This window comes from Rhizobium sp. CCGE531, assembly GCF_003627795.1.
Taxonomy (GTDB): Bacteria; Pseudomonadota; Alphaproteobacteria; order Rhizobiales; family Rhizobiaceae; genus Rhizobium.
Window position 1 is genome coordinate 1,081,561 of the sequence record NZ_CP032685.1, and the last position, 114,763, is coordinate 1,196,323.

Annotated in this window: 104 protein-coding genes and 1 riboswitch (2 of these 105 running past the window's edge); of the genes, 47 read left to right on the forward strand and 57 right to left on the reverse strand. The window is 61.1% G+C overall.

Features of this window, described 5'->3' with window-relative positions; genetic code table 11:
* Window positions 1-94, reverse strand: partial view of a hypothetical protein gene (locus CCGE531_RS24570; RefSeq protein WP_120668620.1) — the 5' portion only. Its footprint begins 119 nt before the window's first position; only the first 94 of its 213 coding nucleotides appear in the window; it begins with the start codon at window positions 92-94; the stop codon falls past the left edge of the window.
* A gap of 330 nt (window positions 95-424) precedes the next feature.
* On the opposite strand from CCGE531_RS24570, the gene paaG reads away from it, so the two are divergent.
* From paaG to CCGE531_RS24590, 4 genes are all read left to right on the forward strand, one after another.
* On the forward strand, window positions 425-1,213 hold the full coding sequence (paaG, locus tag CCGE531_RS24575) for a 2-(1,2-epoxy-1,2-dihydrophenyl)acetyl-CoA isomerase PaaG (RefSeq protein WP_120668622.1): 789 nt from the start codon (window positions 425-427) through the stop codon (window positions 1,211-1,213).
* The gene (gene paaI / locus CCGE531_RS24580) at window positions 1,210-1,653 is read left to right on the forward strand and encodes a hydroxyphenylacetyl-CoA thioesterase PaaI (RefSeq protein ID WP_120668624.1); all 444 of its coding nucleotides are present in this window, start codon (window positions 1,210-1,212) and stop codon (window positions 1,651-1,653) included. The genes paaG and paaI overlap by 4 nt, the downstream gene beginning before the upstream one ends.
* A 145-nt stretch (window positions 1,654-1,798) precedes the next feature.
* Window positions 1,799-3,109 carry a phenylacetate--CoA ligase PaaK gene (gene paaK, locus CCGE531_RS24585; RefSeq protein WP_120668626.1) on the forward strand — a complete coding sequence of 437 codons (1,311 nt, stop codon included), beginning with the start codon at window positions 1,799-1,801 and terminating at the stop codon, window positions 3,107-3,109.
* Between the two features lie 104 nt (window positions 3,110-3,213).
* Entirely contained in the window at window positions 3,214-3,810 is a 597-nt protein-coding gene (locus CCGE531_RS24590) for a TetR/AcrR family transcriptional regulator (RefSeq protein WP_120668628.1), read from the forward strand.
* Between the two features lie 6 nt (window positions 3,811-3,816).
* On the opposite strand, the gene CCGE531_RS24595 is transcribed toward CCGE531_RS24590, so the two are convergent.
* From CCGE531_RS24595 to CCGE531_RS24645, 11 genes are all read right to left on the reverse strand, one after another.
* Complete coding sequence (locus tag CCGE531_RS24595; protein WP_120668630.1) at window positions 3,817-4,431, reverse strand: transferase hexapeptide repeat family protein; 615 nt, start codon at window positions 4,429-4,431, stop codon at window positions 3,817-3,819.
* On the reverse strand, window positions 4,432-4,950 hold the full coding sequence (locus tag CCGE531_RS24600; RefSeq protein ID WP_120668632.1) for an acyl-CoA thioesterase: 519 nt from the start codon (window positions 4,948-4,950) through the stop codon (window positions 4,432-4,434).
* A 4-nt stretch (window positions 4,951-4,954) separates the two neighbouring features.
* Entirely contained in the window at window positions 4,955-7,012 is a 2,058-nt protein-coding gene (gene paaZ, locus CCGE531_RS24605; RefSeq protein ID WP_120668634.1) for a phenylacetic acid degradation bifunctional protein PaaZ, read from the reverse strand.
* Between the two features lie 12 nt (window positions 7,013-7,024).
* Entirely contained in the window at window positions 7,025-7,780 is a 756-nt protein-coding gene (locus CCGE531_RS24610; protein ID WP_120668636.1) for a Phenylacetic acid catabolic protein, read from the reverse strand.
* Window positions 7,781-7,804: 24 nt separating this feature from the next.
* A complete protein-coding gene (paaE, locus tag CCGE531_RS24615) occupies window positions 7,805-8,881 on the reverse strand; it encodes a 1,2-phenylacetyl-CoA epoxidase subunit PaaE (RefSeq protein ID WP_120668638.1) in 1,077 nt (358 codons plus the stop codon).
* A gap of 26 nt (window positions 8,882-8,907) precedes the next feature.
* Window positions 8,908-9,432, reverse strand: a complete 525-nt coding sequence (paaD, locus tag CCGE531_RS24620; protein WP_120668640.1) for a 1,2-phenylacetyl-CoA epoxidase subunit PaaD — start codon at window positions 9,430-9,432, stop codon at window positions 8,908-8,910.
* 9 nt (window positions 9,433-9,441) lie between these two features.
* Complete coding sequence (paaC, locus tag CCGE531_RS24625) at window positions 9,442-10,224, reverse strand: 1,2-phenylacetyl-CoA epoxidase subunit PaaC (RefSeq protein WP_120668642.1); 783 nt, start codon at window positions 10,222-10,224, stop codon at window positions 9,442-9,444.
* Window positions 10,224-10,508, reverse strand: coding sequence for a 1,2-phenylacetyl-CoA epoxidase subunit PaaB (gene paaB, locus CCGE531_RS24630; RefSeq protein ID WP_120668644.1), 285 nt, complete (start codon window positions 10,506-10,508; stop codon window positions 10,224-10,226). The genes paaC and paaB overlap by 1 nt, the downstream gene beginning before the upstream one ends.
* 29 nt (window positions 10,509-10,537) lie before the next feature.
* Window positions 10,538-11,542, reverse strand: a complete 1,005-nt coding sequence (paaA, locus tag CCGE531_RS24635; protein WP_120668646.1) for a 1,2-phenylacetyl-CoA epoxidase subunit PaaA — start codon at window positions 11,540-11,542, stop codon at window positions 10,538-10,540.
* A 265-nt stretch (window positions 11,543-11,807) separates the two neighbouring features.
* On the reverse strand, window positions 11,808-12,698 hold the full coding sequence (gene paaX / locus CCGE531_RS24640; protein WP_120668648.1) for a phenylacetic acid degradation operon negative regulatory protein PaaX: 891 nt from the start codon (window positions 12,696-12,698) through the stop codon (window positions 11,808-11,810).
* A gap of 85 nt (window positions 12,699-12,783) precedes the next feature.
* Window positions 12,784-13,263, reverse strand: coding sequence for an Lrp/AsnC family transcriptional regulator (locus CCGE531_RS24645; protein ID WP_120668650.1), 480 nt, complete (start codon window positions 13,261-13,263; stop codon window positions 12,784-12,786).
* Window positions 13,264-13,381: 118 nt separating this feature from the next.
* Here CCGE531_RS24645 and CCGE531_RS24650 point away from each other — a divergent pair, with 118 nt between their 5' ends.
* Genes CCGE531_RS24650 through CCGE531_RS24660 form a run of 3 tightly spaced genes read left to right on the forward strand, consistent with a single transcriptional unit; the run spans window position 13,382 to window position 17,878 of the window.
* Window positions 13,382-15,460 carry a transketolase C-terminal domain-containing protein gene (locus tag CCGE531_RS24650; protein ID WP_120668651.1) on the forward strand — a complete coding sequence of 693 codons (2,079 nt, stop codon included), beginning with the start codon at window positions 13,382-13,384 and terminating at the stop codon, window positions 15,458-15,460.
* A 2-nt stretch (window positions 15,461-15,462) separates the two neighbouring features.
* Window positions 15,463-16,671, forward strand: a complete 1,209-nt coding sequence (locus CCGE531_RS24655; RefSeq protein ID WP_120668653.1) for a 2-oxo acid dehydrogenase subunit E2 — start codon at window positions 15,463-15,465, stop codon at window positions 16,669-16,671.
* A gap of 16 nt (window positions 16,672-16,687) precedes the next feature.
* The gene (locus tag CCGE531_RS24660) at window positions 16,688-17,878 is read left to right on the forward strand and encodes an aromatic amino acid transaminase (protein WP_120668655.1); all 1,191 of its coding nucleotides are present in this window, start codon (window positions 16,688-16,690) and stop codon (window positions 17,876-17,878) included.
* 107 nt (window positions 17,879-17,985) lie between these two features.
* Here the strand turns inward: CCGE531_RS24660 and CCGE531_RS24665 are convergent, their stop codons facing one another.
* From CCGE531_RS24665 to CCGE531_RS24715, 11 genes are all read right to left on the reverse strand, one after another.
* Complete coding sequence (locus CCGE531_RS24665) at window positions 17,986-19,350, reverse strand: amidase (protein ID WP_120668657.1); 1,365 nt, start codon at window positions 19,348-19,350, stop codon at window positions 17,986-17,988.
* A gap of 185 nt (window positions 19,351-19,535) precedes the next feature.
* Complete coding sequence (locus CCGE531_RS24670) at window positions 19,536-21,269, reverse strand: pilus assembly protein TadG-related protein (protein ID WP_120668659.1); 1,734 nt, start codon at window positions 21,267-21,269, stop codon at window positions 19,536-19,538.
* Window positions 21,269-21,691 carry a TadE/TadG family type IV pilus assembly protein gene (locus tag CCGE531_RS24675; RefSeq protein WP_120668661.1) on the reverse strand — a complete coding sequence of 141 codons (423 nt, stop codon included), beginning with the start codon at window positions 21,689-21,691 and terminating at the stop codon, window positions 21,269-21,271. Before CCGE531_RS24675 ends, CCGE531_RS24670 begins: the two co-directional genes overlap by 1 nt.
* Window positions 21,692-22,009: 318 nt before the next feature.
* Window positions 22,010-22,198: a hypothetical protein gene (locus CCGE531_RS24680; RefSeq protein ID WP_245459289.1), complete on the reverse strand. Its 189-nt coding sequence runs from the start codon at window positions 22,196-22,198 to the stop codon at window positions 22,010-22,012.
* Between the two features lie 85 nt (window positions 22,199-22,283).
* Window positions 22,284-23,093 (reverse strand): ABC transporter permease, encoded by an 810-nt coding sequence (locus tag CCGE531_RS24685; protein ID WP_120668665.1) that lies wholly within the window; start codon window positions 23,091-23,093, stop codon window positions 22,284-22,286.
* Window positions 23,090-23,944, reverse strand: coding sequence for an ABC transporter permease (locus tag CCGE531_RS24690; protein ID WP_120668667.1), 855 nt, complete (start codon window positions 23,942-23,944; stop codon window positions 23,090-23,092). Before CCGE531_RS24690 ends, CCGE531_RS24685 begins: the two co-directional genes overlap by 4 nt.
* Window positions 23,945-24,036: 92 nt before the next feature.
* Window positions 24,037-25,209, reverse strand: coding sequence for a substrate-binding domain-containing protein (locus CCGE531_RS24695; protein ID WP_120668669.1), 1,173 nt, complete (start codon window positions 25,207-25,209; stop codon window positions 24,037-24,039).
* Window positions 25,210-25,257: 48 nt separating this feature from the next.
* Window positions 25,258-26,355, reverse strand: coding sequence for an ABC transporter ATP-binding protein (locus CCGE531_RS24700; RefSeq protein WP_120668670.1), 1,098 nt, complete (start codon window positions 26,353-26,355; stop codon window positions 25,258-25,260).
* A gap of 1 nt (window position 26,356) precedes the next feature.
* Window positions 26,357-28,420, reverse strand: a complete 2,064-nt coding sequence (locus CCGE531_RS24705; protein ID WP_120668672.1) for a hydantoinase/oxoprolinase family protein — start codon at window positions 28,418-28,420, stop codon at window positions 26,357-26,359.
* Window positions 28,417-30,108 carry a hydantoinase B/oxoprolinase family protein gene (locus tag CCGE531_RS24710; RefSeq protein ID WP_120668674.1) on the reverse strand — a complete coding sequence of 564 codons (1,692 nt, stop codon included), beginning with the start codon at window positions 30,106-30,108 and terminating at the stop codon, window positions 28,417-28,419. Before CCGE531_RS24710 ends, CCGE531_RS24705 begins: the two co-directional genes overlap by 4 nt.
* 98 nt (window positions 30,109-30,206) lie before the next feature.
* Complete coding sequence (locus CCGE531_RS24715) at window positions 30,207-32,774, reverse strand: LuxR C-terminal-related transcriptional regulator (protein WP_245459291.1); 2,568 nt, start codon at window positions 32,772-32,774, stop codon at window positions 30,207-30,209.
* Between the two features lie 415 nt (window positions 32,775-33,189).
* On the opposite strand from CCGE531_RS24715, the gene CCGE531_RS24720 reads away from it, so the two are divergent.
* The gene (locus CCGE531_RS24720; RefSeq protein WP_245459292.1) at window positions 33,190-34,512 is read left to right on the forward strand and encodes a DUF882 domain-containing protein; all 1,323 of its coding nucleotides are present in this window, start codon (window positions 33,190-33,192) and stop codon (window positions 34,510-34,512) included.
* 31 nt (window positions 34,513-34,543) lie between these two features.
* On the opposite strand, the gene CCGE531_RS24725 is transcribed toward CCGE531_RS24720, so the two are convergent.
* The gene (locus CCGE531_RS24725; protein WP_162943995.1) at window positions 34,544-35,221 is read right to left on the reverse strand and encodes a CerR family C-terminal domain-containing protein; all 678 of its coding nucleotides are present in this window, start codon (window positions 35,219-35,221) and stop codon (window positions 34,544-34,546) included.
* Between the two features lie 156 nt (window positions 35,222-35,377).
* Between CCGE531_RS24725 and CCGE531_RS24730 the strand changes: the two genes are divergently transcribed.
* From CCGE531_RS24730 to CCGE531_RS24745, 4 genes are read left to right on the forward strand one after another with little or no spacing between them, the layout of a single operon-like run.
* Window positions 35,378-36,388, forward strand: coding sequence for an efflux RND transporter periplasmic adaptor subunit (locus tag CCGE531_RS24730; protein ID WP_120668680.1), 1,011 nt, complete (start codon window positions 35,378-35,380; stop codon window positions 36,386-36,388).
* 12 nt (window positions 36,389-36,400) lie between these two features.
* Window positions 36,401-38,161: an ATP-binding cassette domain-containing protein gene (locus tag CCGE531_RS24735; RefSeq protein WP_120668682.1), complete on the forward strand. Its 1,761-nt coding sequence runs from the start codon at window positions 36,401-36,403 to the stop codon at window positions 38,159-38,161.
* Window positions 38,158-39,309: an ABC transporter permease gene (locus tag CCGE531_RS24740; protein ID WP_120668684.1), complete on the forward strand. Its 1,152-nt coding sequence runs from the start codon at window positions 38,158-38,160 to the stop codon at window positions 39,307-39,309. Before CCGE531_RS24735 ends, CCGE531_RS24740 begins: the two co-directional genes overlap by 4 nt.
* Before the next feature lie 2 nt (window positions 39,310-39,311).
* Entirely contained in the window at window positions 39,312-40,433 is a 1,122-nt protein-coding gene (locus CCGE531_RS24745; protein WP_120668686.1) for an ABC transporter permease, read from the forward strand.
* Window positions 40,434-40,489: 56 nt separating this feature from the next.
* Here the strand turns inward: CCGE531_RS24745 and CCGE531_RS24750 are convergent, their stop codons facing one another.
* The 13 genes from CCGE531_RS24750 to CCGE531_RS24805 form a co-directional block, all read right to left on the reverse strand.
* Complete coding sequence (locus tag CCGE531_RS24750; RefSeq protein ID WP_120668688.1) at window positions 40,490-41,584, reverse strand: LLM class flavin-dependent oxidoreductase; 1,095 nt, start codon at window positions 41,582-41,584, stop codon at window positions 40,490-40,492.
* Between the two features lie 214 nt (window positions 41,585-41,798).
* A complete protein-coding gene (locus CCGE531_RS24755) occupies window positions 41,799-42,563 on the reverse strand; it encodes an ABC transporter ATP-binding protein (protein ID WP_120668690.1) in 765 nt (254 codons plus the stop codon).
* Window positions 42,560-43,597 (reverse strand): iron chelate uptake ABC transporter family permease subunit, encoded by a 1,038-nt coding sequence (locus CCGE531_RS24760; RefSeq protein ID WP_120668692.1) that lies wholly within the window; start codon window positions 43,595-43,597, stop codon window positions 42,560-42,562. Before CCGE531_RS24760 ends, CCGE531_RS24755 begins: the two co-directional genes overlap by 4 nt.
* Before the next feature lie 2 nt (window positions 43,598-43,599).
* The gene (locus CCGE531_RS24765) at window positions 43,600-44,616 is read right to left on the reverse strand and encodes an ABC transporter substrate-binding protein (protein WP_120668693.1); all 1,017 of its coding nucleotides are present in this window, start codon (window positions 44,614-44,616) and stop codon (window positions 43,600-43,602) included.
* A 163-nt stretch (window positions 44,617-44,779) separates the two neighbouring features.
* Window positions 44,780-45,036, reverse strand: a riboswitch (cobalamin riboswitch).
* 79 nt (window positions 45,037-45,115) lie between these two features.
* Complete coding sequence (locus tag CCGE531_RS34895) at window positions 45,116-45,673, reverse strand: GGDEF domain-containing protein (RefSeq protein ID WP_245459392.1); 558 nt, start codon at window positions 45,671-45,673, stop codon at window positions 45,116-45,118.
* Window positions 45,595-46,209 carry a LytS/YhcK type 5TM receptor domain-containing protein gene (locus tag CCGE531_RS34900; RefSeq protein ID WP_245459294.1) on the reverse strand — a complete coding sequence of 205 codons (615 nt, stop codon included), beginning with the start codon at window positions 46,207-46,209 and terminating at the stop codon, window positions 45,595-45,597. Before CCGE531_RS34900 ends, CCGE531_RS34895 begins: the two co-directional genes overlap by 79 nt.
* A 533-nt stretch (window positions 46,210-46,742) precedes the next feature.
* On the reverse strand, window positions 46,743-46,922 hold the full coding sequence (locus tag CCGE531_RS24775) for a hypothetical protein (RefSeq protein WP_162943996.1): 180 nt from the start codon (window positions 46,920-46,922) through the stop codon (window positions 46,743-46,745).
* A 54-nt stretch (window positions 46,923-46,976) separates the two neighbouring features.
* Entirely contained in the window at window positions 46,977-48,659 is a 1,683-nt protein-coding gene (locus tag CCGE531_RS24780; protein WP_120668697.1) for a phospholipase D-like domain-containing protein, read from the reverse strand.
* Window positions 48,660-48,735: 76 nt separating this feature from the next.
* Window positions 48,736-49,206, reverse strand: a complete 471-nt coding sequence (locus CCGE531_RS24785; RefSeq protein ID WP_162943997.1) for a histidine phosphatase family protein — start codon at window positions 49,204-49,206, stop codon at window positions 48,736-48,738.
* A gap of 117 nt (window positions 49,207-49,323) precedes the next feature.
* The gene (locus CCGE531_RS24790) at window positions 49,324-50,838 is read right to left on the reverse strand and encodes a hypothetical protein (protein ID WP_120668701.1); all 1,515 of its coding nucleotides are present in this window, start codon (window positions 50,836-50,838) and stop codon (window positions 49,324-49,326) included.
* Window positions 50,825-51,841 (reverse strand): nucleoid-associated protein, encoded by a 1,017-nt coding sequence (locus CCGE531_RS24795; protein WP_162943998.1) that lies wholly within the window; start codon window positions 51,839-51,841, stop codon window positions 50,825-50,827. The genes CCGE531_RS24790 and CCGE531_RS24795 overlap by 14 nt, the downstream gene beginning before the upstream one ends.
* A gap of 67 nt (window positions 51,842-51,908) precedes the next feature.
* Complete coding sequence (locus CCGE531_RS24800; protein WP_120668705.1) at window positions 51,909-53,384, reverse strand: metallo-hydrolase/oxidoreductase; 1,476 nt, start codon at window positions 53,382-53,384, stop codon at window positions 51,909-51,911.
* A 154-nt stretch (window positions 53,385-53,538) separates the two neighbouring features.
* The gene (locus CCGE531_RS24805) at window positions 53,539-54,546 is read right to left on the reverse strand and encodes a LacI family DNA-binding transcriptional regulator (RefSeq protein ID WP_120668707.1); all 1,008 of its coding nucleotides are present in this window, start codon (window positions 54,544-54,546) and stop codon (window positions 53,539-53,541) included.
* 203 nt (window positions 54,547-54,749) lie between these two features.
* On the opposite strand from CCGE531_RS24805, the gene CCGE531_RS24810 reads away from it, so the two are divergent.
* The 6 genes from CCGE531_RS24810 (at window position 54,750) to ugpC (CCGE531_RS24835) (ending at window position 61,133) form a co-directional block, all read left to right on the forward strand.
* Complete coding sequence (locus CCGE531_RS24810; RefSeq protein ID WP_120668709.1) at window positions 54,750-56,069, forward strand: alpha-L-fucosidase; 1,320 nt, start codon at window positions 54,750-54,752, stop codon at window positions 56,067-56,069.
* A 32-nt stretch (window positions 56,070-56,101) separates the two neighbouring features.
* Window positions 56,102-56,887, forward strand: coding sequence for a DUF4037 domain-containing protein (locus CCGE531_RS24815; RefSeq protein ID WP_120668710.1), 786 nt, complete (start codon window positions 56,102-56,104; stop codon window positions 56,885-56,887).
* An 86-nt stretch (window positions 56,888-56,973) separates the two neighbouring features.
* Entirely contained in the window at window positions 56,974-58,188 is a 1,215-nt protein-coding gene (locus tag CCGE531_RS24820) for a sugar ABC transporter substrate-binding protein (protein WP_120668712.1), read from the forward strand.
* 76 nt (window positions 58,189-58,264) lie between these two features.
* Entirely contained in the window at window positions 58,265-59,191 is a 927-nt protein-coding gene (locus CCGE531_RS24825; RefSeq protein ID WP_120669409.1) for a sugar ABC transporter permease, read from the forward strand.
* Entirely contained in the window at window positions 59,181-60,035 is an 855-nt protein-coding gene (locus tag CCGE531_RS24830; protein ID WP_120668714.1) for a carbohydrate ABC transporter permease, read from the forward strand. Before CCGE531_RS24825 ends, CCGE531_RS24830 begins: the two co-directional genes overlap by 11 nt.
* A 30-nt stretch (window positions 60,036-60,065) precedes the next feature.
* Window positions 60,066-61,133: a sn-glycerol-3-phosphate ABC transporter ATP-binding protein UgpC gene (gene ugpC, locus CCGE531_RS24835; RefSeq protein ID WP_120668716.1), complete on the forward strand. Its 1,068-nt coding sequence runs from the start codon at window positions 60,066-60,068 to the stop codon at window positions 61,131-61,133.
* A gap of 73 nt (window positions 61,134-61,206) precedes the next feature.
* Here ugpC (CCGE531_RS24835) and CCGE531_RS24840 read toward each other — a convergent pair whose 3' ends face one another.
* From CCGE531_RS24840 to hppD, 8 genes are all read right to left on the reverse strand, one after another.
* A complete protein-coding gene (locus CCGE531_RS24840; RefSeq protein WP_120668717.1) occupies window positions 61,207-62,487 on the reverse strand; it encodes an ABC transporter permease in 1,281 nt (426 codons plus the stop codon).
* Entirely contained in the window at window positions 62,484-63,170 is a 687-nt protein-coding gene (locus CCGE531_RS24845) for an ATP-binding cassette domain-containing protein (protein WP_120668719.1), read from the reverse strand. Before CCGE531_RS24845 ends, CCGE531_RS24840 begins: the two co-directional genes overlap by 4 nt.
* A 5-nt stretch (window positions 63,171-63,175) precedes the next feature.
* Window positions 63,176-63,640 (reverse strand): hypothetical protein, encoded by a 465-nt coding sequence (locus CCGE531_RS24850; protein WP_120668721.1) that lies wholly within the window; start codon window positions 63,638-63,640, stop codon window positions 63,176-63,178.
* A 73-nt stretch (window positions 63,641-63,713) separates the two neighbouring features.
* Complete coding sequence (locus CCGE531_RS24855; protein ID WP_120668723.1) at window positions 63,714-65,468, reverse strand: alkaline phosphatase; 1,755 nt, start codon at window positions 65,466-65,468, stop codon at window positions 63,714-63,716.
* Window positions 65,469-65,669: 201 nt separating this feature from the next.
* Entirely contained in the window at window positions 65,670-66,302 is a 633-nt protein-coding gene (maiA, locus tag CCGE531_RS24860; protein ID WP_120668725.1) for a maleylacetoacetate isomerase, read from the reverse strand.
* Window positions 66,299-67,324, reverse strand: coding sequence for a fumarylacetoacetate hydrolase family protein (locus CCGE531_RS24865; protein ID WP_120668727.1), 1,026 nt, complete (start codon window positions 67,322-67,324; stop codon window positions 66,299-66,301). The genes maiA and CCGE531_RS24865 overlap by 4 nt, the downstream gene beginning before the upstream one ends.
* A 34-nt stretch (window positions 67,325-67,358) precedes the next feature.
* Window positions 67,359-68,720 carry a homogentisate 1,2-dioxygenase gene (gene hmgA, locus CCGE531_RS24870; RefSeq protein ID WP_120668729.1) on the reverse strand — a complete coding sequence of 454 codons (1,362 nt, stop codon included), beginning with the start codon at window positions 68,718-68,720 and terminating at the stop codon, window positions 67,359-67,361.
* A 60-nt stretch (window positions 68,721-68,780) separates the two neighbouring features.
* Entirely contained in the window at window positions 68,781-69,890 is a 1,110-nt protein-coding gene (hppD, locus tag CCGE531_RS24875; RefSeq protein ID WP_120668731.1) for a 4-hydroxyphenylpyruvate dioxygenase, read from the reverse strand.
* 129 nt (window positions 69,891-70,019) lie between these two features.
* Between hppD and CCGE531_RS24880 the strand changes: the two genes are divergently transcribed.
* The 4 genes from CCGE531_RS24880 to CCGE531_RS24895 all read left to right on the forward strand — a co-directional run bounded on the left by CCGE531_RS24880 (window position 70,020) and on the right by CCGE531_RS24895 (window position 74,794).
* Complete coding sequence (locus CCGE531_RS24880; protein ID WP_120668733.1) at window positions 70,020-70,520, forward strand: Lrp/AsnC family transcriptional regulator; 501 nt, start codon at window positions 70,020-70,022, stop codon at window positions 70,518-70,520.
* 355 nt (window positions 70,521-70,875) lie between these two features.
* Window positions 70,876-71,409, forward strand: coding sequence for a methyltransferase domain-containing protein (locus CCGE531_RS24885; RefSeq protein WP_245459296.1), 534 nt, complete (start codon window positions 70,876-70,878; stop codon window positions 71,407-71,409).
* 222 nt (window positions 71,410-71,631) lie between these two features.
* A complete protein-coding gene (locus CCGE531_RS24890; RefSeq protein ID WP_120669411.1) occupies window positions 71,632-72,348 on the forward strand; it encodes a hypothetical protein in 717 nt (238 codons plus the stop codon).
* A 247-nt stretch (window positions 72,349-72,595) separates the two neighbouring features.
* A complete protein-coding gene (locus tag CCGE531_RS24895; RefSeq protein WP_162943999.1) occupies window positions 72,596-74,794 on the forward strand; it encodes an adenylate/guanylate cyclase domain-containing protein in 2,199 nt (732 codons plus the stop codon).
* A 34-nt stretch (window positions 74,795-74,828) separates the two neighbouring features.
* Here CCGE531_RS24895 and CCGE531_RS24900 read toward each other — a convergent pair whose 3' ends face one another.
* Window positions 74,829-75,896 carry a FecR domain-containing protein gene (locus tag CCGE531_RS24900; protein ID WP_120668737.1) on the reverse strand — a complete coding sequence of 356 codons (1,068 nt, stop codon included), beginning with the start codon at window positions 75,894-75,896 and terminating at the stop codon, window positions 74,829-74,831.
* Between the two features lie 512 nt (window positions 75,897-76,408).
* Between CCGE531_RS24900 and CCGE531_RS24910 the strand changes: the two genes are divergently transcribed.
* Window positions 76,409-76,612, forward strand: a complete 204-nt coding sequence (locus tag CCGE531_RS24910; RefSeq protein ID WP_120668738.1) for a cold-shock protein — start codon at window positions 76,409-76,411, stop codon at window positions 76,610-76,612.
* 291 nt (window positions 76,613-76,903) lie between these two features.
* On the opposite strand, the gene CCGE531_RS24915 is transcribed toward CCGE531_RS24910, so the two are convergent.
* The 3 genes from CCGE531_RS24915 to madL form a co-directional block, all read right to left on the reverse strand.
* Entirely contained in the window at window positions 76,904-77,572 is a 669-nt protein-coding gene (locus CCGE531_RS24915) for a GntR family transcriptional regulator (RefSeq protein WP_120668740.1), read from the reverse strand.
* A gap of 200 nt (window positions 77,573-77,772) precedes the next feature.
* The gene (madM, locus tag CCGE531_RS24920; protein WP_120668742.1) at window positions 77,773-78,537 is read right to left on the reverse strand and encodes a malonate transporter subunit MadM; all 765 of its coding nucleotides are present in this window, start codon (window positions 78,535-78,537) and stop codon (window positions 77,773-77,775) included.
* 11 nt (window positions 78,538-78,548) lie between these two features.
* Window positions 78,549-78,971, reverse strand: a complete 423-nt coding sequence (madL, locus tag CCGE531_RS24925; RefSeq protein ID WP_120668744.1) for a malonate transporter subunit MadL — start codon at window positions 78,969-78,971, stop codon at window positions 78,549-78,551.
* Window positions 78,972-79,146: 175 nt separating this feature from the next.
* Here madL and mdcA point away from each other — a divergent pair, with 175 nt between their 5' ends.
* The 11 genes from mdcA to CCGE531_RS24985 all read left to right on the forward strand — a co-directional run bounded on the left by mdcA (window position 79,147) and on the right by CCGE531_RS24985 (window position 88,987).
* On the forward strand, window positions 79,147-80,796 hold the full coding sequence (mdcA, locus tag CCGE531_RS24930) for a malonate decarboxylase subunit alpha (RefSeq protein WP_120668746.1): 1,650 nt from the start codon (window positions 79,147-79,149) through the stop codon (window positions 80,794-80,796).
* Window positions 80,797-80,806: 10 nt separating this feature from the next.
* On the forward strand, window positions 80,807-81,118 hold the full coding sequence (gene mdcC / locus CCGE531_RS24935) for a malonate decarboxylase acyl carrier protein (RefSeq protein ID WP_120668747.1): 312 nt from the start codon (window positions 80,807-80,809) through the stop codon (window positions 81,116-81,118).
* On the forward strand, window positions 81,115-82,026 hold the full coding sequence (locus CCGE531_RS24940) for a biotin-independent malonate decarboxylase subunit beta (RefSeq protein WP_120668749.1): 912 nt from the start codon (window positions 81,115-81,117) through the stop codon (window positions 82,024-82,026). Before mdcC ends, CCGE531_RS24940 begins: the two co-directional genes overlap by 4 nt.
* Window positions 82,013-82,735 (forward strand): biotin-independent malonate decarboxylase subunit gamma, encoded by a 723-nt coding sequence (locus CCGE531_RS24945; RefSeq protein ID WP_120668751.1) that lies wholly within the window; start codon window positions 82,013-82,015, stop codon window positions 82,733-82,735. Before CCGE531_RS24940 ends, CCGE531_RS24945 begins: the two co-directional genes overlap by 14 nt.
* A complete protein-coding gene (mdcG, locus tag CCGE531_RS24950) occupies window positions 82,728-83,369 on the forward strand; it encodes a malonate decarboxylase holo-[acyl-carrier-protein] synthase (RefSeq protein ID WP_120668753.1) in 642 nt (213 codons plus the stop codon). The genes CCGE531_RS24945 and mdcG overlap by 8 nt, the downstream gene beginning before the upstream one ends.
* Window positions 83,366-84,220 (forward strand): triphosphoribosyl-dephospho-CoA synthase MdcB, encoded by an 855-nt coding sequence (gene mdcB / locus CCGE531_RS24955; protein WP_120668755.1) that lies wholly within the window; start codon window positions 83,366-83,368, stop codon window positions 84,218-84,220. The genes mdcG and mdcB overlap by 4 nt, the downstream gene beginning before the upstream one ends.
* Entirely contained in the window at window positions 84,217-85,137 is a 921-nt protein-coding gene (locus CCGE531_RS24960) for an acyltransferase domain-containing protein (protein WP_120668757.1), read from the forward strand. Before mdcB ends, CCGE531_RS24960 begins: the two co-directional genes overlap by 4 nt.
* A gap of 395 nt (window positions 85,138-85,532) precedes the next feature.
* Window positions 85,533-86,030, forward strand: a complete 498-nt coding sequence (locus CCGE531_RS24970) for a nucleoside deaminase (RefSeq protein WP_120668761.1) — start codon at window positions 85,533-85,535, stop codon at window positions 86,028-86,030.
* An 88-nt stretch (window positions 86,031-86,118) separates the two neighbouring features.
* Complete coding sequence (locus tag CCGE531_RS24975; RefSeq protein ID WP_245459297.1) at window positions 86,119-86,826, forward strand: GntR family transcriptional regulator; 708 nt, start codon at window positions 86,119-86,121, stop codon at window positions 86,824-86,826.
* Between the two features lie 83 nt (window positions 86,827-86,909).
* Window positions 86,910-87,464: a flavin reductase family protein gene (locus CCGE531_RS24980; protein ID WP_120669416.1), complete on the forward strand. Its 555-nt coding sequence runs from the start codon at window positions 86,910-86,912 to the stop codon at window positions 87,462-87,464.
* Between the two features lie 488 nt (window positions 87,465-87,952).
* A complete protein-coding gene (locus tag CCGE531_RS24985) occupies window positions 87,953-88,987 on the forward strand; it encodes a LacI family DNA-binding transcriptional regulator (protein WP_120668763.1) in 1,035 nt (344 codons plus the stop codon).
* Between the two features lie 18 nt (window positions 88,988-89,005).
* Here CCGE531_RS24985 and CCGE531_RS24990 read toward each other — a convergent pair whose 3' ends face one another.
* Both CCGE531_RS24990 and CCGE531_RS24995 read right to left on the reverse strand, forming a co-directional pair.
* Window positions 89,006-89,956 (reverse strand): alpha/beta hydrolase, encoded by a 951-nt coding sequence (locus tag CCGE531_RS24990; protein WP_120668765.1) that lies wholly within the window; start codon window positions 89,954-89,956, stop codon window positions 89,006-89,008.
* Window positions 89,957-89,980: 24 nt separating this feature from the next.
* Window positions 89,981-91,129, reverse strand: a complete 1,149-nt coding sequence (locus tag CCGE531_RS24995) for a Gfo/Idh/MocA family oxidoreductase (RefSeq protein WP_120668767.1) — start codon at window positions 91,127-91,129, stop codon at window positions 89,981-89,983.
* A gap of 180 nt (window positions 91,130-91,309) precedes the next feature.
* Here CCGE531_RS24995 and CCGE531_RS25000 point away from each other — a divergent pair, with 180 nt between their 5' ends.
* From CCGE531_RS25000 to CCGE531_RS25055, 12 genes are all read left to right on the forward strand, one after another.
* The gene (locus CCGE531_RS25000) at window positions 91,310-92,644 is read left to right on the forward strand and encodes an ABC transporter substrate-binding protein (RefSeq protein WP_120668769.1); all 1,335 of its coding nucleotides are present in this window, start codon (window positions 91,310-91,312) and stop codon (window positions 92,642-92,644) included.
* A 1-nt stretch (window position 92,645) separates the two neighbouring features.
* Window positions 92,646-93,578 carry a sugar ABC transporter permease gene (locus CCGE531_RS25005; RefSeq protein WP_120668771.1) on the forward strand — a complete coding sequence of 311 codons (933 nt, stop codon included), beginning with the start codon at window positions 92,646-92,648 and terminating at the stop codon, window positions 93,576-93,578.
* Window positions 93,575-94,411, forward strand: coding sequence for a carbohydrate ABC transporter permease (locus CCGE531_RS25010; protein ID WP_120668773.1), 837 nt, complete (start codon window positions 93,575-93,577; stop codon window positions 94,409-94,411). Before CCGE531_RS25005 ends, CCGE531_RS25010 begins: the two co-directional genes overlap by 4 nt.
* Window positions 94,412-94,415: 4 nt before the next feature.
* A complete protein-coding gene (locus tag CCGE531_RS25015) occupies window positions 94,416-95,234 on the forward strand; it encodes a sugar phosphate isomerase/epimerase (RefSeq protein ID WP_120668775.1) in 819 nt (272 codons plus the stop codon).
* A gap of 11 nt (window positions 95,235-95,245) precedes the next feature.
* Entirely contained in the window at window positions 95,246-96,322 is a 1,077-nt protein-coding gene (locus CCGE531_RS25020) for a Gfo/Idh/MocA family oxidoreductase (protein WP_120668777.1), read from the forward strand.
* Entirely contained in the window at window positions 96,322-97,140 is an 819-nt protein-coding gene (locus CCGE531_RS25025) for a sugar phosphate isomerase/epimerase (RefSeq protein WP_120668779.1), read from the forward strand. Before CCGE531_RS25020 ends, CCGE531_RS25025 begins: the two co-directional genes overlap by 1 nt.
* Window positions 97,140-97,970, forward strand: a complete 831-nt coding sequence (locus tag CCGE531_RS25030; RefSeq protein ID WP_120668781.1) for an alpha/beta hydrolase — start codon at window positions 97,140-97,142, stop codon at window positions 97,968-97,970. Before CCGE531_RS25025 ends, CCGE531_RS25030 begins: the two co-directional genes overlap by 1 nt.
* A complete protein-coding gene (locus tag CCGE531_RS25035; RefSeq protein ID WP_120668783.1) occupies window positions 97,967-98,692 on the forward strand; it encodes a ribulose-phosphate 3-epimerase in 726 nt (241 codons plus the stop codon). Before CCGE531_RS25030 ends, CCGE531_RS25035 begins: the two co-directional genes overlap by 4 nt.
* Complete coding sequence (locus tag CCGE531_RS25040; RefSeq protein WP_120668785.1) at window positions 98,689-99,726, forward strand: ROK family protein; 1,038 nt, start codon at window positions 98,689-98,691, stop codon at window positions 99,724-99,726. The genes CCGE531_RS25035 and CCGE531_RS25040 overlap by 4 nt, the downstream gene beginning before the upstream one ends.
* Window positions 99,719-100,804 carry a sn-glycerol-3-phosphate ABC transporter ATP-binding protein UgpC gene (ugpC, locus tag CCGE531_RS25045; RefSeq protein WP_120668787.1) on the forward strand — a complete coding sequence of 362 codons (1,086 nt, stop codon included), beginning with the start codon at window positions 99,719-99,721 and terminating at the stop codon, window positions 100,802-100,804. The genes CCGE531_RS25040 and ugpC (CCGE531_RS25045) overlap by 8 nt, the downstream gene beginning before the upstream one ends.
* A gap of 338 nt (window positions 100,805-101,142) precedes the next feature.
* Window positions 101,143-102,996 (forward strand): ABC transporter ATP-binding protein, encoded by a 1,854-nt coding sequence (locus tag CCGE531_RS25050; RefSeq protein WP_120668789.1) that lies wholly within the window; start codon window positions 101,143-101,145, stop codon window positions 102,994-102,996.
* Between the two features lie 812 nt (window positions 102,997-103,808).
* Window positions 103,809-105,200: a sigma 54-interacting transcriptional regulator gene (locus tag CCGE531_RS25055; protein WP_120668791.1), complete on the forward strand. Its 1,392-nt coding sequence runs from the start codon at window positions 103,809-103,811 to the stop codon at window positions 105,198-105,200.
* A gap of 139 nt (window positions 105,201-105,339) precedes the next feature.
* Here CCGE531_RS25055 and CCGE531_RS25060 read toward each other — a convergent pair whose 3' ends face one another.
* The 6 genes from CCGE531_RS25060 to CCGE531_RS25085 form a co-directional block, all read right to left on the reverse strand.
* Window positions 105,340-108,135, reverse strand: coding sequence for a DUF2272 domain-containing protein (locus CCGE531_RS25060; RefSeq protein WP_120668793.1), 2,796 nt, complete (start codon window positions 108,133-108,135; stop codon window positions 105,340-105,342).
* Between the two features lie 11 nt (window positions 108,136-108,146).
* On the reverse strand, window positions 108,147-109,244 hold the full coding sequence (locus tag CCGE531_RS25065; RefSeq protein ID WP_120668795.1) for an aminotransferase class I/II-fold pyridoxal phosphate-dependent enzyme: 1,098 nt from the start codon (window positions 109,242-109,244) through the stop codon (window positions 108,147-108,149).
* A 9-nt stretch (window positions 109,245-109,253) separates the two neighbouring features.
* On the reverse strand, window positions 109,254-110,987 hold the full coding sequence (locus tag CCGE531_RS25070) for a hypothetical protein (RefSeq protein ID WP_120668797.1): 1,734 nt from the start codon (window positions 110,985-110,987) through the stop codon (window positions 109,254-109,256).
* A gap of 259 nt (window positions 110,988-111,246) precedes the next feature.
* Window positions 111,247-112,554 carry a hypothetical protein gene (locus tag CCGE531_RS25075; RefSeq protein WP_120668799.1) on the reverse strand — a complete coding sequence of 436 codons (1,308 nt, stop codon included), beginning with the start codon at window positions 112,552-112,554 and terminating at the stop codon, window positions 111,247-111,249.
* Between the two features lie 5 nt (window positions 112,555-112,559).
* Window positions 112,560-113,219 (reverse strand): hypothetical protein, encoded by a 660-nt coding sequence (locus CCGE531_RS25080; protein ID WP_120668801.1) that lies wholly within the window; start codon window positions 113,217-113,219, stop codon window positions 112,560-112,562.
* Window positions 113,220-113,418: 199 nt separating this feature from the next.
* Entirely contained in the window at window positions 113,419-114,192 is a 774-nt protein-coding gene (locus tag CCGE531_RS25085; RefSeq protein ID WP_162944000.1) for a hypothetical protein, read from the reverse strand.
* 400 nt (window positions 114,193-114,592) lie between these two features.
* Here CCGE531_RS25085 and CCGE531_RS25090 point away from each other — a divergent pair, with 400 nt between their 5' ends.
* On the forward strand, window positions 114,593-114,763 hold the beginning of the coding sequence (locus CCGE531_RS25090) for a hypothetical protein (RefSeq protein ID WP_120668805.1). 1,137 nt of this gene lie beyond the right edge of the window; the window shows 171 of its 1,308 coding nt (coding positions 1-171); the start codon lies at window positions 114,593-114,595; its stop codon lies beyond the right edge, outside the window.

The following is a 114,763-nucleotide window of genomic DNA, read 5'->3' on the forward strand; positions in this document are numbered from 1 at the left end:
TCTGCGCGGGGACGCCATACAGCTCTTCGGGTGACATCGAACCACGGGCGGCGGACAGCACAAGCGGCCATTGGCTAAGATTGTGACGGATCATGACGGGGATTTCTCCTAAGCGATGATATGCGGACAGCTACCGCCCCGCGCAAGCTCATGAACAAGGGCGACCATTCGAACGTCTCCGGATTCCGATAGTGCAAATTTATGACTGACCGTCGGTCATTTGTAAAGCGTATGCTTGAACGACGGCTAATTTCGTTCGACGCCTTCTTATACGGCTTATACGGCTCGTCCGACGCGACTACACCTTCATGTGTGATGGTAGCAGTCATGATGTTTCTCCCAATCGTTGCTTTTATAATTGACTGACCGGTCGGTTATGTTAGGTTTTTTCGTGATCGCCAGGGAAAAGGCGACGGGAGGAAACATGTCCGATTCCGACACCATTCTGTCGGCGCTTGCCGACGGCGTTTTAAGCCTCACGCTCAATCGACCCGACAAACTCAATTCCTTCAACGAGGAAATGCACCTTGCGCTGCGCGCCGGTTTCGAGCGTGCGCACAAGGATGCGGAGGTGCGCGCAGTTCTGTTGACTGGAGCCGGCCGAGGCTTCTCGGCCGGCCAGGACCTTGGCGATCGCGACCCGCGCAAGGGAACGCCGGATCTCGGCCATACGATCGAGACCTTTTACAATCCGCTGCTCCGCCTCATCCGCAGCCTGGAAAAGCCCGTCGTCTGCGCCGTCAATGGCGTGGCCGCCGGCGCCGGCGCCAATATCGCCTTTGCCTGCGACATCACGCTTGCCGCCCGTTCGGCCCGCTTCATCCAGGCCTTCGCGAAAATCGGCCTCGTGCCGGATTCCGGCGGCACCTGGAGCCTGCCGCGCCTCATCGGCGAGGCCCGCGCCAAGGCGCTGGCGCTGACTGCCGAGCCTCTGGATGCGGAAACGGCGGCTAGCTGGGGCCTGATCTGGCGTGCTATCGATGACGACAAGCTGATGGAGGAGGCAAAGGCTCTCGCCCTCCGGCTCGCCGCCGGCCCGACCAAAGGCCTTGGCCTGACCAAGCGCGCCATCCAGGCGGCGGCGACCAATTCGCTTGACGAACAGCTCGACCTTGAGCGTGACTTGCAGCGCGAGGCCGGCCGCAGCGCCGACTATGCCGAGGGTGTCGCCGCCTTCCTCGAGAAGCGCCAGCCGGAGTTCAAGGGGCGATGAGCACAGCCGACAGCATTTCGCCGCAGTCGCTTGCGGAAGCCTGCGCCAGAGCCATGTGGGACGAAGACAACGCTACCCGTCGCCTCAGCATGGAGCTGCTTGCCGTAGCCCCCGGCAAAGCAAGCCTTTCTATGGCGATTACCGAGGCGATGACGAACGGCCATGGCACATGCCACGGCGGCTACATCTTCACTTTGGCCGACTCAGCCTTCGCATTCGCCTGCAATACCTACAACCAGCGCTCCGTCGCCCTGCACTGTTCGGTGACCTATATCGCGCCGGCTTTCAAGGGCGACCGGCTGACGGCGACGGCACGGGAGGTGTCGCGCCGCGGACGAGGCGGCATCTACGACATCGCGGTTACCAATCAGGAGGGCGAGCAGATCGCGGAGTTCCGCGGCCACTCGCGAACGGTCAAGGGCACGCTTCTGCCGGACTAGAGCAATTCCAGGAAAAGTGCGCAGCGGTTTTCCGTCCGGAATGCGTAGCAAAACAAGAAGATAGGGCGTTTTCGCGATTCGAAGAAAAGCGGAAATGCTCCAGGGTTCACGCCGGCAGCATCCGGCATCTCTGGAGGAGACATTCATGGAAGACCTTTCCCCGCGCGCCGGCGAGCTCGAGGCGATCGAGACGGCCTCGCGCGACGAGATTTCCGCGTTGCAACTTGAACGCATGAAATGGTCGCTTACGCATGCCTATGAAAATTCCCGTTTCTATCGGCAATGCCTCGACGAAGCGGGTATCCATCCCTCCGACCTGAAGACATTATCGGATCTCGCCAAATTCCCCTTCACCACGAAGCAGGATCTTCGCGACACCTATCCTTTCGGCATGTTCGCCGTGCCGCGCGAAAAGCTCGTCCGCATCCATGCTTCTTCGGGCACGACGGGCAAGCCGACCGTCGTCGGCTATACGGCTGGGGACATCGACACCTGGGCGAGCCTCGTTGCCCGCTCGATCCGCGCCTCCGGCGGCCGCGCCGGCGATATCGTCCATATCGCCTATGGCTACGGCCTCTTCACCGGCGGCCTCGGCGCGCATTACGGCGCGGAGAAACTCGGCTGCACGGTCGTACCGGTCTCCGGCGGCATGACGGAGCGGCAGGTCGCGCTGATACAGGATTTCAGGCCGCGCATCATCATGGTGACGCCCTCCTACATGCTTTCGATCCTCGACGAATTCCGCCGCCAGGGCCTCGACCCGCGCGAAAGCTCGCTCGCCGTCGGCATCTTTGGGGCCGAGCCTTGGACCAATGCCATGCGCGAGGAAATCGAGCAGGCCTTCGACATGCATGCCGTCGACATTTACGGCCTGTCGGAAGTCATGGGTCCGGGCGTCGCCAACGAATGCGTCGAGAGCAAGGACGGGCTGCACATCTGGGAAGATCATTTCTATCCGGAGATCATCGATCCGGTCACCGGCGCGGTATTGCCTGATGGCGAGATCGGCGAGCTCGTCTTCACCACGCTGACCAAGGAAGGCCTGCCGATCATTCGCTACCGCACGCGCGACCTGACGCGTCTGCTGCCCGGCACGGCTCGTTCCATGCGCCGCATGGAAAAGGTGACGGGCCGCTCCGACGACATGATGATCCTGCGCGGCGTCAACGTCTTTCCGACGCAGATCGAAGAGCAGATCCTGAAATGTCGCGGCCTCGCACCGCATTTCCAGATCGAACTGACGCGCTCCGGCCGCATGGACGACATGACCGTTCATGTGGAGTGCACGCTGGAGGCGGCGGACGAAACTGCGCGAAATGTTTCGGCAAAGGAGCTTACCCACCACATCAAGAGCGTGGTCGGTGTCTCGACGAAGATCATCGTGCATCCGCCGGGCGGCGTCGCGCGCTCCGAAGGCAAGGCGAAACGCATCATCGACAACCGCCCGAAAGAATGATCGGGCATCCGGCGGGATAGCCTGGCAAGCATTTGATTGTATATAGGAAAGATCGGCCGCCAGGCACGGTCAAGATCAATGGACAATGACTAGAGCAGGATTATATGGCACGCACGCGCGCAGTTGATTTCGAGGAAAAGCAGCGTGGCATTTTGGCAAGCGCGGCAGCGGTCTTTGCCGAGGTGGGCATGGAGAAGGCGTCCATGTCGATGATCGCTTCGCATGGCAACGTCTCGAAAGCTCTGCTCTATCACTATTATCCCGGCAAGGACGCGCTGATCTTCGACATCGTGCAAACACACCTGACGGAGCTGGAAAGCGCGATCGAAACGGCGGATCGCACCGATGTTACGCCGCAGGAGCGGCTGCGCCTGCTCGTGAAAGCGGTGCTGAAGAACTATGAAGGCGCCGACAATGAACACAAGGTACAGCTCAACGGCACGCATGCCCTATCGCAGGAGCAGCTGGCGGAATTGCGGATGATCGAACGGCGGATCGTCAAGCGTTTCTCCACAGTCATCGAGAACCTCAACCCGGATCTCAACAAGAACAGGCCGTTGCTGATGCCGGTCACCATGTCGCTCTTCGGCATGATGAACTGGGTCTATATGTGGTTCAGGCCCAATGGGCCGATCACCCGCGACGAATATGCCGATATTGCCGCCACCCTCATCCTCGAAGGGGTCAAGGCCGTCCGCTAAGGCTGGTCACTCGCCAGGCTTCATCCTTTCGAGAATAAGCGGATCATATTCCGGCGCGCGAATGCGGCGTCGATCCGGTTCGGGCGCGGGCAGCGGTTCCACGGCCACCAGCTTCTCCTTCGCCTCCAGCGCCAGGCGCTGATAGATGGCGGTGCCCTGGCGCTTCCAAGCGATCTCCTCCGGTGTCAACTCGCGCACGACACGCGCCGGCGAACCGATGGCAAGGCTGTTTGCCGGGATTTCGGCGCCGGCCTTGACGAAGGCCATGGCGGCCACGATGGCATTCTCGCCGATGACGGCCTCGTCCATGATGACGGCGTTCATGCCGACCATGGCATTGGCGCCGATGCGGCAGCCATGCAGCACCGCGCCGTGGCCGATATGTCCCGCCTCCCCGATCATAACTTCGAGATTCGGGAAACTATGCACGACGCAGGTCTCCTGCACATTCGAGCCGCGCTCGAGCACGATGCGCCCGAAATCTCCCCGCAGCACGGCGCCCGGCCCGACATAGCAGGCAGGGCCGACAATGACGTCGCCGATGACGGTTGCGGCCGGATGCACGAAGGCAGCCGGATCGATGACCGGGATCACGCCGTCATAGGAATAGATCTGCGCCATTCAGTCGCCTCCCAATCCTTCCACGTCGCGCCCAGTCTCCGCCACCGCATCAAGCCGCTGCGCGAATTCGCGACGTAACGTCCGGCGAAGCTGGGCGGCCTTGTGCCGTCGGATATCGGCCGGCGTCACCGGCACCAGTTCGGGCACGCGGACCGGACGGCCGGCCTCGTCGACGGCGACCATGGTGAAATAACAGGAATTGGTGTGGCGGCGCTGACCGGACCGAATGTTTTCCGCCTCGACCCGGATGCCGACTTCCATCGAGGTGCGGCCGGTATCGTTGATCGAGGCGCGGAAGGTGACCAATTCGCCGACCTGGATCGCTTCCTTGAACAAGACCTGATCGACCGATAGCGTGACGGCATATTGCTTGGAATAGCGCGACGCGCAGGAAAAGGCGACGCGATCGAGCAGATTCAGTAGGGCGCCGCCGTGCACCTTGCCGCTGAAATTCGCCATGTCCGGCGTCATCAGCACGGTCATTTCCAGGCGATGCGGGTCTTGCTCGATTGTCGTCATGCGCTCACTCTCTCGTTTTCGCCACCATCGTCAGCACGTCATATTGCGCGACGACGGCATCCAGCTGGTTCGTTACCTTGCAATCCCAACGCACCTCGCCATGCTCGGCATTGATGCGGGGATTGATCTCCTTGCAGGTCAACTGCACCTTAAGCGTATCACCCGGATTGACCGGTGTCAGGAAGCGCAGATTGTCGACACCGTAATTTGCCAGAACCGGGCCGGGAGCCGGATCGACGAAGAGGCCGGCGGCGAAAGAGACGATGAGATAGCCATGCGCGACACGGCCGTCAAAGAATGGATTGGCCTTGGCGGCCGCCTCGTCCATATGGGCGTAGAAGGTGTCGCCGGTGAAACTGGCGAAGTGCTCGATATCCTCGAGCGTGACCGTGCGCGTGACGGTGATGAGCTGATCGCCGATCTTCAGCTCGGCGAGCGATTTGCGGAACGGATGCTCGCTGCTGGTGCGGGTGTCCGCACCATCCATCCAGCGCCCCGTCACGGCCGAAAGCAGGCGCGGCGTGCCCTGCACGGCGGTGCGCTGCATATAGTGCTTCACGCCGCGAATGCCGCCCAGCTCCTCGCCGCCGCCGGCGCGGCCGGGGCCGCCATGGACGAGGCCCGGCAAGGGCGAGCCGTGACCGGTGGAGCTCCTGGCGCTGGCGCGATTGCCGATCATCACGCGGCCGTGGAACGGCGCAAGGCCGAGAACGACGTCCTCGGCGAAACGGGGGTCGTTGGTGAAGACGGAGGCCACGAGGCTACCCTTGCCGCGGCGCGCCAGATCGACCGCCTCTTCCGCGGTATCATAGGGCATGACGGTGCTGACCGGGCCGAAGGCTTCGACATCGTGAACGGCCCGCGCCGAGCCCGGCTTGTCGCAATAGAGCAGAACCGGATTGAGGAAGGCGCCGGCCTTTGCGTCGCCAGACGTGACGCTCGGATTATCGGGATCGCCGCCGACGATCTCCGCATCGGCTGCGAGGTCGCGGATGCGCGCCCGCACTTCCTCGCGCTGGTCGAGGCTCGCGAGCGGCCCCATGCGAACAGTCTCGTCGGCCGGATTGCCGATCGCCGTCTTGCCGAGGCGATCGTTCAAGGCTGATATCAGCGCTTCGCTATAGGCCCGGGGCACGATGACACGGCGGATCGCGGTGCATTTCTGGCCGGCTTTGACGGTCATCTCGCGGGTGACTTCCTTGACGAAGAGGTCGAATTCCTCCGTGCCGGGTGCTGCATCAAGGCCGAGAACGGCCGCGTTGAGGCTGTCGGCCTCCATGGTGAAGCGCACGGAATTCGCAATGATCGCCTTGTGCGTCTTCAGACGCTGGCCGGTCGCCGCCGACCCAGTAAAGGTCACAACATCCTGGCCTTCGACATGGTCGAGGAGATCGCCGACCGAGCCGCAGACGAGCTGCAGCGCGCCTTCCGGCAGCAGGCCGGTCTCGATGATGCGGCGAACCATGAGTTCGGTAAGATAAGCCGTCTGGCTGGCCGGCTTGACGATGGCGGGAACGCCGGCGAGCAAGGTCGGCGCGACCTTTTCCAGCATGCCCCAGCAGGGGAAGTTGAAGGCGTTGATATGGATGGCGACTCCCTGGAGCGGGCTTAGGATATGTTGCGCGGAAAAACTCCGATCCTTGGAGAGTTGCTCCACATCGCCATCGAGCAGCACGCGCGCATTCGGCAGCTCGCGCCGGCCCTTGGAAGCATAGGAAAGCAGGGTTCCGATGCCGCCTTCGATATCGACCCAGCTATCCGCCCGCGTGGCACCCGTTGCCGTCGAGAGCGCGTAGAATTCTTCCTTCCTATCGAGCAGGGCCTGCCCGAGCGCCTTCAGCATCGCGGCGCGCTCATGGAAGGACATCCGTCGCAGCGCCGGACCGCCCTTGTCGCGGCCATGCGCCAATGTCTGCTTGAAATCGATGCCCGAGGAGTCGATTGACGCGACAGGCGCGCCGGTCGACGCGTCGAGCAACGGTACGCCTTCCCTGGCGCCGGCGACCCAGGTGCCCCCGACATAGCTTTCAAGCCGGCGCGGCTGCTTTGCCATGATGTTCATTTCGTCATCCTTTCAAGTCAGACTGAGCGCAGACAGCTGCGCATCGACCTCGGCCTGCCATTCGGCAAGCAATGTCTCGTTGGGCGTGTGGCGCAGGCCAAAGCGCGACAATGTCTCGAAGCGGGTCGAACCGGCATGGCCGAAGCTCGCAGCAACGCGGGGGTACCAGTAAGCGACCGAAGCCCTCGCCTTCGCCCGCCCTTCGTCATCGGCGATGATGTGGGCAAGACCGGCCGCGCCGAGCTCCGCATGGCGCTTTTCGCGCGGCAGGATGGCGCGGAAGACTTCGGCGAGCGGCTGATAGGAGACGCGCACCTGTTCCTCCAGCTGTACGACGCTGGCAGCGCCCATCAAAACATTCATGACGACTGCGTCCACCCAGCCTTCAAGGGGATAGTGGAACACGGAGAGCCGCATGTCGCCGCCCTGCCTGGCGGCGCCGATATCGGCATCGCGGGAAAGCCGCACCGCCCAGGGATGATGGACGGCATAGCGGCCGCCGTCGACGCCGAAAGTCTCCATGATCCTCAGGACCTGGCCGGCATGGTCGGCCTTTTCCAGCACGATGCGCGCGGCGGAAATGCGCTCTTGAATCCCAGGCGCATCATTGATGATATCGGCAAAGCCGGCGGAACCGGCCAGTTCGCTATCGACGAAGCTCGCCATCAATCGCAGCAATTCGCCGCGATAGCGGGGAGGCACGTTGTCGGGTGAGGACAGCATACCGCCCTCCTCCAGATATTGCTCGATCGGCATTGTCTCGGACATCTCGTTCCTCCCTTCGACGCGGCTCTATTGATCGTAGCTGACGACGATGCGGTCGGTGAGCGGGTGGCACTGACAGGTCAGCACATAGCCCTGGCGCACCTCGTAATCCTCGAGCGCGTGATTGACCTCCATCTCGACCTCCCCTTCCAAAACCTTGGCGCGGCAGGTGGAGCAAACGCCGGCCTTGCAGGCGTAGGGCACGTCCATCGCGTTTTCGAGCGCCGCGTCGAGCAGGCACTGGCCGTGCTTGGGAAACTTGAAGACACGCGTTGCGCCATCGAGCGTGACGGTCGCCTCGCAGCTCGCTTCATGATCGGCGGTGGCTGTGCTTTCCACCTTGCGGCGGGCGCGGCCGGGCTGCGAGGAGGCGAAGAGCTCGAACTTGATCTGGTCGTCGCGCATGCCGTGCTCGCGCAGCGCCGCGGCGATCGCCAGCATCATCGGCTCAGGGCCGCAGATAAAGGCGGTGGCGACCGATTTCACATCGATCCAGCTCTTGAACAACGCCTTGCATTTTTCCGCGTCGATCCGCCCCGTAAAAAGATCGATCTCCTGCGCCTCGCTTTCGAGAATGTGCAATATCGACAGGCGGCCGAGATAGAGGTTCTTCAGATCGTCCAGTTCCTCGCGGAACATGATCGAGCTGACCTGCCTGTTGGCATAAACCAGCGTGAAGACGGAGCGCGGCTCGCGGGCAAGCACGGTCTTGATGATCGAGAGAACCGGCGTGATGCCGCTGCCGCCAGCAAAGCCGAGGTAGTGCTTCGACACTTCCGGCTCCAGCGCGGTGAAGAAGGCGCCCATCGGCGGCATGGCTTCCAGCGTGTCTCCGGCTTTCAGGTTTTCATTGATCCAGGTCGAGAAGCAGCCGCCATCCACGCGTTTGATGCCGACCTTCAGCACGCCTTCGTCCTTGCCGGCGCAGATCGAATAGGAGCGGCGCAGCTCCTCGTCCTCGAACTGGCGGCGGAAGGTGAGATATTGGCCCTGCGTGAAATCGAAGACAGCCCGATCTTCTTCGGATGGCGCAAGCGTGACGACGACTGCATCGCGCGTCTCGCGGCGCACATCGGTGACGGTCAACGGATGGAAACGTGCCATGGATGCGGGGCCTCGTCCTTTTAGGGTCAAATGCACTTGAAGTAATCGAACGGCTCGAGACAGTCGGTGCAACGATAGCTCGCCTTGCAGGGCGTTGAGCCGAACTGGCTGATCTTTTCCGTAGCTGTCGATCCGCAGCGCGGACAGGCGATGGTGAGGTTGGAGCGGCCGGCAAGCCGGTCGATGCGCTTCATCAAAACGCCATCGGCGGCCGTGCCATCGATCGGCGGGGCAATGCCGTAGGCGCGCAGCTTCTCTCGGCCCTCGGCACTGATCCAATCCGTCGTCCAGGCGGGTGACAACCGGCGCTCGAGGCGCACCCGGTCGAGGCCCTTCTCGGCCAGCACCCGCTCGATATCGAGATTGATCACCGTCGTGGCGGGACAGCCCGAATAGGTCGGCGTCACCGTGACAACAAGCGTATCGTCCTGCCAGCCGACGTCGCGGATGATGCCGAGATCGATGAGCGAAATCACCGGAATTTCCGGGTCCGGCACCTCCGACAGCCAGTGCCAGACGTCATCGACGGAAGGATGGAGTGCGGTCGCCATCCCCGCCTCCTACCAGGTCGCGCCCGGATAGGCGCGCTGCAGGAATTGCATCTCGGTAAGGATATAGCCGAGATGCTCGGTGTGGACGCCGCGCCGGCCGCCTTTGTGCATGTAGCCGTCGGCGGGCTTCTTCAACGTGCCTTCGGTCAGCGCCTCGGCGACGATCTCGTCCCACCCGGCCTTGAGGCTCTGCGGTGCCGGAATGATGCCGGCCTCCACCAATTCGGCGTCCAGCGCATCGCTCATGAACATCTCGCCGGTGAAGGGCCAGAGATCGTCAAGCGCGTCCTGCATGCGGCGATGGCTTTCGGCCGTGCCGTCGCCAAGGCGGATGACCAGATCGCGGCTGCGATCGAGGTGATAGGAGACTTCCTTGAAGGCCTTTTCAGCAATCTCGGCGACGCGTCGGTCGGTCGAGCCTTTCAATGCCTTGAGCAGCAAATAATGCCAGGCGTCATGGAGGAATTGCCGCATCAGCGTCTTGCCGAAATCGCCGTTGGGGCGCTCGACGAGCAATATATTGCGGAATTCGAAACCATCGCGCAGATAGGCAAGATCGTCGGCCGAGCGGCCCTTGCCTTCCACCTCGCCCGCTAGACCAAGCCAGAGCTGCGCCTGGCCGATGAGGTCGAGCGCGGTGTTGGCGAGCGCAATATCCTCCTCCAGCGCCGGCCCGCGGCCGCACCATTCGGAAACGCGATGGCCGAGGATCAGCGTGTTATCGCCGATGCGAACCAAGAATTCGAAGAGAACGGCCCGGTCGACCGCCGGCTCAAGGGCAGCGGTCGCCATCACATATGCCCCACTTCATCCGGAATGTCGAAGAAGGTCGGATGACGATAGACCTTCGAATTGGAGGGGTCGAAGAGCGGACCCTTCTCCGAAGGCGCGCTGGCGGTGATCTCGGAAGACCGCACCACCCAGATGCTGACGCCCTCGTTGCGGCGGGTATAGACATCGCGTGCATTGTTAACAGCCATCTCGGCATCAGGCGCATGCAGGCTGCCGACATGACGATGGTTAAGGCCGTGCTGACCACGGATGAAGACTTCCCAAAGCGGCCATTCACTGGACATGTTTCTCACTCCCTGAACTTTCGGGCCTTCTATTCGGCGGCAGCCTTTGCGGCGGCGTGGCGCTCGGCCGCTTTCTCGGCATGCGCCGTCAGGCCGTCGCGGAACCACGCACCGTCATCCCAGGCCTGCCTGCGGGCGTTGAGACGCTCTGCATTGCAGGGGCCGTTGCCGGCGATCACGTTGAAGAACTCTTTCCAATCCGGCTCGCCGAAATCGTAGCCGCCCTTTTCCTCGTTCCATTTGAGGTCGGGATCGGGGACGGTCAGACCGAGATACTCGGCCTGCGGCACGGTCTGGTCGACGAATTTCTGCCGCAGCTCGTCGTTGGAATTCTGCTTGATCTTCCAGGCCATCGACTGGGCAGAATGGACGGAGGCATCGTCAGAGGGGCCGAACATCATCAACGACGGCCACCACCAGCGGTTCAAAGCATCCTGCACCATGGCCTTCTGCGCCGGCGTGCCTTTCACCATCTTCATCAGGATGTCGAAGCCCTGGCGCTGATGAAAGCTTTCTTCCTTGCAGATGCGGACCATGGCCCGGGAATAGGGACCGTAGGAACAGCGCTGCAGGGGCACCTGGTTCATGATCGCCGCGCCATCGACCAGCCAGCCGATGGCGCCGATATCGGCCCAGGTCAGTGTCGGATAGTTGAAGATCGAGGAATATTTGGCCTTGCCGGAATGCAGCTGCTCATACATCTCGTCGCGGCTGATGCCGAGCGTCTCGGCGGCACAATAGAGATAGAGGCCGTGGCCGGCTTCGTCCTGCACCTTGGCAAGCAGGATCGCCTTGCGCTCCAGCGTCGGTGCGCGCGTGATCCAGTTGCCCTCCGGCAGCTGGCCGACGATTTCGGAATGGGCGTGCTGGCTGATCTGGCGGATCAAGGTCTTGCGATAGCCTTCCGGCATCCACTCCTTCGGCTCGATCTTCTGGCTCGCATCGACGCGCTCCTGAAAGGCGCGCTCCTGGGGGTCCATCTCGTCGAGGGAACGGATGCGCGCGCCATCGGTTTTCACCATCTGTGCATACATTGATCTTCCTCCGCCCTAGCGCGCCCGGCGCGCTCACCTCAGCCAAGCCGAGGCTTCACGGCATCGCCAGTATAGGCCTGTTTCACGCTCTCCTCCACGAAACATCGATCCGACGGTAAGCGCAATTAACCGACCGATCGGTCATTGTATTAGCATGTGATATGTCACAGTACAAATAAATTTTTCGAGTTTTCTGTGACATTCAATATCATGAAAGCACGCTGCGAGGCGGCAACTTCGCTATGTCACTGAGCGGATTGATCTTTCAGCGGGACTTGAGGTGATCGAGCCGATTTTGGCTTGCGGGCGTCGTCTCTCGAAGCTTGCCTGACCCGTTCACGAAACGGCGACCGACATGGCCGTCAGCCTTTCTTGACAGGCGCAAATAAAGGTCGGCAAACAGCCGCCGCGCCTCCTCGCCCGGCCAATCGGCCGGGAGGGCGGACTTGGGAAGATGCGGCTCGCGCAGCATGATCAGGCGGTATTGATGGACAAGAAGCAGCCGCGCGATCAGGCAATCGAACGGTGCCAGAGCCGCACAATCGCCGACGCGCTGCGAAAACGCGCCGAAGCGGACTACGAATTCATGATAGGCTTCCGCGAAGCGTGGCAGGTTCCAAGCCTCTTCCGCAAGCTCCTTCAAAGCGCCATTCTCGGTCGCAAGCTCGGCGTTGAAGATAACGACGCGACCCGGCAGGGGTGGTGCGGGGTGCGTTCCCATCGCAAGACGGGGGCTGAGCCTGGCAAAGCCGTCCCGCTCGAGACCCTGCATGATCTCCTCCGGAGCGGGGCCATTGATCAGGACGAATTGCCACCGGACGGCAGGCTCAGGCCCATAGAAGAGACTGGCGGCTTCGGTGAACTCTGCTTGAGCGGCATCCGTCAGCCTATAGTAGCTGCGGCGTCCTTCCCGCTCCCCGGCGAGCTGGCCGGCCGTAACCAGTCGCGACACGGCGGTTCGCACCAGCGTCTCGGTGATGCCGACGCTCTTGCATGTCTCGATAAGGTTGCCGATCCACACGACCCCGCCCCGCGGCTCGACGACGTCGCCGTAAATCGTGACGATGAAACTCGCCGCCTTGATGGGCAGATCGACGAGAAGCGCCGCGACCGCTTCGTTCAAATCATCGCCGAGTTTGACGTTATCAACCGACAATCCAACCCTGCTCCGCATCTGCAATCGTGAAAGTCTATTAGCGTGAGATGCTCACCATGTTCAAGGCGAGCGCAGCCAGAGGCTTCTATCGTGTGACATTCGTCGGCAGCGCGGTGGTGTATTTGACGCATTTCAGCGAGAAGTGCGACGACGAACTCAATACGGCCTCATGGGTCAGGATTCCCCGCATCAAAAGCCCTTCATATTCCCGGACATCGGCAACGACTGCGCGGATGAGATAATCCCACTCCCCCGACATGGAATAGCATTCGAGCACTTCGCGATAGCTTGCGATGAATTGCTCGAAATCACGGCGTGTCGCGGGATCATGGGTCTTCATCTTGACCTGGCAAAAGACGTTGAGACCCTTGCCGATCTTGTCGGGATCGACGAGGCGGACTGTCCTGCCGAGCACGCCGGCGCTCTCCAGCGCCTTTATTCTTCGCCAGCAGGAGGCGGGCGACGCGCCGACCTTCTCGGCCAGCGCCGCCTGGCTGATATCGCCCTCTTCCTGCAGCACACGAAGGATCGCCCTGTCGACGTGATCGAGGTTGAAATCTTCCATTCAAAAATCCGTCATTTCTGAATTAAAACTATCAAATACTAGGTCAATTCCTATGAGATTGAAAGGAATAACGCGGCCGCTTGAATTAGAATCATGCGACCGGATGCAGGAGGAGCAAATGGCCCAACTGGCGATAAGAAAGCATGAGCGCAACGCGCCTGACGACCGTATCGACTGGCGCAAGGTGGCCCGCCTCGTCCATCTTTCAAGGGCCCTCGATGAGCTGGAAGAGAAGCGTCTCGTTCCGGAAAAGAAGGTTCTCTACCAGTTTTCCGCCCGCGGCCACGATATGGCGCAAATCCTTCTCGGCACGCAGCTGACCGGCCTGCACGACGCGACCTGCGGCTATTATCGCTCGCGGCCGCTTCTGCTTTCGCTCGGCGTCGATCCTGCCGATGCGCTCGGCTCGGCCATGGGGCGCGCCGGCGGCTATTCCGACGGTCGCGATATCGGGGTGGTGTTCAATTATCCCAACCTCTCCGGCGCATCGGCGCTGCCGATGTGCGGCGGTGTTGGAGCGCAATACACGCCGACTGCCGGCTGGGCGCAGGCGATGAAATATTACGCGACCACTTTGGGGCGCAAAGAGTATGCGCTAGACATCGGCGTCGTCCTCGGGGGCGACGGCTCAGTCGCCTCAAACGGCTTCTGGGCTGCACTAAGTGCCGCAACGACGCAAGCATTGCCGATGCTGTTTTTCATCGAAGACAATGGCTTTGGCATCTCGGTTCCTTCAACTGTGCAGACCCCAGGCGGAAATATCGCGGCCAATCTCGCCAGCTGGAAAAACCTCACAATATTCGATGGCGACGGCTGCGACCCAGCCGAGGCTGCACATCTCGTACGGGATGCGGTCTCCTTCGTTCGCGAAGAGCGCAAGCCCGCTCTCTTGCGGCTGACGGTTCCGCGGCTCGAGGGCCACAGTTTTCAGGACACGCAGACCTACAAGAGCGAGGAAACCGTGAGGCGCGAATGGGAACGCGATCCCCTCCCGCGCCTCAAGGATTTTCTCGTCCCCACCGTGATGACGATTGGGGAATGGACCGCCAGTGAGATCGAGGCTCGCGATACGGCCGAAAGCGCCCGCGCAACCGCCGAGGCACGGCCGGTTGCGGACCCCTCCTCGGTGACCCGCCATGTGTTCTTCGACGGCGACATGCAGACGATGGGCGGCCAGCATCCCAGCGGATATGTGCCTCCGGCGACAACGGATGAGCCTGAGACCTCCGGCCCGCGCATCAACATGGTCACCGCCATCCGCAGAACGCTCGAGCACGAGATGTCGATCAATCAGCGCGTCGTCATGTTCGGCGAGGATATCGGCCCCAAGGGCGGTGTCCATGCCGTGACCCTTGGAATGCAGGAAAAATTCGGCGGCGAGCGGGTTTTCGATACCTCGTTGTCCGAAGAGGGGATCATCGGCCGCGCCGTCGGCATGGCGCTCGCCGGGCTCGTGCCCATCCCCGAAATCCAGTTCCGGAAATATGCCGAGCCGGCCACCGAACAGCTGAACGACTGCGGCACCATCCGCTGGCGCACCAACAACCGGTTTGCCGCCCCCGTCGTGGTGCGCATGCCCGGCGGCTTCTTCAAATGCGGAGATCCCTGGCACAGCCAGACCAATGAAGTGGCCTTCGTCCATCAACCCGGCTGGAAGGTCGCCGTTCCCTCGAATGCTAGGGATGCCGTCGGCTTGTTGCGCACGTCGATCCGCGGCAACGATCCGGTCATCTTCTTCGAACACAGGGCCATGCTCGATCATGCATGGGCGCGCCGCGCCTACCCCGGCGACGATTTTGTGCTGCCCTTCGGTAAGGCAAAGCTGACACGGGCCGGCAGCGATATCACCATCATTACCTGGGGCGCCATGGTGCACCGCTGCGAGGAAGCAGCCGAGGGCATCTCCGCCGATGTCATCGATCTCCGCACGCTGATGCCCTGGGATCAGGGGGCTGTGCTTGCCTCGGTCACCAAGACGCACCGCTGCCTCATCGTCCATGAGGATCTCGAAGCCGCGGGCTTTGGGGCCGAGATTGCTGCTGTCATCGCAGACAAGGCATTCATGGATCTCGATGCCCCGGTCTCCCGCCTGACCATGCCCGATATCCCGAGCCCGCATAACCCCATCCTATTGGAATGGGCCGTGCCTTCGACGGAACGGATCGCCAAGCGCATCGCCGAAATCCTGGAGTTCTAGGGATGACGAATACCGTCGAGATCACGGCTCCGATCGAGCAGGAAGGCACGAAGGCAGTCGTCCGCAACTGGCTGAAGCGCATCGGCGATCATGTCAGGGAAGGCGATGCGCTCGTCGAACTGGAAACAGACAAGGTGACCCAGGAGATCGCGGCGCCTTGCGACGGTATCTTGAGCGAAATCTCCATGACGGATGGCGATGACGCGGCACCGGGGGCGATCCTGGGACGAATGAGCGTCGACGCGATTAGCATTGCAACGGAACAGACTGCTGCTCCGCTGCCGATGCGGCCGGCCTCGACCGTGGCCGCCTCCAGCTATTACTCGCCTGCCGTTCGCAGGGCCGCCGAAGAATACGAGATCGATCCCGCCTCCCTGAAAGGCAGCGGCAAGGGCGGTCGCGTCACGCGCGCCGATATGGATCACGCGCTGGAAGCCAGCAAGTCCCATCCAGCCGCTCCGGTATCGCAACATGTCGCGGTCGAGCAACCTTTCCCGGCGACTCCCGTAGACGGCAAATCACGGACGGTGCCCCATTCGGCGATGCGGCTTGCGATCGCAAGGCACATGGCCGAATCCCTTGCGACGGCGCCTCAAGTCACCGCGGTTTTTGAAGCGGATTTCACGGCGATCATGCGCCATCGCGAGCGCCACAAGGACCGCATGAAGGCCGAAGGCGTAAACCTGTCCTATACCGCCTACTTCGTGGCGGCCTCCGTCGCGGCCATGAAGGTGGCGCCGGAGGTCAACAGCCAGTGGCACGATGACAGTCTCGAGATATTCGAGGACGTCAATATCGGCGTCGGCATCGCATTGGGCGACAAAGGCCTGGTCGCGCCGGTGATCCGGCAGGCGCAGGATCTTCCGCTTGAAACGATTGCCGCCCGCCTCCAGGATCTGACGAACAGGGCGCGATCCAATGCGCTTAAGGGCGACCAGCTCAAGGGTGGAACCTTCACGATCTCAAATCACGGGGTTTCCGGCTCGCTGCTGGCATCGCCCATCATCATCAACCAGCCGCAATCGGCGATACTCGGCGTCGGCAAGCTGGAAAAGCGTGTCGTCGTGCGGGAGGTCGATGGCGTCGATACCATCCAGATCCGCCCGATGGCCTATGTCTCGCTGACGATTGACCACCGCTCCCTGGACGGCCACCAGACGAATACGTGGTTGACGGAATTCGTGCGGGTCCTGCAGGATTGGCCTCAATAGGTGAACGGAGGAACCAATGAACAAGACGACGTTTTTCGATAGTCTTTCGGAGCAGAAGCCCGATCCGCTGCTGGAATTGATTGCCAAGTTCGCTGCCGATCCGAGACCCGGAAAGATCGATCTCGGCGTCGGCGTCTATCGCGATGAAACGGGCCGCACCCCGGTCATGAAGGCCGTCAAGGCGGCCGAGCATTACCTTTGGGAAACGCAAGGATCCAAATCCTATATCGGCCCGGAGGGAGACCCTGCTTTCCTGCGGACGCTGGCTCTCGAAACCTTCGGCGAGCGCCATGGCGGCAGGCGGCTCGCCGGAATTCAGACGCCGGGCGGCACCGGCGCCCTGCGCCTGGCTGCGGAATTGCTTGCGCGCGACAAGCGGCGGAAGATCTGGATCGGCACACCGACATGGGTCAACCATCAGGCGATCTTTGCCGCAGTCGGCCTTCAGGCCGAAACCTATCGTTTCTTTGATATCAGCAAGCAGGCCGTTCTCATCGACGACATGCTGACAGCCCTGCGGAACGCCGCACCCGGTGACGCGGTGCTGCTGCAAACGAGCTGCCACAATCCCACGGGCGCGGCTCTCTCACCGCAGAATTGGCGGGATATTGCCGACATCATCGCTGCCAAGGGATTGCTGCCCCTCTTCGACAACGCCTATCAGGGTCTAGGGCGCGGCCGGGTCGAAGATGCGGCCGGCATGATGGCGGTCATCGAAGCGGTCGGCGAAGCCATGGTTGCGGTATCCTGCTCCAAATCCTTTTCGCTCTATCGGGAGCGCACCGGCGCGGTCTATCTGTTCGCGGATCAGCAGGCATCGTTGAACAAGGGTATAGGCAATCTCGCGGGCTATGCCCGCACGAGCTACTCCATGCCGCCCGCGCACGGAGCGGCCATCGTTGCGACAATCCTCCAGGAGCCGTCCCGCCGCCAGCTCTGGGTGGATGAATTGAGCGACATGCGCATCCGCATGACGGAAATCCGCCGGGCGGCCGCAGAGGCCTTTAGTCGATTTCTTCCGGGGCTCGCCAATATGAACGCCCAGGAAGGCATGTTCTCCCTGCTGCCGATCTCTCCCGAAAATGTCCTGAAGCTCCGGGCCGAACATGGCATCTACATGCCGGACTCCGGAAGAATCAATGTTGCGGGCATGCGGGTCGAGGACGTCGCGTCCGTAGCCGAATGCATCGGCCCCTATCTGGCTTGAAAACGGGCCGAAGCAGTCAAGCGTTTCACAGAACCGCTAAACCGCTCTATCTTTGTTGTCTCGCAATTCCGGACGGAAAACCGCTGCGCACTTTTCCTGGAATTGCTTTAGCCGGCGACGATCTCTTCGAGCGCCATCGCCGCGCCCAGCAGCCGTTCATCCTGGTTCTTCGGAGCTGACAGCAAGAAGCCGACCGGCATGCCTGCTTCACCCGTGCCGCAAGGCAGAGATACGCCGCACCAATCAAGGAAGTTGCCGATCAAGGTATTGCGCAGCGTCCTGCCATTCACCTTCGCGAACAGCTCGTCATCGGTTTCCAGCGGCGTAAGCGCGGGCGCGACATGGGCGACCGTCGGACAGGCGATGAATTCGTTCGGCCCAAGCGATGCATCAACCTCCCTGATCAACTGCTCGCGCACCTTGAGCGTCTCCAGGTAACCGACCAGGGTGATCTTTTCGCCCAGGCGCGTGCGCGCCACGACACGCCGATCCATGGCGTCGGCCTCCGGTCCCGCCAGCCGGCGGTGATGCAGCGCGAAGGCTTCGGCGGTTGCCAGCGGCCCATTCTCGGCCATCACGTCGAACAGCTTTTCGAAGGCCGGAAACGCAGCCCGTCGTATCTTGACGCCAGCGGCACTCAAGCGCGCGAGTGTCGCCTCGAAAGAGGCAACGACACCGTCCTCGGCATTGTCCATGACGACATTCATCGGCACGACGATGGAAAGCCCAGCGGGGTCAGCAGGCTCGGCCTCGGGCACGAAACGACCGCGCATCGCGGCATCGACCCAGATGGCATCCTGAACGCTGCGGCATAGGGGCCCAAGCGAGTCGAGGCTGCTCGCCAGCGGAAAGACGCCGGCCATGCTGTAACGGCCGCGGCTTGCCTTGTAACCGACAAGGCCGTTGAAGGCTGAGGGTATGCGCACCGAGCCGCCTGTATCCGTGCCGATCGAAACCGGCACCAGACCGGCCGCGACGGCGACAGCAGAACCGGAAGACGAACCGCCCGGGATCCGCGCGACGTCCGGGGCCAGGGGATTGAGCGGCGTGCCGTAGTGCGGATTGAGGCCGAGGCCGGAAAAGGCGAATTCGCTCATATTGACCCGGCCGACGGCAATCATGCCCGCCGCCTTCAGCGCCTTGACGACATCGGCATCATCCTGGGCGGGCTCTGCATCCGCAAGCACGACCGACCCGGCGGTCGTCGGCAAGCCGGCGATTGCGAACAGATCCTTCCAGGCGACGGGAATGCCATCCAGCAGCCCGCGCGAACGCCCTTCCCGCAACCGTCTGGACGAAGCAGCCGCCTCCTCTTTCGCACGCGCCTCCAGCAGCCCTATGAAGATCGCCTGGTCCTTATGGGTCAGGATCGCATCCAGGCTCTCCTCGATCAGCGCAACCGGATCGAGGCTGCCGGACTGGATCAGCACCGACAATTGCGCGATCGATTTGCCGAGATGTGCCTGTGTCATTGACCTGCTCTCCTTAGCCGCCGACAAGCTGCATCCAGCGGCGCACCAGATAATTGTGTTCATCCATTGTCGTATTCCAGACGGCAATGCAATTGGCACGCTGCCAATAGGAGCCGCCGCTGCGGTGTCGAAATATGGGAGCCCTGTCGCGCGATGACGCCACATGGATCGACTGCGCCGAACCGTCATTGGACGAGCACGGGCTGCATGCAGCGCGCATCCGTCACCTTTATGTCGGCTTGACCGACACCGACGCCAAGAAGCCCGAGCAGATTGTAGAGGAGCTGATCGACAGGAGCGGTGACGGCAGACAGCGTATCGGCGACGGCTCCCAGCACCGCGCTCGGCGTGCCAAGGGTCAGGATGAGCACCTGGATGCTGATGTTGGCATTTTTCAAAAGTGATTGGACGGCCGATGTCAGGACAGTGCTGGTTGAAACGGTCTTGACGGTGCCGGCGGAAATTTCCGAGGGCTGAAAGGTCACGCGCGTCGGGCTCATATTGGCAATGTCGACCTGTGCGCTTGCGATCACCTTCAGAAGCAGGGAATCGACGATTGCCGCTGGAGTAACCCGTGGCTTGGAACCGAAATTCACGAAGGCCGAAGTATCGACGTCTCCAAGCGCGATCTCCGCCACGCCGGGCACGGCATCGATCCCGACGACGGCGTTCGGCATGCTGCCGCCAACGCAGCTTATCGAAGCAAGCTTGGCCTCCGCGGGCGCGATTTCGACATAGAGCGGCACCCTGATCTTCAATCCCGCAATCAGAGACAGACCGGTGACCGAAACTTCGATTGCCGCGCGGACCTGCGGCGTGCGAACGATGGTACCCGGCGCGCCCACGGCAGCGGCCGGTGTTTGTTGTGCGATCTCCCCGATCGCCAGCGTCATCTTCGTCGTCGCAAGACCGGGCACCGTGGCCCCGAGATCGAGGGCGATCTGCCTCTGTTGATTGGCTGCCATCGCGGTCGCGGAGATCAGGTCCATCACGCTGATCGTGGAGGTCAGGTTGGGCGCGGTTCCGACGACATCCGTATCCAGAGGACCGAGGTTCACAATATCCTGCAGCTTGACGGTCAACTTCGTGGTCCCCAGCGTCTTGCCCAGATTGTTGATGATGGTCACGACCGCAGGTGAAAGATTGGACGATTTGCCGAGCGCGCCGAGAATCTTGTCATAGGTGACATCGGTCGCCAGGAGCTGATTGTAGCTTACCCCCGTCAGCTTGAGATCCGTCGCCAACAGATTGAGGAAGCTCAGGAGGTTTACCTTCGCGCTGATGAGCGACTGATAGTCAACCAGATTGAGAGAGATCTGCGTTCCAAGGAGAGAACCCAGGAGCTTATTTAGAATGCCGCCGTTAAGACTGGCCAGCCGGGACCCGACAGAAAAAGCCGCCAGCCGCTCGCTGGAAGCAGTGCCCGTGGCGCTCAAGGTCGGCGGGTCGGCAAAAGCGGAGGCAAAAGGCATGACCGCCTTCTGGGTAAGCGTAACCCTCACTGAATCGGACGGGGAAGTCCCCAAGGTGAAGCGGTTTTCAGGTGCCACGGATGTGTCCGCCTTGTAGGACCCTAGAACCATATTGCCCAAGGTTTCATATTGGCCTGAAGTGGCTGCCGTAGCCGTAATCTGCCCGCTGGTCGTTATATAGCCGCTGCCCGATGCGACAGCGACCGTCGTACCGTTGCTCTGAAGATTGGTCAGGAGCGCGCTCCGGGCATTTGCGATATCGGCGGCAGCCGTGATCGCGCCGATATCGCTCAGCTGCTGCAGGCGCCGCTGCTGCAGCGTCATCATGCCGTAATCGATACCGAGGCCAAGGCAGTAGAGGATCAAGGGAGAGACAAGCGCGGTGGTCACCGCGACGTTTCCCCGCTTGTCTCTCAGAGAGGCGATCCGCCCGAGAAGCCCTTTCATCAAAGGCCTCCCAGCCGGATGGTCGAATAGCGGCGGATGGTGGAATCCGGCATCGCGAAAGTATAAAGGTTCCAGATCGGAAGATCGGATGCGTCGTAGGCGGCGCTCACGGTGAACTGGCTGGCGTTGGCCGGGTCCGTCGCGACGGTAACCGTCAGCTTGCTCTTGTTGATGAAGGCATCGTTGATCGTCGAGCGGGTGACAAAGTCCTGAACCAGCTGGCTTCGCTCATCGGACGACAATCCGGCGATCGCGGTACGCGCGGCATCGGCTGTCAGCTGCTGCAGGGAATGGGCTGCAGTGAGATAGATGCCGAAAGCAACCAGCGTCAGAAGCAGTAGGAAAAAAAGCGGCGCGATTAACGCGAATTCGACCGCTGCGGCCCCCTCTTTGTCCCTGCCGAAATGAGAAACACGATACATGGTCCTGTCTCCTTCAATCGGCCGCCATCTATGCGATGACGGTCGAGGAGACACTAGACTTTGGGCGTTAATTTTATATTTCTAAATAAGATATTTTCTAATATTATTACATCTTGAATATATTAGATACTTGATAAAATTCGCATTACTTCTTGATCGCCGCCACAAGTCATTCCCGAAGAACAGAGCCGTTGCCTTATCCTGGTCCCGTAACCCCTGGTTACGGCATCCGCCGCAATTTGCGATGACGGATGGGGTCATTTCTGCCCGCCCTGTTTGCGCAGCGAAACCTGCCGCAGTAACCCGCGCGGCGACGATCTACTTTTTCTTCGGCGCCAGTTCCCAGCCGCCTTGCAGGTTTTTTATAAAGCGGCGGTTTCCTTTGTAATAGGTCACGGCACCTGTCCGATCCACCTTGATCGACGTCGGCAGCGATTGCGTGACCGCCTTCAGCCGCTCGACCATGTCAAACGCTTCCTGTCTTTTTCCAGCGCGGATCAGCGCCATCAGCTTGGACTCTTGTTTCATCCTCTATACTCCCGTTGATGGAGGACTAGGGGTCGGCGGAGTGTGTGGTCCGTCAGTTGCTTTTTCATATGGATCGACCCGCTTGGCGTTGCATGAGCAGCGAACGCAGTGCCACGACCACCACGCAAACGCTGGAGACAAGAAAGATTGCGCCGGACATGGCGTAAATCGTTGGCGAAGCGCCGGCATTCATCTTGCCGAACAACACCACCGGCAACGTGTTTTGGCGACCGGCCAGGTAGAAGGCGCGCGTAAACTCGTTGAAGGACAGCAGGAACGAAAAGATGAAGGCGCTGACGAGACCCGGGCGGATCAAAGGCAGGGTAATATCCAGGAATTGCCGGAGGCGGCTCGCACCAAGATCGTCCGCCGCCATCAGATAGGTCCGCTTGACGGCGGCAAAGCTTGTCAGGATGACGATGAAGGCAAAAGGCATTGCCCACAGCAGATGGCCGGCAATGACCGTCAAGGCCGAAGCCTTCACGCCGGCGCGGCTGAGAACGGTCGATAGCGCCAGTCCCTGGATGACGCCCGGCACGAACATCGGCAGAAGCACCGTCAGGAACCACAGGCTGCGGCCGCGGTGCAACTCGCGATATGCCAGCGCCGCGCCGAGCGACAGCAAGGTCGCTATGATAGCCGTCGCAAGCGCGATGACGATCGATTGGCCGAGCGCGGCAACGAGGGCGCTTTCCGCTCCGAGCGCGAGATACCATTTCAGCGTGATGTCGGAAAAATGCGGCAGGCCCGGCTGCAGCGCCGGATTGAACGAGACGCCGAGCAGATAGAGCGGCGGCGCATAGATCACGGCGAGACCGATAACGGTCAGCGTCCAGATGACGATGCGCGGTGTCGTTCCCTCCCTGACGATCATTGGCCACGCTCCTCGAACAACGAGGAGAGGCCGAATATGGCGTCTCCTATCAGCACCAGCCCGAAGACGATGACGAGCATCAGTGTCGAGATCGCAAAGGCGAGTGGGAAATTGGCGACGCGCATGACGTCGTTGATCATCACGGACACGATCGATGCACCGGCGCCGCCGAGCATCTGCACTTCGGTCGACGAACCGGCGACCATGACGAAGACAAACAGGAACCCAGCGAAAACGCCTGAATAGGTCAGCGGCAGCAGCACGGTGCGCGCCATCGTCCAGAAGCCTGCGCCGAGATCGCGCGACGCCGCCAGGGCGATCGGATCGACGCGGCGCATCGACAGCAGCACGGGGAAGGTGGCGAACGGCAGATAGGAGGCGACAAGCCCGACGATGACGGCAAAATCGCTGAACAGCAGCCAGTCGAGCGGCGCGTCGGTAATGCCGGCCTGTTGAAGCAGCGTGTTGATGACGCCGGTGCGGCCAAGCAGCAGCCGCCAGGAAAAGGAGCGGATGAGATAGGATGTGAAAAATGGAATGGTAAGGAGAGCCGCGAGCAAAACCGATAGCCGGCGCCCGGCAAGAAAATACATCGCATAAGCGGTGGGATAGGCGATGACGAGGCAAATGCTGGCGGTCAGAAACGCCTTGCCGAGCGTCGACAGAAATACGCTCCAGCGTCCCGCTTCCAGAACGGCGCCATAGGCGGCGACGCTGAATTCCGGCTTGATCCAATAGGTCGCCGAGTCCCAGGCGCAGAAGCTCCAGACCACGACCAAAACGAGCGGCGCAAGGCCGAGCGCAAGGATCACCGCAAGCGGAGCAGCCAGCAATAGAACTGATGTCTTCATAGTCTAGTTCCGCTTCTGTCGGCGTTGATCCCATCGGTTCGGGGCCGGCCTGTCCTTGGACAGATGAGCCAGCCCCGGTCCATCGCGTTACATCAGGCGTTGCGCAGCTTCTGCCACCACTCCTCGTAGAGTTGGAAATTGTCCGGGCGGCAATTCTGCCAGTAGACCTTTCCAGAGAACTTGGCCTTCACATGGTCGGCGAGCTTGGCAACGTCGTCGGCCTTGTATTCGTCGGGATGGGCCTTGGCGTAGGCGAGATTGTTGTCGGTCGGCACGAGATAGCCGCGCGCCTTGCCCAGCTCGCAGCCATAGAGGCCGCCAAGCAATGCATCGACGAATTTATGGGCGGCCTCGGCCTTGCCACGCTCCGCGGCACCCTTGAGCAATACCGTGTTGTTGCCCCAGCCTTCATAGCCTTCGACGGGTGCGGCATATTCCACCTGAAGCCCGCGCTTGCGGCCTTCATAGACGATCGGCTCCCAGCCGGTCATGGCGTCGACTTCTTCGTTCGCCACCAGCTGGACGCCCTGCTCCCAGCCATTCCAGAAGGTCCGGAACTGCCCGTCCTTCTTGTGCTTGATCAGGAATTCCATGACGAGGCCGAGTTCGGATTCCGTCAGGTTGCCCGGCTCCTTGATCGGCTTGTTTTCGGCTTCCTTCAGATAGATGGCCGTGAAGATGGCGCTGTTGATCCAGGCGTCCTCCATCGCAACCCGGCCCTTGAGCTTCGGATCGAAAATGACGCCGTAGCTGTCGACTTTACCAAGCTTGTCGGGACGGTAGATGATGGAGTCGGCGTTGACGACGGTCGGGATGCCGTATTGCTTGCCTTCATGGGTCAAGGTCGGGATATCCTTGGCCCATTGCCAGATGCCGGCGAAATTCGGGATCTTGGAAACGTCCCAGGGCGCGATCAGCCCCTGCTTGGCAAGCTCCTTTTCGGCGCCGCCCTGAAAGCCGCCGACATCGAAAAGATCGTTGGCATTACCGGCGGCAAGGCGTGCTACGACCGGGCCGACATCGTTGCCGTTGTCGGTGAATTCTGGCGAAACGCCACTCTGGCGCGCAAATTCCTGCCATTTGTCGCCGATGTCGAGCGTCGCCGTGGCCCAGAATGCAACCGTTGCGTCATCAGCCATGGCCCGCGTCGCCGCCAACCCACCAAAGGAGAGCGCGGCCGCGCCGGCACCCATCAGTTTGAGCATGTCACGGCGCTGCATGTTGCTCCTCAAAGCGGAGGAGGCGAGATCTCTATCTTTGTTCATCGCGTCATTCCCTTCCCTCATTTTTCGCTTGTTTCAGCCATTCGGGTTCTACTCATCGCCTGCAGCCAGGGCCGGTATTCCGGAACGATCGATCAAGAGCGCAGCACCCGGCTTCAGACGCACGCGCACGCTTTCGCCCGGCAAGGGCGGGGTCGCGTCCGCGCTGGTCGTCAGCACCACACGCTGGCTGTCGGCGAAAGCGAGCGTAACGTCATGGCTGAGTCCGCGATAGATACTTTCGACAACCTTAAGTTCAATTGTTTCGGCCGCCATCGCGCCAACCGGGACAAGCTCAATTCGGTCGGGGCGGATTGCGACAAGGGCGTCGGCCGGCGGCGCCACGCCGGAAAAAGTCACGCTCAGCCGTTGGCCAGCGATGATAGCGACGGCCGTTTCGCCAGAAATCGCAATGTTTTCAGGCTTCAGAAGCGTATCGATACCGACAAAGCGCGCAACGAAAGCATTGGCGGGCGCCTCGAAGAAGCGCGCCGGCACATCGGTCTGCTCGATCCGTCCCTTGTGCATGACAGCCATGCGGTCGGAAAGGCTGAGCGCCTCGTCCTGATTGTGGGTAACGAGAATGAAGGTCGCGCCGGTGCGCTTGTGGAGCCGCCCGAATTCGTCGCGCATCTGCTGGCGCAGCCGCTCGTCAAGTCCGGTCAAGGGTTCATCGAGCAGGAGGATGCCCGGCTCCATGACGAGCGCGCGGGCGAGCGCGACGCGCTGGCGCTGGCCGCCCGAAAGAAGATCGACGTCGCGATCGGCAAAGCCGGAGAGCTCGACGAGGTCAAGGGCATTCTCGACCTTGGTTTTCAGCCCGGCACCGGCAAGCCCACGCAATTTCAGCCCGTAGCCGACATTCTGCGCAACATTCATATGCGGAAAGAGCCCGAGCGACTGGAAAACGGTATTGACCGGCCGGCGATTGGCCGGAACGCCGGCCATATCCTTTCCGTCGAAAAGTACGCGGCCCGAAGTCGGCTTGTCGAAACCGCCGATCAGCTTCAACAGCGAACTCTTGCCGCAGCCGGACGAGCCGAGCAGCGTAAAGAACTCCCCCGCCCGGATATCGAGCGTCACGTCGTCGACAGCACGCATCGGCCCGAAGCTTCTGACGATATGGTCGAGACTGATCGCAATCGCCATATCAGACGCTTCTCCCATCGCATTCGCGGATGAGCAGCAGCCCCTCCCTGCTCACTTCAAGTTCCTGTCCGGCAACCACCAGCGATGTTGCAGTCGCCTCCTCGATGAGGAGCGGGCCGGCGATCTTCTCGGAAGCGGGCAGTTTCGTGCGCTCATAGACGGGGCAGGACACCCAACCAACCGCGCCGCCGAAATAGACCTTGCGATGTCCCTTGAAGGCCGCCTCCAGCGAACGACCGTCACGATCGAGTTTCGGGATGGCGATGACCGGGCCGTGGAGCACCGCCTCCAGATGGATCATCGTGATCTCGACCGGCGAACCGGGCAGGCGGAAAGTATAGGCACGCTCATGCGCCGCATGGAAACGTTCCGCAAAGCTTTCGGTGTCGTCGTCCATTTCGAACAGGGCGAATACGCCATGTTCCTGGCCGCGATACCGGGCTTCGACGCGGCAGACGTAGCGGATCTCGGCAGCGTCGCCCTTGGAGAAATATTTGACCGCATCCCGTTTCAGCTCGTCGAACCGGTGCTTGAGATTGCCGACGGCCTCCGATGTGAGAGGCGCAAACCAGGTGCTGCGGAAATCGGCCCGCGGCTCGGCAGCCAACATGCCCCAGGCCGAAAAGATGCCGGGATGCGGCGGCACTACCGTCATTTTCACCCCGAGGTCGCGCCCGAGGCCGGCGGCAAGCGCGGGACCGGCGCCGCCGGAAATGACGAAAGCGGCATCGCGCGGATCGTGCCCGCGCTGAACGGTCACAAGCTTCAGCGCATTGATCATCGAGGCATGGGCGATCTCGACGATGGCAAGTGCTGCATCCTCGACCGATAAGCCCATCGGCTTGGCAACCGTCGCAATCGCGACCGCCGCCTTGGATTTGTCGAGCTGCATCTGCCCGCCGGCAAAGCTCGCCGGATCGAAAATGCCGAGCGTCAGCAAGGCGTCGGAAAGGGTCGGTTTGTCTCCACCTCTGCCATAGCAGGCCGGGCCGGGCGTCGAGCCGGCGCTCTCCGGTCCGACGCAAAGCGCGCCGCGCTCGTCGATGCGGGCGATGGAACCGCCGCCGGCGCCGATCTCGACGATGTCGACCACAGGCACTTGCACCGGATAGCCGGGGGCGATGCGGGTATGCTCGAGCTTGTATTCACTGTCGAGCGTCGGGCGGCTGTCATGGATCAAGGAGCATTTTGCCGTCGTGCCGCCAACATCGAGCGACAGCACTTCCGATTCAGCCAGCACGGCGCCGATGCGCGCGGCACCCGCAACGCCGCCGGCCGGACCGGACTCGACAAGCGTCAGCGGGCTCATCTGCGCCTGATCGAAGGTGGAGATGCCGCCATTGGACTGCATCGCATAATAGGGGCAAGTGAGGTCGCGTTCCATCAGCGCGCTTTCGAGCCGGGCGAAATAACGCTTGATGATCGGCTGCACATAGGCGTTGAGCACCGCCGTATTGGAGCGCTCATATTCCCGCCATTGACGCGAAACCTCGTGGCTGGCGCAGACCGTCACATCAGGCAGCGCTTCCGCGAGCGCCTTGGCGCAGGCGATTTCGTGCTCGGGATTGACGTAGCTGTGGAGGAAGATCACGGCCACCGCCTCGACCTTGCGGGCGCGGCATTCTCGGATGATCGCCTCGATATCGCCAAGCTCTATGGGCGTCAGCACCCGGCCCTTAGCATCCATGCGCTCGCGCACCTCGAAGCGCAGGCTGCGCGGCACGAAGGGCTCGGGGCTTTTGAACTGGAGATTATAGAGATCGGGGCGATTGCCGCGGCCGATTTCCAATACGTCACGAAAACCGGCTGTTGTCACCAGCGCTGTCTTGACGCCCTTGCGCTCGGTGATCGCGTTGATGACGGTCGTTCCGCCATGGGCGAAGAAGATCACGTCGCGCGTCGAAAGCCCGTCCTTCTTTTCTGCAAGCTCGATCGCCGCAAGGACGCCTTCGGATTGATCGTGAACGGTCGTCAGGCTCTTGGCAGTGAAGATCTCGCCCGTGCGCTCATCATAACCGACGAGGTCGGTAAACGTACCGCCCACATCCGTCGCCAGTCTGATCATCCCGCCATCCTCTCTTCATATCCGTAGTGGCTGCGGGCCGCCTCGCGGGTGATGTAGCCGTCTTCGATATCGCGGCGAACATGCTCCGGCTCGCGAGCGCTGGGCTCGCCCCAACCGCCGCCGCCGCCGGTGATGATGCGCACGAGATCGCCGCTGTTCAGTCCGATATGCGGCTCGCGGCCGAAATTGTGGACCTTGCCGCCGTCCTCCACCTGCAGGAGATTGATGCTGCCGGGCTTGCCTCCTTCGATACCCCAGGGCGGCGTGTCCGTTCGCCCGAAGCTGCAATAGGCTGATACGTCGTCTCCAAGAATCTCATAATCGCGGATGACGCCGAAACCGCCGCGACGGCGACCGGCGCCCGATCCCCCCTCGACGTTCAGCGCATAACGGCGCACGAGCAGCGGAAAGCGCGCTTCGATGACCTCGACGGAATAATTGTAGGTATCGCCATCGGTCAGCGCGATCAGCGCATTGGCGCCGTCGCCGTCCTTGCTCGCCCCCCAGCCGCCATGCTGCGGCTCGATATGGATGAACGGCTCACCCATCGCATCCTTGCCGGCGATATAGACGACGCAAAGGCTGGTATAGGAACCGGCGGAGAAGCGCTCGGGCATCAGCGTGGCGAGGGCCTTCCAGACAAGCTCGGAGGCATGCACCGAGCCTTCGTAATACCAGCCCGTCGGAGAAGGCTTCTCCGCAGTGAAAACCGAGCCTGTCGGCGCGATGACGTTGAGCGGCCGGAACCAGCCCTCGTTGGAAGGGGCCTCCGGCGCCACCAGCGCCTTGAAGATGGTGCGAACGGCCGATTGCAGCGCACCCGCCGCACAATTGACCGGACCCGCAACCGCTGGCGGGCAGCCAGTGAAATCCGCCGTCAGCCGATCGCCGGCGATCGTGACCGCCACCTTGACCCTGATGGGGTCGGTGGTGACGCCGTCGCCGTCGATAATGTCCGTCGCTTCATAGACTCCGTCGGGCAGTGCGGCGATGGCGGCGCGCGCCTGCTTCTCGCTCATGGACAAGAGGCGATCGAATGCCGCCTCCACAACGTCGGTCCCGTATTTGCGGGCCAGTTCGGCCATGCGGCGGGCGGCAACGCGAACGGTCGCCACCTGTGCGGTGAGATCGCCGATCGCGACGTCAGGCAAACGGACATTCTCGCGGATGATGCGCAGGACTTCTCCGGAGAAGCGATCGCTGCGCACCACTTTCACGCCCGGCAAGCGCAACCCCTCCTGAAAGACGGAGGTGGCATTGGGTGCAAGCGAGCCCGGAACCGAGCCGCCGACATCAAGATAATGGGCAACGTTGATGGCATAGGCCAGAATCCGTCCTTCGAAGAAGATCGGCTTGACGATGGCGAAATCGCAGGCATGCGTGCCGCCGGAATAGGGGTCGTTCGTCAGGAGAATGTCGCCGTCTTCCAGATCATCGCCATAGAGCGCGATCAATGATTTGACCTGCGTGCCGAAGGTGCCGGTGAACAGCGTGATGCCATTCATCTGCGCCACGAGCTCTCCTTCAGGCGTCAGGAGACCGCAGGCAAAATCAAGCACCTCATAGATGACCGGGCTCATCGAGGTCCTGGCCATGACCACGCCCATCTCGTCGACGGTGGCTGCCAGCTTGCCCTCGATAATCTCCTGCGTCACCGGATCGACGACGACCACGAATCTACCCCGCATTATAATATTCGCACGAGTGCAGATTAGGTGTTTTTTCGTCCATCGAAAGCCTTCCCGATGGGTGGGCGCATATGCCGAAACCTACCCGTTCGGGTAGGTTACCGACTAAGCATGCCCTTTTGACGCGCTGCAGTGACGGCTGCCGTCCGCGTCGAGACGTTGAGCTTGGCAAAGATATTGCGCAGATGGAATTTGATCGTGTTGTCGGAAAGCGCCAGCATCCGGCCGATTTCCTTGTTGGAAAGCCCCGAGCTCAGCAGCTCCAGCACCATGCGTTCCCGGCCGGTAAAGCCGGATCCGCCGTCGGCAACGGCCGGCTCCTGCATCGTTTCGGCAGCCACGAGCAGAGACTGGAGACGCTTGCGGGTCACGTTTGCCACTGTCGGGTGATTGGCAAGCGCGCGAAGCTCTCCGATACCCGCCGCCTGATCGAGGCGAAGCAAGGCCCGGTAATCGTCGAGAGGCATCGTGAGCACGAGGTCGGAAAGGCAGGCGGCGGCAAGATCGGCACGGCCCTCGGCAACCAGAATCCCTATCTCGATGAGAGCAAGCTCGATCGCGCGTGGAACATGCAGGCGCTGGGACTGGCGCGTTCTGAACTGGTCGAAGACCTCGCGCGCCTTGGAAACTTCGCCAAGCGCCAGATAAGCGCGCGTCCAGAAAATTGCCGGCGTGGCGCCGCGCAGATGGATGGAAAGCAGATTGGCGCGATCTGCAACGGCGGCCTGTATGCCGAAACCACTGGCCTCGGCGTGCCGGATCGCCTGATCAAGATCACCCGACGCCATGAGAAGCATGGCACGCTCACCGTCGATCAGGCGGGTGAGCCGATCGAAACCGCGCCGCCGCGCCGCCGCACGAATGCGATCCATGGCGGCATGGGCCGTCAGGAAATCCTCATGCATCCGCAAGACGCGTTGTTCGGCCACGAAGCCGGCGGCGAGAAGGTCAAACCAAGTATCGTGGCGCTCGAGATGCGGCAGCGCCCATCCGAGCATGTCGGCGGCGGCTTCCGTCTCGCCTTGCATCGACAAAACTTCCGCCTTCAGGACCTGGCCGACCGCGTCGAGATCGCTGCCGGGTCCGATATTGGTCTGGGCTTCGCAAATCAATTCGTCGTAAGCAGCAAGCGCGCTCGCGCAATCGCCCGACAGAAAGAAGGCCTGGCCGATATGCGTATAGAGATGCATCGCACCGAAATCGGCGCCGCCGTCGCGAAAGGCGCGGATGGCGAGATGACCGTAATGCAGCGCTCGATCAAGTTCGCCTCGGATCAGGAAATTATAGGACAGCATATTGAGCGCCAGCGCCCGATGGATGAGTTCCATGCCGTCCGGCTGCTGCAAATCGTCTTCCAATGCCGAAAGATCGGCCGTGCTTGCCCAGTGATCCGTATAAAGCGCGAGGAGGATACGCACGACGCGCAGGTCTTTGGCGAGGATAGGATCACCGGCGGCGGCACGCTCGGCCGTGACAAGGTAGTGATTGGCTGCGGCGAGCTGCGCCGCTTTGGCATGAAAAATCGAAAGCCCCAGTGTCGCGAGCGGAAAGTGGGCAAGATCGATCTCCGATGCACGCCCGCTCAACGCCTGGAAAAGCGTTGCGCCGCCACGCGTGGTGGCATAGACGCGCCGCCAGCCACCGGCGGTTTCGACAATGCGCGCCGCAAGATTGGCATCGCCCGCCAAAAGCGCGTGGTGGACTGCGCGATCTATGTCGCCGCGGGCTTCGAACCAGTGTGCTGCGCGGCTTAGCGCGCGGTTGGCATCGACACCCCTGCGGCTGGCGGTTCTTTTGAGAAACTCATTGAAGACCGGGTGGAACCGCATCCAGTTGCCTGGCCCGGCAAGCAACGTCACAGGAAGGGCGTATTCATTCAGCCGTTCGATCAGGCCCGCGTGCCCGCCGCTTTCCAGCACCGCCTCGAGAAGCGGCTGATTGAAAGCCGGCAAGGCCGCAGTCTCGACGAGAAACAGGCGGATGTCTTCGGGCAGATGTTCAAACACCTGCTCCGAGAGATAGGCGCCCATATCCGCTCCGCCGCCGTCGAAGGAGGCGAGAATAGTGTCGCTTTCCCCGGATTCCGCGACCAGCAGGCTCACCATCTGCAACGCGACGGCCCAGCCCTCCGTGCGGCGATTGAAGGAGCCGACCTGCTCTTCGGTCAGATGAGTGCCCTTACCCTCAAACAACTCCAGTGCTTCGGCGTCGGAAAAGCCGAGTTCGGCGACACCAAACTGCTTGAATTCGCCGCGAAGCCGCAATGCCGACAGAGGAAAACGTGGCGGACTGCGGCTGACCAGCACCAGCTTGACATGCTCGAGCGAAAGATCGGCAAGGATCTTTGCCATCAAAGCCTCGGTCGCATCCGTCTGGGCGAAGTGATAATCGTCGAGGAAGATGACGACCGGCCCTTCGATCTTGCGCAGGCGCGTGCCAAGCACGGAAAGAAGCGCTGCGGCCGGCAGATTGCCGGCATCCGCTCCGTCCTCGTTCAAAAGCGTCTGCAGGGCATCGATCAGAGCAAGCAGGAAAGCTTCCTGGTTCGTATGCTCGGCATCGAGCGACACCCAGCATAGGCTGACGCCGTCTTCCTTCAGCAACTCGTACCATTGGACCGCGAGCAAAGTCTTGCCGTAGCCCGCGGGCGCGACAATGGTCGTCAAGCGGCGCAGCCCGGCACGCCGGAGCTGCCGCAACAGGTCGCTACGTCTAATAGTTTGCTGCCCGCTGGACGGGGGAGCAAATCGATTCTGTCCACTCATGGGGCCGGATGATGCTGTCTTGGCAGGCAGTTTGCAACCCACGCGAAAACGTTTGCAAAGCCAGTTGATCTCTATCGTTCAGAAGACTACGCCTACATGCAATAGTTGATTTTTCTCGCCATTGCAACGACAGGCACGAGGTCTTCGAAGCAAGGACCGATTGAGACGAAAGTCGACGTCAACCGTCTATCAACATGCCGTTTCCGCCTATAAACGGTCCGTTAGGGATTTGTTGACCATAATTGGTGGTATAGCGATGCCGCAGGCGCGGCGCCTCTGAGTTCTGTGTCTATTAGCAAGGGCGAAAGTCGTATCCGTGCATCACGCGATCTTTTCCATCTCGGCGACAACTTTCGCCATGGCCTCCTCCTTCGTCGCTTGCCGGGTGGCGCTGATCGCGATGCTGATGCTTGGCGCCTTTGCCGGCTCCGCCGCGGCCGAGGACCGGGCGCTCAAGCTCTTCTTCACTCACACCGGGGAACGGGCGAATATCGTCTTCAAGCGCGGCGGCAAATATGACCCGAGGGGTCTTGCCCAGATCAACCGTTTCTTACGCGACTGGCGAAAGAACGAACCGACCCGGATCGATCCGGAACTGCTCGATCTCGTCTGGGAAGTCTATCAACGCAGCGGCGCGCGGGAAACCATACACGTCGTCTCGGCCTATCGTTCCCCTTCGACCAACGGCATGCTGCGCAACCGCTCGCGCAGCTCAGGCGTCGCAAAGCACAGCCAGCACACGCTCGGCAAGGCGATGGATTTCTATATTCCCGGCGTGAAACTTGCGAGCTTGCGCGCGATTGCCATGCAGATGCAGATCGGCGGCGTGGGTTTCTATCCCAACTCCGGCTCGCCCTTCGTGCATCTGGATGTCGGCAGGGTTCGCGCATGGCCGAGAATGCCGCGCCAGGAACTCGCACGGCTTTTCCCGACCGGACAGACGCTGCATGTGCCGGCGGACGGCAGGCCGCTGCCGGGTTATGAGGTAGCGGTCGCGCAATCCAGGAAGCGGCCATCCCAAATAAGCAGGATCGCGGCCGTCGTGGAAGACGATGATGATGCCGGATCGTCGGCTGCGTCTCGCAGCGGTGCACCCGACAGCAGCCTTATGACCAGCATGCTGCCGATGCCCAGGAGCCGAGCCGTGAACGGGCTGGAAGCTCAGCTCGGCAAGCGCGTGGCCGAGGAAAGCAAGGAGCAGCCCTTTGCCGATCTGGCCGCCTATGCCGTTCCGCTACCGGCATGGCGCCCCACCAGCGTCGTCGTCATCCCGGCGGCTGCCCCTGAAAGACCGGCTCCTGCCATTCTCGCAAGCCTGATTGTGGGACGAAACGATGCCGGCAAGCTGGTCGTGGCCGACAATGCGAAGAATACGAACGAGAGCGCCATGGCGAAGTTGCAGCCGATGGCAGCACTACCGACTTCCGCTGCGCAGGACGTATCGGCCGGCGTCGGGACCATGTCGACCGGGGCCATCGTTGCCTGGGCGCTGCAGCCGCCGGGCATGGCAGTCAACATGACGCTCCCGAGCCTCGTCAGCGCGCCGATACCGATGCATGAGGATATGGCCGACATTCAGGACGGCGCCGCCTATGACGGTGACGACTTCAATGTCGAGCGGTTCGGCTTCGAAGGTTGAAGCAATCTCCCAATGCGTGGTTTGCGAAGGGTCAGTTCGGCTGATCCGGTGATCTCGCCGCCTGTACCGACAACGAAAGGTGCGCGAGGCCGCCTAGCGTAAAGCGAACCAGCCGATCCGCCAGCTCCTCGTCCGTGGTCGTATCCCGCCCAAGCGCCGGAATGATCTCGGAGACGCGCTTCTCGGCCACCAGAAGCATGAAACACGGCGCCATCGTCGAAAGCGCGGCCTGAGCGACCAGCGGATGGTCCGGTGCAACGCCGATGATCTGGGCGATAACACCGAATAGCAAAGCTTTCTTGGGCTCTATCTCCTCGCGGCGAAGCTTGTCGATATGAGGCGTCGGCGCGATCAGTTCGCGGACGATCACCTTGGCTGGCCATGAATTCTCATTCCCTGTCCTGACGACTTTGACCAGCAGACCGATAAACCGGCGCAGTTTCTCTTTCGGATCGATGTCGGCGCTAACCGTGCGGGCAAGCACGTCGTAACTCATCAGGCGATGATGCGCCTCGGCGAGTACGTCTTCATACAAGGCCTCGATGCCGCCGAAATGATAATTGACCGCCGCCGCATTCGTCCCCGCGCGCAAGGCGATTTCCTTGGCCGTCGCGCGGTCGAAGCCGAATTCGGCGAAAACGGCGCCGCCGGCTTCGAGCAGGCTCATGCGTGTGGCGGCACCGTCCTGCCGATCTCGTGATCGCGCCACTCGTCTACTGCCTCTGGCCATTGTCTCTGCCTTCCATTAATTCAAATATTAATTTGAAATTTGAATTTGACAAGTGTTATAATCAGCCCGAGATCAATCTCGGTCATCGTTCGTTTCACTAGAGCCGCCCCCACTCGCTTGGAGTTCAGACAAAGCATGCAGCGCGTCATCGTCATCCTGGTCCTGTTGATCGCAGTCGCGGGCGGTACCTGGTGGTATCTTCATCGGGACAACGGCTCGAACGACCTCGTTCTCTATGGAAATATCGACTTCAGACAGCTCACCCTTGCCTTCAATGGCAGCGAACGTGTGGCCGAAGTCCTTGTCGAAGAGGGCGCGCAAGTCAAGAAAGAGCAGATCGTCGCCAAGCTGGACACCAGCCGGCTCCAGCCGCAGGTCGCCCAGGCGGAAGCGCAGGCTGCGAGCCAACGCGCCAATCTCGCCCGCCTCAAGAACGGCAGCCGCCCCGAGGAAATCGCCCAGTCCCGCGCCAATGTCGAATCCGCCAAGGCGCAGGCCGTCAATGCCCGCGCCCAGTTCGAACGCCAGAATGCGCTTGCTCCCAAGGCAGCGGTCAGCCAGCAGGCTCTGGACGAAGCCCGTTCGGCGGCGGCCGTCGCCGACGCCAAGGTCGTAGCAAACCAGAAGGCGCTCGATCTGCTCGTCGCCGGCTCCCGCATCGAGGACATCGAGGAGGCCGAAGCGCAGCTGCATGCGGCGGAAGCCAATGTCGCGCTTCTCCACCGACAGCTTGCCGACGCCGAATTGAGAGCGCCCGTCGACGCGATCGTGCAGTCCAGGCTGATCGAACCCGGCGAAATGGCGTCTCCCACGCGGGCTGCCTTCTCGCTTGCAACCATCAGCCCGAAATGGGTGCGTGCCTATGTCTCGGAAACCCAGCTTGGGATGCTCCGTCCCGGCATGAAAGCCTCTGTCGCCGTGGATTCTCTACCGGGGCGGACGATTCAAGGGTGGATCGGCTTTATTTCTTCCGTTGCCGAGTTCACGCCGAAATCGGTGCAGACGGAGGAATTGCGCACGAGCCTCGTCTACGAAGTCCGGATTTTCGTCGACGATCCCGACAACATGCTGCGGCTGGGCATGCCGGCAACCGTCCGGCCACTTGCCGGCGAGCAGGCGGCTCAGCCAACCGCACAACAGCAATAGAATGAGGATGCCATGACCGCCGGCGATCTCTCGGTGATAGCAAGCAAGCTTTGCAAGACGTTTCATCGGGACACCGGAGAAACGGTGAAAGCGCTCGCCGATGTCTCGCTTGATGTCCGGAAAGGCGCGCTGACGGCGCTCGTCGGCCCGGATGGTGCCGGCAAGACGACGCTGCTGCGCCTGGCATGCGGCCTCATCGCACCGGATAGCGGCAGCTTGCAGGTGATCGGCTTCGATATCGCCGCGGAGCCGCAGCATGTTCAGGACCGGATCGGCTATATGCCGCAGAAATTCGGTCTCTACGAAGATCTGAGCGTTCAGGAGAACCTCGATCTTTACGCCGATCTGCATGGCGTGACGCAGTCGAAGCGCGACGAAACCTATCCGCGCCTCTTCGAGATGACGCAGCTCGAGCGCTTCAAGCAACGGCCGGCGGGAAAATTGTCTGGCGGCATGAAGCAGAAGCTCGGCCTTGCCTGCACGCTGGTGCGGGCTCCCGAACTGCTGCTGCTCGACGAGCCCACCGTCGGCGTCGACCCGCTGTCGCGGCGCGAACTCTGGGAAATCGTCTTCAAGCTCGTCAAGGAGGACGGGCTCTCGGTGATCGTGGCAACCTCCTATCTCGATGAGGCCGAACGCTGCGAACACGCCGTGCTCATGCACGCGGGAAAGATCCTCGATCAGGGACCGCCTGCCGACATAACAAAGAAGGCTGATGGCTGCTGCTTCATGGTCGACACACCGGAGGGCATGCCGGCAAGGTCCCTGCAGGCCCGTCTCTTCGCCCTGCCTGGTATTATCGACGCCGTCCCGGAAGCCGGTCGGGTCAGGATCGTGCGCAAAGCGGATCAAAAGGACGAGCCGCTGCAAATGGACGATACCGAGCTCGACGCCGAAAGCGTGGCACCACGTTTCGAAGATGCCTTCATGATGCTGTTCGACGCCGTTGCCGGAGATGCCGAGCGCAAGACGCACATCAGCCAGCCATCGGACAATCACAATGGCGCCGAAACGGTCGTCGAGGTTCACGACCTCGTCCGCAAGTTCGGGGATTTCACCGCCGTCGACCATGTCAGCTTCAGCGTCCGCAAGGGCGAGGTCTACGGTCTGCTTGGCCCGAACGGCGCGGGAAAAAGCACGACATTCCGGATGCTTTGCGGCCTGCTTGCCGCAAGCGGCGGCACATTGATGGTCGCCGGCTCCGACCTCTTGAAAGCAGGTGCCAAGGCCCGAGAACGGCTGGGCTATGTCGCGCAGAAGTTTTCGCTCTATGGCCAGCTGAGCGTCGACGAGAATCTAGAGTTCTTCGCAAGCGCCTATGGGCTGCGCGGCAAACACAGGAAGGACAGGATCGCCGCTTTGAAGAACCAGTTCGAACTGGACCAGTTCTCAAGGCTGCCCAGCGGACAGTTGCCCGGAGGATTCAGGCAGCGGCTGGCGCTTGCCGCCGCCCTGCTGCACGAGCCGGATATTCTCTTCCTCGACGAAGCAACCAGCGGCGCCGATCCGCTGGCGCGGCGGCAATTCTGGGGCCGGATCACCGCCCTGTCCGAGCAGGGCGTAACCATCATCGTGACGACGCATTTCATGGAAGAAGCCGAATATTGCGACCGGATCATCATCCTCGATGCCGGCAAGAACCTGGCCGAAGGAACGCCGGTCGAAATCCGCGCCCATGCCGGGACACGCGGCGAGGCGGCGGCAACGATGGAGGAGGCCTTCATCGCGATCGTCGAGCAGGAGCGTCACAAACAGGCGGAGAAAGCGGCATGAACGAACCCGTCGACAGGCCTGGCCACGGATTGCGCGCATCCCTGCGCCGCATCCGCGCACTCATCCGCAAGGAGACCTGGCAGCTCCTGCGCGACCCGAGCAGCATCGCGATCGGCATCGTCATGCCTGTGGCGCTGCTGATCCTGTTCGGATACGGCATCAATCTGGACGTCAAGAACGTCCCCGTCGCGATCGTCGTGGAAGAGAATTCGGCCGAGGCGCGCGGGCTGGCCTCGGCCTTCGAACTCTCCAGCTACTTTTCTCCGAGACCCGTCAAGACGATGGCCGGGGCCGAAGAGATGCTCCTGTCATCGAGGGCAAGGGTAATCCTGCGCATTCCCTCGGATTTCGCGCGTAAAATGGCCTCGGGCAATGGCGAGGTACAGGTGGTCGTCAACGGCAGCGATGCCAACACCGCCCGTATTTCGCTGAGCTACGCCGAAGCTGCTGTCGGCATCTGGAACGCCAAGGAGGCGTCCCGCAAAGGGGTGGCCGCCGGCAGCGGCGTGACCATCGAGTCCCGGCTTTGGTTCAACCAAGCCAATGACAGCAGCTATTTCCTCGTCCCTGGCCTCGTCGTCCTCGTCATGACGCTGATCGGCGCGCTCCTGACCGCGCTCGTCATGGCGCGGGAATGGGAACGTGGTACTTTCGAGGCGCTGTTCGTGACGCCGGTCCGCTCGAGCGAAATCCTGCTCGGCAAGACCGTCCCCTATTTTCTGCTCGGGCTCGCCGGGCTTGCGCTCTGCGTCGTCGGCAGCCGGCTGCTCTTCGGCGTGCCGCTTCGAGGATCGCTGCTGATCCTCACCGTCGTGTCCATGCTCTATCTCCTGGTGGCGCTCGGTCTTGGTCTCGCCATATCCTCGATCACGAAGAACCAGTTCATCGCCAGCCAGGTGACCGTTCTCGTCACCTTCCTGCCGGCAATGATGCTCTCGGGCTTCATGTTCGATCCGCGGAGCATGCCCTGGGCCGTGCAGATCATCACCTATATCTTCCCTGGCCGGTACTTCGTCACCTTGCTGCAAACCCTGTTTCTCGCCGGCAATATCTGGAGCGTCATCCTGCCCAATGCCGCCGTACTGGCCGGCATGGCCGCAGCACTTCTGGCGCTTGCCGTGCGCATGACCCGCAAGAGGATCGCATAGCCATGTTCATTGCATCGCTTCTGCGCATCGCAACCCTGATCCGCAAGGAACTCCTCGTCATCCTCAAGGACCCGAGAAGCCGGGCAAGCATCGTCGTCCCGCCCATCCTTCAATGTCTGATCTTCGGCTATGCCGCCACCTACGACCTCAACACGGTTCCTTATGCGCTCGTCGACCAGGACAGGACGACGGCATCGAGAGATCTGGTCGCAAAGATCGAGGGATCCGGCATCTTCGAAAGGGTGGCGACGCTGCCGCAGACGGGTCGGGCAATCAGGCTGCTCGATGCCAAGCAGGCCGTGCTGATCATCGTTGTCGAGCATGATTTCGAGAGACGATTGGAAGCCGGCGCCCCCGGCACGGTGCAGGTCATCGCCGATGGCAGGAATTCCAACACGAGCGGCATTGCGCAGGGCTATGCCAACACGATCGTCAGCGACTTCACCTTCGATTGGCTTGCACGGAAGGGCCGTTCCGGCAATGCCGTTCAGGTGACGACGCGCGCCTGGTACAATCCGCAGCTGGAAACGCGCTGGAGCATGGTCCCATCGCTCATCGGGACGATCACCATGCTGATGACGATGATGCTGACCGCCATGTCCGTCGCGCGCGAGCGCGAGGAAGGAACCTTCGATCAGCTGCTCGTGGCGCCCTTCACGCCGACCGAGATCATGATCGGCAAGGCCATCCCCTCGATGATCGTCGGCATCACCCAGGCATCGACGATCCTGTTGGTGGCTTTGTTCTGGTTTCGCATCCCGTTTGCCGGCTCATTTTTGACGCTTTATCTCGGGCTGAGCCTCTTCCTTGCCGCAGCGATCGGCTTCGGTCTGTTCCTGTCCTCGATTGCCGCCAATATGCAGCAGGCAATGATCCTCTGCTTCGTCTTCCTGATGCCCTTCATGCTGCTGTCCGGCCTGATGTCGCCGACCGACAACATGCCGAAGGTTCTGCAATATGCGACGATGATCAATCCGCTGAAATATGCCATCAGCATCACGCGCGGCGTCTATCTCGAAGGTGCCGGGCTCGACGCGCTTCTTCCCGACATGCTGGCCTTGGTCGTGATCGCCGCCGCGACGATGCCGGTTGCCGCCTGGATGTTCCGTCACAGGTTGAACTAGGGCAATTCCCGGAAGGCACGCCATGTGGCGTCGACCTCATCGTCGATGATATCGGCTCATTCGAACCGCAGCCCCGCCTTCTTCAGGAGTGGCATGACCCGGTCGCAGAAGAACGGCAATTCGTAGGTGTAGTTGACGAAGGACATAGCAATCCCGCAATAGCCCTGTTCGGCAATGGCGATCATATCTTCGACGATCTTTTCCGGCGTACCGACGAGCGGATAGCCACCCGCGCCGCCTGCAAACCGCTTGCGGTAGCGATCATAGGCTTGCGTGTCGTGCGACTGGGAGAATTCTTTCTTGCCGGCCATATGGGCATCGACCGCCTCATGATCAGCCAGCGTCACGGCATAACGTTCGTAATAATCCTCCGCCTCCTGCTGGCTTTCGCGGCAGACGACATGGCAGACGGTATAGGCGCCGATATCACGGCCGAGCTTTTCCGCCCGCCCCTTGATATCCTCGACATGCTTGCCGGCTTCGGAAATCTCGGTGAAGGTGGTGAAGAGATATTCGCAATTCTTCGCCGCGAAATCCCGACCCGGCCCGCCGAAAGCCGCGTTCATGGTGACCGGCCGCGGCGATTGCAGGCTGGCGGGTCGGCTCACCACATCCTTCAGTCTGTAATAGGTGCCGTCATAGTCGAACGGCGCGTCCGACGTATAAGCCCGCTCCATGATATCAAGCCATTCGTCCGCCTGGTCATAACCTTTCTCGACCAGCGGCACCCCGAACATGCCGAATTCCTTCGGGTTCCAGCCGCAGACGATATTGAGTCCCGCGCGGCCGCCGCTGATATGATCGACGGTCGCAAGCGCCTTCGCCGCATAGAGCGGATGCACGAGCGGCACATGAACCGTCATGAAAAGGCCGATCCGTTCGGTGACGGAGGCAAGGCCCGCCGCCCAGGTGAAGGTCTCGAAGGACCATTCACGCACCCGGTTCTTGCCGCCGAACCCCTTCCAGCGCGCGATCGGAAGGAAGAAATCCAGCCCGCCGCGATCGGCGATCTGTACGGCGTTCAGATTGTCTTCCCAGCGCGCCTGCCAGCGCTCCGGCACGTCGGTAATGGCAAGCCCTCCGTCCGCATTAGCGGAAAAGACGCCGAGTTTCAATTTGCTGGGACCTTTCAGCGGATGCGGCTTGATCATGCTGTTCCTCTTTTTTGGGTCTTCTGTGGGCGGAACGCATCGCCTCCACCTGTTCCAACTGCCGTTGCCGAACGAAGGGATAGGCCCTGTTCCCCTTGGGCCACCACTGTCGATCCATAGGCCGGAAAAAACAAGTTTAAACCTAAACTATTTTTGTGCACGGATTGAAACGGCTCGGCGCGAGCGAAAGATCAATGGTTCCGCTTAAACGACGTCAACCAGCCATATATTGGATGTTGCAGCGGCCATGGACCGAGGATTTCTGGACGTGTGCGCGCACGCCGAAAACCCGTTCGATCAATTCCTGCGTCAGCACCTGTTCCGGCGGACCGGCTGCAACGACTGCGCCATTTTGGAGTACCGCCAGGCTGTCGCAGAACATGGCCGCGAGATTGAGATCGTGCAGCGCGACGATCGAGGTCACGTCAAGCCTGGAGACGAGGCCGAGAATGTCCAGCTGATGCTGGATATCGAGGTGATTTGTGGGCTCGTCGAGCAGAAGTTCGCTCGGAGTCTGGGCAAGGGCTCTGGCGATATGGACGCGCTGCCGTTCGCCACCGGAGAGGGTCTGCCACAGTTGTCCGGCGCGGCCTTGCATGCCGACGCGGGTAAGCGCATCCGCAACCGCCGCATCGTCATGAGCGCTCCAGGATGAGAGGGGTCCCCGATGCGGCGTGCGGCCGAGGCGCACGACGTCCATGACCGTCACCTGGGTATCGGTCGTCGCCTGCTGTTCGACAAGCGCGATGCGGCGGGCGATGTCGCCACGCGAGATCGAGGCGATATCGCTGCCGCCGAGCCGGATGACGCCGCTCTTGACCTTCCTCAACCGGCAGATCAGCCGCAGCAGGCTGGACTTGCCCGAGCCGTTCGGCCCTAGAAGGCCGAGGACCTTGCCCCGTTCCACCGCCAGGCTGACGCCGTTGACGATCAACGTATTGCCGGCGGCAAAAGTGACTGTGTCGACCGCGATGCTCATGCCGTCCTCCGGGCGCGATAAAGAATGATGGCGAAGGCGGGCGCCCCGAACAGGGCGGTGACCACGCCGATCGGCAGGATCTGCTGGGGAATGATGATCCTCGAGACGATATCGGCGCCGACCATGAAAATGGCGCCGGCAAGTGCCGCTGCCGGCAGCAGCCGGTCATGGCTTGGTCCCACCATGAAGCGGGCGGCATGCGGGATGACGAGCCCAACGAAACCGATCGAGCCGACGATGCTGACGACCGCCGCCGTCATGAAGGCCGTCACGCCAAGCAGCACGATTTGCGCGCGTCTGACCGCAATCCCGAGCGAAGCGGCCGCATCCGTGCCGAAGATGAAGGCGTCGAGCACGCGGACATGCGCCATGCAGACGATAAAGCCGAGAATGGCGACCGGCCCGGAAAGATAGACATCCGGCCAGCGCACGCCGCTCAGCGAACCGAGCAGCCAGAACATGACGCCCCTTGCCTGCTCGGCATTGGCCGACGTGGTGACGATATAGGAGGTCAGCGCGTTGAAAAGCTGCGAACCCGCAACACCGCACAGGATGATGCGCTCGCTCGTGCCACCGACACCCGTCGCGAGCAGACCGACGAACAGGAAAGCGACGATCGCACCCAGGAAGGCGCCGCCGGAAAGCCCGAGAATGCCATAGCCGAGCCCAAGGATCATGATGCAGACCGCGCCCGTCGAGGCGCCCGCCGAAATGCCGAGCACATAGGGTTCGGCAAGCGGATTTCGCAACAGGGCCTGCAGGATCACGCCGCTCAACGCCAGCGAAGCGCCGGCGCTGGCGGCGACGAGCGCCCGGCTCAGGCGATAATCCCAGACGATGCCCTGGTGGATGCGGCTCAGTTCGAAACCCGTTCCGAACAGCCGGTTCGATACCGCCTTTGCGGTCGTCGACAGTGGGATGGAAATCTCGCCGATCGACACCGCCAGGCTGATCATGAAGGCCAGAAGCACGATGGCAGCCAGGGCAAGCGCCAGCAGCGTCCACCATGGCCGTCGTTCCGCGGTAAGATGCATCTTCACCGCGCCAGGCCGAAGGATTGGATGCCCTTGGCCAATATTTCGATGCCGTCGATGGTCCGGATCGTCGGGTTCATCGACTGCGCATCCATCATGACGAAATGCTTGTTCCTGACGGTGTCGAGCTGGCTGGTGACCGGATCCTTCTCGAGGAATTCGAGCTTGACCTTCGGATCGTCGGCTGCGTAGCGGCGTCGATCCATGGTGGCGATGACGATGACGGCCGGATTGGCCTGCGCAATGGTCTCCCATCCAACCAGCGGCCATTCTTCCTCGGTCGTCACGACATTCCTGGCGCCGAGCGTCTTCAGGATATAAGCCGGCGCGCTGTTCTTGCCGGCGATGAAGGCATCGCCTTTGACTTCCTTGCTGGAGAACCAGAATACGATCGGAAGATCCTTGGCCCTTGAGCCTGAAATCGAGGCGACCGCATCCGCTTCGCGCTTCTTCAGGTTCGCGATCAAGGCATCGCCGCGATCCTTAACGTCGAAGATCTCAGCGAGTTCACCGATCTCCTGATAGATCAGGTCCATCGTGAACAGTTCCTTGCGCACGCCGTCGCCGCCATCGGCATTGACCTTGGCAACGCAATCGGTCGGCGCGATATAGGTGTTGATGCCGAGTTCGGAAAACTGCTCGCGCTTGCCGACGGAGCCCTGCGGCCCGACATGCCATTCGAATTCGGCGGCAACGAGATCCGGTTCCTTGCCGACGACGGATTCGAAGCTCGGATCATTATCGGCAAGCCGCGGGATTTTGCCGTTGGCTTCGGCAAATTGCGGCAGCACCGGGCCGACCCAGACCGCCGTTCCGGCGACCTTGTCGGCAAGCCCGAGCGAGAAGAGGATTTCGGTCATGCCCTGCCCGATCGAAACGAGCTTGGCCGGGGCCTTCTGAAAGGTGACCTTCTGGCCGCAATTACCGATGGTGAGGGGATATTGGGTGGCGGCGAAGCCGGAAGCGGCAAACCCGGTCAGGCCGAGTGCAAATGCAATCGTCGTCAAAAAATGGCGCATTGGAGATCTCGATGGGAAGGAAACTGGGCGGTGTCAGCGCGATCGCGCGCGGGCAGGCCGCCGCCGGTTGCGGGGATCCCAATCAAGGCCGATAGATGTCGGATAGCGTCGAAGGCTCAGGTCAATCATTCTCTCTGTCCCTTCCGGGCATCCCCGCCCGGCTGATTGGATCGTGATCGACGGCAGGTCTCCTGGCTCGCGAATATCTGACGATCATCTGCCTTCCCGCAAGCTTAGCTGCAGTGGCATGGCTCAAGGCCTCGGGAATAGACCAGCAGACTGGTCACTCCCGGATGATCGGCAATCCGCTTACAGTTGCGGGGGCAGCCACGGTCTAGGTCCCTCTTGGGTCGTCCTCACCGTGTTCCCTATTAATCCCCGCGGAGTCTTCCTTGGGGAACCGTCGCATCCAGTTATGCCGGATGCACCCTTCCCGTCAAGGACGCATGGATGCGATAAAGCGAACGCGCGCGAAGTCCACAACGTCTGCATGGCCGGCTTAAGCGGCCTCGGCCAATTCCACGCGATTTCTCCCGCCGGCCTTGGCACGATAAAGTGCCTTGTCGGCAGCCTCCAGCACCTGCTTGAAGTCAGCGGTCGGTTCGTGGGAGCAGGCAATGCCGATGCTAACGGTGACGCGGATGGCCTCTTGCTCGAACATCAGGACTGTCGCTTCGATATCCTTGCGGATTTTCTCCGCAATGGCGGTGGCGGCCTTAATATCAGTGTTCGGCAGCAGAACGACGATTTCCTCTCCGCCATAGCGGGCGGCAATGTCGGTCCTTCGGACGGTCTGCCGGATTACGTCCGCCACCCGCGCCAGGACCGTATCGCCGAAGGAATGGCCCCAGCTGTCATTGATCTTCTTGAAGTGATCGATATCGAGCATGATGATCGAAAAGGGGATGCGCCTGATGCCGGCTTCCTTGCTGCAACGGTCCCCTTCCCGCTGCAGGACACGGCGATTGGGAAGTTTCGTCAGCGGGTCGAGGCTTGCTTCGCTCTCGAGCGCGCGCTGGATGCCGATGCGATATTGCTCCCGCTCCAGCAGATCCAGAGAAGAAAGACACCGAGTATATTGACAATCGTGACCGGAAGCGTTGCCGAGAGCAGCAGCTCGCGCGCGACCCCCCACGGCAGAAAGACGAGAACGACGAGCGACGTGCAGGTCGCCAGGCCGAACAATGCCGATCGCCTCCACCCCGTGCCGATCCACTGCCGCGGCAGGAGGCTGAGGACATAGCCCGTAAGCGCGACGATCAGGATCCCGGCAATGCCGCCGACAGCACCCATGCCGCCGACCAAGAAGCGGAACAGACCCATCATGACAGCCGCAACAACGGTCCCCAAGAGGCCGCCATAGACCGGCGTCAGGACGAGCAGGATCGAGCGGCCATCCTGGATAACGCCAGGCATCCACTGGATCGGATCAGCCATCGACAGGATGCCGACCACGCCAAACAACAATCCGACCGCAACCGATTTCAGAACGCCGCGATCGACGATCCGGATGACCCAGGAATAGGCATAGACGATGATAGCCACCTGCCCCAGGACGCGCACCAGCGAAGGCAAATGCATTTCAATTCCCATGGCTGTCCCCAACCTTCGCGAGGAGCCCCATCAATGGCACGCACCGGCCATAGTTGAAGTCAGCGCAGGATACCACGCGATCTCTATAAAATGGTTTACCGAGTCTCTCGCTCGCCGACGGCGACGGGAGGTCGCTTAAGGCGGGACAGGGGATCGAGTGAGGGCCGCAAATGATGATCATTGTCGTAATCGAATTTCGAAATTGATGCGTGTCGATGCCGGAGTGTCCGATACCGCATTCTGAGGAGTTGCGCACCCAGGATCTTCGCGAGGTTATAAAACATCGAGGGAGAAGAACAAAACGGATGAAAAAATCGAAAGGTTGATAACACTGAGCAGATTGCCGTAGCTGCCCAAGGCCTTTCCTGTGGATCGCTCATGCACGAAGTATGGATAATAGGCGCTATCTGGCGCCCCGCGCGGAGTGGTCAAGTGCGGTCGAACAATTTCCCGCTTTACACCGTGGCGATCGCTACAACGACGTTGGTTTCAGGCTCGATCTTCCGCACACAACCCTTGAGCGGTTCAGCTCTTTACTGAATCTCTGAACCGCCCTGTCTCCTTATTTTTACGCAATTCCGGGCGGAAAGAAATCCGCCGCCGGACGCGGCGATACCGATACCCGCCCCGAAGCCGTTGCCGTCCCACCGGAAATCGGAGGCCTCCACGACCTCCTTCTCGATGGAAAAAGGTATCGCATCGATCTCATTCATGGGCCATGCCTCATCGTCAGCACCGGAGATCTCCATGCCATGGCCCGCCCCTCCTCAGTGCGAGAATAGGAGACGGTCCTTTGCCGCCTGCGAACCCGTCGCATAGAACCGCTGAAACCAGGCCTGCTGCCCGGGGCCGGGCGGCCGGGCGAGCGTCAGGCTGTTGGGCGCGCCGGCACCCTGCATCGCTGAACGGAAATGGAGATGATCGAATATCCGGAGCGCTTCGAGCGCATAGGATGTCGCCACCCGCTGGTCTTCGATCATGACGAGATTGTCGCCATTGCCCGTTTCACCGCTGGGCGACAGGTTGGACGATCCGGTGAATACCTTGGCCGTCGGCAGGTTGAAGTCGGTCACGACGAACTTGTCATGCTGATGAATACCGCTGCCGCCACTCCACTCGGTCTTGAAAGGTTCCGGGGCGTGGCTCGCAAGGTAGCTGAAATCCACCAGGCCGATCGTGCCATCGGGTTTGTGGATTTCGAGCCCTCCTTCCTTGTCGGAAATGCCGTAGCTGAACACGTCCTTGCCCATCAGCCGGTCCACCGCCTGACACACCTGGCCCGAGCGGATCTGGTTGAGGAAGGCGATAGCATAGAAGACGGAAGACGAGGCCTGATCGATCGCCGCGCCAACGGGGCTGAGCGACAGATTGCTCGATTGGTGCGGTGAGAAGCAGAAGTGCGCCGCCGGCATGCCGGGCGCCTGCACCAGGCTCCATTTGCTGCTGAGACCGTCCTGCTTGAAGGCGTCCAGGCCCTGGAAAGCGAGGTCGAAGGCACGGCCGAACAACCCGGCTGCATCGCTTGAATGGAACACGAGCGCATTATTGGCCTGTATGTAAAGGCCGCGATAGCTGAAATTAGTCGAGCCGAACAGCACCTTGAGGGGCTGGTCGCCGCGCCGGACGACGAAGACCTTGTTGTGCTGCAGGGTCTTGAAATGCATGCGCTTCACCGCAGCCGATCCCGCAGAGACCGCAAGACGCGCGGCCGCCTGCGATTCCGCACTGCCGGCGGGTTTGTGCGATCCCGAATCGTCGATGATGGCGCGAACGCGATTGCCGCAGGTCTCAAGCTTGCCGACGATATCGCGCTCGTTGAAATCATAAGCGAAGACATCGATGGAGAGGCCGGGATCGTTCACCACCTCGTCCAATAGGCCGAAGATGAGGTCATAGGCTTCGAAACCAAGCCACTGGTAGACGTCGCCCGGCAGCTTCGTAAACGTCAGGCCTTGGTCCGCATCGCTCGGGATGACGTCCGGATTGTTGCCGAACTTGTCGGCATAGGCCTGCGAGGAGGCGAAGTTGCGGGTAAAGCCGATATCGAGATAATCGCTATAGGTCATGCGGTCGAGCGAGATCGGCAGGTCGGCAACCTGATCGCCGCGGCGCAAGGCGCCGGCGGCATTCATGTGCATCTTCGTGACCCGATAGAGATAGGTTCCATCCGTCGGGTCATAGGGAAAATGCATCCAGCGGAACTTCTGGAAGGGAGCCTCGGTCGACAGGAAATTGCGGAAGCCGTCGACACCCGTGCCGCTGCTGTAGTCGAAATTCAAACGATTCCTCAGCGGAACGTAGTCGGCCGAACCAGGGCTCTTCACCTCGATCGCGAAGCCTACGAAATCATCCTCTGGGTCGGTGACATCCATCCCGATAAGGCACATGCGTTCGCCGCGCCACAGTTTCACTGCAAGGCTGCCGGCGCTACCTGTATTGGCAAAAGTCATCTCAATCCCCTCGTTGCGTTGGATGAAGGCGATGCTTGTCTTTCATGCAGGAATGCAGAAGGCCGTTAGGATCGGACTAGAATGGCTCGAATACTTGCGAGACCTTCGGTCCGTCACTCAGAAAATCTGTAGCCAGAACCAGATTGAACACGGTCGGCGCCCATGGATCGGGATAGCTTCCCTCGAGCGCACCGAGCGCCCGCATCAGCCCGGGAATATTGCCGTGATGCCAGCAGACCAGGATCGCCTTGCCTTCGAGTTTGGGCTTGGAGAGCAGCGTATAAGCTAGCGCGCCGTAGTTTTCGTCGGCATAGGATGTACACAATTCGATACCCAGTGCCTCCGCCAAGGGCTGGACGGTCTGGACAGGCCTTTCACTGTGCTTCGACGGAGTGGCGGCAAATATGAAATCCGGCGGTCCAAAGCTTTCGGGATACCAGGCGGCCAACGCTTTCGCGCGCGCTTGCCCCGCGGCGGACAGGTTGGGATCTCCCGGATCGTCGGGTTTTTCGGCATGACGCATGACCAATATCTTGACTGGCGCCATTGGTCCCTCCCTTGGCTGCCGTCTTGATCCATCGCTACCTGAAATTGGGTCCACGATATTGTTTCCACACCCAAGCGCAATGGCCATTTTCGGCATCAGCAAAATTTCATGGCAGTGTCATGGTGGCTTGGTTGCCGGCGTGCCAGTAGCCGGCGCCGAGTTCTGGGGAATGGCGGTCGCGGGTCCATTGGTAGCAGCAGAACCCGGCTGCAGCGATCCGGATGCCGGAGAAGTTTGCGACTGCCCCTGCTTGCCGGCGACCCCGCCATTGGTCGGCGGAACTTTCGTGGTTGCCGCCGTATAGAACTGGTAACCAGCGAAGATGATGAGGGCGGCGACGAGCACGCCATAGACATTGCGAACGATCTTCCGGACGCGATCGTAGTTGGACACGCTGCTGCGGATCGGCGTTTCGCTGAACTCCTCGATCTCGGTGGCGCTCAACACCTGGTTCAATCGCAAGGTCCATATGGCGCGGGCGCGGTCCTGGCCGGCGAAATAACCGGCATTGATGAATGTCTGGACGCGGAACGACAGGATCAGAAACGCCGCCGCGCCGACGGCGAACAGGCCCGCGATCCATGTATTGGGTGTCTTTGCCGCATCGGAGAGGATCTTGATCACGAAGGGCGTGGTGGCGACAGCCAGATCCTTCCACAACGCGCCCGTCATATCCTGGGCTCGCTGGGTCGCCTTCTGCGCCTCGTCCACGACCGTCTTGCGCAAGTCGGCAAGGGCCTTCAATGTCTCCTTGCTGCCGGCCTTGACATAGGCCGCATAGGCGGCCTTTGCGGATTCGAGGCTGCCGTCTCCGAATTCTGCGAGGTTCCCTTGCCGATAGCTGCGCGCCCATTCCGCCGCCAGCAGGACATGACGGGTCTCCGTGTCACGCTCGCCGCCGGCAAACACCCAAAACACACCATCATTGAGCCGCTCGAACATGGCAACCAGTTCGGGAAGGGAAATGCCGACCTTGCGGCTCGGCGGGCCGGAGAGCTGATAAATCACATTCGGCGCGGCCCCATAGACCTGATCGGAAAGTGCCGCCATCAGCCTCGGAGCCGCCAGTAAACGCCAGGCCTCGAATGTCTGGGAAGATTGTCGCGGATAATCCTGCAGCAGCCACGGCCGTATATCTGCCGGCACGAGCCCCGCATTGCTGGCGTCATGGCATATGCTTCGAGGGTTGGGAAGTTCCGGCATCCGATCGAACGGGGCGGGAGATTGCTCCGTCCAAGGCTGGAACCGGGCACCATGGGATGTAAATGCCTGCTCCGCGGTCAACTCGGCAACGCAGACAACAAGGCTGCTATCCAGGGCTCTTGCCAGGCCGGCCAGGGATTTTCCATAGAAGAGCCGGAGAATGGTCTTCTGCGAGACCTTGTTGAGCGTAATGGCAAAAACCGTGCTCGATGCCGGCACGTCGCCGTCATCGAGGGCGATATCCGTGCCGTCACGCCTGATCGTGACTGACTCCAGAAAGCCGGGAACATCGGCACGCAATGCCAGCCATTCCGCCCGCAAGGCAGCATCATCAAGCCTTGCCATGACGATGACCAGTTCTACATGCTCCTCGACCGGCTTCGTCGGATGCGTCCGTGAAAGAAGATCGAGGAGCTCAGTTGGGGTCATCGGTCTCAATCGCCAGCTTGTCATGGATGATGATCATGCCGTCCTCGGTCTTTTCGATCAGTGCACGCAATTCGTTCGGCACGCGGATCTCGATGCCATTTTCGGTCTTGAAATAGAGGGTCTTCGGTCCCTTTACCTGATCGGGCGCCAGCTTCATCGGCACCCCGGAGATCCGCTCTGTCGTGAGGCTTCGATTGAACTTGCTCAGCAGAACGCTATCGTCCGCAAGCTTGTGACCAATAACGGTCTCAAGAAACGAGCGATGGTCGTCGCTGTCGATTTCGCCGCCTCCGGAAGCAGCGTCGTAGGTCCGCTTGGTCAGTTCCCGCACCACTTCGCCGTCGACGAGGTCCGGATTGTCGCCGATCAGCTTGCGCGTGACATCGACGAGCTTCTTCGTCAGCTCCGCATCGCTCAGGGTCTGCCGCGCGCCCAGAAAGGCTTCGAAATACTGCGCGACCTTTTGCTGGTTGCGCCTGTCCAGCACGGTCAGCTCGCCGCTCTTGTCGGTCAGTTTGATAAGGGCTGCCTTTTGCAGCGCCGCCTTGTTCTGGACGAAGGTTTTCTGAAGCGCTTCGAGGCTGACCTTCTTCCGGCCGCCGCCGTCATCCTTCAGATCGTAGGCAATGACCGTCTCGTCATCATATTTCAGAAGCGCGAACGATCGTGTCGCCTTCGCCTTCAGGACGAACAGCAGGATCGCCCCTTCGGCGGCGGTTCCACCGTGATGGGCCTGAAAATCCTCGGCCAGCTTTTCGCTTTCCTCCTGGAAAACGCTTGCATTCGAGGCGATGCGGCCGAGACGCTCGCGCGTCGAAGACGCATCGGAAAAAGCATAGGGCAAGCCACCATTCACCGAGCGGATGCGATCGACGAAGAAGCTCTCGAACTCCCCGGGATCGACCTCCTCCAGCTTGATCAAACCGTTTTTGGGTCCGACGAGATGGAAGATCATCCTTTCGATCTTGAGCTCGCTCAATTCGCTGTCATCGAAAAATGCCAAGTGCCCCTCCCACACATGCCAGTGAACGCTCAGAACAAGATAGGGTTGAAATGATACAAGGCGATCGTCAAGCCTGGATGACGCTGCTGGTGCAGCCATGTTTTGTGCCGCATGCCGATGCGCACGGCACGGTGCTTAAGGGGACAGCCGGCGCCATCGTCCAGCCGGCAACTGCGCTTTCCAGATGCACCGCCGAAAGCGTTCCATGCGAATGCGACGCTGTCGCCAGAACATCGCCACCTGCCACCACCTGCGCGGGCGCAGTAAGCGACCATGACCCATGGCGCCATCCGGCACCGTCATGTGCCGTAACCGCGGCAGCCGTCGGATGGCTGATCGACGTCCTGCCGTGCTTATTGTCCGGTCCGAAACTGTAGAACAGCCTTGCATGCGGCGCCGACATGGCTGGGGACGCACCCTTGTGCGTCATATCCGCGCCGTGATGCGGAACGGTCAGCGCCGTCAAAGTATAGCTCGGACCGGAGCCGATTTCGCTGTAGCCGGCGTCGCCCGTCAATAGCCAGCTCGCCTGCCAATTGACATCGTCCAGATAGCAGGCGATCCCGCTGCCGTTTCGCGAGGTGCCGCTGCAGCGCTTGATCGACAGCGTCTGTCCGGAGCCATTGCTGACCGATCGCGTCGTGCCCGGCGCCCCGGACCAGATGTTGAGCGTGCCGCCGGCTCTGAGAATGCGGTGAGCGAATGCGTGATGGCGCGGTCCCAGATTATATTGTCGCGGCGCGAGCCATTTCCTCGCCCTTGCTCCGTGATCGCTGTTTTCCCCGGCCCAGTGATCGGCGTCCCAATGCGACAGGATGATCGATGGAGAGCCGCGCCAGCAAAACCGAAGCGGATTTGGCCGCGTCTTGCGATTGCCGTAGGCACCGGCTCCGAGGTCGAAAAACAGTTGCACGGTCTCTGAACTGTCAAGCAGGCCGATGGCGCTGCCCTGCCCGACATCGTACATTGCAAGCATGTCGATCGTGCCGATACCGGACAGAATATTGTCGACCTCCCACTCGGCAGCATCCGGCCACGCATCCACGTCGAAGGCATTCGACAGCGCGGTCGCCACGTCGCCGGTCATTCGCTGCAGCGAGAGAAGATGCGCGGTAACCGGCGCTGCCAGCAAAGAGCCGTAGACATCGACGGGAAAAGTGCCGGCTTGAGCGAGCTCGACGTCGAGCCAGTCTTCCTCCTGAATGGAGATCAGAAGGTTCCAGAAACGATCGCCTCTCGTCGCCGTCACCTCGATATTGTAGATCGGCATCTCATCGAAAGGGTCATTAACGGGAGTAAGGCCGCCCTTGAACATCTGCGCCCAGAAATCGCGCATCTGGTGACGCGTATCGTTTGGCTTGCTCAAGTCCATCCGTGCGCTCAGCGGCGATCCAAACCAGCGTGCATCGATAGCATCCAGGGAAAAAACCGCCTCATGCGCCGCGGTCAGATCGTCCGGCTCATGATGGTCCAGGCGCGCATAAGATCTCGGCGGGAATTCCGGCCACCGATCTTCGGAATTGGTTGAGAAGATCCGATTCATTGCCCCTCCCGCAATGCCGAAACTGGCTCTTATATTTGCTTGTCATACAGAAATAGGCAAGTTTGCATCTCGCCTTCCAACTAAGGAATTTGGTCATCCCTATATCTGACCGATAGGCTTAAGTTGCATTTGCAGTATTGGCTGAAACAGATTTCTAAATCCTGCGGCAGGAATTGCCCGGAACGAACTTCGGGGTCAGCACGAAATCCTGCGGCGGCTCGACGGCGCCCTGGGGATTGGTGATGCGATGCAGGAGCCGCCTTGCGATGATGCCGCCGAGTGCCAGCGTGTCCTGTACCACCATGGTGATGCGCGGCGTGATGACCGAACTCCACTGCACATTGTCGATCATGGCGAGCGAGATGTCTTCGGGACAGCGGAAACCCAGCTCCTGCATGGCCTGCAGCGTCGAAAGCGCAACGGCGTTGTTGGCGCCGAGGATCGCGGTCGGGCGCTCGGGCTGGATCAGCAGCCGCATGGCCGCCTCGTAGCCGGCGGCGCGCGTGAACTGGCCGTCGACCACGAAATTCGGGTTCACCTCGACGCCGGCATTGGCCATGGTATCGGCAAAGCCGCGATATCGCTCCGTTGCCGTATGCATGTGGCTCGGACCGGTGATGAAGGCGATGCGCCTGTGGCCGAGCTGCAGGAGATGTTCGGTCAACATCGCACCGGCAAGGTGGTTGTCGGAACCGACGAAATCGCGCTCGATGCCGGCAACCTTCTGGTCGAAGCAGACGATCGGCACGTTCAGGCCGGCGATGAAGTCGAGATAATCCTGATCATAACCTGACGGCGCAAGTGCCAAGCCAGCGGTCTTAAGGCCGATCAGATGCTCGACCAGCGCCCTCTCGCGATCCGTCTTGCCGGAGGAATCGGTGACGACGACGAAGTGCTGGTGATCGAGCGCATAATTTTCCAGTTCGCGCCGGATGTCCCCGAAAAACGGATTGCCGACATTGCCGACGACGAAGCCGATCATGCGGCTGCGCCCGCGCGCCAGGCTTTGGGCAAGCGGGTCTGCAACGAAGCCGACAGCGGCAATCGCCTGGCGAATTTTTTCCAGCGTTTTCTGGCTGACACGCGCCGGATTGCTCAGCGCCAACGACACCGTCGAGACGGATACGTCGGCGAGCTTGGCGACGTCGCGAATTGTAGCCATGAATTTTTCGAACCGTTTCTATCGCCCTCAGCTTTTCGATCAAAGGTGCTTCCTTCGATGAATCGCCGTCACAAATCTAACATTTGTCGGCCATGAAGCAATATGCGGAAAGAGATTTCAACAGCGCGCTTGACAGGCAGGGCGTATCGATCAATGATTAAATCGAACCGGTTCGATTTGGCTAGCTCACCTGGGAGGATGATATGAGCGACGCAGTGATCACTAGCGGCCGTGATGTGGCCGACGGCAAGACATGGTTTGGACATGACCGTTTCGGAATGTTCATCCACTTCGGGCTTTACGCGCTCGGTGCACGCCACGAATGGCTGAAAAACCGCGAGGAATTCACCACAGAGGCCTATCAGAAGTATTTCGACAACTTCGATCCCGACCTCTACGACGCCCGCGAATGGGCGCGCCGCGCGCGCCAAGCTGGTATGAAATATGTCGTTCTCACAGCCAAGCACCACGAAGGCTTCTGCCTTTGGGACAGCAAGGTTACCGACTACAAGGTCACCAACACGCCCTATGGCAAGGATCTGATCAGGCCCTATGTCGAAGCGCTTCGCGCCGAGGGGCTGAAGGTCGGCTTCTATTATTCGCTGCTCGACTGGCATCATCCGGATTTCCCGGTCGACGGGCATCACCCGCAGCGCAACCATCCCGACGCCGCCAAGCTCAACGAGGGCCGCGACGTCAGGCGCTACGCCAAATATATGCGTGATCAGGTGACGGAACTTCTGACAAACTTCGGCAAGATCGACGTGATCTGGTTCGATTTCAGCTATCCCCACCGCGTCTATAAGGGCCTGCCCGGCAAGGGCCGTGCCGATTGGGAAAGCGAAGACCTCATCAAGCTGGTGCGCCAGTTGCAGCCCGACATCATCGTCGGCGACCGTCTCGATCTGCCGCGCGACGCCGATCACATGCCCGATCTCGTCACGCCGGAACAATATACGCCGCGCGTCGCCCCGACGGTTGCCGGTTTGCCGGTGCGCTGGGAAGCCTGCCACACCTTCAGCGGCTCCTGGGGCTATTATCGCGACGAGACGAGCTGGAAGGATGCCGGCCAGCTCATCAACATCCTGGTCGATACGGTCTCGCTCGGCGGCAACCTTTTGATGAATGTCGGCCCGAGCGGCCGCGGCACCTTCGACGCCCGCGCCATCAAGGCGCTCGACACCTATGGCGAATGGATGCGGTTGAACGGCCGGGCGATCTACGGCGCCGGGCCTTCCACCCATAAGGCGCCGAGCGGCTGCCGCTTCACTCAGAAAGGAAACCGGCTCTATCTGCACATCCAGACCTGGCCGTTCCGCCACGTCCACATCGAGGGGCTGGGGCGCAAGGTCAAATATGCGCAGTTCCTGCATGACGCCAGCGAGGTTCACTGGCTCGACCCGGATGCCGACGTCGATTCCAATATCGGTGTTGCCGTCGGAGAAGGCATACTGAGCCTGGAGCTGCCGGTGTTGAAACCGGATGTCGTGACCCCGGTCATCGAGCTGACCCTCAAGGATTGAGGGGAACGCGAAGCCCAGCGCCCGGTGCCGTCATGAGCCGCGAAGCCGAACTCATTGCCGCGATGACCCCCTTGATCGCCGATCTGGCTGAAGACGGCAATGGCGCCGTCGCCTTGGCCGGCTCGCGCGGCAAGGGACGGTCGGATGCGCAATCGGATTTCGACTTCCGGGTCTATGCCGACGCCTATCGCGGGCCGGAGGTTCGACAAACCGAGGCGTGGCGGCGTTTCGAGACCGCTCTGCGGAGCTGGCAGGCCGAAGGCATCCGCATGGATGGCGTCTGGATGCGCCGCTATTCAGGTGTACAGCGCGACCTGGACTCCTGGCTTGCCGGCATCGTCGTGCCCAAGAGCTTCGAATGGACGATCTGGGGCTATCACCTGCCGACGGATCTTGCCAATCAGCAGATCATCGCCGATCCAAGGGGCCTGCTGACCGGCTGGAAGCAGCAGCTGGCGCGGTATCCGGAGGCGCTCAGGGCATCCGTCCTCAGCCAGTACATGGATGTTCTGCGTTATTGGGCCAGGGATTATCACTACGAGAGCAAGGTCGTTCGCCGCGATCTCGTCTTTCTCGTCGGGCTGACGGGCAAGCTTGCCAATGCCATCCTGCAGACCGTCTTTGCCTTCAACCGGGTCTATTTTCCGGGCGACGGCTGGAACCTGCCCATGGCAGCCGAGCTCGAGCGGCTGCCCCCTGACTTCCACCAGCGGATGACCGCCATTCTGGAGCCGGGGCAAGGTCCGGACACCTGGCGGCGCCAGCGAACAGAGCTGATCGGCCTGATCGCCGACCTGGAGGCCATGATCGCGGCCTGAACCAGCCGCAAGACCAAGCCGGAGGGGAGCGTCCGGAGTGTGATGAACGTCACTGCAAACAAAGTCATTCAGGAGGAGGAACCATCATGAAACATTCATTGATCTTTGCCGCCGCCCTTGCGGCGAGTTCACTAACCGGCATCGGCGCTAAGGCGCAGGACGCCCCCGTGACCCTGACCTGGCAGATGTGGGGCGAACCGAACGATGCGCAGCTCTGGCAGCAGCTGGCCGATCTTGTTAACAAGCAATATCCCGACATCAAGGTCAAGCTGCAGCTTTCGGGCTGGACGGACTACTGGACACGCCTGCCGGTTCTGGCGGCCTCGGGACAGGTCGCCGACATCGTCTCGATGCAGTCGATGCGCATGCCGAATTTCTATTCGATCCTGACGCCCCTCGACGATTATGTGAAGAACGGCGATGTGAAGGTGGGGGATTTCGAGACATCGATCATGTCCGGGCTCTCCTATGACGGCAAGCTCTATGCGCTGCCTTATGATGTCGGCCCATGGATGATCTTCTACAATCGTGACAAGTTCGCCGCCGCCGGCTTGAAGGAGCCTGCCAAGGACTGGACGTTTGACGATTTCAAGGCCGACGCCAAGGCGCTGACGAAGGACGGAACCTACGGCTATGGCACTCAGGGCTTCGATTTCATCGCCGGCCCCGTCGCGCTCGGTGCGGAATATTTCAATGCCGACAATGAATTCGACCTCACCAATACAGGCTTTGTCGATGGCTTCAGCAAATATGCCGATCTCACCGCCAAGGATAAACTCTCGCCGGTCTTTGCCTCCGCCGCCGATGCCACGGCAGCAAGCGGCCGCTTCGCTTCGGGCAATGTCGCCATGTATATCGACGGTCCCTGGACGCTGATTACCGCGCAGGCCAACGTCAAATTCAAGATCGGCATCGCGCCGCTGCCGCGCGGAAGCGGGCCGTCACGCTACATCACGGCCGGCTCTGGCTGGGGCATCTCCGCCGCCAGCCAGCATAAGGATGCAGCCTTCAAGGCGCTGCAGGTGCTGTCCGGTCCGAAGGCTGCCGAAATCCTCGGCTCGGCCGGGCGCGCGCTGCCGGCCCGGCTTGCGCAGCAGACCGCCTGGTATGACGAAGCGGCCAAGAATGTCAGCGGCACCCGCGACACGCTGCAATATATGTTCGCCCACACGACCCCGTTCCGCATCAACGAGAAATGGAACCAGTTCGAGAACCTGGTGATGCAATATGTGCCGCTGGCGCTGACGGGAGATTCCAAACCCGAGGGCGTGCTCAGCGACATTCAGAGCCAGCTTCCGTAACCCGGGCAGCTCGTCGGCCTGCGGCCGGGCCTATCGGCTCGACCGCGGCTCCCTTGCCGAAAAGGAGAGGCCCATGATGCTGGGCAAGCACACCGACATGATCGCAAGACCACGGCCACGCTCGCGCAAATGGTTCAGGGGCGAGGGATGGACGGCCTTGTTCTTCCTGCTGCCGGGCCTGATCGGCATCGTCCTGTTCCTCGTTCTGCCGATCCTTGCTTCGATCGCGCTCAGCTTTACCAATTGGCAACTGCTCGGCACGCCGCGTTTCGTCGGCTTTTCCAATTATACGCGCCTGTTTACGACCGACCCGCAATTCTGGACGGTCATGCGCAACACCATCTTCTTCACCATTGAATATCTGGTGCTCAATATCGTCATCTCGCTCGGGCTGGCGACCTGGATTTCGAGCCTGAAGATCGGCAAACGCTGGTTCCGGGTGATCTTCTTCCTTCCGACCTTCACCCCGCTCATCGCCGTCGCCATGGTCTGGATGCTGATCTTCACCAATGGCGGCCTTTTCGACAGCCTGATGGCCGCGTTATCGCTACCCTTCGCAGGCGTTCTCAACGATCGCACGCTCGCCATGCAGGCCGTCGTCCTCACATCGCTCTGGGCCGGCGTCGGCTATAATACGGTTCTCTTCAACGCCGCACTCGACATGGTGCCGGCAACCTATCTCGAAGCGGCGCGGATCGATGGCGCGACGGCCTGGGACCGTTTCTGGAAAATCCGCCTGCCGCTGATCTCGCCGACGCTGTTTTTCGGCACTGTCATGACGGCGATCACGTCGCTGCAGGTCTTCGACCAGATTTTCGTCATGACCAAGGGCGGGCCGGGATCGTCGACCGCGACGCTCGGCTATGCCATCTACCAACGCGGCTTTCAGAACTTCCAGATGGGTTATGCCTCGGCTATCGCCTGGGTGATGTTCGCGCTGATCATGGTGCTGACCGCCCTGCAATTCTGGTTCCAGCGCAAATGGGTGCATTATGACGCTTAAATCCGAAACCAGAGCGCGCCGGAAGCTGGTACTCGATATCGTCAATCACGCCGCCCTTACGCTCGTGGCGATGGCCTTCCTGTTTCCCTTCTTCTGGATGGTATCGAATGCAGTGCGCTCGAATGCCGAGGTGACGGCGATACCGGCGCGCATACTCCCCGAGGTTTTCGAATGGGGTAACTTTGCCGCCGCCTGGACCAGACTGCCCTTCGGCCGCTTCTTCCTCAACAGCGCCGTCATCGCCATCTGCGTGACAGCGATCACCGTCGTCGTCTCCTGCCTTTCCGGCTACGCCTTCGCGCGGCTGAAGTTCAGGGCGCGCGAAACGCTGCTGCTCGGCTATATCGGCACGCTGATGGTGCCGCCGCTGATGCTGATCATTCCGCTGTTTCTGATCGTCAACAAGCTCGGCCTCGTTAATACCTTTCCCGGCGTGATCCTGCCGATCTCCTTCGGCACCTTCGGCGCATTCCTGATGCGGCAGTTCTTCCTCTCCATCCCCATGGAACTCGAGGAGGCGGCAAGGATCGACGGCGCGTCGCGCCTGCGCATCCTCGTCAGCATCATCGTGCCGCTGTCCATGCCGGCGATCGGCCTTCTGTCGCTTTTCACCTTCATGGGGCAATGGAACAATTTCCTCTGGCCGCTGATCGTCATGACCGGAGCCGACAATGCCACCCTGCCCGTCGGCCTCACCATGTTCCAGACGCAGCAGGGCACGCAGTGGAATTATCTGATGGCGGGTGCCACCCTTTCCATGCTTCCAGGCATCTTCCTCGCGATCATCCTTCAGAAGCTCATCTACAACAGCATCGCCCTCAACGCGGGCATGGGCGGGCGCTAAGGCGCCGGCCGAAACTCTTAGGAGATACCCATGGCGAAACTGACCATTCGCAATGCCATCAAACGCTACGGCGCGCTCGAAGTGCTGCATGGCGTCTCCGTCGCCGCGCAGGACGGGGAATTCGTAGTACTTGTAGGGCCCTCGGGCTGCGGCAAATCCACCTTGCTGCGCATGATCGCCGGCCTGGAAGGCATCAGCGACGGCGAGATCGAAATCGGCGACCGCATCGTCAACGATCTCGAACCGAACGAGCGCGATATCGCCATGGTCTTCCAGTCCTATGCGCTCTATCCGCATATGACCGTGCGCGACAACATGGCCTTTTCGCTGAAGCTCGCACGCCGCAGCCGACAGGAGATCGAGCAGAAGGTCAACGATGCAGCAGCGATCCTCGATCTCGCCACCCTCCTCGATCGCTATCCCCGGCAATTGTCTGGCGGCCAGCGCCAGCGCGTGGCGATGGGCCGCGCCATTGTCCGCAACCCCGCCGTCTTCCTCTTCGACGAGCCGCTGTCCAATCTCGATGCAAAACTGCGCGTGCAGATGCGCACCGAGATCAAGACGCTGCACCAGCGGCTTGGAACGACCATGGTCTATGTAACGCATGACCAGATGGAGGCGATGACCATGGCCGACCGCATCGTCGTCATGCGTGGAGGCCATATCGAACAGATCGGCTCTCCGCTTGAGATCTACGATGCACCGGTCAACAGCTTCGTCGCCGGCTTCATCGGATCGCCATCGATGAACTTCATAGACGGCCTCGTCGTCGACCGAAACGGGGCTCTGCAATTGCAAGCTTCGGAAAATCTGCACTGGCCGCTGCCGGAAAGCGCCCGCCGCCATCTTGGTCGATCCGTCCAGCTCGGCATCCGCCCCGAACATATCGCGGTCGACGCTGATGGCGTGCAGGCCAAGGTCATCATCGTCGAGCCGACGGGCTCGGACACGCATCTGCAACTGCAGGCCGGCGCGCAATCGATCGTCGCAGCCGTCAGGGACCGCCCCTCGGTGTCTCCCGGCCAGCCGATCCAGCTCAGGATCGATCCGGCAAAGGCGCATCTGTTCGATCCATCGAACGGCCAGCGCCTGCATTAAAAGAAGTTCACCTCGCGGACGGTTCTCGTGAAGCGAGTTCTGTTTCCGTCACATCCGCCGCGCAAACCCGTTGTCAGGCGCGCAGTGCCGCCGCCGGGCTGGAGCGCAAGGCACTGAATGCGGGCACGATCGATATGATCGCCGCGACGGCCGCGAAGCCGCCGACAAGCCATAGATCGTCGAAGGAAAAGCCGACGGGCAGACGCACGGCTGTCGATGCCGCAAGCCGCGCCGAGATCACCAATGCCGCGATATAGCCGAGCGCAATGCCAAGTGCGATGCCGGCAGCGAATAGGACGAAAAGCTCGCCCCAGACAAGCGCGACGATCGATCGGACGGGCGTGCCAAGCGCCCGCAAGGCGCCGATCTGCCGGCGCCGCGAACCGACATGCATGATAGTCACCAGCACGATTGCGGCAATGACGATTGCCTGCGTGCCGAGCGCGATCGCCAAGAGAAGACTGCGGGCATCGCCGAGCGTCGCATAGAGCCTGGTCAGCACTTCCGCCGGAAAGACGCCGAGCGTCGTGCCGCTGCGATATTCCTGCCGCAGGCGGTAGGCATCGGCAATCGTCTTCGGCTTGACGAGAACGGCCGGAATGCCGGGGGTGTGCGCGTCGAAATGCTCATCAAGCGGCGCGTCGGCATCGACATGGCCATGCTCGTGTCCATGACCTTCGGCATGCTCGTGCGGCTCTACGCCATGCGTATCGGCCTCGTCGCCATCATGGTCGTGATGGTCGCCCTCGTCATGCATGCCGTGCAATTGCCAGACGGCGCGGATCGGCACGAGGATCGCCCGGTCCCATGCGGTACCCGTCGGCGCCATGCGGCCGGTAACCTTATAGGCAATGGCCGTATGGGTTTCGCCGCCGGTCTCCGCCGTGCCATGCATAGGCTTGATCTCAGCACCTGTCGACAAGGCGACATCGGAGCCGACCACCGCTTCGCCGAGGCGCGAAAACATCGCGCCCTGCGACAGTGATGGCGAAAGGGAGGAGATGAGGCCGGTCGTTGTGCCGACGATTGGATGTCCGTAGGCGGAATCGCCAAAGCCGACGGGTGCCGCCAGTTCGACGCGGGGATCGTTGGCAAGGCGGGAAAGGACGGCACCCTCCATCAGCGGCAGCGGCGCCGGCTGCAGGAAGACGGCTGAAAGTGCCAGCTGGGTTTCGCTGCCGGCGGCTCCGACAAGCAGATCGAATTTCTCGGCGGCTCGCGCGCTGCCGAGCCGGACGGCCCGTTCCTGTAGCGTCACGGTGACGCTCAAGGCGACAGACAAGGCAATCAGCACGACGACGGCCAGCGCTCCGCTCCAGAAACGACGCAGGTCGGCAAGGATGAAAGCGATCATTGCGCGGCGACCTCTTGGCTGTCTTCCTCGATACGCCCGCTCGCGAGGTTGATGCGGCGGCCGAGACGCGCGGCAAGCGCCGCGTCATGCGTCACGACGATAAGCGTCGTCCCCTCTTCGGCTGAAAGCTGCAGCAGCAGTTCCGCAACCTCCTTGCCGGCTTGCCGGTCGAGGCTGGCGGTCGGCTCATCGGCAACGACGACGCCCGGACGCGATAAAAGTGCGCGAGCAACCGCAACGCGCTGCATCTCGCCGCGCGACAAGGTTTCGATCTTCTGCCGCGGGCGGGTAATACCGGTCGCCGACAGCAGGTGAAGCGCGCGCTCCCGCTCGTCGGGCGCGAGACGCCGCGCCAGCTTGACCGGAAGTACGACATTTTCGAAGGCGGACAGGCCGGGAAACAGATGGAAGTCCTGCATGACAAGGCCGATATTACGCGCGCGAAACGCATCGCGCCTTCCGGAGGAAAGACGCGTGATCTCCGTACCGCTCCACGACACGCGACCATCCGTGACATGTTCCAGTCCGGTAATGGCATTGACGAACGTACTTTTGCCGGAACCGGACGCACCGGTGATCGCAAGGCGACCGCCGGCCGGCAGATGAAATCGATCTATGGCGAGAACCGGCGCGGCCAGACCCGGGAAATGCATCTTCAGGCCGGAAACATCGAGTGCGAGCATAGGGATCAAACGGTCCTGAATGACGCGTCCCGGAGACGCAGCTGGCTGATGAAACCTGTTTCCGGATCCGTCCACGAGCCGAATTCCAGCACGCCGCGCGCCATGATCGGCGCATTGTACTGCACGAATGTCTGCTTGGACGAGAGATAGACGACGACGATATTGTCAGGCCAATCGGCATCGGAAGAGCAGAACGGGCAAAGCGACATCGGAATTTCCGTCAGGACGAAGAAGGCGGCCTCCGCCTTCAATGGCGGCGCCATGAAGCCATTGACGGCGACATCCTTGCCGCTCAATTGCTTCACCTTATCGGAAAATTCGAGACCGAGCGGACCGAAGCTCTTGTAGAGCTCACCGAAGCCAAGCCTTTCCCCAGCGTTCGCGCGCATGGCAACGCCCATCATCGGCAGCATGGCGGCGGCCGCGAGCAATGTCCGGCGGTTGATGACAACGGTCTGGTCCCGAGGCATGAGAACCCTCATGAAAGATGGAGGGACAGGCGACCAGAAGCCGCCTGTCCCAAATCACGGATATGAACAGGTTTTACATCTTTTCAGAGCCAAGAGCGAAGGCATCGACCAGCACGTGGTAGACATCGCTCTGTTCCATATAGCCACGGAAACCTTCGGCTCCCGGGCCGGCTGCCTGTAGCACGACGTCGTCGACAGCATGGACGCCGCTGTCCTCGTCCTTCGGAAGATTGCCCTGCACGAAGACGGCGCCAGGCACGTCCTTGTAGGCTTCGTTGGCAACATATTCCTTCTTCTCGTTCTGGATCGCCGGAACGAAGGGACCGTCGAGCTTCGGACGGAAGGTCTCGTAGTGGTCCGGACCGTTGTTGGCAGCCATGAACAGGCGGCGCGAAACGTCGACGCGGTCCGGATAGCCGTCGCCATTCTTGTCTTCATAGTTCGGGAAGCCGGCGGCGGCATAAGTGCCGACCTTCTCGCGCATTTCCGTGCCCGGCTTGTCGTCGTCGACGGTGCCGATGATCGAGACGCCATGCGTGTGGTCGCCGGTGACGACGATCAGCGTATCCGGATTCTTGGCCTGGAATTCGCGGGCAACGGCAACGGCCTTGTCGAACTCGATGGTTTCGACCAGAGCGCGATCCCAATCGAGCGGATGGCTCATCTTGTCGATCGACGCGCCCTCGACCATCAGGAAGAAGCCTTCCGGATTCTTGGAAAGCTTGTCGAGCGCGACCTTGGTCATATCGACCAGGCCCGGCTGGTTCGGGAACTTGTCGACCGTGCCCTTCTTGAGGAATTCGCGGTCGAGCGTGACGTCGAGGTTGCCGGTGTGGAACAGGCCGAGCAGCTTGTCCTGGTTGGAGCCAGTCGCCGTCGCCAGTTCGTTCTTGTCGGTTGCAACGGCATAGCCGGCATCCTTGAAGAGCGCGATGTAGTCCTTGTCATCCTTGCGCTTCGAGCCCGGCACGCTCTTGGCCAGGAAATAGGCCGAGCCGCCGCCGAGCAGCACGTCCGGCTTGACGCCGTACAGCATGCCGACGATATCGGCCTTGTCGCCGCGCTTGCGCGTGTGGGACACGAGTGCTGCCGGCGTCGCATCCTCGACCTCGGCCGTGGTCACGATGCCGAGCGACTTCTTGCCGGTGCGGCGCAGCGCTTCACCGATCGTTTCGACCTTGGGATCGTCGAGGCTCGCCGGCGTACGGTCGGCATAGACGCCGAGCGCGTTCACGGCGGACTTGTGGCCGGTCATATAGGCCGACATGGTGTTGGCGCTGTCGGTGGCAATCGCCGACGTCGAGGACGTGCCGATGAAGGCGACCGGCGGAATGTCGTCCATGGCGAGACGGCCGTTGGCCTTGCCTTCGGTCATGCCCTTGGACATGATGCGGGCACCCGTGCGATGTGCGACCGAGAGACCGTCGCCGAGCAGGAAGATGATGTTCTTGGCCTTCGGCGTGGCCGAGGTGCCATAGACATCCCAGTTAACGGACTTCTTCTCGTCGCCGGCCGATACTTCGACCTTGTACTGGCCGGTCTTTGCAAGCTTGACGCCACGCAGGATCAGGGCCGATCCGAGAACCTTGTCCTCGGCACCCTTTTCCTCCGCGACAAAATCGGCGGCCTTACCGAAAACGGCCTCATAGCTTTCGCCGTTGACCGTGACCTTGACGTCTTCCGGCTTGACGACCTTGCTGAATTCCACCTTGAAATCGAATGGCGAGCCGGCAAGTACCGTCGCCCGGTCCAACGGATAGACCGTCGCTGCGTGTGCTGCACCGGACAATACGGTCGCACACATCATGGAGAGAACAAGTTTACGCATTTCATACCCCCTGCGTCGTGGTTGCTTCCCTCTCCTCACTTATAAAAGCCACATGACAATCATGTAAAAAAGAGTCGACTTTCTGCAACCGGAAATTCCGAAGGGGAAATCGCTAAGGAAGCCTGATTGTATGCGTCGCATCTAAAAGACCGGCCGGACGGCCTGAATGCCGGGACCATCGCCACAGGGACACGCAATTCGCTATGGCTTCGCGCGATCGGGATGCGCCGCCTGAAAGGCCGGCAATTGAGTGCATCTGCCATCGATTTCGACGATACGCTTGAGATCGGTCAAGTCCATGCCCCAACGGCGGGCATTGTAGACCTGCGGCACAAGGCAGATATCCGCCATGGTCGGCGTGTCGCCAAAACTGAAGCCGCCATCGAACTTGCTCAACATGACTTCGAGCTTGCGAAGACCGCCGGCAATGAAATGCCTCATCCACTCCTCGCGGGCATCGGCTCTATCCGTGATGGTCATGAAATGGGCCGCAACATGCGTGTTGCAGATGGGATGGATATCCATGGCGATCGCATAGGCGAGCGCGCGCACATGCTGGCGGCCCGCGCTATCCGGCGGCATCAATCCGCTCTCCGGCCGAAGCTCGGCCAGATATTCGATGATGGAAAGCGATTGCGTCAGAATTTCTCCGTCGATCGTGAGCGTCGGCACGAAGCCTTGCGGATTGAGCGCCAGGTAATCGGAACTATTCTGTTCACCTTCGAGCAGATTGATGGGCACGCGCCTGTAAGCGATCCCGAGCATGTTGAGCGCGATGCGGACGCGGTAGCTCGCGGACGAACGCCAGTAATCGTAGAGAACGACGTCGCTCATCGCGGCTGAGCCCCCAAGTATCTTTCGACGGTCTGTTCGATCGCCCCGAAGATGGAGTGCCCGGTACGGTCCCGCATCTCGATACGGACCTGATCGCCGAAACGCAGGAACTGCGTCTTCGGCGATCCGGTTTCGATCGTCTCGATCATGCGGATCTCCGCGATGCAGGAATAGCCATCGCCACCATTCTCGATCGGCTTGCCCGGCCCGCCATCGAGCTTGTTGGATACCGTTCCCGAGCCGATGATCGTGCCGGCGACGAGGCTGCGGGTTTTGGCCGCGTGAGCAATCAGTTCGCCGAAATCGAAGGTCATGTCGACACCGGCATTCGCCTTGCCGAACAGCTTGTTGTTCAGCGTCACGAGGAGCGGCAGATGCAGCTTGCCGCCATCCCAAGCCTCGCCGAGTTCATCGGGCGTGACCGCGACCGGCGAGAACGCCGATGCCGGCTTGGACTGGAAGAAGCCGAAGCCCTTTGCCAGCTCCTGCGGGATCAGCCCGCGCAGCGACACGTCATTGACGAGCATCACCAGCTGGATGGCCTGCCGCGCCATGTCCGGACTGGCACCCATGGGAACGTCGCCGACCACGACGGCGATCTCGCCTTCCATGTCGATACCATAGGCCTCGTCCGCGGCGACGATCGGATCGCGCGGCGCCAGAAAGCCGTCCGATCCGCCTTGATACATCAGCGGATCGACCCAGAAGCTTGCCGGCATCTCGGCATCCCGCGCCTTGCGCACCAGTTCCACATGGTTGACGTAGGCCGAGCCGTCGGCCCATTGATAGGCGCGCGGCAGCGGCGAGGCGGCATCATGTTCGTGAAATCGCATCGTCGGCTGCGCACCGGTCTCGATCCCCTCCGCGATCAGGGCAAGCCGGGGGGCCACATGTTCCCAATCGTCGAGGGCCGCCTGCAGGCTGCGGGCGATATGGCCGACCTCGGAGCAGCGGGTGAGATCACGCGAGACGACGACAAGCCGGCCGTCTCTGGTGGAGTCCTTCAAAGTCGCAAGCTTCATATCTAGGCTCCGATGTCAGAAAATATGCGGACGATCACTTGATGCCGGGTGTTCCATCAAAGCGGCGCTCGAGACCATCCCAGCATTCCAGATAGTCATCCTGCAGCGTTTCCAGCTCTGCCGCATATTTCGTCAGTTGCTGCGGGAAGCGGGTCTCGAACATGAAGGCCATGGTCTGATCCAGCTTCACCGGCTTCAGCTCGGAATTGGACGCCTTTTCGAAGCCGGAGGCATCCGGTCCATGCGGCAGCATCATGTTATGCAGGCTGATGCCTCCCGGCACGAAGCCCTTTTCCTTCGCATCATACTGGCCGTGGATCAGGCCCATGAATTCGCTCATGATGTTGCGATGATACCAGGGCGGGCGGAACGTATGTTCAGCCACCAGCCAGCGCGGCGGGAAGATGACGAAATCGACATTCGCCGTGCCGGCACTTTCGGTCGGCGCCGTCAGCACCGTGAAGATCGACGGATCGGGATGGTCAAAGAGGATGGCGCCGACCGGGGAGAATGTCCGCAAATCGTATTTGTACGGGATGTAGTTGCCATGCCAGGCGACAACGTCGAGAGGCGAATGGCCGATCTCCGTGACATAGAACTTGCCGCACCATTTGACATGCACGCGGCAAGGCGTTTCCTTGTCCTCGAAGGCGGCGACGGGCGTCTTGAAATCGCGCGGATTGGCGAGGCAGTTTGCGCCGATCGGCCCGCGTTCAGGCAGCGTGAATTTCGCGCCATAATTCTCGCAGACATAGCCGCGCCAGACCTCCTCCTCGCCCTTGCGCGTCACCTTGAACATCATGCCGCGCGGGATGACGCATATTTCCAGGGGCTCGACATCCATGATGCCCATTTCGGTAAACACACGGATGGTGCCGACCTGGGGAACGACCAGCAGTTCGCCATCAGCATCGAAGAAGTAGTCGTCGACCATATCCTCGTTGAAGACATAGGCATGGGCGGCCATGCCGGTCTGGGTCAGCACATCGCCACCGGCTGTGATCGTGCGGATCCCTTCGAGAAAATTCAGCCGCTCGGTCGGCGCCGGCAGCGGATCCCAGCGGAGTTGGCCGAGCGGAAGCGAATGATCATCCAGGCAGGGTGCTGATTTCCAGAACGGATAAGAGGCGTTGGAAAAGCGGCGGGTGTGGCGCACGCTCGGGCGGATGCGATAGAGCCAGGACCGTTCATTCGTTCCGCGCGGCGCCGTGAAGGGCGAGCCGGAAAGCTGCTCGGCATAAAGACCGTAATTGCATTTCTGCGGGCTGTTCTGGCCCTGCGGCAGAGCACCGGGAAGCGCTTCCGTTTCGAAGTCATTGCCGAAGCCGGGCATGTATTGCAGCGTCTCCGCGACCGCGGCCTGATTGTCGGAAGCCTTGGATATCGTCTGGTCCATCGCTCAATTCCTCCCGAAAACTGAAGGTGACCCGGCGCCGAGCACCGGGTCACCTGAAGATCATTCGGCCGCCGTGCCGATGACGCCGCGCTTGATCTGATCGGCCTCGATCGACTCGAAGAGCGCGCGGAAATTGCCCTCCCCGAAACCTTCGTCACCCTTGCGCTGGATGAACTCGAAGAAAATCGGGCCGATGACGGTCTTGGAGAAGATCTGCAGCAGGATCTTCGTCACGCCGCCATTCACGACGCCTTCGCCGTCGATCAGGATACCATGTTTTTTCATGCGCTCGATGGGTTCTTCGTGACCGTTCACGCGCGCATAGGACATGTCGTAATAGGTCTCAGGAGGACCGGGCATGAAGCGCAGGCCGTTGTCGGCAAGCGTATCGGTCGCCTGGTAGATATCATCCGTTCCGACGGCGATGTGCTGGATGCCCTCGCCCTTGTACTTCTTCAGGAACTCCTCGATCTGGCTGGTATCGTCCTTCGATTCATTCAGCGGAATGCGGATCTTGCCGCAGGGCGAGGTAATCGCCCGGCTCACCAGTCCGGTGATGCGGCCATCGATATCGAAGAAATGGATCTGCTTGAAATTGAACAGGTCGCGATAGAAGTCCCACCATTTGTCCATGTTGCCGCGGAAGACATTGTGGGTCAGATGGTCGAGATAATAGAAGCCGACGCCCTCGGGATTGGGATTGGCTTCGCCGATCCAATCGAATTCGGCATCGTAGGCCGAACCCTTATTGCCGTAGGTCTCGACGAAATAGAGCAGCGAACCGCCGATGCCGACGATTGCCGGGACATCGAGCGCCTTGTCATTCCCTTCGTAGGGAACCGCACCCTTCGAGACGGCATGGTCGAAGGCGTGCTTGGCGTCGACCACGCGCCAGGCCATCGACGGCGCCGCCGGGCCATGATCGGCGATGAAGCGGGCGGCGTGGCTGCCGGGCTCAGCGTTCAGGATGTAGTTGATGTCACCCTGGCGCCAGACGGTGATGTTCTTTGTCTTGTGCTTGGCGATCGCGACATAGCCCATGCGGGTGAAGAGCTCGCGCAGTTTCTCCGGCTCGGGATGGGCGAATTCGACGAATTCGAAGCCGTCGGTGCCGGCCGGATTGTCGGCGGTGATTTCGGACGGCGGCGCATCATGCGGAAAAGGACCCATTTTCTCCTCCTCAGAGACGGTACTTTGACTATGCAAAGTATGGTCCAAAACACGCGCAAAGTGCTTGCATTCTCCCTGTAAAATGAAAATATTATACACGATCCGTGAGTATTTTGAAAGTTTTACGCAATGGATGAGCCGCTCGACAAATTGGACCTTCGTCTTCTCGAGGAACTGCAGAAAGATGGCAGGTTGACGAACAACGAGCTGGGCGAACGCATCGCGCTTTCCCCCTCGCAGTGCTCGCGAAGGCGCACCAGGCTGGAGGCGGAGGGCTATATTCGCGGCTATCAGGCCAATCTCGACCGCCAGAAGCTGGGCCTGGACATGCTGGTGGTCATTTCGGTGACGCTTGCCACGCATAACCGGGACAATGCCCGCCGGTTTTCGCAGCTGATCAACGGGCTGCCGGAAGTGTTGGAAGCCTATGCGCTGACAGGTGAAATGGATTATCACCTGAAGGTCGCGACCCGTGGGCTCGCCGGTCTCTCCAGGTTCGTCAACGACGTGCTGTTGCCGCACGAATCGGTGCAGCATGTGAAGACCTCCATCGTTCTCGATACGCTCAAGACCTTCGAAGGATTTCCGGTGCCCGTCTCGCAGAGCTGGCATGGCGACGGCACTCGATGACGATAAACCTACCGCCCTGCCCGAATGCCCAGAGCGCCATTCGGGCGTCTGTGCATAAAGCTGTGACTAGAGTGGCCTATCAAGAACTGAGGACGAGTGAAGGAGTTGCTTTCAGGGTATGCTCCCTTTCCAATCATTCGGAAGAATACATCCTTAGCGAGGACAGGCTTGCATGGTATACGTGGACGTACAGGCGCGACATCTCGAAGGTTTTGCTGAAGCTCTGCTGAGGTGCAACCATCTATATCATCCAAGCAACGACTCCATTGCCTTGCTCAATGCTGTCAAAAGCAGGCGGCAGATCGAGATATTTGACTATAGCCGCTCCGCCGACGCATTTACCCGCGCTTTCGGAATGCGAAATTCTCTGAAGTGCCTGCGGGCGCTCGCTAACCTCGGAACTGCCATACACGAATATGAAAGGGTATGCGATCTCGGCTGCGGCTCCGGTGCCTTCAGCCTTGCCTTTGCCTATCTCGCCGACAATCCCAATCTCGAGCTTCGCGGCTTGGATGCCTCGGAAACCCAGCTTCTGCTCGGCGAAGAGCTCATGTCGGCTGCCGCGCTGCCGGGGCGCTTCCGGTTCGAGCGACGGAACCTGCCGGCACAGATCGGCTATCGTCCCGACCTGACGATCTCCTCCTATTGGTTCTGTGAAAACGAGCATGTGATCGCCGATCCGGCGCTGTTTGATCTCATGGTCGGGCGCGAGATGCTGATCGTCGACTATGAAAAGATTATCGACCGCATTGCGACCTCCCTTCCAAGAGGATTTCACGCGCTGGCGCGACATAGCGCCCTTGTCGAAATCCCCACCGCGCTAACCGATTTCGTCGCCCAGGAATGGGCAAGCGTCTACAGCATTCACATCAGCCGTACCACAGATTAGGCGAGCCGGCCTATTCCAGGTCTCAGCGCGATCGGATCATAAGCACGCCGCAATGCGCCGATGCCGACAGATTGCCTGATTTGAGATCCGATGCCGCATGCTTCCGCAATCGTATTTTCAGGTCTTGCCAACAGCAATGCTCTTGCCATCTATGCCATCGGCGAACTTGCAAGGTTGCGCGTTCCGATTGTTGAACCTGTCTGTCTGAAGGATTTCACTTCCATGCCTTTCCGGCCTTCGCCATTTCTTCGCATCCTTGCTCTTGGCGGCTCAACCGCCATCGTGCTCGCCATACAGACCGCGGCGGCGCAGGAGATGTCCAGCCCAGCTCAATGGCCCGACACGCCGACCTCGCGCCTGGAAGCGCTAGCAATCCTCCAGACCTTGAATGCCGACCTCCTCAGCAATGCCAGCGCCACGCTGACGCTCGACCGCTGGTGCGCCGCTCACAAGCTTGCGCCGGAGGGTTCCAAGATCGTCGCTCAGCGCGTGCATGGACAGGACAAGCCAGCCGATGCTCCCATCCGGGAACTGCTTGCCGCCGGACCCGACGACCCCATCGCCTACCGGCGCGTTCGCCTGGCCTGCGGCGACCGCATCCTGTCGGAGGCAGACAACTGGTATGTGCCATCAAGACTGACGGCCGAGATGAACACGGCGCTCAACACGAGCGATATCGCCTTCGGCCGTGCCGTCCAGGCTCTCCATTTCACCCGCACGAATCTATCAGCGAAATTGCTTTGGTCTCCGCTGCCGGAAGGCTGGGAAACGGGTGCCAATCTGCCGGTCTCCGGAACGGGATCCCTTGTTCCACCGCCATTCCTTCTCGAACATCATGCCGTGCTGAAGCTGCCGGACGGAACGCCGTTCAGCGCGCTGGTCGAAAGCTACACCGGCCGCGTGCTCGATTTTGCGGCTCCGCACCTGCCTCCACAATAGGCTTCGCCCTGTCGCTTGCCACCTTGCGATCCGGTCATCTCAACAAAAACAATTGCTTGCGTTGCGACTGGCGTCGACGGTCCCGCGAGACTTATGCTGAATACGGCCGCGCGAAAATTCTGCTCCATATCTCTTCGATACTTTGCTCATTGCATCGCTCCCGGGAACAAGGCAGCATATTCTTCCCTGACGCAGCAACAGAACAATAGATTTTATATTTCTCCGAATTGCTACTTGTTGCCGAGGGATGCGGGGCAAGGGGACCGACACCGCAATGGTGACGCGTGCGCAGCAAATTGGCGTCGTTATCGGCCTGGCCATCGTCACGGCATTGACGATCCTGCGGGCAAGTGATCCTCAATTGCTGAGGCTCGCCCGCGATTTGACGTTCGACCAGTATCAGCGCCTGGTGCCCCGCGCCTTCGAGAACCAGCCTGTCCGCGTCGTCGACATAGACGAAGCCTCACTACGCGAGTTCGGTCAATGGCCTTGGCCGAGAAACCGGATTGCCGCCCTCGTGGACGGGCTGTCCGATATGGGTGCGTCGGCCATCGCCTTCGATGTCCTCTTCGCAGAGCCCGACCGTTTGTCGCCTCGCAACGTCGTTCGCGACGTCATCGGCATCGATCCCGCACTGCTGGGCAAGCTACCGGATAATGATGAGATTTTTTCCCAATCGCTATCCGGAAGGCCGGTGGTTCTAGGTTTTGGCCTCTCCAACGAGGGAAACTATCTGCCGCCGGTCAAGGCAGGGTTCGCTTATACCGGCGAAACTCCCTTCGGTGCGCCGCCCGCGATCAAGGCCGCGACGCCGCTGCAGCCGCAATTGGAAGCCAATGCCGCGGGCCTCGGCCATATCAGCCTCAATCCGGGCGCGTCATCGGCGGTGGTGCGCGCGGTTCCGCTTTTCCTCAGCGACGGCAGGCAGCTTTACCCCAATCTCGCGCTCGAAGCGCTCCGTGTCGCACAGGGGGCCTCCACCTACGTACTGGATGCAGCACCGGACACGCCGAATACCCTGACCCGAGTGAAAATCGGGGATTTCGTCGTGCCGATAACGGCGGCTGGAGAGCTTTGGCTCTATGTGAGCCCCGACACCGCGGAACGGTATATTTCGGCAGCGAAGGTACTTTCGCCCGGGGATGCCTCCGCCGATATCAAAACCGCCATCGAAGGCAGCATCGTTTTCGTCGGGACCTCTGCTTCCGGCCTCCAGGATGTCCGCACGACAGCGCTGGGTGAAAACGTGCCGGGTGTCTCCATCCATGCGCAGATCGTCGAGCAGATCCTTTCAGGCCGCTTCCTGTCCCGGCCGGATTGGGCGGACGGACTGGAAATCCTGTCCATCGCCGCCTTGGGCAGCCTTCTGGTGATCCTCACCACCTTCGTCAATCCGGCCGTCGCCCTTGCGTGCGGCCTGCTGATTACCTTTCTTGCCCTTGTGGCCTCCTGGGTTGCCTTCCTCTATGGGGGGCTTCTCTTCGACCCGCTGGCGCCGATCGTCTCCGGATCGATCACGCATTTCGCCGCGACGGCGTTCCGCTTTCTGGTGACCGATCGGGAACGGCGCGACGTGCGGCGGGCTTTCGGGCACTATCTCTCACCATCGCTGCTCCATCGCATCGAGCATACGCGCAACGCGCTGCGCCTTGGAGGAGATGAACGCGAGCTGACCGTCATGTTCGTCGATGTGCGAAACTTCACCCAGATCAGCGAGGAGATGACCCCGAGCGCCGTCGTCGCGTTTCTGAACACGCTGCTCGATGCGCTGAGCCATCATGTCATCGCCAATGACGGGACGCTCGACAAATTCATCGGTGACTCGATCATGGCCTTCTGGAACGCTCCCGTCGATGTCTCCGATCATGCCGGCAGGGCCGTGCGTGCGGCGCTCGGCATGCGGGAAACGCTCGCCCGCCTCAACAACAGCGATGCGTTCGGTTTCGGAAACGCGCGGCGGGTCGGAATAGGGATCGGCATACATACGGGGCTTGCATGCGTCGGCAATATGGGTGCCGAGACCCGCTTCAATTACACCGCGGTCGGCGATGCCGTGAACATTGCCGCACGTATCGAATCCGCCTGCAAGGACATCGATTTCGACATTCTTGTATCCGAACCGACAGCGGGCTTGCTGCCCGATTGCGCTCTGCTGGAAGCGGGAGCGCTGACGCTGAAAGGTAAGAGCATGCGAACCAAACTCTTTGCGGTGGTCGGCGATGCGCGCCTGGCGGGATCAGCCGAATTTGTCGAACTTCAGGCCATGCACAGGCAGCTTGTCGATGCCCTGCGAACACGGTCGACGAGTAGCCGCAAACTTGTCAGCGCGGCAAAACTCAAGGCGCAGGCTGCGGCAACGGGATTATTGCGGGGTTTTTACAGCCAGATTTCGCGTCGAGCCGGACACTTCGCCGACGAAACTTCAGACAAGGCGGCCGACATCTAGCTGATTTGACAGCCAGTGCCCGCAACTTCCTGTGCTATCGATGGTGATGTCCGCCGTCGTGATCGCCATGATCGCCGTCATCGCCCTCGCTGTCCTGGTCGTCTCCATGATGATCGCCCCATCCGTGGTCACCTCTGCCATGACGGTCGTGATGCTCATGGTGATCGTGATGCTTGCCTTCGTCGTCATCGTGCTCGTGCGGTTTGCCTGATATGTCGGGCATACTTGGCGTACTTGGCGTACTTGGCGTACTTGGCGGATTTGAGACATCCGGCGTGCTGGGAGTTTCGTGCGGCGTGGCGGGCGCCTCGGCGCGTGGCGATTGCTGGGGGCTGGGTGCGTTCGGCGTATCGTGGGGCGCCGGAGCAGGATTATTCGCCGGAGCGCTGCGCGGAGATATACCGTTAGGCCGATCTTTCATCGCCGTCGACAGACCGCATCCGCCGCCGCCGGCAAAACCCATTCGTCCCGAAAGCTGCTGATCGCCGGACAAGAACGGCAAGGCTCGCTGGTTGCCGAGGGTTTTGAGAATATCGCGGTTGACCCGGCGCGGATCGCTGATCTGACCGTTGCGTTTTGCAACGACGCAGTCGCATTGCTGCTTCAACTGCTTGCAGCCGCCGGCACCGCAGAATTGCGCGGCGCCGCTCAACAGAACGACTGCCGTCGTGCCATTGGCCCCGACATAGAAATCGAATACCGTCCCGCGCACGCCGATCGTGCCGGCCGGAGTCACGATCTGATAGGCGGAGTGGTTCGAATTTCCGCTCATCCAACGAAAAGTGCCCTTTGCCGCATTTACGGTCAGCTTTTTGACCGAGCCCGAGTCGTCGAAGACGAATTTATCGATGACGACAGACGAGCCGGCTCCCACAGCTAGTTTCGTGCCGTCCCGAAAGGTGAACTGGCCGAGACCCGAAAGGGAAGTCCGAATTCGCTCGTCGCGATGCACGGCATCATCGACCGCGAGCGGACCGCCTTCGCCGGTAACTTCGGTTTTAATCAGCACCGCCTGGCCGACCTTCTCGGCGGCTCGCGAAGACAACGGCGCGAGCAGCGTGACACTCAGCGCAACGGTCGCGGCGTGACGCAGGTACGACATCCCACCCTCCAGGCTTACCTATGTTTTACCATAGGACACCCTCGAATGTCGCATCATCCTTTCTGAGTATAAATGGTATAGGCTGAATTTGGCGACCTCTAGCACGACGCTTCGGACTCGTCGGCTTGAGCGCCATCGCCGAGATTTAGATGCTCCGAGCCTCGGCGTCCGCTAAATTCCTTGGAATTCTATACGACCGTGAGGCCATAGTGGTCGCTCGGCCATAATCCGTCCACCGGGTAGTTGAATACGCATTCGGCCGACTGAACTTCCGCACGAGCTTTCGGGTGCGCATCCCATCGATCTCGAATGCATGCCGACCGGATAAGTTCCTCCAATATGGGATTGCGACGGCTGCGAAGGATCATGGAAAATGCGGCTGCCGCACCAAGCGGGCAAAAGCATAAGAAAAAATGGGCAATATCAAGCGTTCGCATCCGATCCGCTTGATCTGGCGCCGACTGACCGCTAGGTTGGCGTCGCAATCAAACTGTACAGACACGGGGACTGGTATGCCTACTGGTAAAGTTAAGTTTTTCAACAGCGACAAGGGCTTCGGCTTCATCGAGCCGGAAACGGGAGGAGCCGACGTGTTCGTGCATGTCTCCGCCTTGCAATATGGCGATGTGCTCAGAGAAGGGCAGTCCGTTTCCTATGATCTCGGCCAGGATCGAAAGACCGGCAAGTCGAAGGCGGAAAACGTCAGGCCGCTCTGACGAAGACAGACACAGCACCATCCAACACATTAGGATTGTGTTGTGGCGATGCTGGCTATGTCAACCGACATGTGAATTGCGCGTGCATGGTGTACGACCCAGCAGAAGCGCATGGAACTATCATGTCTAGCGTTCTTTCCTTGCATCTATGGAGTTGCGCTCCATAGATGCAAGGATGATAGGGGCGATGCCCACCTCTTGGGAATATTACAGCGCCGCGTGTCTTTTAAGACGCGCGGCGCTGTAATAGTTTGAAAGGCTGTATCATGAGGGTCATCGCCGATGCCCTCCTTATGCGGCTCCCTCGCCGATTTCCATATAGCGTGCCAATGCCAGAGCGGCGTTCAGCATGTGCTCGCGCATGATCAAAGCCGCTTCCGTTGCATCGCCGCGCATCATTGCTCGCAAGATCGCCTCGTGCTCAAGGAATGAAGCGGTCAATCGCTTCGGTTGACGCAGCTGCGTTCTGCGGAATGGCAGCAGCCTTGCACGAAGCCGCATCAATTCATCAAACAGAAACTCGTTATGCGCGCTGCGATACAATGTTTCGTGGAAGGATAAATTGAGCTTGTCATACTGTTCGAAATCGTTCGCTTTCGCCGCAAGCTCGGAACGCTCGTGAATTTCAGCCAGAACCGCGCGTTCCATGCCTGTTATGCGATGCGTTGCCAGACGGACGCACATGCATTCCATCTCCGCGGTCACTTCGAACATCTCCATCAGCCGCGGCAAGGTCAGCGGCAGGACCGTTGCGCCGCGTCGCGGGCGAATCTCAACTAGGCCGATCGCCTCGAGTTGACGCAGGGCTTCCCTTACCGGGGTGCGAGAAGCGCCAAAGCGGCTACTCAGCGTTGCTTCGTCCAAGCTTGTGCCAGGCCTTATGGCACCAGAGGAAATCTCATCCATCAGAACCAGTCTAATGCGCTGACCGATCGATCCAGCTTCGTCAAATTCCGTCATTTCAAACCTTGCTTCCGATTTGGCGGGCGACCATTCAGTTTTACACCATCCAATTCGACAGATAGCAATCGATATGAACCATCAAGCCGCATCGGGTTCGTTCTGCCTATTGGCGATGAGATCGTCGACGACGATCTTGCGCAGGATACGGCATTTGACAGTCTTCTGCCGCGCCGATCGGCCGGCATATTCACGATGTTTCAGCCGCCTGCAATCGCCCGTACGGCAAGATAAAGGATCGAAGGTGCAACAAGGCAGCCCAGCCCCGTATGAAACGTTGCCGTCAGTGCGCCATAGGGAACGAGGCGACGATCGGTCGCCGCCAAGCCGCCCGACACGCCGCTGACGGTTCCCATCAGGCCACCGAACACCATGGCGCTGCGAGGATTGTCAAGGCCGATCGCCTTGGCGACGATCGGTGTTCCGACCATGACAAGGACTGCCTTGAAAACACCGGTCGCGATGGACAGCGCGATTACAGCCGAGTTTGCACCCAAAGCCGCCCCCGTCACGGGGCCGACGATGTAGGTTATGGCACCGGCGCCGATCGTGGTGGTGGATATGGCATCCGTGTAACCGAAAGCCACGGCGAGCAGGGAGCCGACGATGAACGGAAGAACCGTGCCGAGGCCAAGGGCAAGCGCACCGACAGCGCCAGCCTTGCGAGCCTGGGCAACGTCCACTTCAAAAGCCGTGGCGACGATGGCGAAATCGCGCAGCATGGCTCCGCCCATCAGGCCGATGCCGCTGAGGATGGGAATATCCACAACCCCTTTTTCGCCTCCGGTCCACAGACCAGCGGCAAAGGCCGCGGCGAGCCCCAGAACGATTGCGATAGCCGAGCCGTGAACGCGGCCGAACAGGACATGTTTCGAAATGGCATTCGACAGCCACATGACCAATCCGACGATCGCAAACGCGGTGAGCAGGCTGTTGGCGGTCAAACCGTGTTTCAGGATCTCCATGGAAGCCTCCCTCAGGCCGCGTTGCCGGAGGCGGCAAGCTCACCCCTGGCCCTCGCTTCGATTTCATCCATCGTTTCGCCTCTCTCGCCGATACGGCTCATCAGCGCGACGGTCGCGAAGCAAACGAAAACCGTTACGATGCCGGCAATCAGCACCAGCGGACCGCTGCGCGCAGCCACCAACACGTTCTGCTGCGCCGCCATGGCGACAACAATCGGAATGTAGAGAGCGCCCCAGAATTCGACGCCGAGTTTGAGCGGAAGCGTCAATAAGCCTCGTCTGCTCAGCCACAGCCGCGTGGCGATGAGCAGGATCATAGCAATGCCGACACCGCCGACATTCGCCTTCACGCCAAGCGCCACGCCTAAGAGATCGCCAAGGACGCTCCCCAGGAGAGTGCAAAGGGCAAGCATTGCGACACCGGAGATCATCATGGCCGATCCTCCCCGCATGCGCGCCCGAAGAAATACAAGATCGACATTTGTTCTCCTCCCATGAATACAAAAATGCCTTGTAGCGATTTTAAAATACACATTATTGCGCTTCTGGCAATTGTATATATAGTGAACGCATGAAAATGCTCTCTTGCGCATACAAAGGGCAATTGAAATGCGAGATTGGAACACAAAGGGTCGCGACAGACAGACACGTCTCGAAGCCGGCCAGCGTTTCTCCGCCGGCAAGCTTGTCGACCCGCAGCACCTCGTCGCTTTCCTGGAAGCGATCCTGAAGCCGGGTGATCGAGTTTGCCTTGAGGGCGACAACCAGAAGCAGGCCGACTTGCTGGCCAAGGCGCTGTCCAAAGTCGATATCGCCAGGATACACGACCTGCATATGGTGCAGTCGGGCGTGGTCTTGCCTGAGCATCTCGATATTTTCGAAAGCGGCGTCGCCCGACGGCTCGATTTTTCCTATTCCGGCCCGCAGTCGGCCCGCATCGCCCGCATGATGTTCGGCGGCCAGATCGAACTAGGTGCCGTTCACACCTATCTGGAACTCTTCGCCCGCTACTTTATTGACCTGACGCCACAGGTGGCGCTCATCGCCGCGGTCAGCGCGGACAAGGCGGGAAACCTCTACACCGGGCCGAATACGGAAGACACGCCAACGGTCGTAGAGGCGACGAGCTTCGGCAAGGGACTGGTCATCGCCCAGGTGGGCGAAATCGTCGATCGCGTGCCGCGCGTCGACATTCCCGCCGACCAGGTTCATTTCGTAGTGAACGCCAAGCGCCCCTTCTATGTGGAACCGCTGTTCACGCGCGATCCTGCGGCGATCACCGAAACGCAGATCCTAACGGCAATGCTGGCTATCAAGGGGCTGTACGCTCCCTATGGTGTGCGCCGCCTGAACCACGGTATCGGCTTCAATACCGCTGCCATCGAGCTGCTGTTACCGACATACGGCGAACGACTGGGATTGAGGGGCAAGGTCTGCACGCACTGGGCGCTGAACCCTCACCCCACCCTGATCCCCGCCATCGAAGCCGGGTGGGTGGAGCAGATCCATTGCTTCGGGTCCGAAGTGGGCATGGAAAACTATATGCGGGCCCGCCCCGACATTTTTTTCACCGGGCCTGACGGCTCCCTGCGCTCCAACCGTGCCTTCTGCCAGACCGCCGGACTTTATGCCTGCGACATGTTCATCGGCTCGACCTTGCAGATCGATCTTTCCGGCAACAGCTCGACCGTGACCGGCAGCCGGGTCGCCGGTTTCGGCGGCGCCCCCAATATGGGATCGGACGCGCGCGGCCGGCGCCACCCGAGCGAAGCCTGGTTGCGTGCCGGCAGCGAAGCCGACCCCGCCGCAGCCACCCCTGCCCTGCGCCGCGGCCGCAAGCTGGTCGTCCAGATCGGCGAAACCTTCGGCGACGGCATGGTGCCGATGTTCGTCGAGCGTCTGGCCGCCCTCGATCTCGCCGACAAGCTGCAGCTCGATCTGGCTCCTGTCATGGTTTACGGTGATGACGTGACCCATATCGTGACGGAAGAAGGGATCGCCAACCTGCTGCTGTGCCGCGACGGGCAAGAGCGGGAGCAGGCGATCCGGGGCGTGGCTGGCTACACCGAGGTCGGCCGTGCCCGAGATCGTAAGATGGTGGAGCATCTGCGACAGCGCAAAGTCATCCAGCGTCCCGAAGACCTTGGAATAGATCCGTTGGATGCCGATCGCAGCCTGCTGGCTGCCCATTCCATCAAGGATCTGATGCTTGCCTCCGGCGGCCTGTACAGGCCGCCTTCCCGGTTCCGCAATTGGTAAGGCCGATGCCATGGAAAACCTGCTCTATGAACTGAAATCGACGCAGACCGGCGGAACCCGTGCCGTCGCCCTGGTGGGCGTCGTTGCTTCGGGTAACCTCGAAATATTGCTTGAACGGCGGGAGGCGCCCGACCGATGCGTCATCGAGATCGCAACGCCGGCCCATGGTTTCAGCGAGCTGTGGGCGGCGGTTACCGAGGATTTCGCGGCACGCTCCGCCGCCGGCGGTCTGCGCATCACGATCAATGATGGCGGCGCGCGCCCGGATATGGTGGCGCTGCGCCTGGCCCAGGGCGTGCGGCTGATGGAGAAGCCAGAATGAACAACCCCCACACGCTGCGCCGCAGCTGGTATGAAGAGTCCGCCCGCGGCCGGTTGTTGCATCTGCTCGACGCCGACAGCTTCGCCGAATTCCTAGGCCCGGAGCGGCGGGAGACGAGCCCTCATCTTGCGCTCTTCGATCTGCCTCGGCAGTTCGACGACGGCATCATCGTCGGTTCCGGCCGCATCGACAGCCGCCCCGCGCTGGTGGCCGCCCAGGAGGGGCGCTTCATGGGCGGCGCCATCGGCGAAGTGCATGGCGCCAAGCTGACGGGCTTGCTGCATGCCGCAGCTAAGATGCGGCGGGATACCGTCATTCTCTTCGATACGGGTGGCGTGCGCCTGCAGGAGGCCAATGCCGGTGAGCTGGCCATCTCCGAGATCATCCGCGCCGTGCTGGACGCGCGATCCGAGGGTGCGCGCGTCATCGGTCTTCTTGGCGGCCGGGCCGGCTGCTACGGCGGCGGCAGCCTGATTGCCGGCTGCTGTTCGGCACTCGTCATCTCCGAGCAGGGGCGCCTGTCCGTTTCCGGGCCGGAGGTCATCGAGACGAACAAAGGCGTGGAAGAATTCGACTCCCGCGACCGGGCACTGGTCTGGCGAACCATGGGCGGCAAGCATCGCTACCTGATTGGCGGAGCCGATGTCTTCGTCGAGGACGATATCGCCGCGTTCCGAGCCGGTGCGATGGCGGCGCTGCAACGGCCAGCCAGTTTGGATGAGACGGTGCTGCAAGCAGAACAGACGCGGCTCGAACATCGATTGCGCCATTTTGGCGATGCCCATGATGCCACCGAGATATGGGCGCGGCTGCGGATTGAGCATCCCGCCGAAATACCGGAGCGGGACACCGAGACTTTCCTGACCACAGCCAATATTCATCGGGAGAGCGCCGATGCAGCTCGCTGATATCCTTTCCTCACTCTTTCCCGCCGGCCACGAGGCGGCGCAGGCGGATGGGCTCGTGACCGGCTGGGGCCGGTTGGACCAACAAAATCGGATCGATCTGATCGGCATTGCCGATAAGACCTATCCGGGCGTCGACGAGGCGGTAGCGATGGCCGCACATATCCTTTCGGTCGCTCGGCGGCCGGGCGGCTCGCCCCTGTTATTCCTGGTCGATTCCGGCAGCCAACGGATGAGCCGGCGTGATGAACTCCTGGGCCTCAGCGAGGCGCTGGCACACCTGGCGAAAGCCCTATGGCTGGCGGAGCATGCCGGGCATCGGACGGTCGGCCTTCTCTATGGCGGCAGCGCTGCCGGCGCCTTCATTGCCACCGCATTGGCCTGCGGCTCGCTGGTTGCCCTGCCGACCGCCTGGCCCGAGGTCATGGATCTGCCATCCATGGCCCGCGTAACCAAGCTGCCGCTCGCCACCCTGAAGGAAAAGGCCGAGACAACGCCCGTCTTCGCGCCCGGCCTCGATAATCTTCTTGCCACCGGCGCCATAGCGGAAGTCTGGGATCCGGCCGTCTCTTTGAACGCTCAACTCGCAGCACTTCTCGCCAAGCCCGTTTCGAGTGATCTGCGGGCGCGATTGGGCGCCGATCGAGGCGGCCGGCCAAAAGCTGCCATGATTGCAGCCGAAGTAGAGCGGCTGGCTCTGATCCATGATTGATGTCGCCGCCCTCCGCCGCCACGATCTCGCCTATGTGTCCTCCGAAGCATGGCCCGGCCTGCTGCGCGGCCAGGTCGAGGGGGAATTGGAGCCCGATCTGCTTGCTTGGGCGGCATTGGGACGACCGGCAATTTTCCGTCGTCGAATCTGCGCCGACCCGATGGACACCCTACCCTTGGGCCTGCCTCTGCCTCCGGGCATGGGACGCAAACGGCTTGCTCTTTCCTGCCCGCCAGTTGCCGTGATACGGACGGCGCCTCCTCCTCTATTGAAGGATGTGCTGGCCGCGGCGCCGGCTCGATGGCGCCCGACCATTGACGCGCTCCTGGAGGCAGTCCCCTCGTGTCGCTGTTTCGGAAGTCTGGCTTGGCAATATCTGACGGGCCTTTCCTATCTGACCGGCACGTCCGATCTCGATCTTTTAGTCGAGTGTCGCGCGAGCACGGATGCGGCGCGCGCAGCAGCCTTACTCGACGCGATTGCCGAACGCGCGCCGATGCGTATCGACGCTGAATTGATCACGCCTTCCGGCACAGCCGTGCAATGGCGGGAATGGCTATCTGGAAATCCGGAGATCTTGATCAAATCCCATGCCGGATCGGCCTTGATTGCGCGGGAGGCGCTCTTTGCATGACGTTTCCGTTGCTGGCCGAACCACGTCCTGTCGCCATCAAGCATTGCGATCCCACATTGATCGGGCAGCATGCCGCACGGGCGCTCATCCTGGAGGTGGAAACCTGGCCCAAGCCTGGATTGGTCAGCCACATCGACAACGGCGCTCATGCCGACATGGACGCCGATCTCCTGCGCCACAGCGCCCGGACGCTGGAGCCGTTCTTCATCGCGCTTGCCGAGGCTGGCGCCATGGATGCTGGCATGGATCGCCTGCGCCAAATCGGCGTGGAAGCGGAAAAGGCAATGCGGGATGCGACTGGCGGAGTGAACACCCATCGCGGCGCCATCTTCGGCCTCGGCCTTTTGGCGGCGGCGGCCGGCCTGGCGGCGACGTGCGATTGGCAGGGGCCGCTCGGCGCCCTGATCGAGCTGCGTTGGGGACAGGACATCATCGGCAAGGCGCTAGAGCATGACAGTCACGGCGGCATCGTGGCGCGACGCTACCGTGTCGGAGGCGCCAGGGCCGAGGCGGCTGCCGGCATGCCATCCGTCTACGATATTGCCCGCCCGGCACTTGCCGAAGGGCGGCGCCTGGCGATGGGTGACGAGGAAGCCGCGAGGGTCCATGCATGCATGGCCCTGATCGCCGTGGTCGATGACAGCAATTTGCTCTATCGCGCCGGTCCCGAAGGGTTGAATTTCGCCCGCGACAAGGCCCGCGCCTTTCTGGCGGATGGCGGGGTCGGACGGGCGAACTGGCGCTGGGATGCCAAAGCCATTCACGAGGCGTTCGTCGCGCGCAATCTCAGCCCGGGCGGTTGCGCCGATCTGCTCGCCATAGCGCTGTTTACAGAGGTGTTGGAATTGTGACCCTCGCGCTGCTCTGTTCGGGCCAAGGCCATCAAAATCGGGAGATGTTCGGGCTCCTGGCAACGGAACCCGATGCGCAGCCCGTTTTCGAGGCCGCGACCGCCGTGCTTGGCACCCACGCGATGGACTTCTGCCGGACTGCATCCGAAACCGCCTTGCATGCAAACCGCGAAGGCCAGATCCTGTGTGTGACGCGGGCGCTTGCCATTGCCGGCGTCCTTTTCCCGGCCGGCGCGCCAAGCGAAACGATGGTGGCCGGTTACAGCGTTGGCGAAATGGCGGCGTGGGGGGTGGCCGGCGTCTGGTCGCCCAAGGATACGCTGAAACTGGTCGATCAGCGGGCACGGGCAATGGACGCCGTGGCTGGACCGGATGATGGGCTCGGCTATGTGCGCGGCTTGCCACAGGCGGCCGTGGAACAGCTCGCCGGTCGCTACGGTTGCGCAATTGCCATTGTGAACCCGGATCTTCTGTTCATCGTTGGCGGCGACAGGCGATCGATCGATGCGCTCTGCGTGGCTGCGCTGGAAGAAGGTGCCGCGCGCGCCGCCCCGATGGCGGTCCATGTCGCCTCCCATACCCCGCGGCTGGTCGGTGCGGTAGCACCGTTTGAGAGAGCGCTTGCCTCGGTGGTCATGAGCCGCCCGGCCCTGCGCCTCATGACCGCCAGTGGCGCCACTCTCGTTGGCGATCCGCATCGCGCTCAGAAGGGTCTGGCGCGGCAAATCGCCGAGAGGATCGATTGGGCGGGTGTGATTGAGGCCTTAGGCGAACGTGGCGTAACCGCGATCCTCGAACTCGGGCCTGGCCGCGCTCTGGCGGAAATCGCGGCCGTTGCCCTGCCTGCGGTCAGCGTACGCGCAATCGATGATTTCCACAGCCTCGCGGGCGTTAGGCCCTGGCTGGCTGCCCGCTGAAATCAAAGCCTCGTCGCGGGCGATAATTTGATTTTCAACCGTCTCGAACGGCTCCATCAGCCAAAAACGAAAACAAGTGCATGCAATTATCGTATGCATAATCCGTTAGCGATGTGCCGCATATTCGTGCGGCTGCGCAGAAAACTTGAATCTCCGCGCGGCCTGCCACCAATCTTACGTCATTCCGATTGCTGTCATATTCTTATTTTGAGAGTTTGGCATGGCGCTCGCTCCCGCTATTGCATGCGATTATCGCATACGATAGGGAGAGACGGAAATGCACAATTTTTCACTTACGTCCCGCGACATCAGTCGCCGCGGTCTCCTCAAGGCCGGTGCCGCAGGTGCCGCTTTCGCAGCCTGGGTTCTGATGAACAGCAAGGAGGAAATGCCTGATGAGTTATAGCGAGGAATTCATGAAACGGGCGGTGGCCATATCGCGCCGCGCTCTGAGCGAACCGGGAACCGAACCCTTCGGCGCGGTCGTCGTCAAGGATGGCGAGATCGTCGGCGAGGGTCTCAACCATTCCCTTGCCCATTTTGACCCAACGTCCCATGGCGAAATCGAGGCAATCAAGGACGCCTGCCGAAACCTGAGATGTGTCGATCTGACAGGTGCCGATATGTATACATCCTGCGAGCCGTGCGCAATGTGCGTGGCGACGATGGAAGTTGCGGGCATTTCGCGGTTGTTTTACGCCTCGTCCATGGCGCAGGCCGGAAAGGCGTTCGAGAACCTGACGAAAGCCGAGCGCCATCCGATCGACGTCGACAAGGTGCGTGCCGCCTCGGGCGCCCTGGTCGACGATCGCGACATGCCGTCCGAACAGCATCTCGGGGAAGAAGCCACAGACATCCTCGAAGCCTGGGCAAGAATGAAGAAGGGCCGGTGAAATGAAGAATTCGCAGGGTGGCGCGAGGTCGCGGTCGGTCAACGACCCGACCGCAAAAGGCAAGGGCCCGCCGCGGGACATCGAGAACATGACGATGAGACCTGTGCCCGCGTCGCGGACGGAAGCCGTCCAGGAGGCGCTCAGGCAGGCAATCATCGAGCAGAAGCTGAGACCTGGCGCGAGACTTCCGGAAGACGCGCTCGGGGAAACCTTCGGCAGCAGCCGCACCATTGCAAGGGAGGCGCTGGGCCGCCTTGCCGTGGAAGGACTGGTCGACTTGAAACCGAACAAGGGCGCATTCGTCGCCAACCCGACGCTCGAGGAAGGGCGTGACATCTTCATGGTGCGCAGGGGGCTGGAGCAAACGGTCACCGGCCTTTTGGCCGGCAGGCTGAAACCGGACCAGATCATGCAGCTGAAGGCCTTCAACGAGAAGGAACGCAGCGTTTCGGGCGTGGACGAGAGGGAGTCGATCCGTCTCGCGGGCGAATTCCATCTCCTGCTGGCGCGGATGACCGGCAACCAGCTTCTGATCCGCTACGTCACCGAGGTCGTGTCGCGTTGTTCGCTCATCCTTGCCATGTATGGACGGCCGCATTCGGCCGATTGCGGCGTTGACGAACACGCCGAGATCATCGCGGTGCTGGAGCGTGGCGATGCGCCGAAAGCATCGCACCTGATGGACCATCATCTCGAATCCGTCGCGGGCCGTGCCATGCTCGAAGCTCGGGCGGAGCACGATATCCGCGAGCTCCTGGCACCCTACGCCGCGCGCGTCAAAGGAATGACGGAATGAACATGAATGCACGGGCGCCGGACGGCGCGGCCCGCACAGGCTTCGACTTCACCACGCTGTCCGCGCGCGAGCGATACAAGCTGATGATCGGCTCGATCATCCCGCGTCCGATCGCGCTCGTGACGACGGTCGACGAAGAGGGGCGGTTCAACGCCGCGCCCTTCAGCTTCTTCAATTGCCTGTCCGCCGACCCGCCAATTCTTGCGATCGGCGTCGAAAACAATCCCGACATGTCGTTCAAGGACACCGGTCACAACATCCGCATGACGGAGGTCTTCACCGTCAACATCGTCTCCTTTGCAATCGCCGAGGCGATGCACGTCTGCGGCACAAAATTTCCGCGGGGAGTGGACGAATTGAAGGAGGCGGGCCTGACAGCGATGCCCGGCACCAAAGTCGCCTCCCCTTACATTCTGGAGGCTCCGGCCGCCTTCGAGTGCCGGCGGCACGTGACGCTGGAACTGGGCAAGTCCCGGCAGATCATCATGGGTGAAATTCTGTTTGCCCATTATGCCGAAGGCATTGTGGACGAGAGACTGCACGTCGATCCGGCCGGGATTGACGCAATTGCCCGGCTTGGGGGAGACACCTGCTCAACTATTCGCGACCGCTTCGAGATGCTGACCCCGAAGCTTTGACGACGTTGCGTGTTCTACCGCGTTCTCAGACCCGGTAGAGCAACCATTTCAGAGAAAATTAGGGTACCGCGCTCTTGAAGGGGTAGCGTCGAGCAGTGTGCGCATCAATCGGAGAGCCGCTTTCCCGCTGCGATGGCTAAGCCGGCGGCAAAGGTCTCGTCCCGGCATTCATTTCGAAAATCGGCAAGACGAACAGCAATCTCGCGACTTTTCCATGTCTTGAATTTTTACGCGTTAACTAATAAATTTTCGTGTGCCATTTTTTATCATGACGTGAAGGTGACAAGACCTTACCTGGAATTTGCGTCTCCGGCTGCGCTTCCTTCCATGCAGACGCATAACCATCACGAGAGCAATTCCAGGAAAAGTGCGTAGCGGTTTTCAGTCCGGAATTGCAAGAAAACAAAGAGATGGAGCGGTTCAGAGATTCCGTGAAAAGCTGAACCGCTCTGGTAGATCGGGGTGATTGGAAAAATGGTCGGCTTTTGATGGAAAAATTGACACATAGGACGATGGAGGACTTCGCGAAGTCCTGCGGCGTCTCTCGCCCGACCCTTTCCAAGTATTTTGACGATCCGACCAGTGTGAAACCGACGACACGGGCGCTGATCGAGGCAGCACTTCGCTCGTCGGATTACCAGCCGAATCTTTATGCGCGGAACCTCAATCGCAAGAGGACGCGCAATGTCGGCATCCTGGTTCCCGCCCTCACCGACCCCTTTTATGCCGAGATGGTCAATCGTCTGGAATTGCGGCTGCGCAACGAGGGCTATTGGCCGATCGTGTTCTCGTCGCACGGATTGCCGGAACTTGAAGCCGAAGCGGTCAACACAATGTTGTCGTTGAAGGTAGCGGGGGCGATTGTCGCACCGCTGGGGCAGAAATCCGATCCGCGTACCTTTGAAAAACTCGCGCAGAACCTGCCTATCGTTTACTTCGATACTTACATCGAGGGGAACACGCCGTTCATCGGCAACAACAATTACCAGAGCGTGGCGACGATCGTGGAATATCTCTGCCGATCCGGGGAAGCGCCGGCCTATTTCGACATTCCGCATGTCAATCATAACTCACCGGAAAGGCTGGCAAGCTATATCGCGACGATGGAAACCGCAGGCTACGAGCCGCTGGTGATCGAGACCAACGCCGCCTACACATGGGAGTTCGAACGCATCGGATACGAGCAGATGGACGGCCTGCTCCAGGCAAAGGCTCTGCCACGCAAAACCATCCTGTGTGCCAATGACCGTCTCGCCTTCGGTGTTATGTCAGCCGCCTTTTCGCACCGGCTGAAGGTTGGGCGAAAAAAGGGAGACAATCTGCGTGTCGCGGCCCATGACGATCATCCTTTGAGCCGCTATACCTGCCCGCCATTGACGACGATGGCGCAGGATTTCGCCGCGATGACCGCAAACAGTGTCGATGCGTTGCTGACGCTGCTGGGGGACATGGATGCGCCGGTTCGGTCGATCACACACAAGGTCACCCTGGACGGGACGTTGGTCATGCGGCAATCTGCTTGAAGCGGCGCTCCTGATCTATTAATTCGCAATTCCCTCGAAGCGGCGCCACGCTGCCACGGCTTCTTCTATCGCCTGCCGAGCCTCGGGCACGTATCTCCCCATTGAGGCGAAGCCGTGGATCTGTCCTTGCCAGTGGCGATGCACAGTGCGCACCCCATCTTGCCGCAGCCGCTCGGCATAGGCGATGCCTTCGTCGGCCAGGATGTCGTGTCCGGCGGTGATTACGAAGGCCGGAGCTACCCCCTCGACGGTCTCGGCCTTTAATGGCGAAACCCTCCAGTCGGCAATATCGGCTGCGGTGCGGACATAGTGATCGCGAAACCATCTCATCGTCGAGGCGGTCAAGCCGAAGCCCTCGGCATAGCGGCGATAGCTATCGGCCGTCTGCGCGGCGTCCGTGTTGGGATAGATGAGCAGCTGCGCCGCAAGCGGCGGGGCGTCGCCCGCACGCGACATCAACGCCAGTACGGCGGCAAGATTGCCACCGGCGCTGTCGCCGGCGACGGCAATTCGCCCAGGATCGACGCCGAGATCGGCGGCGGATTGTGCCGTGAACGCCAATGTCGCAGCGCAATCGGTCAACCCGGCGGGAAACTTGTGTTCCGGCGCCAGCCGGTAGTCCGGGCAGATTACGGTGCATTCGGCAAGGTTGGCGAACCATCGACAGATTTCGTCGTGAGATTCGAGATCGCCGATCACCCAGCCGCCGCCATGCAGATAGATAAGACCGGGACGATCCTTCAAAGGCGCGCCGATGCCGCGATAGATGCGCAGCGTGACCGGACCGTTCGGACCGACGATCCGGCGATCCTCCACCGAGACCACCTCCTCCCTCGTGCCCTGAACCGTCGGGCAATTCGCATCATAGTCGATGCGGGCCTGCTGAACCGTGCCGGTTTCAAATGGCCGGCCGTTCGACCGATTGGTCATGGCGAGAATGCGCCGGGCGCTCTCATCCAGCTGTTCCATCGGATCAATTCTCCTCTGCGGCAATCAGGCCAAAAGGCTGCGTGCTTCATCTTCGCCAAGACGCGGCGGCGGGATCAGTTCCGTGCCGATGCTGACAGATTGCCGGCTTTCGCCCGATTGGAGAATGGCCTCCATGATTTCGAGGGTATGAAGCGCCAGGTCTCCAGAGGCGCGGGGCTGCCTGCCCCCCTTGAGCGCCCGCGCGAGGTCGGCGACACCGAGCATGCGGTAATTGGCCCGGTCCGGTGCGGCGAAGGGCCAGTTCCTCGCGCCGTAAAGTTCGCCGTCACTTTCGAAATCGCGCCAATCGGCGCCACGTTCGGACAGCGACACCGTTCCGCCGAATGTGTCCGGGTCGGGCAAGCGCAATGAGCCCTCGGTACCATGTAGCTCGATCGGATGATTGGAATGGCGAAAGACATCCCAGGATGCGCCGAAATTCACGGTCGCGCCGGACTGGAATTCCAGAAGCGACAAAATGTTGGTCGGTGTCCCGACATTGAAGCGCGTGTTCTTGAATGGACCGTCGGCGGTGATGAGACGTTCCTCCTCGCCCTTCGTCGCCATAGCCATGACGCGCACCACCGGACCGAGCAAATTCACCATCATGGTCAAGTAATAGGGGCCCATATCGAAAACCGGGCCGCCGCCAGGCTGATAATAGAATTGTGGATTGGGATGCCAGTGCTCCATGCCACGTCCCATCATGAAGGCGGTCCCGCTGACAGGACGGCCAATGGCCCCTTCCTCCATGAGCCTCCGCGCGCGCCGTCCGGCTGCGCCAAGGAAGGTATCAGGTGCGGAACCCAGCAGCAGTCCACGCCGCTTGGCCTCCGCCACAAGAATGCGGCCCTCGGCCGCCGATGTCGCAAGCGGCTTTTCCGTGAAGACATGCTTGCCGGCCGATAGCGCCGACATGGTGACGTCGAAATGGACGGCTGGAACGGTGAGGTTGAGCACGAGGTCGACTTCGGGATCGGCAAGCAATTGGTCGACACTCAGGGCGCGAATGCCATATTCGCGAGCACGCAGCGCGGCCGCATCAGGCGATATATCGGCGCAGGCGCGCAATTCCACGCCGGCAAACAGCGCTGCATTACGCAAATAAGTCATCGAGATGTTGCCGCAGCCGACAACGCCGATGCCGAGTTTTGCTTTTGAATTATCAGTCATATTTCCCGTTCCTCCCTGACGCACCTTATCGGCTCGCCGCGTCTCGACGCAATTCGAACCATGGCCCCTGGATTGAGTTAAAGCATCTTATTTCTTGACGCGCGACAATTTTTTATGAAACATACGATAATGCTGGCGCGGAGATTTTGGAGGATGCCAGTCTTTCCTGGGAGGGAAATCATGTCTGATATCAAGAAGACGCCGGCCAGCTCGACCGCCGCCGGATTTTCCACGATGCTCGACCGTCGCCAGTTGCTGCTGGGGGCAGTAGGTGCAGCCACCCTCGGTGTCGCATCGGGATTTGGCATGCGCCCGACGCGTGCCGCCGACCGTACCGAAATCAGCTTTGCCAGTGCGAGCTTCTTCGGCAAGGAAGGCCTCGGCGATCTGGTCAAGGCCTATAATGAATCTCAAGACCGGATCATGGTCAAATTCATCGAGCTGCCGCCGCCAAGCTCGTCGACCGAGGTCTATCAGGGCCTCGTTCAGCAGCTGGCGCGCCGGAATGGAACGCCTGACGTCTTCACTCAGGATGTGGTCTGGATTGCTGGATTTGCATCCGCCGGCTGGGCCCTGCCGCTCGACCAGTACTTCCCGAAGGAAAAGCGTGGCGACTATTTTCCCGGAACGGTCGCCGCCTGCACTTACGATGAAAAGCTGACCGCGCTTCCGTGGTTCGTCGATTCCGGCATGTTCTACTATCGCAAGGATCTGGTGGAGAAGCATGGTGGCAAGGTCCCCGAAACCTGGGACGACATGGCAACCATGGCGGCCGCGGCCCAGAAGGCCGGCGATGCCAAGTTCGGCTATCTCTGGCAGGGCAAGCAGGCCGAGGTTCTCATCTGCGACGCCGTGGAAGTCATTACCTCCAACGGCGGTTCCATCCTTTCCGCCGACGGCAAATCTTCCGTGATCGGCGACAAGGCGGCAGTCGAAGCAATTCAGTTCCTCTACGATACGATCAACAAGACGAAGATCAGCCCGCAGAACGTTCTCTCATGGGACGAGGAGCCCTCCCGCCAGCCCTTCACCTCGGGCGAAGCGATGTTCATGCGCAACTGGTCCTATGTCTATCCGATCGCGCAGGATCCCAAAGCCTCGCATGTGGTCGACAAGGTCGCGGTTGCGCCGCTGCCGCATTTCGCCGGTGGAAAAAGCTCGGCCTGCCTGGGCGGCTACCAGCTTGGCGTCAATGCCAATTCCAAGAAGCGGGAAGCGGCAATCGAGTTCCTGATCTGGATGTCGTCTCCGGAAACGCAGACCCGCCTTGCTCTGAATTTCGGCCTGGCACCCTCGCGCCCCGCCATCTTCCAGGATGCGAAACTGAAGGCCGAACAGCCGTTCATGGCAAGCCTGCAGAACGTCTTCACCGGCGCCACGCCGCGGCCGATCACGCCGCAATACGCCAAGGTGACGCTGGCGCTGCAGTCCAGCATTTCCAAGGCGCTGGTCAGCGGCAACGTCCAGGCCGAGCTGAAGGCGGCCGCCGAACAGATCAACAAGATCATCGCCTGACATGAATGGCGCAATCACGGTCCCTGCTGTCGACCGAACCCCAAAAGCAAAGTGGGCGCTTCCGAGCGCCCTCTGGCCCTGGCTTTTGCTATTGCCGGCCTTCCTATCGCTTGGATCGGTTTCCTTTTATCCGATCGTCAATGGCGTCTATCTCTCCTTCACCAATCGTTCCCTGATTACGCAGGACAATGATTTCGTCGGCCTTGCCAATTACGCGCAGTTATTGGCCGACCCGCCGTTCTGGAATGCGTGGTGGCATACGATCTGGTTCACCGCCGTCTCGACGGTGCTCGAAACGCTGATCGGCCTCGCCATGGCACTGATCCTTTGCGAAACCTTCGCCGGCCGCGGCATCGTCCGCGCGGCGATGCTGGTGCCTTGGGCGATGCCGACGGTGGTCACCTCGAAAATGTTCGGGTGGCTGTTCGACGGCCAGCACGGCATCATCAATTTCATCCTTCTCCATCTCGGGCTGATCGACCAGAATGTGAACTGGTACGGCTCGCCCGACACGGCGCTGACGACGATCATCCTTGCCGACGTCTGGAAGACGACGCCCTTCATGGCGCTGCTGTTGCTGACAGGTCTTCAAACCGTGCCTAAATCATTGATCGAGGCGGCGCGCATGGATGGCGCCAAGGCATGGATCATCTTCTGGAATATCCGGCTGCCTTTGTTGCTGCCAACGCTCCTGATCGCCGGCCTTTTCCGGGCGCTCGACGCATTTCGCGTCTTCGATCTGGTCTATGTTCTCACAGGCGGGGGTCCGGCCGATTCCACTGAAACATTGTCCACCCTATCTTACAAGGTTCTGTTTTCAACCTTGCAGTTCGGCTACGGTTCGGCCGTTTCGACCGCGATGTTCATCACCGAAGGGCTGATCGCCGTGGTGTTCTGCCTCTTCCTCATCAGGCAGATAAGGAAGACGACATGAACGAAAGCCGCTCCGTCTTTCAAAGCGTCATGATCTATGCCGGCGCGCTCCTCATTCTCGTCTGGTCCGCAGGGCCGTTCCTCTGGCAGTTCTCGACCTCTTTCCAGCTCGACAAGGCGCTGACGGAAGGAACACCGTCGCTCATCCCGCACCCGTTCACACTGGAACATTATTACAATGCCTTCGTCGAAAAGGGCCTGCATCATTATGTGCTGAACTCGCTGGTCGTATCGCTCGCAACCACTGCCCTTTGCCTGATCGTCGGTTCGCTCGCCGCGTTTGCGCTGTCGCGTCTCGATGTGAAGGGACGATATGGGATCCTGATGGTGATCCTGTCGGTCTCGATGTTCCCGCAGATCGCGCTCGTCGGCCCGCTCTATCTGCTGGCATCCGACTTCGGGCTGCTGGATACTTATACAGCGCTCATCATTACCTATCTGGCGCTCGGGCTGCCGCTCGTCACTTGGGTCCTGTTTGGCTATTTCGAAACGCTCCCGCGCGAGATCGACGAAGCAGCGCGCATGGACGGCATGCGAGTTATCGGTCTTCTCTGGCACATCATTCTGCCGATGTCGCTTCCGAGCCTGGTGACGACGGGACTGCTTGCCTTCATCACCGCCTGGAACGAGTTTCTGTTCGCGCTGGCCTTCACTTCGGACAGCGACAGCCAGACGATCCCGGTGGGCATCGCCAATTTCACCAACCAATATTATGTGCCCTGGGGAGACATCGCCGCCGCATCGGCTGTCGTCACCGTGCCGCTCATCATTTTGGTGCTCTTCTTCCAACGACATATCATCGAAGGCCTGACCCAAGGCGGAATCAAGGAATAGCGACATGACTAGCGATCTGAAGATCGGCTGCCAGACGTTTACATGGGAAATGCTGGGCAGCGCCTGGACCGGAACGCCCGACGGTCTGCTCTCAGCCATTTCCGCGGGTGGTTATTCGGGCATCGAAATCACCGATACGATGATCGGCCGCTATGCCGATACGCCGCGCGAATTCGCCAAGGCGCTGAAGGAGAGTGGTTTGCAGCTCGTATCCTTCGCCTTCGGGTCCAAAAGCGGCTTCACGGTTGCCGGAGCGATGAAAGAGGATCTGGCGGCGGCGCAGCGCTGGATCGACTATGCCGCGCAATTTCCCGGTGCGCTCGTCTCGGTCGGCTCGGCCACCGTCGTCTCGGAAGGACCGCGCGACGACAAATTCGCCATCGCCGCCGAGTTCTATAATCGCGCCGGCACGCTCGGCAAGGCCGCCGGCGTCGATGTCGCCGTCCATCCGAGCTCGCACCACAACACCTTGCTTTTCGACCGCGCCGACTACGATCGCATATTCGCTCTGCTCGATCCTTCGTTGGTCGGCTGGGTTCCCGACACCGGTCATATATTGCGCGGGCACAAGGATATCCTCGACACGATGCGCACCTATCAGGACCGCATCCGCTACCTGCACCTCAAGGATGTCGATGCGAACGACCGATGGGCGATGCTCGGCAAGGGCATTCTTGATACGCCAGCCGTGATCGATCTCGTTGCGAAAGCGCCGCGCTTCAATGGCTGGCTGGTGCTGGAAGAAGAATCAGAGACCGCAGCGGCCGATCCCGCCGCAGCGGTCAAGGCCAACCGCGCAACGATGCGCGCCTACGAGGCATGAGGAGGCAGATCATGATCAAGAAGGAAAATCGCCGTCTTCGCGTCGGCGTGCTCGGATGCGGACCGATCGCGCAGTTCGCGCATCTGGAATCCTGTGTGAAGGCTGGGAATGCCGACCTCTACGCGATCTGCGACGCCGCCCCCGATCTGCTGGCGCGCATGGGCGCGACCTACGAGCCGGACAAGATGTTCAGCGACTACGACGCCATGCTGGCCGACCCCGAGCTGGAAGCCGTGATCGTCGCGACCTCCGATGCCTATCATGTGCCCATGTCCGTCAAGGCGCTCGAGGCCGGCAAGCATGTGCTCTGCGAAAAGCCGATCGGCGTGTCCGTCGAAGAGGGACAGCAGCTTGCCGATGCCGTCAAGCGCTCGGGAAAAATCCTGCAGGTCGGGCATATGAAGCGTTTCGATCCGGCGCTTGAAGCCGCGCGCGACTTCGTTCGCGACGACATAGGCCAGATCTTTGCGATGAAGGCGTGGTATTGCGATTCCACGCATCGTTATACCAATACGGATGCCGTGCAGCCGCTTCCGGTCACCAGTAAGCTTGCGCGCAAGCCGGCAGGCAATCCCAAGGCCGATCTTAGGCAATATTTCATGCTGGCGCATGGCTCGCATCTGGTCGACACCGCCCGCTTCTTCTGTGGCGATATCGTTGCCGTGCGCGCCCGCCTGCTGGAACGCGCCGGCGCCTATTGCTGGTTCGTGGAAACAGAATTCGCCAATGGCGCCCTCGGCCATCTCGATCTGACGGTGGCCGTGCGCATGGACTGGCATGAAGGCTTCCAACTTTACGGCGAGAACGGCTCCGTGCTCGCGAAGACCTTCAATCCCTGGTATTTCCGCGCAAGCGAGGTCGAGATCTTCCACGAGAAGGATGCGACCAGCCGAAAGCCGCTCGGCGCCGACGGGCATTTCTTCCGCCGGCAGCTCGAAGGGTTAGCCGACACGGTTCTGAATGGCGCTCCCATGCGTGGCGCCAATGTCGAGGACGGCATCGCCTCCATCCGCGCGATGGTAGCAATCGCACGGTCGGTGGAGACCGGTCAGCGCGTCGAGCTGGCCTCCGTGTCGGGAGCGGTTTGATGCAGCTCGGAATCTTTGCGAAAACCTTTTCGGGAACCGATCCGCTGAGCGTGCTGTCGGCGGTACGCGACAGCGGCTATGCCGTCACCCAATTCAACCTCGCCTGCTGCGGATTGCCATCCATGCCCGACACGGTACCGGACGCCGTGACGACCGCGATCCGCAAAGCGGCGGATACGACCAAAGTGTCTCTGGTCGCCCTGTCTGGAACCTATAATATGGCCCATCCCGACATGACAGTGCGGCAAACGGGCCTGCGCCAGCTCGCCGTGGTGATCGAGACGGCGGCGACACTCTCCATTCCGCTCGTCACGCTTTGCACGGGCACGCGCGACGCCGATGACCAATGGGCCTATCATCCCAGGAATGCCGACCCCTCGGCCTGGGCCGACATGGCGGCGGAAATGTCGAAGGCCTTGGCGCTGGCGGAAAAGCATGGGGTCGATCTCGGTATCGAACCCGAACAAGCCAACATCGTCACCTCGGCTACGGATGCCAAGCGGCTGATCGCCGAGATGGGGTCGGCGCGACTGCGCATCATCCTGGATCCGGCCAATCTTTTCGAGAAGGCAACGCCAACCGAGGCGCGGGCCGTTGTCGAACGGGCAGTCGAGACCGCGGCCGGGCACATCGCAATGGCGCATGCCAAGGATCGTTATGCCGACGGACGGTTTGCGACCGCCGGTCGGGGCGTCGTCAATTTCCCCGATTTCATCGCCCGGCTGAGATCGACCGGCTTCGATGGTGCGCTTGTCACCCATGGCCTGTCGGCAAAAGAGGCCCCGGACGTTGCCGGCTTTCTGCGGGAGCTGGTTTAGTGGACGCAACGGCATTTCATGCGCGTGATGATGCAAATCTCGCCGTCTTCGACAACGGACAGGGATTGCCGGTGCTCTTCCAGCATGGCTTGGGCGGTGACGAGGCTCAAGTTGCGCAGACTTTCCCTGAGATGGGAGAGACGCGGCGGATCACGGTTGAGTGCCGTGGACATGGAATGTCGTCGCTTGGCAGCGCGCGACCCTTTTCCATCAGGATGTTTGCCGAGGATGTCATGGCTGCTGCCGCCGAACGCGGGCCTGAGCGCCTCGTCGTCGGAGGCATTTCGATGGGCGCGGCACTTGCCCTGCATCTCGCCCATCATCATCCGAGCCGCGTCGCGGCGCTCATTCTCGTTCGCCCCGCCTGGACTTTCGAAGCGGCACCGGACAACCTGGCGCCGATCCGCGCGATAGCAGCCTTGATCCGCTCGCATCCGATCGAAAAGGCCCGCGATCTGTTTGCCCGTTCTGAGATCGGCCGGGACATTCAGGTGAACGCCCCCGACAATTTCGCTTCCCTGCTCGGCTATTTCGATCGGCCGGACGCCGTCTCTTTCGCGTCGGTGCTGGCCGACATCGCCGCTGACGGGCCGGGAGTATCGCAGGCCGCTGCCGCCGCCCTTGCCGTTCCCACACTCATTATCGGCAACCGGCGTGACGCGATCCATCCGCTCGCCTGCGCGCAGACGCTCGCCAGCATCATTCCGGGCGCAGAATTTGTCGAAGTCACCCCCAAGGCTAGCGACAAGCAACGACATTTTGCCGAAGTCCAGGCCGCGATCGCGCATTTCCTTCTATCCAAAACAATCCGGAGCCTCGTTCCATCATGACATCCAAACCCCTTTCCGGCCCGGCGGCCATCGCGGCGCTTCCCCGCAACCGGCTCCTGGGCGAATTCTCGCTCTGGTCGGCCGATCTTGCCAACATGGAAACCGACCTCAAGCGCATAGAACCCTATGTCGACCTGCATCACATCGATGTCGCCGATGCCCGCTTCACGCCGGGGTTCCTGTTCTTTCCGGATTTTGTCGCGCGCATCGCCAAGTCCACGACAAAGCCCATGCATGTCCATCTCATGGTCGAGGCTGAAATCGTCGAGGAGCAGACGCGCCAATTCATAGAGGCGGGCGCAGATCTGATCAGCGTCCATGCCGAAAACGGCGCTGCCGGCTTGCGGGCAATTGCGCTCGCCAAGGAGCTGGGTGCCGAAGCCGGCGTGGTGCTGCGGCTCGAAACGCCCGTTTCGGCGATCGAACCCTTCATCGAGCACGTCGCATTCGTGACACTGCTCGGCACCTCGATCGGCGTCAAGGGACAAAGCCTTTCCGAAAAAGCATGCGACCGGCTGATCGACGCGCGCTCGCTGCTCAAAAAGGCGGGCCGCGAGGATCAGATCATACTCGCCGCCGATGGCGGCATTCGCGAGCAGACCGTGCCGCTTCTGCGCGCGGCCGGAGCGCAGACGGTGGTTCTCGGATCGCTGGCATTCGGCGACAAGAACCTCGGCGACCGGATCGCCTGGCTGCATGGACTGGAGAGCCGGGTTTCGTGAAAAAGGTCGCTCTTGCATTCGATCTCGGGGGAACGGAGCTTCGTGCCGCGCTTGTCGATGACGAGGGATGTCTTCTGTCGTTCTCGGCGGTGTCGACGCATGCGGCTGGAGGGCCTACCGCCGTCATCCAGCAGATCGAGCTGCTGGCAGCCACGGTGCTGGCGCAAACGCCCGATCTTTCCCCGATCGGGATCGGCATCGGCGCACCTGGCCCGCTCGATCCGGAAGCCGGCATCGTCATTGCGGCGCCGACCTTGGTCGGATGGCACGAAGTTCCTCTGGCGGACATTCTCTCCAGCCGCCTCCAGCTGCCGGTACGGCTCGAAAACGATGCGAACGCGGCAGCCCTCGGAGAATGGCGATACGGCGCCGGGCGCGGCGCAGGCTCGATGGTGTTCGTCACCGTATCGACGGGTATCGGCGGCGGCGTGATTGCCGATGGCCGGATTCTGCATGGCAGACGCGGTCTGGCTGCGGAGATCGGCCACATGACGATCACGAATGAAGGTGAGCGGTGTTTTTGTGGCGCAATCGGCTGCTTTGAAGCCGTCGCCTCGGGAACAGCGCTTGGCAGACGGGCGACCGCGCGCACCCGCCCGTCCGACGGCTCGATGCTGCGGCAGTTGTCGAACGACGACGAGGTCACCGGACGACATGTCGTCGAGGCTGCGCGGAAAGGCGACGCGGCGGCGCTGGAACTGCTTGATATCGAGGCGCGGTGGCTGGGGATCGGCTTCACCAACCTGCTTCATCTCTACTCTCCCGACGTGCTCGTCATGGGCGGAGGAATTTCGCATGGCTTCGACCTTCTGCATGATCAAATCGTGGCGACGGTTCGCGAGCGCGCCATGCCCGCCTATCGCGACGTGCCGATTGTTGCCGCACGGCTCGGACGCCATGCCGGTCTGATCGGCGCTGCCAGCCTTATCTTCGGTAGCGAAGGACGGGGCGACCCTGCGCCTACGGGCAAGGAAAACATGGACAATCCTGGCGCGGATACACCCCCCGACAAAAAGGAGGCCAGCAATGGCTGATCTCAAGCTCCGCGACGTTCGCAAATCCTACGGCGCCGTCGAGGTGATCAAAGGCATTGATCTCGAAGTGAACGACCGTGAATTCGTCGTCTTCGTCGGCCCTTCGGGCTGCGGCAAATCCACGCTGCTGCGCATGATCGCCGGGCTGGAAAGAATAACGGGCGGCGATCTGATGATCGATGGCACTCGTTCGAACGACATCGATCCATCTCAACGCGGTCTGGCGATGGTGTTTCAATCCTATGCGCTCTACCCACACATGACTGTCGCTGACAACATGGGCTTTGCGCTGAGAATTGCCGGGGTCTCCATAAGCGAGCGCGATCGGAAGGTCAGGGAGACCGCGCAGATTCTGGAGCTCGCGCATTTGCTCGATCGCCGGCCGAAGGATCTGTCGGGCGGTCAACGCCAGCGCGTGGCCATCGGCCGGGCGATCGTGCGAAATCCGAAGATCTTTCTGTTCGACGAGCCGCTTTCCAACCTCGACGCTGCGCTTCGGGTCAATATGCGGCTGGAACTGATGCGCCTGCACGACGAGCTTGCCGCGACGATGATCTACGTCACCCACGATCAGATCGAGGCGATGACCATGGCCGACAAGATCGTGGTGCTGAATGGTGGCTGCATCGAACAGGTCGGCTCGCCGCTCGCGCTCTACAATCATCCCACGAACATCTTCGTGGCCGGCTTCATCGGCTCGCCGAAGATGAATTTTCTGCCCGCAACGGTCGAGACCGTCGTTCCGGACGGCATATCCGTCACGCTACCCGGCGGAAGCATCATTTCCGTTCCGGTCGCTTCCGGCTCGGTAAAGGTGGGTTCGAAACTGACACTCGGAATCCGCCCCGAACATATCCGCATCGACCAGGAGGGCCAGTTTGCGGGACAGATCGTTCTTGCAGAGCGGCTGGGGGGTCTGACAATTCTTCATGTCGATACCGCCTTGGGCCAGCCCCTCGTCGTGCAGGCGGAAGGTGCCGACACTACCCCACTTCACACGCCGATCTCGCTCCAGATCGACCCGGGCACCTGTCATCTCTTCGACGATGACGGAAAATCGCTCGCCAGGCTGAATTGACGGCCGGGCGACCCCACCTTCGCACGCCACCACGAGCCCGCCGCTGACCTCGAACTGATTGACCAGGAGGCTGTTGTCGCTGATCGAGACGACGTTGAAGGCAAGCGGCGCGTCATCGACGAAGTGTGCGTCGCGCTACGGCTCGCGCTGAACGGCTCGCCTTGCAATGTGCCGCCGGCGTCGACATGACTGCAGAAGATGCGCCGGACGCTTCTGCCGCTTCGAAAAGCGAAGCGATTTTGGGATTTCTAGTTGAGATTGCAGCTGGATGATGATCCTATGCTGCCCGCATATCTGACTTCTTTTTCGCCTTCCTGATTCCATCACGCGAGTGGCGCATGTCTATTTCAGATACGATCTACCGTCCCTTCGAAAGGCTGATCCAGCCGCTCGATATCCCCTATCGGCCCCTGCCGTCGAAGGGGCCTGTCACCGTTCTCTGGCATTTCATCTCGATGTTCCGCGGCGTCCTCATCGCGCTCGCTCTATCTTCCATGGCAATCGAGGCCATCAATCTGACAATCGTCTGGGGGCTTTCGATCATCGTCGATGGCGTAACGCAGCAGGGCGCATCCGCCTTCCTGCATAAGGAATGGCCATTGCTGACCTTCCTGGGTCTGCTGATCTTTCCAGCGATGCCCATCGCCTCATTTCTCCTCAACACTCTCAACTCGCACACGCTCGGGGTCGGCATGCCGGCCGCCATCCAGTGGCAGGGACACTTGGCGGTGGAGCGGCAGGATCTCGCCTTTTTCCAGGATCTGTTTGCCGGACAGGTGGCCTCGCGCCTGCAGCAGGTCTCATCCGCCGTCCAGCAGCAGATCATTGCGGCCTTCCAGTCGATTCCACGCTTCCTGTTGCAGATGATCGGCTCGGTCATCCTGCTGTCGAGCCTGTCCTGGCAGCTCGCCGTGCCCGTGGTGGTCTGGATCGCCCTTAATGTGCTTCTCGCGTGGAGAATGGCGCCGATCTTCACCGAACGGTCGCGCAACACCGCCAAGCAGCGCAGTCTGGTGGCGGGCGCCATCACCGACCTCTATACCAATATTCACATGATCAAGCAGTTTGCCGCCGAAGATACCGAGGCTGGCGCCATCCGCCGCATCATACAGAAGTCCATACAGACGCAGCACAGGGAGCAACGCATCTACCGCACGTCGGAACTTACCGTCGTTGCGCTCAATATGGCGCTCTGGCTTGCAATGTTATCCATCGGCTTTTCGGGCCTCGTCAACGACTTCATCACGGTCGGCGAATTTGTCGGCGCCGTCTATATCCTCAACCGCCTGTCCGGGCACACATTCACTTTCCTGCAGATGGGCCAACAGATCTTCCAGGCGATCGGTACCATCAAGGACGCCATGCCTGTCATGACGACGCCGCCGACCATCATCGACCAGTCCGACGCGGCAGACCTGGTGGTCGATCGCGGCGAGATCCGCTTTGAAAAAGTTCGTTTCGCCTACAAGTCCGGCAAGCCTGTCATCAACGACCTGTCGCTGACGGTTCGGCCGGGCGAGAAGGTCGGACTTGTCGGTCTGTCGGGTGCCGGCAAGACGACGCTCGCAAATCTTTTGCTGCGCTTCTACGACATTGCCGACGGCAGGATTAAGATCGACGGGCAGGACATTCGCGCCGTGACACAGGCAAGCCTTCGCCGCGCCATCGGCGTCATCGCGCAGGATGTGGCGCTGTTGCACCGTTCGGTCGGCGACAATATCCGTTATGGGCGACCGGAGGCGACGCAGGACGAGATCCAACACATATCCCAGATCGCGAGCGCCGACGCCTTCATCGCCGACCTCACGGATAGCGAAGGTCGCAAGGGCTTCGAGGCTTTCGTCGGCGACCGCGGCATCAAGCTGTCAGGCGGTCAGCGCCAACGCGTCGCAATCGCGCGCGTCCTGTTGAAGGATGCGCCAATCCTGGTGCTGGACGAGGCGACCTCGGCCCTCGATAGCGAATCCGAGGCCGCCATACAGGAAAAGCTCGCCCTTGTGATGGAGGGAAAAACCGTCATTGCCATTGCGCATCGCCTTTCAACCATCGCCAGAATGGACCGGATCGTCGTGCTCGATGGCGGGCGAATTGTGGAAGAAGGCAGGCCGGAAGAATTGGCGCAGCAGGAGGGTCTGTTTGCGCGGCTATGGAGACGCCAGACCGGCGGTTTCATCGCCGAGGAAATCAATTAGGTGGACCGGGGGGAGAGAGGCATCTCGTCACGCTGGCCGAATGGCGGATCTCGCATTTCGAAGCAAGGCCGCATCGTCTCCGGCCACACAATCTGTCAAAACGTTCCTGCCGGAAGGATTTCCCAGCGCGACAGGCTCGGGTTTGCGATCGCAACGGCCGAGACTAATTAAATGCCAGACCAAGGCGAGACGGCCGCATTCTCGCATTTATCCGCCAAGCGACACTCCTCGTTTCGTTTTTGACCCTCTCTGAGGGAGCTTAAAATTAATACTTCAAGGTAGACCTCACGGACTGGTCGGTCTACTATCCTCTCGTCAGGGTTGGATTTCTTATCTGCTGGGGGAGATAGATGCTGTTCGGCAGCAGCTTGGTTCTACCGCTTTTATTGCTCGTAATGACGTCATTTGGAAACTGGCCATCAAGCCGCAACAGTCGTGACGGTGCCTAACGTTCACCGCGCGCTGATCGCGGTATTTTGGTTGCGAGCAAGCAATGCGGTTGCCATGGCCTTCTGAACCCCGCCTCGCAGGAAAGCGCAAGACCGCCCCCTTCTTCCGGGCGGACTTCCATTGGCTGGATGCGCGCGAAGGCAGTTTGCGTGCGTTCAACGACTGAAATGGCAGGGAAGTCACCATCGCAATCCAGATGGGTGTCACAGAAGTCATTTAATATCTGATCTCCTTACTTTGTCGCGATGACGTATTTTGTTTCTGGGAAGGGGTTGTCTCACTTCGAAGGTCGGCAGTTATTCATCCAACATAGAGGCCAATATTCGAGAATTTCCATCCACGCTCGTGCGGGAGCAATAGCCATGGAAGCGAATTGCTGGGTGCAGTACTCGGGAGAGGTTGCCGAAAATCTGAAAGAGGAGATCGCGGTTGCACTGGCAAGGGAAGGGATCGCGATCGTGCCACCCGGTGACAGCGATACTGGGTGTTTGGGGATATTTTTCATAGCCTTTCCCACGGAGGGCGCGAAATTTCCATTTCGCGCCAATGAAGACCATGTGATCGCCGTTGTCATGGCATCGAGCGGTTCCTCACAACTGGAAGGCTGGGATCTGCTGTTGGCGGGAGCCGCCGACGTGCTCTACTGGACTGACCTTGACAAGGTCGCTGTACAGATAAAGGCGCGTTTCCAACGGAAGTTGTTCGTCGATCAGCTCTTCGAGACGTCCGGTTTGGGCGACGTTGTGGTGGGAATTAGCCGAACGTGGCGCAGCCTTCTGCGGGACATCGCTGAAACCGCCCATTTTGGCGACACGCCGATCCTGTTGATGGGAGAAAGCGGCACGGGTAAGGAAGTCACGGCCCGGCTTATTCACGAGCTGGATCCTCGCCCTCAAAAGCGCGATATGGTGATCCTCGATTGCTCGACCGTCGTTCCCGAATTGTCGGGAAGTGAATTTTTCGGCCATGAGCGTGGCGCCTTCACCGGCGCGCTGAACGAACGTCATGGTGCATTCGCCTTGGCGGATGAAGGTACCCTGTTTCTCGACGAGGTCGGCGAACTTCCTCTTACGCTGCAAGCTCAACTCCTGCGTGTAGTCCAGGAGCGCAGCTATAAGCGGGTGGGCGGCAGCACCTGGCACCGCACGCGCTTCAGGCTGATATGCGCGACCAATCGCGATCTTGCCGACATGGTCCAGAAAGGGACCTTCCGCGCTGATCTGTATTTTCGCATTGCGGGCTTTGTGACCCGCCTCCCCCCGCTTCGTGAGCGGACCGAAGACATTATCCCCCTCGCGCGTTACTTCATTCGCAGGATGTCTGGTTCAAAGCGTCCGCCGGTGCTCGACGATGCCGTTTGCCGTTACCTCATGGAGCGGAGCTATCCGGGCAATATTCGTGACCTGCAGCAGGTCATCGCGCGCCTGCTTTATCGTTGTGCCGAAGACGGCATGATCAGCATCGGCTATATCCCGCGCAACGAGCGCCCGGCCGATTTCTCCAAACTCCAGGATTGGCTGGATGATAATTTCGAGACCCTGATCCAGCGGGCGGTGCTGCTTGGTGTCGGGCTCAAGGAAATCGGGCGTGCCGCCGAAGATTGCGCCATTCGCTGTGCGACGCGCCTTGAGAATGGCAGCCTGCAGAAAGCGGCGCAACGGCTTGGCGTCACGGATCGAGCCTTGCAGATCCGGCGAGCCAATTCGCGCGACCTCACGGATCGCCGAATTGGCGAGGTCCGGCCGCTCAACTAAGTGTTTCCCAGGGGCATTACGCCGATCACCAAGCATCGGCGTTGCAGCTGCCGAACGGCCAGGGCAATGTCGTCGATTCTGAACGAACCCGGATAGCGGCAGGCCCCTCACCGCTATCCGGAATTTGAGCAGCGTCCTTCTACTGCAAGCTATCGAAGCGACGCAGGTTGTTCTGGCGCATGACCTTGATCAACATTGTGGCGTAGTCGGGACCCGTCGCATATCCCGCCTTGTGGATTTCGCGTGCGAACGCTTCCGCATCATCTTTGACGCTGAGCGCCTTGGCATACCGCTTGTTGCGCAGGAAGAAGCGCGCATGTTCGGTGATGCTCTCCTCGAAGCTGTTATATTTGGCGAAGGCAGCCTGGATGGTGATCCATTGACCATTGACATATTCCTTGGTCGGCACGGTTACGCTGCCAGCCGGGCCTTTGCCCTTGATGCCGAAGAGATTTTTGGCCGAGCCGATCGTATGTTTACCCCAACCCGTCTCGACGATCGCCTGAGCTACCGTGACGGACGCCGGCACTCCGGTAGCGGCCATCGCCTTGCGAGCCCTTTCCCCTACAAACTCTATGAACTCGGCATGGCTGAGCGATTTCAGGTCGCTGGGTTCGCCTGACGGCACCGGTTGAGGCGATGGCCCCGGGCCGGACGAACCGTGCGCCTGCAGGAAGCTAGCCCCTTGAAGACGCTCCTTCCAATGCGTGATGGGTACATAGTTGTGGCGACCATCCTTGGAGGGCTGGACGACGGCGTTGGCAACATGTTTGTTCCGCAACGATTCCGCAAGCTTGGCCGTCGGCGACCCCTTGATGTAGTAGATGTAGCAACGCGCGCCCGCACGCGCTCTGGCCCAATCGGCCCAGAAACTGTCGTCGCCGCTATTATATGTGCAGTCGAACCCCCAGCATTCGCGCAGATTCGCCAGGGCCTTGTCATTCCCGCCGGCGATGCGGCGCATCGGCGAGCCGCCACCGCTATGACAGGCGAGGATCAGATTGCCGAGCGCCGACGGCACGCCCTGCCCCAATACTCCCAGTACTTGGGCAAGGAACTTGTCCAATCCGCCTGCCTTGACAAGAGTTCCGGCCTCCGACCGCGCACCCAGCGTCGGGGCGACCAGCACGATATTGCGACCGCTCTCGTTCACGCCTTCGCGGAAGGCGCCATAGGGGACGCGAGCTGCATTCCAGTACCGGTCGATGGCGAGCCGACGGCTGTTGTCGCCCTTATGTCCATGTAGCCACAGGACGATGTCCGTGCTGCGGCCGCTGACGAAGCCGTTGGGAACGAAGATGCCGGTCATCGGCTCGGCCTTGATGCCGAACTTGTCGACGATGGAAAGATCGATCCTGGCATAAAGCGTTGTGCGTGGCGGCGCGCGCTCGGTCTTGATCACCGAGGGCACGGCGACGTGAGGCAGCGGCACGACGGAGGGAACGGGGCCTGGAGAAGGCTGAGGTTGGGGTTGGGGTTGGGGCTGCGGCTTGATGGATCCGCCCACGTCTTCGGCGCGGATGATGCCATAGAACTTGGCCCCTTTGAGCCGGCCCTTTGCATCAATCGGCACTTTGACCATCAGCACGGTGCCGTTGCTGCCTTTATTGCCGCCGATCGCCAGCAGATGATCTGACCTGACGGCCACAACCACATCGCAATGGCCGGGGTCGCCAGGCTTGACGCTGTCATAGGTGACCGGCTTGTCACGCCAATTGCAGATCAGGTCGCCCACGCGCGGCGCGATCTCGGTGGGGCGGTAGGCCTTGAAGGGATTGGCGTTGTTTTCGGCGCGGTTCTTGCGCGCGGCAGCAAAATAGATCGAATGGGAGGCCGCATATTTAAAGGCGCCGCCAGCGCCAGCCTTGCGCATTACCCAGCTGATGAATGCCGCGCTCCAGTAATGCGCCTTCTGGAAGGCCGGCGAGGCCAACTGGGCGGTGGTGTAGCTGATGCCAAGCCCGGTCTTCCAGTAGTCCTGAAGCATGGGCAGCGCCCGGGGCTCCGTCTCGGAGAGCTTGCCCTTGTTCCAGAGGGAGTACTGCTTTCGGGCGATGCTTGCCGCATTGGCCGCAATTGTAGCGGCCGGCAGCGGGGCTGGACCGGGAGCAGGCGCGGGTTTCCTCCTTCTCGGCGCCGGTCGGCTGCGGCGCCTTAGTGGATGATAGGCTTCGATGTCGAATTCCAGTTCGCCCGCTGCCGCGCCGTCAGCAGGCCCTGCCGTGGCGTCCGCCGGAGGTGCGTCAGGCGGCGACGGAGCTGGTTCCGCGCCGGGCGCTGCCGCCGGGGCGGGTGGTCCCATGGCGCCGGCGCTTCCCGCACCCTGTCTAAGCGCAGCCTGCGTCTCTGGTCCGACCAGGCCGGTGACGGGCAGGCCTTGCCGCTCCTGGAAGGTGCGGACGGCGCTGCGCGTGGCCGCCGACATGTTGCCGTCGACAGGAAGGCGCAGGCCGAGCTGATCGTTGAGGCTGGACTGGATCCAGCTCACGAAATCAGAGGGCATGCCGCCATCATAGGCTGTTGCCGGGTCGAGGGCCGCTCCGCTCCACGGATTGCGCCAGCCGCCATGGCCGCGACCGAAGTAGCGTTTGCCGTAGCGTCCCGTCCAAGGATGGCCCTGCTGTCCATCGGTCGTCGGGAATGGCCGCATGCTGCCTCCGAATGAGCGGAACGATGAGGGAGCCTGATCACCGAAACGCCCCTGTGCCGTCCGGAACGGCGGACGCGAAGCGGATCCGCGAAGGGACGTGCGGGATGGCATGCGATAGCGTGGGAAAAGTGTCGCTGCGCGGCCGGCGCGCGCCGAGCGTGTCATTCCACCGCGGCGGCGGAACTCCTCCTCCATTTCTGCTTCGTTCTCGAACGCATGCTCGAAAGTTTCGAATTCCAGTTCCGAGCCGAAAGGCTCGGGATTGAACCGCAACAATTTTTCCATGGCTGTCACTCCTAGATTAGTAAGGTTGATTGCTGGATTTCATGTCGTGTGCGAGCTGTGACGAGCAGACGGAGCGCATCGAGCCCCACTTCGATGTCTGTCGGGGTATGGCTCGCGTTCAAAAGGAAGCTGATAAGCATTTCGCCGCCACGATGCGCACGATGAAGCACCGTGGCCACGCCCGACCATTCGAGCGCTGCATGCAGTCCGGCGGCCGACACCTGCGCCGGCAGGACCAGGGTCTGGATCGGAAAGCAGCCGCCTTGGGCTGTAAGGCCGATCGTCCGCAACCCCTGCCGAAATAGACGAACCAAGTGGAGCAGGCGTTTGCGAAGCGATTCACCGCGCCGTGAATTGACCGCCAGCGCCAGGCGCGCCGCCGCGATGTCCGCTTCCGAGGGCGGGCTGCAATGGACGCGCGTCTTGCTGACCGCCTTGAAGCGTTCGATGATCGGCCGGCTGCCGCCGATCAAGGCCATGGGCACTCCAAAGCCCTTGGCGAGCGACGCTACGCGTATGAGGTGGGTATCGGGCAATCCGAACCAGGCCGGCACGCCCGCGCCACCGAGACCCAAAGGGCGGGCGGGGCTGGGATATTCGCCCAGGATGCCCAATGCCTGCGTATCGTCGAGAATCAGCCATCCTCCGCCCTGCCGGACCAGACCGAGATAGTCAGGCAAGGGAGCGGGCTTTCCGTTAAGGGGGTTCAAACCATCGGCAACCACGAGCGGCACGCGCTTCACCGGCCGCCGAGCGAGCGACGCTCGAAGGGCGCCGACGTCATGGGAGCAAAACGTCCGTACCGGTACGCCGCGCCCGGCAACGCGCTCGACGCCCCAGCGGGCGATGGCATAGGCGCCGCTATCGATATGCACCGTGATGTCATCGTCAGCGAACATGTCGAACAGGTCCCAGAACAAGTGAAGGGTCGAAGGCCCGACGGCGACGGCCCCGCAGCCCAGAAAGCGAGCGAGGGCGCGTTCGAGTTCGTCGGTCTCCGGGGATGGACCGAGCGCCGCTGGGCGCCCGGTCGTCAATTGTCGCCATGGCCGGAGCGAGGCATGTTCATGGCGCAGGCCCAGATAGAGGGCCGAAGTGAAGTCGGGCATGACCCTGCTCTACTTATCGGCGAGATATTTCTGGGCGGGCCGCACCGGCGGCAATTCCTCCATCGCGCTGGTGGTAGGCGTCCCGATGGCACGCATGCCTCCGTGCCGCCGGCCGAGAGAGGCACTGCGCTGGGCCACGAGGCGCCGCTGCAGCAGCTTGGACGGCTGAGTGAGCCTGCCCATGCCGTCCTGTGCCTCGGTGGACTCGGCAGCAAGATCGACACCTGTAACCGCCTGATAGCCATGCAGGTAACGCTGGATCTCGGGCTTGCAGCTCCGGGCCCAGTTCTTGGCCTGCTCCTCGATATTATTGATGTCGACCCAGTCCCCGTAACGGATGGAGAGCAGGATGCGCTCGCCCGTCACCGCCAGTTCGTGGAAATGGGTGATCGAAGTATCGGACCAGCCCTGGAGCTTCTTCATGCAGTCGACCGCACCCATCCATCCTTCCTGGTAGGGCACCATGTAGCGGCCACGCAGAAACTCGCGCATCTCTGGCCGTGCCAGCATCCACTGGTTGATCAGCATCTCGCCGCGCGCCGTCCAGGTGAGGTCACCGAACTGGTTATGCGCACCTTCCGCCAGGATGAGATGGACTTCTCTCAACGCATTCAGGAGCGGGAACGCGTCGGCGATGACGGTGGTGTCGCGATCCTCCCGGTAGAACATGCTGGTGCGATAGAGCAGGTTGTGGAAGGCCTCGATGAATTTCGAGCGGGTATCCGCGGGCGCCATGCCGCTTACCGCCTTACCCTGCAGGACAAGGCCATAGTGGTGCTGGTATTCATAAGCGCGGCGCGAAACCGTGAGCCGGTTATGCTCGTCCTGGATATAGCCCCAGAGAAGATTGTTGAGCGGACGCAGCGGATCGAATTCGAGCTCGCCGAGCGGGTCATGCGGCGAACTGCGGCGGTTCTGGAAGCGCAGAGCGATGGCATTGATCGTCTGCACAAGCATGCCTTCCTCCAGCCAATAGGACCAGATCAGCTCCAGCATGCTGGGGGCAGTGAAACGATGCCCGAGAATACCCTCGCTGAAAGGCGACGTTTCCGGCTTCGCAACTTCATCTTTCTTCAGGCTGATAAAGGCGCGTACAATTCGCTTGAGATAAGGCAGAGCGACGGGCTGCCCATCGGAGGTCCTAAGATAGCTGCGAAGGCGCTTTTCCAGGTCACGGGCGGTGATACCTTCCTGATCGTTGCGCATCTCCTCATGTTCGGCGGTAAAGAGATCATCCCTTTCGCCGAAAGCATCGTGCTCGCGGATCGTCGCACCACATTCCAAAGTAAGAAAAGCCTGGGTGGCGAGCTTGAGAACGCCGTAGGCGTGCGGGCCGAACACGCCGAGCGGCCGCTGTTTTTCTTCGACATGGACATCCAGACTGCGGAGCTCATGGTCCACTTTCTGCACCACCTTGTCGAAGCCTCCCTTGTCGACCAGCAACGTGTTGATGAAACGCTGATAGCGGGGAAAGCTCATTGCGGATGTGCGATTGCGGATCGCCGCCCAGAGGGCCTGATCGAGCGTCGACGAAGAGGCCGTCCGCTGCAACGCCACCTTCACCGTCTCAGGCCTGGCCGAGATCTCGATGTTACTGCCGCCCCTCAAGGCACGGGGAACCTGAACCCCACCGAATTGGTCGTCGCAGTCGTCCTTGAGTGTCATCTTGACGGCAAGAACATACGGCCCTTCCGAAAGATAGGAAGGCAATCTGAACCGATCCGGGTTTTCGAAAGCTTTCAATCCCAATTCATCCAGGGGACGATCACCTTCGCCAAGGTTGTACTCATAGTCAAAACGACCATAAAATTCAGGATGTTTGCTTAGATCTACAAATCCTCCTTGGCCGATATCCGGGTGGTGCCGAAATTGCGGATGATGCAGCAAGACGTAAACATCAACCTCCGAACCCTCATGGAGTTTCGTGGGTGAATAGTAGATATGGCAGGTCCATTCGTCCTGTATTTTAGAAACCGCGGGTGTCATGCTCGTTACTCCAGCGTCAGATTGCAGGGATGGGTTGTAGTTGTCGGCCGGGCAAGGCTGTCCAGACCGGGACGACATTCAATGTGCTGCCGATGGCCCAATGGGTCAGCAGCCGCGCCAGGAGCTCGCTCTCGTCCTCCGGGCCGAGATGTCCGTCCGCCTTGGCCTGGCCGATCACCGCGAAGACGAGCGAGGGCGGTGCCCGGTACATCTGGGCCGGCTCACGCCGCCACGCCTCGAACAGAGCGCCGAGCCGTTCGGGACGGCGGTCTCGCGCCTCCAGCGCCTCGGCGAGCGAACGTCCTTTGAGCGAAGGCGGCCGGTGACCGGCAAGGAGTGCGGCGAAAGCAGGTAGGCTTTGCTCCAGCCGTACGATCAGTTCTCGCTGGGAGGCCGAGAGCCTGTCGAGCGGATAGTAGCTTTCCCAGACACGAGCCACGCGCTGCCATTGCGGGTGGGGGTTGAGCGCGTCGCCGATCGCACAGCTCAGCTTGACCCGTATCCAGGGCATCGGGTGCGGATCGTCGACATTCAGCCGGAACACGAAGGGCCGCGGCAGCCCGACCACGCCGATCAGGCCCAGTGTCGAGACAACGCCGAGGCGGGCGATCGACCAGAAATCCGAGATCACCTCGGAGATCCAGCGCTCCCACAGGTTCCAGACCAGCGGATCGTGGGATTTCGAGCGCCTTTCGCGTATCGCCGGCCTGAGCGAGGCGACGAGGCCGAGAAGTTCGGCACCCTGATGCCCGACCTCGTGGATCAGCGAGGAGGAGATGCCGCTGCTGATCATGCGCTCACGCGGAATGCGGATGATCGAGACCGGGTTCTCACCGCCACCAGGAAGGCGCGTGCGTGCCCGCCTGATGGCTGCCCCCACGCCGCGATCGAGATAGCAGATCACCGGCGGCGCCTGGTAATAGCCCGGCAGCGCCAAGGCGTCGGAAGACACAGCGTCGAGGCCCGAAAGCCAGACGCCAAGCTCGTTCTGTCCGCGCTGCGCGAGCACATGGTCGAACAGATCGAGCTGCGAGAGCACTGCGTTGAAGCGCAGCCTGAGAAAGACGAAACGTTGCTGTGCGTCGGCCGCCGGGACTTGCCTGCCCGGGCCATTGACCCAGGCGATGAATTGGCGAATGCGGCGCTTCAGCTCGCTGCGCCCCTTGGCGAGGAAGCGTTCGATTGCGAGCTGCGCAGTGGGCAGGAAGCTTGCCGCCGGCACCATCGGCTGGTTGAGCACGAAGGGCTTGAGCCGGGCCAGGCGCGTGAGCAGGGCTCTCGCCTCTTGTTCCAGCATCCAATGCGCAAGTGGAGCGGCGGACATGGCTCTCACACTCCAACGAGAATGATCGTGTGGCCGTGCCGGACCCACTTGCCGCTTCTCGCAGGCCTGCGGACCGGCGCGCCGCCCATTGCTGGGACGAGACCTGGTGCCTTGGCCTGGACTGCGGCCGCAAGGGCTGCGGTGACGCCGCTGCCGTTAACCCGCCCCGGCGATGCTTGCACGAGGTTCTTGACCGCCTCGCCTGAAAGGTCGACGAAGCGCCGCGCCACCTCGAATTCACGGTCCTCATTGCTCAATCCCTCCAGTTCCAGCCCGAAAGCGCGGCCCGCAAGCGACGCGGCCTGACTGCCGAGGCGCGAGCCCTCGGGACCACCGAGTGCACCGCCCAGGGCCGCGCCGGCCTGAGGCAGAAGCTTACGCGCCGCGCCCTTGAGCATGCTGACCAGCGCCTGGCCGTCACTCGACTTGATGAAACCGCCCAGTGCGTGGCCGGCCTTCTTGATCAGCCCGCCGAGGAAATATTCGAGCTCGGCCTCGCTGCCGATCTCGAGCAATTCGCTGGCGAGTTCCATATTCTCCATCTCGGTGAAGACCCCCTCGGCTTCGCCGCTCAACGTCTCCATCTCGCCGAATTCGAACTGTTCGGCTTCAAGCTGCCGTTCCTGCGAGCCGAGCTCGAGGCGCACGCGGTCCAAGTCATGCATTGAATTTCTCCATAGGTTTCCGCCTGGTTGGCTGGAGGCCGGCGACCCGCAGTGACACTGCCCCAGGGGCTCGCCACACTCATCGCAGAGCACGCTCCCGCCACCCGACAACCTTGCCCTGCGGCGGGCACGGAAATTGCCATCACGAGGATTTCGCGGCGTGACCATCACAGCCTCCTTTTTTGAATGCTTCGGGACCTCAGATACCGACGATGACGATGTTCTGGCCTTGGCGATGCCAACGCCCGCTAAGCGGACGATGATGACGGGCGCCGCCGGGCAGCAGACCCGGGGCAAACCTGCCTGCGGCTTCGGTGACAGCGGCCTTGGCGGCCGCAGCGGGATCGCCGCTCAGGGGCGAGGTGAGCACTTTGTTCACCGCGTCGCCGGCCATTCGCACGAAGTTCTTGGCGCCCTCGAATTCGCGATCCTCATCCTCCATCTCGGCCTCCAGGCCGAGCGCGTTGCCGGCCGCCGAAGCAAGGCCGCTGCCGATCTGCGCGCCAAGCGGTCCGCCGACAAGACCGCCGAGCGCCCCGCCAGCAAGCGGAAGCGCTTTTTTTGCCGCGCTCTTCAGAAAGCCCCCGATGGCCTGGCCGACCGGCGACTTCACCACCTGGCCGATGGCGTGGCCGGCATTCCTAATGAGATTACCGAGAAAGAGATCGAGCTCGGCCTCATTGGTGACTTCGAGCAGTTCGCCTGCGAGTTCCATCACCTCGGCTTCGCCGAGAGCCTCGGATTCGGCTTCCCACTCGTATTCGGCCCCCCACTCGGCTTCCGACTCGCGCTCTCCCTCAGCCTCCCATTCGTTTTCCGCCTCGTTTCCCCATTCCGCCTCTGCTTCATGGCCCCACTCAGCCTCAGCCTCCGCCTCACCGCCCCATTCGAACTGCTCGCTCTCGAAAGCTTCGTTCTGCGGGCTCAACTCGAATGCATCCCTTTCGAATGCTTCCTTCTCGAAACCGTTCATCGTCATGCTCTCCAGTTTTGAAACTCGATCTCGCCGGCGCGACGCCTGCGATTGCAAGGAGAGCTTCGCAATCTCCGTGCCAGATCTAACTACTTGATTTTCTTGATTCCGATTTCCGACCACACCGAAACCGCTTTCGCTACCGGTGAAAATCAGCGGAATTTCGCGAAAGTATTTTCGGCCAAGAAGAGGAGAGGAGCGGATCTACAACGACGACAGGTGAGTCTTCGTTCATCGCAGGGGCATCAGCCGAAGGAACTGATTTTTATGACTGATTTCAGGAGAGCGGCTGATCCTACGCCCCCTTCTTTCACCGTCATGCGGTTCAGCCCCTTCGGTTGGCACTGGGCTTGCACGAGGGATTGCGGCCCGCAACGCATCCAACCACGGAGAAACTGAGATGACGATCGCATTAGAGCCGTCCTATGGAAGCCACTCCTTGCGCCACCCGCGGATCCGTGTGATCGACGAGGCGCTGAGTGAAGCGGAGGTGTTCGAACTCGGCATTCGCCTTTCGCGCAGCGGATCGGAGGATGCGTTTGATCATCTCCTCGGCGCCACGCTCGCTCAT

Bases quoted from the DNA above. Each gene is read 5' to 3' on its own strand.
- paaG (WP_120668622.1), top strand. From the start codon at position 425: ATGTCCGATTCCGACACCATTCTGTCGGCGCTTGCCGACGGCGTTTTA.
- CCGE531_RS24900 (WP_120668737.1), bottom strand. From the start codon at position 75,896: ATGTCGTACCTGCGTCACGCCGCGACCGTTGCGCTGAGTGTCACGCTG.
- hppD (WP_120668731.1), bottom strand. From the start codon at position 69,890: ATGGGTCCTTTTCCGCATGATGCGCCGCCGTCCGAAATCACCGCCGAC.
- CCGE531_RS25065 (WP_120668795.1), bottom strand. From the start codon at position 109,244: ATGCCCGACTTCACTTCGGCCCTCTATCTGGGCCTGCGCCATGAACAT.
- CCGE531_RS24805 (WP_120668707.1), bottom strand. From the start codon at position 54,546: ATGGCTACAATTCGCGACGTCGCCAAGCTCGCCGACGTATCCGTCTCG.
- paaK (WP_120668626.1), top strand. From the start codon at position 1,799: ATGGAAGACCTTTCCCCGCGCGCCGGCGAGCTCGAGGCGATCGAGACG.
- CCGE531_RS24750 (WP_120668688.1), bottom strand. From the start codon at position 41,584: ATGATCAAGCCGCATCCGCTGAAAGGTCCCAGCAAATTGAAACTCGGC.
- CCGE531_RS24840 (WP_120668717.1), bottom strand. From the start codon at position 62,487: ATGATCGCTTTCATCCTTGCCGACCTGCGTCGTTTCTGGAGCGGAGCG.
- CCGE531_RS24890 (WP_120669411.1), top strand. From the start codon at position 71,632: ATGCCTTTCCGGCCTTCGCCATTTCTTCGCATCCTTGCTCTTGGCGGC.
- CCGE531_RS24685 (WP_120668665.1), bottom strand. From the start codon at position 23,093: ATGATCGTCAGGGAGGGAACGACACCGCGCATCGTCATCTGGACGCTG.
- CCGE531_RS24830 (WP_120668714.1), top strand. From the start codon at position 59,181: ATGACGCTTAAATCCGAAACCAGAGCGCGCCGGAAGCTGGTACTCGAT.
- ugpC (WP_120668787.1), top strand. From the start codon at position 99,719: ATGGCTGATCTCAAGCTCCGCGACGTTCGCAAATCCTACGGCGCCGTC.
- CCGE531_RS24775 (WP_162943996.1), bottom strand. From the start codon at position 46,922: ATGAATGAGATCGATGCGATACCTTTTTCCATCGAGAAGGAGGTCGTG.
- CCGE531_RS24695 (WP_120668669.1), bottom strand. From the start codon at position 25,209: ATGAACAAAGATAGAGATCTCGCCTCCTCCGCTTTGAGGAGCAACATG.
- CCGE531_RS24995 (WP_120668767.1), bottom strand. From the start codon at position 91,129: ATGACTGATAATTCAAAAGCAAAACTCGGCATCGGCGTTGTCGGCTGC.
- CCGE531_RS24970 (WP_120668761.1), top strand. From the start codon at position 85,533: ATGAGTTATAGCGAGGAATTCATGAAACGGGCGGTGGCCATATCGCGC.
- CCGE531_RS24600 (WP_120668632.1), bottom strand. From the start codon at position 4,950: ATGACGACAATCGAGCAAGACCCGCATCGCCTGGAAATGACCGTGCTG.
- CCGE531_RS25035 (WP_120668783.1), top strand. From the start codon at position 97,967: ATGACATCCAAACCCCTTTCCGGCCCGGCGGCCATCGCGGCGCTTCCC.
- paaD (WP_120668640.1), bottom strand. From the start codon at position 9,432: ATGGCGACCGCACTCCATCCTTCCGTCGATGACGTCTGGCACTGGCTG.
- CCGE531_RS25085 (WP_162944000.1), bottom strand. From the start codon at position 114,192: ATGAACGGTTTCGAGAAGGAAGCATTCGAAAGGGATGCATTCGAGTTG.
- CCGE531_RS24945 (WP_120668751.1), top strand. From the start codon at position 82,013: ATGCAGCTCGCTGATATCCTTTCCTCACTCTTTCCCGCCGGCCACGAG.
- CCGE531_RS24650 (WP_120668651.1), top strand. From the start codon at position 13,382: ATGGCCCAACTGGCGATAAGAAAGCATGAGCGCAACGCGCCTGACGAC.
- CCGE531_RS24895 (WP_162943999.1), top strand. From the start codon at position 72,596: ATGCGGGGCAAGGGGACCGACACCGCAATGGTGACGCGTGCGCAGCAA.
- CCGE531_RS25075 (WP_120668799.1), bottom strand. From the start codon at position 112,554: ATGTCCGCCGCTCCACTTGCGCATTGGATGCTGGAACAAGAGGCGAGA.
- CCGE531_RS24700 (WP_120668670.1), bottom strand. From the start codon at position 26,355: ATGGCGATTGCGATCAGTCTCGACCATATCGTCAGAAGCTTCGGGCCG.
- CCGE531_RS24820 (WP_120668712.1), top strand. From the start codon at position 56,974: ATGAAACATTCATTGATCTTTGCCGCCGCCCTTGCGGCGAGTTCACTA.
- CCGE531_RS24730 (WP_120668680.1), top strand. From the start codon at position 35,378: ATGCAGCGCGTCATCGTCATCCTGGTCCTGTTGATCGCAGTCGCGGGC.
- CCGE531_RS24910 (WP_120668738.1), top strand. From the start codon at position 76,409: ATGCCTACTGGTAAAGTTAAGTTTTTCAACAGCGACAAGGGCTTCGGC.
- CCGE531_RS25060 (WP_120668793.1), bottom strand. From the start codon at position 108,135: ATGGAAAAATTGTTGCGGTTCAATCCCGAGCCTTTCGGCTCGGAACTG.
- CCGE531_RS24990 (WP_120668765.1), bottom strand. From the start codon at position 89,956: ATGGAACAGCTGGATGAGAGCGCCCGGCGCATTCTCGCCATGACCAAT.
- CCGE531_RS24705 (WP_120668672.1), bottom strand. From the start codon at position 28,420: ATGATCAGACTGGCGACGGATGTGGGCGGTACGTTTACCGACCTCGTC.
- CCGE531_RS25005 (WP_120668771.1), top strand. From the start codon at position 92,646: ATGAATGGCGCAATCACGGTCCCTGCTGTCGACCGAACCCCAAAAGCA.
- CCGE531_RS24885 (WP_245459296.1), top strand. From the start codon at position 70,876: ATGCGAAATTCTCTGAAGTGCCTGCGGGCGCTCGCTAACCTCGGAACT.
- paaC (WP_120668642.1), bottom strand. From the start codon at position 10,224: ATGGCGACCGCTGCCCTTGAGCCGGCGGTCGACCGGGCCGTTCTCTTC.
- CCGE531_RS24980 (WP_120669416.1), top strand. From the start codon at position 86,910: ATGATCGGCTCGATCATCCCGCGTCCGATCGCGCTCGTGACGACGGTC.
- CCGE531_RS24745 (WP_120668686.1), top strand. From the start codon at position 39,312: ATGTTCATTGCATCGCTTCTGCGCATCGCAACCCTGATCCGCAAGGAA.
- ugpC (WP_120668716.1), top strand. From the start codon at position 60,066: ATGGCGAAACTGACCATTCGCAATGCCATCAAACGCTACGGCGCGCTC.
- CCGE531_RS24880 (WP_120668733.1), top strand. From the start codon at position 70,020: ATGGATGAGCCGCTCGACAAATTGGACCTTCGTCTTCTCGAGGAACTG.
- paaI (WP_120668624.1), top strand. From the start codon at position 1,210: ATGAGCACAGCCGACAGCATTTCGCCGCAGTCGCTTGCGGAAGCCTGC.
- CCGE531_RS24660 (WP_120668655.1), top strand. From the start codon at position 16,688: ATGAACAAGACGACGTTTTTCGATAGTCTTTCGGAGCAGAAGCCCGAT.
- madL (WP_120668744.1), bottom strand. From the start codon at position 78,971: ATGATGATCTCCGGTGTCGCAATGCTTGCCCTTTGCACTCTCCTGGGG.
- mdcB (WP_120668755.1), top strand. From the start codon at position 83,366: ATGACGTTTCCGTTGCTGGCCGAACCACGTCCTGTCGCCATCAAGCAT.
- CCGE531_RS25015 (WP_120668775.1), top strand. From the start codon at position 94,416: ATGACTAGCGATCTGAAGATCGGCTGCCAGACGTTTACATGGGAAATG.
- CCGE531_RS25055 (WP_120668791.1), top strand. From the start codon at position 103,809: ATGGAAGCGAATTGCTGGGTGCAGTACTCGGGAGAGGTTGCCGAAAAT.
- CCGE531_RS24850 (WP_120668721.1), bottom strand. From the start codon at position 63,640: ATGCCTCGGGACCAGACCGTTGTCATCAACCGCCGGACATTGCTCGCG.
- CCGE531_RS24790 (WP_120668701.1), bottom strand. From the start codon at position 50,838: ATGACCCCAACTGAGCTCCTCGATCTTCTTTCACGGACGCATCCGACG.
- hmgA (WP_120668729.1), bottom strand. From the start codon at position 68,720: ATGGACCAGACGATATCCAAGGCTTCCGACAATCAGGCCGCGGTCGCG.
- CCGE531_RS24915 (WP_120668740.1), bottom strand. From the start codon at position 77,572: ATGACGGAATTTGACGAAGCTGGATCGATCGGTCAGCGCATTAGACTG.
- mdcG (WP_120668753.1), top strand. From the start codon at position 82,728: ATGATTGATGTCGCCGCCCTCCGCCGCCACGATCTCGCCTATGTGTCC.
- CCGE531_RS24655 (WP_120668653.1), top strand. From the start codon at position 15,463: ATGACGAATACCGTCGAGATCACGGCTCCGATCGAGCAGGAAGGCACG.
- CCGE531_RS25080 (WP_120668801.1), bottom strand. From the start codon at position 113,219: ATGCATGACTTGGACCGCGTGCGCCTCGAGCTCGGCTCGCAGGAACGG.
- paaA (WP_120668646.1), bottom strand. From the start codon at position 11,542: ATGTATGCACAGATGGTGAAAACCGATGGCGCGCGCATCCGTTCCCTC.
- CCGE531_RS25020 (WP_120668777.1), top strand. From the start codon at position 95,246: ATGATCAAGAAGGAAAATCGCCGTCTTCGCGTCGGCGTGCTCGGATGC.
- CCGE531_RS24810 (WP_120668709.1), top strand. From the start codon at position 54,750: ATGAGCGACGCAGTGATCACTAGCGGCCGTGATGTGGCCGACGGCAAG.
- CCGE531_RS24765 (WP_120668693.1), bottom strand. From the start codon at position 44,616: ATGCGCCATTTTTTGACGACGATTGCATTTGCACTCGGCCTGACCGGG.
- CCGE531_RS24740 (WP_120668684.1), top strand. From the start codon at position 38,158: ATGAACGAACCCGTCGACAGGCCTGGCCACGGATTGCGCGCATCCCTG.
- CCGE531_RS24665 (WP_120668657.1), bottom strand. From the start codon at position 19,350: ATGACACAGGCACATCTCGGCAAATCGATCGCGCAATTGTCGGTGCTG.
- CCGE531_RS24845 (WP_120668719.1), bottom strand. From the start codon at position 63,170: ATGCTCGCACTCGATGTTTCCGGCCTGAAGATGCATTTCCCGGGTCTG.
- CCGE531_RS24815 (WP_120668710.1), top strand. From the start codon at position 56,102: ATGAGCCGCGAAGCCGAACTCATTGCCGCGATGACCCCCTTGATCGCC.
- mdcA (WP_120668746.1), top strand. From the start codon at position 79,147: ATGCGAGATTGGAACACAAAGGGTCGCGACAGACAGACACGTCTCGAA.
- paaE (WP_120668638.1), bottom strand. From the start codon at position 8,881: ATGGCACGTTTCCATCCGTTGACCGTCACCGATGTGCGCCGCGAGACG.
- CCGE531_RS24785 (WP_162943997.1), bottom strand. From the start codon at position 49,206: ATGGCGCCAGTCAAGATATTGGTCATGCGTCATGCCGAAAAACCCGAC.
- CCGE531_RS24710 (WP_120668674.1), bottom strand. From the start codon at position 30,108: ATGCGGGGTAGATTCGTGGTCGTCGTCGATCCGGTGACGCAGGAGATT.
- CCGE531_RS24825 (WP_120669409.1), top strand. From the start codon at position 58,265: ATGCTGGGCAAGCACACCGACATGATCGCAAGACCACGGCCACGCTCG.
- CCGE531_RS24940 (WP_120668749.1), top strand. From the start codon at position 81,115: ATGAACAACCCCCACACGCTGCGCCGCAGCTGGTATGAAGAGTCCGCC.
- CCGE531_RS24595 (WP_120668630.1), bottom strand. From the start codon at position 4,431: ATGGCGCAGATCTATTCCTATGACGGCGTGATCCCGGTCATCGATCCG.
- CCGE531_RS25050 (WP_120668789.1), top strand. From the start codon at position 101,143: ATGTCTATTTCAGATACGATCTACCGTCCCTTCGAAAGGCTGATCCAG.
- mdcC (WP_120668747.1), top strand. From the start codon at position 80,807: ATGGAAAACCTGCTCTATGAACTGAAATCGACGCAGACCGGCGGAACC.
- CCGE531_RS24985 (WP_120668763.1), top strand. From the start codon at position 87,953: ATGGAAAAATTGACACATAGGACGATGGAGGACTTCGCGAAGTCCTGC.
- CCGE531_RS24680 (WP_245459289.1), bottom strand. From the start codon at position 22,198: ATGGCGCTGATCCGCGCTGGAAAAAGACAGGAAGCGTTTGACATGGTC.
- CCGE531_RS24975 (WP_245459297.1), top strand. From the start codon at position 86,119: ATGACGATGAGACCTGTGCCCGCGTCGCGGACGGAAGCCGTCCAGGAG.
- CCGE531_RS25010 (WP_120668773.1), top strand. From the start codon at position 93,575: ATGAACGAAAGCCGCTCCGTCTTTCAAAGCGTCATGATCTATGCCGGC.
- paaZ (WP_120668634.1), bottom strand. From the start codon at position 7,012: ATGAACATCATGGCAAAGCAGCCGCGCCGGCTTGAAAGCTATGTCGGG.
- CCGE531_RS24645 (WP_120668650.1), bottom strand. From the start codon at position 13,263: ATGGAAGATTTCAACCTCGATCACGTCGACAGGGCGATCCTTCGTGTG.
- paaB (WP_120668644.1), bottom strand. From the start codon at position 10,508: ATGTCCAGTGAATGGCCGCTTTGGGAAGTCTTCATCCGTGGTCAGCAC.
- CCGE531_RS25025 (WP_120668779.1), top strand. From the start codon at position 96,322: ATGCAGCTCGGAATCTTTGCGAAAACCTTTTCGGGAACCGATCCGCTG.
- madM (WP_120668742.1), bottom strand. From the start codon at position 78,537: ATGGAGATCCTGAAACACGGTTTGACCGCCAACAGCCTGCTCACCGCG.
- maiA (WP_120668725.1), bottom strand. From the start codon at position 66,302: ATGAGCGACGTCGTTCTCTACGATTACTGGCGTTCGTCCGCGAGCTAC.
- CCGE531_RS24755 (WP_120668690.1), bottom strand. From the start codon at position 42,563: ATGAGCATCGCGGTCGACACAGTCACTTTTGCCGCCGGCAATACGTTG.
- CCGE531_RS24675 (WP_120668661.1), bottom strand. From the start codon at position 21,691: ATGTATCGTGTTTCTCATTTCGGCAGGGACAAAGAGGGGGCCGCAGCG.
- CCGE531_RS24865 (WP_120668727.1), bottom strand. From the start codon at position 67,324: ATGAAGCTTGCGACTTTGAAGGACTCCACCAGAGACGGCCGGCTTGTC.
- CCGE531_RS25000 (WP_120668769.1), top strand. From the start codon at position 91,310: ATGTCTGATATCAAGAAGACGCCGGCCAGCTCGACCGCCGCCGGATTT.
- CCGE531_RS24735 (WP_120668682.1), top strand. From the start codon at position 36,401: ATGACCGCCGGCGATCTCTCGGTGATAGCAAGCAAGCTTTGCAAGACG.
- CCGE531_RS24690 (WP_120668667.1), bottom strand. From the start codon at position 23,944: ATGAAGACATCAGTTCTATTGCTGGCTGCTCCGCTTGCGGTGATCCTT.
- CCGE531_RS24610 (WP_120668636.1), bottom strand. From the start codon at position 7,780: ATGTCCGAGACAATGCCGATCGAGCAATATCTGGAGGAGGGCGGTATG.
- CCGE531_RS24590 (WP_120668628.1), top strand. From the start codon at position 3,214: ATGGCACGCACGCGCGCAGTTGATTTCGAGGAAAAGCAGCGTGGCATT.
- CCGE531_RS24780 (WP_120668697.1), bottom strand. From the start codon at position 48,659: ATGACTTTTGCCAATACAGGTAGCGCCGGCAGCCTTGCAGTGAAACTG.
- CCGE531_RS34900 (WP_245459294.1), bottom strand. From the start codon at position 46,209: ATGGGAATTGAAATGCATTTGCCTTCGCTGGTGCGCGTCCTGGGGCAG.
- CCGE531_RS24670 (WP_120668659.1), bottom strand. From the start codon at position 21,269: ATGAAAGGGCTTCTCGGGCGGATCGCCTCTCTGAGAGACAAGCGGGGA.
- CCGE531_RS24800 (WP_120668705.1), bottom strand. From the start codon at position 53,384: ATGAATCGGATCTTCTCAACCAATTCCGAAGATCGGTGGCCGGAATTC.
- CCGE531_RS24855 (WP_120668723.1), bottom strand. From the start codon at position 65,468: ATGCGTAAACTTGTTCTCTCCATGATGTGTGCGACCGTATTGTCCGGT.
- CCGE531_RS24760 (WP_120668692.1), bottom strand. From the start codon at position 43,597: ATGCATCTTACCGCGGAACGACGGCCATGGTGGACGCTGCTGGCGCTT.